Source organism: Bradyrhizobium sp. CSA207, assembly GCF_029051685.1.
Classification (GTDB): Bacteria; Pseudomonadota; Alphaproteobacteria; order Rhizobiales; family Xanthobacteraceae; genus Bradyrhizobium.
On record NZ_JAACFT010000026.1, the window covers coordinates 1 to 113,035 of the forward strand.

105 protein-coding genes, 1 tRNA gene and 1 pseudogene are annotated in these 113,035 nt (G+C 64.6%); 53 read left to right on the forward strand and 54 right to left on the reverse strand.

Translation table 11 applies throughout. The features are described from left to right. Positions 1–236, reverse strand: a pseudogene (locus GWG65_RS26895) (hypothetical protein); the annotation flags it as partial. 146 nt (positions 237–382) lie between these two features. Here GWG65_RS26895 and GWG65_RS26900 point away from each other — a divergent pair. After that, positions 383–1,633: an OmpA family protein gene (locus tag GWG65_RS26900; protein WP_342760670.1), complete on the forward strand. Its 1,251-nt coding sequence runs from the start codon at positions 383–385 to the stop codon at positions 1,631–1,633. Positions 1,634–1,790: 157 nt separating this feature from the next. On the opposite strand, the gene argG is transcribed toward GWG65_RS26900, so the two are convergent. From argG to GWG65_RS26930, 6 genes are all read right to left on the reverse strand, one after another. After that, positions 1,791–3,128 (reverse strand): argininosuccinate synthase, encoded by a 1,338-nt coding sequence (gene argG, locus GWG65_RS26905; RefSeq protein WP_275198583.1) that lies wholly within the window; start codon positions 3,126–3,128, stop codon positions 1,791–1,793. 93 nt (positions 3,129–3,221) lie between these two features. Then, positions 3,222–3,998: a phosphatase PAP2 family protein gene (locus tag GWG65_RS26910; protein ID WP_275198584.1), complete on the reverse strand. Its 777-nt coding sequence runs from the start codon at positions 3,996–3,998 to the stop codon at positions 3,222–3,224. A 257-nt stretch (positions 3,999–4,255) separates the two neighbouring features. Then, positions 4,256–4,729, reverse strand: coding sequence for a hypothetical protein (locus tag GWG65_RS26915; RefSeq protein WP_275198585.1), 474 nt, complete (start codon positions 4,727–4,729; stop codon positions 4,256–4,258). A 124-nt stretch (positions 4,730–4,853) separates the two neighbouring features. Continuing rightward, the gene (rlmN, locus tag GWG65_RS26920; RefSeq protein WP_275198586.1) at positions 4,854–6,065 is read right to left on the reverse strand and encodes a 23S rRNA (adenine(2503)-C(2))-methyltransferase RlmN; all 1,212 of its coding nucleotides are present in this window, start codon (positions 6,063–6,065) and stop codon (positions 4,854–4,856) included. 216 nt (positions 6,066–6,281) lie between these two features. Then, on the reverse strand, positions 6,282–6,923 hold the full coding sequence (locus GWG65_RS26925) for an invasion associated locus B family protein (protein ID WP_275198587.1): 642 nt from the start codon (positions 6,921–6,923) through the stop codon (positions 6,282–6,284). 116 nt (positions 6,924–7,039) lie between these two features. Beyond that, the gene (locus GWG65_RS26930; RefSeq protein WP_275198588.1) at positions 7,040–7,879 is read right to left on the reverse strand and encodes an SDR family oxidoreductase; all 840 of its coding nucleotides are present in this window, start codon (positions 7,877–7,879) and stop codon (positions 7,040–7,042) included. Between the two features lie 209 nt (positions 7,880–8,088). Here GWG65_RS26930 and GWG65_RS26935 point away from each other — a divergent pair, with 209 nt between their 5' ends. The 3 genes from GWG65_RS26935 (at position 8,089) to GWG65_RS26945 (ending at position 11,476) form a co-directional block, all read left to right on the forward strand. Continuing rightward, positions 8,089–9,063: an NADPH:quinone oxidoreductase family protein gene (locus GWG65_RS26935; protein WP_275198589.1), complete on the forward strand. Its 975-nt coding sequence runs from the start codon at positions 8,089–8,091 to the stop codon at positions 9,061–9,063. A 388-nt stretch (positions 9,064–9,451) separates the two neighbouring features. Next, positions 9,452–10,291 (forward strand): hypothetical protein, encoded by an 840-nt coding sequence (locus GWG65_RS26940; RefSeq protein WP_275198590.1) that lies wholly within the window; start codon positions 9,452–9,454, stop codon positions 10,289–10,291. Between the two features lie 18 nt (positions 10,292–10,309). Beyond that, complete coding sequence (locus GWG65_RS26945; protein ID WP_275198591.1) at positions 10,310–11,476, forward strand: TAXI family TRAP transporter solute-binding subunit; 1,167 nt, start codon at positions 10,310–10,312, stop codon at positions 11,474–11,476. Positions 11,477–11,527: 51 nt separating this feature from the next. Here the strand turns inward: GWG65_RS26945 and GWG65_RS26950 are convergent, their stop codons facing one another. Then, on the reverse strand, positions 11,528–11,905 hold the full coding sequence (locus GWG65_RS26950; RefSeq protein ID WP_275198592.1) for a YkvA family protein: 378 nt from the start codon (positions 11,903–11,905) through the stop codon (positions 11,528–11,530). 90 nt (positions 11,906–11,995) lie between these two features. Next, complete coding sequence (locus GWG65_RS26955; RefSeq protein WP_275198593.1) at positions 11,996–12,322, reverse strand: 4a-hydroxytetrahydrobiopterin dehydratase; 327 nt, start codon at positions 12,320–12,322, stop codon at positions 11,996–11,998. Between the two features lie 150 nt (positions 12,323–12,472). Here GWG65_RS26955 and GWG65_RS26960 point away from each other — a divergent pair, with 150 nt between their 5' ends. Both GWG65_RS26960 and GWG65_RS26965 read left to right on the forward strand, forming a co-directional pair. Further along, positions 12,473–13,918, forward strand: a complete 1,446-nt coding sequence (locus tag GWG65_RS26960) for a TAXI family TRAP transporter solute-binding subunit (RefSeq protein ID WP_275198594.1) — start codon at positions 12,473–12,475, stop codon at positions 13,916–13,918. A gap of 279 nt (positions 13,919–14,197) precedes the next feature. Further along, positions 14,198–15,739, forward strand: coding sequence for an alkaline phosphatase D family protein (locus GWG65_RS26965; RefSeq protein WP_275198595.1), 1,542 nt, complete (start codon positions 14,198–14,200; stop codon positions 15,737–15,739). 6 nt (positions 15,740–15,745) lie between these two features. Here GWG65_RS26965 and GWG65_RS26970 read toward each other — a convergent pair whose 3' ends face one another. After that, positions 15,746–16,144, reverse strand: coding sequence for a response regulator (locus GWG65_RS26970; protein ID WP_275198596.1), 399 nt, complete (start codon positions 16,142–16,144; stop codon positions 15,746–15,748). 142 nt (positions 16,145–16,286) lie between these two features. Between GWG65_RS26970 and GWG65_RS26975 the strand changes: the two genes are divergently transcribed. Then, on the forward strand, positions 16,287–17,063 hold the full coding sequence (locus GWG65_RS26975; RefSeq protein WP_275198597.1) for a Crp/Fnr family transcriptional regulator: 777 nt from the start codon (positions 16,287–16,289) through the stop codon (positions 17,061–17,063). 312 nt (positions 17,064–17,375) lie between these two features. Then, positions 17,376–19,202 carry a translational GTPase TypA gene (typA, locus tag GWG65_RS26980; RefSeq protein ID WP_275198598.1) on the forward strand — a complete coding sequence of 609 codons (1,827 nt, stop codon included), beginning with the start codon at positions 17,376–17,378 and terminating at the stop codon, positions 19,200–19,202. A gap of 286 nt (positions 19,203–19,488) precedes the next feature. Here the strand turns inward: typA and GWG65_RS26985 are convergent, their stop codons facing one another. The 5 genes from GWG65_RS26985 to ccmA all read right to left on the reverse strand — a co-directional run bounded on the left by GWG65_RS26985 (position 19,489) and on the right by ccmA (position 22,692). Then, positions 19,489–20,073 carry a DsbE family thiol:disulfide interchange protein gene (locus GWG65_RS26985; protein WP_275198599.1) on the reverse strand — a complete coding sequence of 195 codons (585 nt, stop codon included), beginning with the start codon at positions 20,071–20,073 and terminating at the stop codon, positions 19,489–19,491. Next, a complete protein-coding gene (gene ccmD / locus GWG65_RS26990) occupies positions 20,070–20,279 on the reverse strand; it encodes a heme exporter protein CcmD (protein WP_275198600.1) in 210 nt (69 codons plus the stop codon). Before ccmD ends, GWG65_RS26985 begins: the two co-directional genes overlap by 4 nt. After that, a complete protein-coding gene (locus GWG65_RS26995; RefSeq protein WP_275198601.1) occupies positions 20,276–21,067 on the reverse strand; it encodes a heme ABC transporter permease in 792 nt (263 codons plus the stop codon). The genes ccmD and GWG65_RS26995 overlap by 4 nt, the downstream gene beginning before the upstream one ends. A gap of 76 nt (positions 21,068–21,143) precedes the next feature. After that, positions 21,144–21,812 (reverse strand): heme exporter protein CcmB, encoded by a 669-nt coding sequence (gene ccmB / locus GWG65_RS27000; protein WP_275198602.1) that lies wholly within the window; start codon positions 21,810–21,812, stop codon positions 21,144–21,146. Positions 21,813–22,089: 277 nt separating this feature from the next. Next, complete coding sequence (gene ccmA / locus GWG65_RS27005; RefSeq protein ID WP_275198603.1) at positions 22,090–22,692, reverse strand: heme ABC exporter ATP-binding protein CcmA; 603 nt, start codon at positions 22,690–22,692, stop codon at positions 22,090–22,092. A gap of 266 nt (positions 22,693–22,958) precedes the next feature. On the opposite strand from ccmA, the gene acnA reads away from it, so the two are divergent. The 3 genes from acnA (at position 22,959) to GWG65_RS27020 (ending at position 27,685) form a co-directional block, all read left to right on the forward strand. After that, a complete protein-coding gene (gene acnA, locus GWG65_RS27010) occupies positions 22,959–25,679 on the forward strand; it encodes an aconitate hydratase AcnA (RefSeq protein WP_275198604.1) in 2,721 nt (906 codons plus the stop codon). 251 nt (positions 25,680–25,930) lie between these two features. Next, complete coding sequence (locus GWG65_RS27015) at positions 25,931–26,713, forward strand: DUF1223 domain-containing protein (protein ID WP_275198605.1); 783 nt, start codon at positions 25,931–25,933, stop codon at positions 26,711–26,713. A 600-nt stretch (positions 26,714–27,313) separates the two neighbouring features. Continuing rightward, positions 27,314–27,685, forward strand: a complete 372-nt coding sequence (locus GWG65_RS27020) for a DUF2794 domain-containing protein (protein WP_275198606.1) — start codon at positions 27,314–27,316, stop codon at positions 27,683–27,685. A gap of 104 nt (positions 27,686–27,789) precedes the next feature. On the opposite strand, the gene GWG65_RS27025 is transcribed toward GWG65_RS27020, so the two are convergent. The 4 genes from GWG65_RS27025 to GWG65_RS27040 form a co-directional block, all read right to left on the reverse strand. Further along, a complete protein-coding gene (locus tag GWG65_RS27025; RefSeq protein WP_342760671.1) occupies positions 27,790–28,320 on the reverse strand; it encodes an N-acetyltransferase family protein in 531 nt (176 codons plus the stop codon). Between the two features lie 228 nt (positions 28,321–28,548). Further along, on the reverse strand, positions 28,549–29,340 hold the full coding sequence (locus tag GWG65_RS27030) for a Bax inhibitor-1/YccA family protein (RefSeq protein ID WP_275198608.1): 792 nt from the start codon (positions 29,338–29,340) through the stop codon (positions 28,549–28,551). Between the two features lie 269 nt (positions 29,341–29,609). Then, positions 29,610–32,180 carry an FtsX-like permease family protein gene (locus GWG65_RS27035; protein WP_275198609.1) on the reverse strand — a complete coding sequence of 857 codons (2,571 nt, stop codon included), beginning with the start codon at positions 32,178–32,180 and terminating at the stop codon, positions 29,610–29,612. Then, positions 32,177–32,899: an ABC transporter ATP-binding protein gene (locus tag GWG65_RS27040; protein ID WP_275198610.1), complete on the reverse strand. Its 723-nt coding sequence runs from the start codon at positions 32,897–32,899 to the stop codon at positions 32,177–32,179. The genes GWG65_RS27035 and GWG65_RS27040 overlap by 4 nt, the downstream gene beginning before the upstream one ends. A 55-nt stretch (positions 32,900–32,954) precedes the next feature. On the opposite strand from GWG65_RS27040, the gene GWG65_RS27045 reads away from it, so the two are divergent. Together GWG65_RS27045 and thpR are read left to right on the forward strand one after the other, a co-directional pair. Beyond that, positions 32,955–33,599: an arylesterase gene (locus tag GWG65_RS27045; protein ID WP_275198611.1), complete on the forward strand. Its 645-nt coding sequence runs from the start codon at positions 32,955–32,957 to the stop codon at positions 33,597–33,599. Positions 33,600–33,773: 174 nt separating this feature from the next. After that, positions 33,774–34,310: an RNA 2',3'-cyclic phosphodiesterase gene (thpR, locus tag GWG65_RS27050; protein WP_148739239.1), complete on the forward strand. Its 537-nt coding sequence runs from the start codon at positions 33,774–33,776 to the stop codon at positions 34,308–34,310. A gap of 67 nt (positions 34,311–34,377) precedes the next feature. Here the strand turns inward: thpR and GWG65_RS27055 are convergent, their stop codons facing one another. Further along, entirely contained in the window at positions 34,378–34,632 is a 255-nt protein-coding gene (locus GWG65_RS27055; protein ID WP_275198612.1) for a type II toxin-antitoxin system VapB family antitoxin, read from the reverse strand. Between the two features lie 183 nt (positions 34,633–34,815). On the opposite strand from GWG65_RS27055, the gene zapE reads away from it, so the two are divergent. From zapE to GWG65_RS27105, 10 genes are all read left to right on the forward strand, one after another. Then, positions 34,816–36,003 carry a cell division protein ZapE gene (gene zapE / locus GWG65_RS27060; protein ID WP_275198613.1) on the forward strand — a complete coding sequence of 396 codons (1,188 nt, stop codon included), beginning with the start codon at positions 34,816–34,818 and terminating at the stop codon, positions 36,001–36,003. 252 nt (positions 36,004–36,255) lie between these two features. Further along, positions 36,256–37,224, forward strand: a complete 969-nt coding sequence (gene mdh / locus GWG65_RS27065; RefSeq protein ID WP_275198614.1) for a malate dehydrogenase — start codon at positions 36,256–36,258, stop codon at positions 37,222–37,224. 216 nt (positions 37,225–37,440) lie between these two features. Beyond that, complete coding sequence (gene sucC, locus GWG65_RS27070; RefSeq protein ID WP_275198615.1) at positions 37,441–38,637, forward strand: ADP-forming succinate--CoA ligase subunit beta; 1,197 nt, start codon at positions 37,441–37,443, stop codon at positions 38,635–38,637. A 4-nt stretch (positions 38,638–38,641) separates the two neighbouring features. Beyond that, positions 38,642–39,121, forward strand: a complete 480-nt coding sequence (locus GWG65_RS27075; RefSeq protein ID WP_275198616.1) for a DUF1579 family protein — start codon at positions 38,642–38,644, stop codon at positions 39,119–39,121. Between the two features lie 33 nt (positions 39,122–39,154). Next, positions 39,155–40,039 (forward strand): succinate--CoA ligase subunit alpha, encoded by an 885-nt coding sequence (gene sucD, locus GWG65_RS27080; protein ID WP_275198617.1) that lies wholly within the window; start codon positions 39,155–39,157, stop codon positions 40,037–40,039. Between the two features lie 136 nt (positions 40,040–40,175). After that, positions 40,176–43,142, forward strand: coding sequence for a 2-oxoglutarate dehydrogenase E1 component (locus tag GWG65_RS27085; protein WP_275198618.1), 2,967 nt, complete (start codon positions 40,176–40,178; stop codon positions 43,140–43,142). A 177-nt stretch (positions 43,143–43,319) separates the two neighbouring features. Continuing rightward, complete coding sequence (gene odhB / locus GWG65_RS27090; protein ID WP_275198619.1) at positions 43,320–44,561, forward strand: 2-oxoglutarate dehydrogenase complex dihydrolipoyllysine-residue succinyltransferase; 1,242 nt, start codon at positions 43,320–43,322, stop codon at positions 44,559–44,561. A gap of 64 nt (positions 44,562–44,625) precedes the next feature. After that, entirely contained in the window at positions 44,626–45,375 is a 750-nt protein-coding gene (locus GWG65_RS27095) for an SDR family oxidoreductase (protein ID WP_275198620.1), read from the forward strand. Between the two features lie 37 nt (positions 45,376–45,412). Further along, positions 45,413–46,813: a dihydrolipoyl dehydrogenase gene (gene lpdA / locus GWG65_RS27100; RefSeq protein ID WP_275198621.1), complete on the forward strand. Its 1,401-nt coding sequence runs from the start codon at positions 45,413–45,415 to the stop codon at positions 46,811–46,813. A gap of 33 nt (positions 46,814–46,846) precedes the next feature. Then, positions 46,847–47,377, forward strand: coding sequence for a hypothetical protein (locus tag GWG65_RS27105; protein WP_275198622.1), 531 nt, complete (start codon positions 46,847–46,849; stop codon positions 47,375–47,377). A gap of 99 nt (positions 47,378–47,476) precedes the next feature. Here the strand turns inward: GWG65_RS27105 and GWG65_RS27110 are convergent, their stop codons facing one another. Together GWG65_RS27110 and GWG65_RS27115 are read right to left on the reverse strand one after the other, a co-directional pair. After that, entirely contained in the window at positions 47,477–48,067 is a 591-nt protein-coding gene (locus GWG65_RS27110) for a DUF4337 domain-containing protein (protein ID WP_275198623.1), read from the reverse strand. An 83-nt stretch (positions 48,068–48,150) separates the two neighbouring features. Continuing rightward, on the reverse strand, positions 48,151–49,116 hold the full coding sequence (locus tag GWG65_RS27115) for a tyrosine recombinase XerC (RefSeq protein WP_275198624.1): 966 nt from the start codon (positions 49,114–49,116) through the stop codon (positions 48,151–48,153). 123 nt (positions 49,117–49,239) lie between these two features. Between GWG65_RS27115 and GWG65_RS27120 the strand changes: the two genes are divergently transcribed. Continuing rightward, positions 49,240–51,450: a primosomal protein N' gene (locus tag GWG65_RS27120; RefSeq protein ID WP_275198625.1), complete on the forward strand. Its 2,211-nt coding sequence runs from the start codon at positions 49,240–49,242 to the stop codon at positions 51,448–51,450. A 224-nt stretch (positions 51,451–51,674) separates the two neighbouring features. Here the strand turns inward: GWG65_RS27120 and GWG65_RS27125 are convergent, their stop codons facing one another. Then, positions 51,675–52,166: a septal ring lytic transglycosylase RlpA family protein gene (locus tag GWG65_RS27125; protein WP_275198626.1), complete on the reverse strand. Its 492-nt coding sequence runs from the start codon at positions 52,164–52,166 to the stop codon at positions 51,675–51,677. A gap of 654 nt (positions 52,167–52,820) precedes the next feature. On the opposite strand from GWG65_RS27125, the gene GWG65_RS27130 reads away from it, so the two are divergent. From GWG65_RS27130 to GWG65_RS27155, 6 genes are all read left to right on the forward strand, one after another. Beyond that, a complete protein-coding gene (locus GWG65_RS27130; protein ID WP_148739254.1) occupies positions 52,821–53,381 on the forward strand; it encodes a F0F1 ATP synthase subunit delta in 561 nt (186 codons plus the stop codon). Then, positions 53,381–54,910, forward strand: coding sequence for a F0F1 ATP synthase subunit alpha (gene atpA, locus GWG65_RS27135; protein WP_275198627.1), 1,530 nt, complete (start codon positions 53,381–53,383; stop codon positions 54,908–54,910). The genes GWG65_RS27130 and atpA overlap by 1 nt, the downstream gene beginning before the upstream one ends. A 121-nt stretch (positions 54,911–55,031) precedes the next feature. Further along, complete coding sequence (locus GWG65_RS27140) at positions 55,032–55,907, forward strand: F0F1 ATP synthase subunit gamma (protein ID WP_275198628.1); 876 nt, start codon at positions 55,032–55,034, stop codon at positions 55,905–55,907. 54 nt (positions 55,908–55,961) lie between these two features. Further along, complete coding sequence (gene atpD, locus GWG65_RS27145) at positions 55,962–57,404, forward strand: F0F1 ATP synthase subunit beta (protein ID WP_275198629.1); 1,443 nt, start codon at positions 55,962–55,964, stop codon at positions 57,402–57,404. Positions 57,405–57,544: 140 nt separating this feature from the next. Then, complete coding sequence (locus GWG65_RS27150) at positions 57,545–57,952, forward strand: F0F1 ATP synthase subunit epsilon (RefSeq protein ID WP_275198630.1); 408 nt, start codon at positions 57,545–57,547, stop codon at positions 57,950–57,952. A gap of 150 nt (positions 57,953–58,102) precedes the next feature. Then, positions 58,103–59,728, forward strand: a complete 1,626-nt coding sequence (locus tag GWG65_RS27155) for an adenylate/guanylate cyclase domain-containing protein (protein WP_275198631.1) — start codon at positions 58,103–58,105, stop codon at positions 59,726–59,728. Positions 59,729–59,883: 155 nt separating this feature from the next. Here GWG65_RS27155 and GWG65_RS27160 read toward each other — a convergent pair whose 3' ends face one another. From GWG65_RS27160 to proB, 10 genes are all read right to left on the reverse strand, one after another. Next, a complete protein-coding gene (locus tag GWG65_RS27160) occupies positions 59,884–60,384 on the reverse strand; it encodes an RNA pyrophosphohydrolase (protein ID WP_275198632.1) in 501 nt (166 codons plus the stop codon). 80 nt (positions 60,385–60,464) lie between these two features. After that, entirely contained in the window at positions 60,465–60,968 is a 504-nt protein-coding gene (locus GWG65_RS27165) for an RNA pyrophosphohydrolase (protein WP_275198633.1), read from the reverse strand. A 73-nt stretch (positions 60,969–61,041) separates the two neighbouring features. Further along, positions 61,042–62,262, reverse strand: coding sequence for a divergent polysaccharide deacetylase family protein (locus tag GWG65_RS27170; protein WP_275198634.1), 1,221 nt, complete (start codon positions 62,260–62,262; stop codon positions 61,042–61,044). A gap of 155 nt (positions 62,263–62,417) precedes the next feature. Then, positions 62,418–63,776, reverse strand: a complete 1,359-nt coding sequence (locus GWG65_RS27175; protein ID WP_275198635.1) for a S41 family peptidase — start codon at positions 63,774–63,776, stop codon at positions 62,418–62,420. Then, positions 63,773–65,095, reverse strand: a complete 1,323-nt coding sequence (locus tag GWG65_RS27180) for a peptidoglycan DD-metalloendopeptidase family protein (protein ID WP_275198636.1) — start codon at positions 65,093–65,095, stop codon at positions 63,773–63,775. Before GWG65_RS27180 ends, GWG65_RS27175 begins: the two co-directional genes overlap by 4 nt. Before the next feature lie 31 nt (positions 65,096–65,126). Beyond that, positions 65,127–65,609: a 23S rRNA (pseudouridine(1915)-N(3))-methyltransferase RlmH gene (gene rlmH / locus GWG65_RS27185; protein ID WP_275198637.1), complete on the reverse strand. Its 483-nt coding sequence runs from the start codon at positions 65,607–65,609 to the stop codon at positions 65,127–65,129. A 123-nt stretch (positions 65,610–65,732) separates the two neighbouring features. After that, a complete protein-coding gene (gene rsfS, locus GWG65_RS27190) occupies positions 65,733–66,089 on the reverse strand; it encodes a ribosome silencing factor (RefSeq protein WP_275198638.1) in 357 nt (118 codons plus the stop codon). 197 nt (positions 66,090–66,286) lie between these two features. Then, positions 66,287–66,931 (reverse strand): nicotinate-nucleotide adenylyltransferase, encoded by a 645-nt coding sequence (locus GWG65_RS27195; RefSeq protein WP_275198639.1) that lies wholly within the window; start codon positions 66,929–66,931, stop codon positions 66,287–66,289. 19 nt (positions 66,932–66,950) lie between these two features. Further along, positions 66,951–68,246 (reverse strand): glutamate-5-semialdehyde dehydrogenase, encoded by a 1,296-nt coding sequence (locus GWG65_RS27200; RefSeq protein ID WP_275198640.1) that lies wholly within the window; start codon positions 68,244–68,246, stop codon positions 66,951–66,953. A 146-nt stretch (positions 68,247–68,392) separates the two neighbouring features. Next, the gene (proB, locus tag GWG65_RS27205) at positions 68,393–69,514 is read right to left on the reverse strand and encodes a glutamate 5-kinase (protein WP_275198641.1); all 1,122 of its coding nucleotides are present in this window, start codon (positions 69,512–69,514) and stop codon (positions 68,393–68,395) included. Between the two features lie 192 nt (positions 69,515–69,706). Here proB and GWG65_RS27210 point away from each other — a divergent pair, with 192 nt between their 5' ends. Continuing rightward, the gene (locus GWG65_RS27210) at positions 69,707–70,672 is read left to right on the forward strand and encodes a Bug family tripartite tricarboxylate transporter substrate binding protein (protein WP_275198642.1); all 966 of its coding nucleotides are present in this window, start codon (positions 69,707–69,709) and stop codon (positions 70,670–70,672) included. A gap of 135 nt (positions 70,673–70,807) precedes the next feature. Here GWG65_RS27210 and GWG65_RS27215 read toward each other — a convergent pair whose 3' ends face one another. The 3 genes from GWG65_RS27215 to GWG65_RS27225 form a co-directional block, all read right to left on the reverse strand. After that, positions 70,808–72,442: an alkaline phosphatase family protein gene (locus GWG65_RS27215; RefSeq protein ID WP_275198643.1), complete on the reverse strand. Its 1,635-nt coding sequence runs from the start codon at positions 72,440–72,442 to the stop codon at positions 70,808–70,810. Positions 72,443–72,662: 220 nt separating this feature from the next. After that, a complete protein-coding gene (gene obgE / locus GWG65_RS27220; RefSeq protein WP_275198644.1) occupies positions 72,663–73,703 on the reverse strand; it encodes a GTPase ObgE in 1,041 nt (346 codons plus the stop codon). 101 nt (positions 73,704–73,804) lie between these two features. Further along, positions 73,805–74,284: a MaoC family dehydratase gene (locus GWG65_RS27225; protein WP_275198645.1), complete on the reverse strand. Its 480-nt coding sequence runs from the start codon at positions 74,282–74,284 to the stop codon at positions 73,805–73,807. Between the two features lie 262 nt (positions 74,285–74,546). On the opposite strand from GWG65_RS27225, the gene GWG65_RS27230 reads away from it, so the two are divergent. Then, positions 74,547–75,461, forward strand: coding sequence for a DMT family transporter (locus GWG65_RS27230; RefSeq protein WP_275198646.1), 915 nt, complete (start codon positions 74,547–74,549; stop codon positions 75,459–75,461). Positions 75,462–75,466: 5 nt separating this feature from the next. On the opposite strand, the gene GWG65_RS27235 is transcribed toward GWG65_RS27230, so the two are convergent. The 3 genes from GWG65_RS27235 to rplU form a co-directional block, all read right to left on the reverse strand. Next, entirely contained in the window at positions 75,467–76,060 is a 594-nt protein-coding gene (locus tag GWG65_RS27235) for a GNAT family N-acetyltransferase (RefSeq protein WP_275198647.1), read from the reverse strand. Positions 76,061–76,211: 151 nt separating this feature from the next. Continuing rightward, positions 76,212–76,481, reverse strand: a complete 270-nt coding sequence (gene rpmA, locus GWG65_RS27240; protein WP_008137923.1) for a 50S ribosomal protein L27 — start codon at positions 76,479–76,481, stop codon at positions 76,212–76,214. 96 nt (positions 76,482–76,577) lie between these two features. Then, on the reverse strand, positions 76,578–76,967 hold the full coding sequence (gene rplU / locus GWG65_RS27245; protein WP_275198648.1) for a 50S ribosomal protein L21: 390 nt from the start codon (positions 76,965–76,967) through the stop codon (positions 76,578–76,580). A gap of 335 nt (positions 76,968–77,302) precedes the next feature. Here rplU and GWG65_RS27250 point away from each other — a divergent pair, with 335 nt between their 5' ends. Continuing rightward, on the forward strand, positions 77,303–78,445 hold the full coding sequence (locus GWG65_RS27250; protein ID WP_275198649.1) for an ROK family protein: 1,143 nt from the start codon (positions 77,303–77,305) through the stop codon (positions 78,443–78,445). A gap of 406 nt (positions 78,446–78,851) precedes the next feature. Here the strand turns inward: GWG65_RS27250 and GWG65_RS27255 are convergent, their stop codons facing one another. Continuing rightward, a complete protein-coding gene (locus GWG65_RS27255) occupies positions 78,852–79,715 on the reverse strand; it encodes an alpha/beta hydrolase (RefSeq protein WP_275198650.1) in 864 nt (287 codons plus the stop codon). 128 nt (positions 79,716–79,843) lie between these two features. On the opposite strand from GWG65_RS27255, the gene GWG65_RS27260 reads away from it, so the two are divergent. Next, a tRNA-Ser gene (locus GWG65_RS27260) sits at positions 79,844–79,933 on the forward strand. Here the strand turns inward: GWG65_RS27260 and GWG65_RS27265 are convergent. Further along, positions 79,901–81,148 (reverse strand): MFS transporter, encoded by a 1,248-nt coding sequence (locus GWG65_RS27265; RefSeq protein WP_275198651.1) that lies wholly within the window; start codon positions 81,146–81,148, stop codon positions 79,901–79,903. The genes GWG65_RS27260 and GWG65_RS27265 overlap by 33 nt on opposite strands. A 485-nt stretch (positions 81,149–81,633) precedes the next feature. Between GWG65_RS27265 and GWG65_RS27270 the strand changes: the two genes are divergently transcribed. From GWG65_RS27270 to GWG65_RS27280, 3 genes are all read left to right on the forward strand, one after another. Then, a complete protein-coding gene (locus GWG65_RS27270; protein ID WP_275198652.1) occupies positions 81,634–82,749 on the forward strand; it encodes an alpha/beta hydrolase in 1,116 nt (371 codons plus the stop codon). A 92-nt stretch (positions 82,750–82,841) separates the two neighbouring features. After that, positions 82,842–83,252: a cyclophilin-like fold protein gene (locus GWG65_RS27275; RefSeq protein ID WP_275198653.1), complete on the forward strand. Its 411-nt coding sequence runs from the start codon at positions 82,842–82,844 to the stop codon at positions 83,250–83,252. 85 nt (positions 83,253–83,337) lie between these two features. After that, complete coding sequence (locus GWG65_RS27280) at positions 83,338–84,231, forward strand: LysR family transcriptional regulator (protein WP_275198654.1); 894 nt, start codon at positions 83,338–83,340, stop codon at positions 84,229–84,231. A gap of 64 nt (positions 84,232–84,295) precedes the next feature. Here GWG65_RS27280 and GWG65_RS27285 read toward each other — a convergent pair whose 3' ends face one another. After that, positions 84,296–85,195: a LysR family transcriptional regulator gene (locus GWG65_RS27285; RefSeq protein WP_275198655.1), complete on the reverse strand. Its 900-nt coding sequence runs from the start codon at positions 85,193–85,195 to the stop codon at positions 84,296–84,298. 111 nt (positions 85,196–85,306) lie between these two features. Between GWG65_RS27285 and GWG65_RS27290 the strand changes: the two genes are divergently transcribed. Beyond that, positions 85,307–86,947, forward strand: a complete 1,641-nt coding sequence (locus GWG65_RS27290) for an FAD-dependent oxidoreductase (protein ID WP_275198656.1) — start codon at positions 85,307–85,309, stop codon at positions 86,945–86,947. A 55-nt stretch (positions 86,948–87,002) separates the two neighbouring features. Beyond that, positions 87,003–87,983, forward strand: a complete 981-nt coding sequence (locus GWG65_RS27295) for a tripartite tricarboxylate transporter substrate binding protein (protein WP_275198657.1) — start codon at positions 87,003–87,005, stop codon at positions 87,981–87,983. Positions 87,984–87,998: 15 nt separating this feature from the next. On the opposite strand, the gene GWG65_RS27300 is transcribed toward GWG65_RS27295, so the two are convergent. From GWG65_RS27300 to GWG65_RS27325, 6 genes are read right to left on the reverse strand one after another with little or no spacing between them, the layout of a single operon-like run. After that, positions 87,999–88,817, reverse strand: a complete 819-nt coding sequence (locus tag GWG65_RS27300; RefSeq protein ID WP_275198658.1) for an ABC transporter ATP-binding protein — start codon at positions 88,815–88,817, stop codon at positions 87,999–88,001. Continuing rightward, positions 88,814–89,605 (reverse strand): pyrimidine utilization protein D, encoded by a 792-nt coding sequence (rutD, locus tag GWG65_RS27305; RefSeq protein ID WP_275198659.1) that lies wholly within the window; start codon positions 89,603–89,605, stop codon positions 88,814–88,816. Before rutD ends, GWG65_RS27300 begins: the two co-directional genes overlap by 4 nt. Positions 89,606–89,639: 34 nt before the next feature. Beyond that, a complete protein-coding gene (locus GWG65_RS27310) occupies positions 89,640–90,437 on the reverse strand; it encodes an ABC transporter permease (protein ID WP_275198660.1) in 798 nt (265 codons plus the stop codon). A gap of 1 nt (position 90,438) precedes the next feature. Continuing rightward, complete coding sequence (rutC, locus tag GWG65_RS27315) at positions 90,439–90,825, reverse strand: pyrimidine utilization protein C (RefSeq protein ID WP_275198661.1); 387 nt, start codon at positions 90,823–90,825, stop codon at positions 90,439–90,441. Next, positions 90,822–91,556 (reverse strand): pyrimidine utilization protein B, encoded by a 735-nt coding sequence (gene rutB / locus GWG65_RS27320; RefSeq protein WP_275198662.1) that lies wholly within the window; start codon positions 91,554–91,556, stop codon positions 90,822–90,824. The genes rutC and rutB overlap by 4 nt, the downstream gene beginning before the upstream one ends. Before the next feature lie 5 nt (positions 91,557–91,561). Further along, on the reverse strand, positions 91,562–92,575 hold the full coding sequence (locus GWG65_RS27325) for an ABC transporter substrate-binding protein (protein ID WP_275198663.1): 1,014 nt from the start codon (positions 92,573–92,575) through the stop codon (positions 91,562–91,564). A gap of 139 nt (positions 92,576–92,714) precedes the next feature. Here GWG65_RS27325 and GWG65_RS27330 point away from each other — a divergent pair, with 139 nt between their 5' ends. Further along, positions 92,715–93,635: a LysR family transcriptional regulator gene (locus GWG65_RS27330; protein ID WP_275198664.1), complete on the forward strand. Its 921-nt coding sequence runs from the start codon at positions 92,715–92,717 to the stop codon at positions 93,633–93,635. A 172-nt stretch (positions 93,636–93,807) separates the two neighbouring features. Here GWG65_RS27330 and GWG65_RS27335 read toward each other — a convergent pair whose 3' ends face one another. Then, entirely contained in the window at positions 93,808–94,062 is a 255-nt protein-coding gene (locus GWG65_RS27335; RefSeq protein WP_275198665.1) for a hypothetical protein, read from the reverse strand. Positions 94,063–94,241: 179 nt separating this feature from the next. Beyond that, positions 94,242–94,649 (reverse strand): hypothetical protein, encoded by a 408-nt coding sequence (locus GWG65_RS27340; protein ID WP_275198666.1) that lies wholly within the window; start codon positions 94,647–94,649, stop codon positions 94,242–94,244. 62 nt (positions 94,650–94,711) lie between these two features. Here GWG65_RS27340 and GWG65_RS27345 point away from each other — a divergent pair, with 62 nt between their 5' ends. The 10 genes from GWG65_RS27345 (at position 94,712) to GWG65_RS27390 (ending at position 104,563) form a co-directional block, all read left to right on the forward strand. Next, positions 94,712–95,917 (forward strand): OpgC domain-containing protein, encoded by a 1,206-nt coding sequence (locus GWG65_RS27345; RefSeq protein ID WP_275198667.1) that lies wholly within the window; start codon positions 94,712–94,714, stop codon positions 95,915–95,917. A gap of 75 nt (positions 95,918–95,992) precedes the next feature. Then, a complete protein-coding gene (locus tag GWG65_RS27350) occupies positions 95,993–96,403 on the forward strand; it encodes a DUF1622 domain-containing protein (protein WP_275198668.1) in 411 nt (136 codons plus the stop codon). A 235-nt stretch (positions 96,404–96,638) separates the two neighbouring features. Further along, complete coding sequence (locus tag GWG65_RS27355) at positions 96,639–97,343, forward strand: Spy/CpxP family protein refolding chaperone (protein WP_275198669.1); 705 nt, start codon at positions 96,639–96,641, stop codon at positions 97,341–97,343. A gap of 220 nt (positions 97,344–97,563) precedes the next feature. Next, positions 97,564–99,393: a 2Fe-2S iron-sulfur cluster-binding protein gene (locus tag GWG65_RS27360; RefSeq protein WP_275198670.1), complete on the forward strand. Its 1,830-nt coding sequence runs from the start codon at positions 97,564–97,566 to the stop codon at positions 99,391–99,393. A gap of 1 nt (position 99,394) precedes the next feature. Then, positions 99,395–100,099: an iron reductase gene (locus GWG65_RS27365; protein ID WP_275198671.1), complete on the forward strand. Its 705-nt coding sequence runs from the start codon at positions 99,395–99,397 to the stop codon at positions 100,097–100,099. After that, a complete protein-coding gene (locus GWG65_RS27370) occupies positions 100,096–100,872 on the forward strand; it encodes a cytochrome c3 family protein (RefSeq protein WP_275198672.1) in 777 nt (258 codons plus the stop codon). The genes GWG65_RS27365 and GWG65_RS27370 overlap by 4 nt, the downstream gene beginning before the upstream one ends. 226 nt (positions 100,873–101,098) lie before the next feature. After that, complete coding sequence (locus GWG65_RS27375; RefSeq protein WP_275198673.1) at positions 101,099–101,473, forward strand: hypothetical protein; 375 nt, start codon at positions 101,099–101,101, stop codon at positions 101,471–101,473. A gap of 331 nt (positions 101,474–101,804) precedes the next feature. Further along, on the forward strand, positions 101,805–102,440 hold the full coding sequence (locus GWG65_RS27380) for a sigma-70 family RNA polymerase sigma factor (protein ID WP_275198674.1): 636 nt from the start codon (positions 101,805–101,807) through the stop codon (positions 102,438–102,440). Between the two features lie 243 nt (positions 102,441–102,683). Then, a complete protein-coding gene (locus GWG65_RS27385) occupies positions 102,684–103,955 on the forward strand; it encodes a DUF2157 domain-containing protein (RefSeq protein WP_275198675.1) in 1,272 nt (423 codons plus the stop codon). Continuing rightward, on the forward strand, positions 103,952–104,563 hold the full coding sequence (locus GWG65_RS27390) for a GDYXXLXY domain-containing protein (RefSeq protein ID WP_275198676.1): 612 nt from the start codon (positions 103,952–103,954) through the stop codon (positions 104,561–104,563). Before GWG65_RS27385 ends, GWG65_RS27390 begins: the two co-directional genes overlap by 4 nt. 7 nt (positions 104,564–104,570) lie before the next feature. Here the strand turns inward: GWG65_RS27390 and GWG65_RS27395 are convergent, their stop codons facing one another. Then, positions 104,571–105,989 carry a PLP-dependent aminotransferase family protein gene (locus GWG65_RS27395; RefSeq protein ID WP_275198677.1) on the reverse strand — a complete coding sequence of 473 codons (1,419 nt, stop codon included), beginning with the start codon at positions 105,987–105,989 and terminating at the stop codon, positions 104,571–104,573. 108 nt (positions 105,990–106,097) lie between these two features. Between GWG65_RS27395 and GWG65_RS27400 the strand changes: the two genes are divergently transcribed. Then, on the forward strand, positions 106,098–106,970 hold the full coding sequence (locus GWG65_RS27400; protein WP_275198678.1) for a DMT family transporter: 873 nt from the start codon (positions 106,098–106,100) through the stop codon (positions 106,968–106,970). Positions 106,971–106,987: 17 nt separating this feature from the next. On the opposite strand, the gene GWG65_RS27405 is transcribed toward GWG65_RS27400, so the two are convergent. Next, entirely contained in the window at positions 106,988–107,923 is a 936-nt protein-coding gene (locus GWG65_RS27405; RefSeq protein ID WP_275198679.1) for a LysR family transcriptional regulator, read from the reverse strand. A 94-nt stretch (positions 107,924–108,017) separates the two neighbouring features. Between GWG65_RS27405 and GWG65_RS27410 the strand changes: the two genes are divergently transcribed. Continuing rightward, a complete protein-coding gene (locus tag GWG65_RS27410) occupies positions 108,018–108,872 on the forward strand; it encodes an NAD(P)H-dependent oxidoreductase (RefSeq protein ID WP_275198680.1) in 855 nt (284 codons plus the stop codon). A 20-nt stretch (positions 108,873–108,892) separates the two neighbouring features. On the opposite strand, the gene GWG65_RS27415 is transcribed toward GWG65_RS27410, so the two are convergent. After that, complete coding sequence (locus tag GWG65_RS27415; protein ID WP_275198681.1) at positions 108,893–110,101, reverse strand: EAL domain-containing response regulator; 1,209 nt, start codon at positions 110,099–110,101, stop codon at positions 108,893–108,895. A gap of 741 nt (positions 110,102–110,842) precedes the next feature. Next, positions 110,843–112,006 carry a hypothetical protein gene (locus GWG65_RS27420; protein WP_275198682.1) on the reverse strand — a complete coding sequence of 388 codons (1,164 nt, stop codon included), beginning with the start codon at positions 112,004–112,006 and terminating at the stop codon, positions 110,843–110,845. Between the two features lie 341 nt (positions 112,007–112,347). On the opposite strand from GWG65_RS27420, the gene GWG65_RS27425 reads away from it, so the two are divergent. Continuing rightward, positions 112,348–112,968, forward strand: a complete 621-nt coding sequence (locus GWG65_RS27425; protein ID WP_275198683.1) for a helix-turn-helix transcriptional regulator — start codon at positions 112,348–112,350, stop codon at positions 112,966–112,968. Positions 112,969–113,035 lie beyond the last annotated feature (67 nt).

A 113,035-nucleotide genomic window follows, 5' to 3' on the forward strand; every position in this document is an offset into this window, starting at 1 on the left:
GGCCCGAAATGATCGCCGACCCAGCCGCCGATCACCTGAAACAACAAATAGGGATAGGCGAATGCTGAGAAAACGAGGCCGAGCTGGGTGTTCGAGAGACCAAGCTCCTTCTGGATTTCGCTCGCCGACCGCGACGCCGACTCCGGGCAGCACGCCTGGCGCACCGCCAGCTGGACGTCCCGGCGCACCGCCGCCCGGCGGACGTCCCGGCACGCCTCCGGCTGCAGGATCACCATCACCGGCTCCTGGTGCCACACCCGCACCAGCGACCACGCCGACGCCAGGCGCCGGCAGCCCGACCCCGCCGTCGGGACGCCCGGGTCCGGCACCGACGCCAGCTCCCGGCGCAACTCCGGCCCCAACGCCGACTCCAGGGGGCGCCGTGACGCCGGCGCCCGGACGTCAGGGTGGAACGCCTCCGGCTGGCGCGCCAGCTGCCGGAACTCCGGCTGCGCCGCCCCAAGCCGGCGGCCTCCCGCCCCGGCCCGCAGCTCCCGCCGGCGCCGCGGCGCCGACGGTCGTCCCCGGCACGCCGGCCGCAGCTCCACCGCCGAACAGGGCGCAATACGCTCCGCCGACGGTTGCGCCGGCCTTCCGGGCCGCGCCCACGACCACCACGCCCCTGCCGCCTCCGCCGCGCCCGCCGCAGCGTGACCTGACGCCGCTCGCAATCGGTGCAGGCGTGGTGGCCGGCGCCGTGATCGGTGCCACCATCGCAGACCTCCATAACCAGCGGCGCGAGGTCGTCGAAGGCGGCCGCACCGTCTACACCGAGCCGGACCGCATCATCATCCGCGATCCGGGCGGCCAAGCATACGTCCGCGGCAACGATCTCTATCGCTTCCGCTATGGCGCCCGCGACATCCGCACCGACACTGTCGGCAGCGAAACCCGGACCGTCGTGATGCGTCCCGATGGCAGCCAGGTGATCACCGTGGTCGGCGCGGACGGTTCGTTGCTGCGGCGAATCCGCAGGGACCCGAGCGGGCGCGAGCTCATCATCATCGACAACAGCTACCGCGATCCGCGGTCGGTCGGCGGCTTCTATGTCGACGTGCCGCCGCCAGTGGTCAACATTCCCTACGATCGCTACATCGTCGATGCGCAGGAGGCATCGCCGGACGTGATCTATGAGACCATGGAGGCACCGCCGGTGCAGCGAATCGATCGGCGTTACTCGCTCGACGAGATCCGCTACAGCCCCAATGTTCGCATGCAGATGCCGAGCATCGACGTCAACACGATCAACTTCGAAACGGGATCGTGGACCATCCCGCCGGACCAGGCGGCCCGTTTGCAAGGGATCGCCGACGGCCTCAACCGTGCGATCCAGCGCAACCCGCGCGCCGTGTTCCTGATCGAGGGCCACACCGACGCGGTCGGCAACGAGGTCGACAATCTGTCATTGTCGGACCGCCGTGCGCAGTCCGCGGCCGAATTGCTGACGCAGCAGTTCGGCGTGCCGGCGGAGAACCTGACGTCGCAGGGCTACGGCGAGCAGTACCTGAAGGAGCAGACGCAAGGGCCGAGCGTGATCAACCGGCGCGTCACCGTCCGCAACATCACGCCGCTGCTCAACGGTGGCCAGGCCTCGCTGCCGCCGCCGCCGCCCGGCACCGCGCCGCCGCGCTGAGCCGACACCCACAAACGCAAAATGGCCGGGAGCGATCCCGGCCATTCGTCATTGCGAGGAGCGAAGCGGCGAAGCAATCCAGACTATTGCCGTGGAAAGATTCTGGATTGCTTCGCTTCGCTCGCAATGACGAACGAAATCGCAATCCCAGTCCTGGCTAACCCTTGTCGCTCTCCAGCCGGAAAATCTGCGAGCCTTCGCTGCCCGAGAGCAAACCTGTGTCCGTGTAGAGCTTCAGCTTCGTCCGCGTGTCGGCGATGTCGAGGTTGCGCATGGTGAGCTGGCCGATGCGGTCGGCCGGCGTGAACGCTGCGTCCTCGACCTTCTCCATGCTGAGCCGCTCCGGCGCATAGGTCAGGTTGGGACTCTCGGTGTTGAGGATCGAGTAGTCGTTGCCGCGACGCAGCTCGAGCGTGACCTCGCCGGTGACGGCGCGCGCGACCCAACGCTGTGCGGTCTCGCGCAGCATCAAGGCTTGCGAATCGAACCAGCGGCCCTGGTAGAGCAGGCGGCCGAGACGCATGCCGCTGATGCGGTACTGCTCGATCGTGTCCTCGTTGTGGATGCCGGTGACGAGCCGCTCATAGGCGATGTGCAGCAGCGCCATGCCGGGCGCCTCGTAGATGCCGCGGCTCTTGGCTTCGATGATACGGTTCTCGATCTGGTCGCTCATGCCGAGGCCGTGGCGGCCGCCGATGACATTGGCTTCGAGCAACAGCGCGACGGGGTCGCTAAAGGTCTGGCCGTTCAGCGCCGTAGGCTGGCCTTCCTCGAATCGCACCACGACCTTCTCGGCCTTGACGTTGCAGTCGTCGCGCCAGAACGGCACGCCCATGATCGGGTTGACGATCTTGATGCCGCTGTCGAGGCTTTCCAAATCCTTTGCCTCGTGGGTGGCGCCGAGCAGATTGCTGTCGGTCGAGTACGCCTTCTCGGCGCTCATCTTGTAGGCAAAACCCTGGGCGGTCATGAATGCCGACATCTCGGCGCGGCCGCCGAGCTCGTCGATGAACTGCTGGTCGAGCCAAGGCTTGTAGATGCGCAGGCCCGGATTGGTCAAAAGGCCGTAGCGATAGAAGCGCTCGATGTCGTTGCCCTTGAAGGTCGAGCCGTCGCCCCAGATGTTGACGCCGTCCTCCTTCATAGCCGCGACCAGCATCGTGCCGGTGACCGCGCGCCCGAGTGGCGTGGTGTTGAAATAGGTGATGCCGCCGGTCGAGATGTGGAAGGCGCCGGACTGGATCGCGGCGATGCCTTCGTGGACCAGTTGCGTGCGGCAATCGACCAGCAGCGCCTTCTCCGCGCCGAACTCCATCGCCTTGCGCGGGATCTCGTTGTAGTCGGCCTCGTCGGGCTGGCCGAGATTGGCGGTATAGGCGTAGCAGCGCGCGCCCTTCTGCTTCATCCAGAGCAGCGCCGCGCTGGTGTCGAGACCGCCGGAAAAAGCGATGCCGACTTTCTCACCCTTGGGCAGGCTTTTCAGGATCGTGGTCATGGGGCTTCCAATCGGGTCTTGAAGGGCTGACGTCGTTTGCGGGTTGACCGCGCGAATATCAAATTTCGCACGCCTCGGCACGCATTTAATGGCTCAAATCGACGGCGCCGGGCCGGTCTTACCGCCGAACAGGCGTTGGCGGAGGCGGTAGCCCGGCCAGGCCAGCCGGGTCAGCGCGGCGTCCACCGCTTCGTCCGAAAACCGTGTCCGCGGCCAGCGGTAAATCAGCGCAAACGCGTGCCAGATCACGACGAAGGTCACGAGGCCGGCGATCGACACGTCGGTGAAGAAGTGTCCGCCGAAGGCCATGCGCAGGCCGCTGGTCACCGCGCCGAACACCACGGCTCCGGCATAGGCGAGCGGCCGCCAGGCCGGCGGGGCGAGGGCGGCCGGCGCCAGTGTCCAGAACGCCGTCGCGCCTTCGCCGGAGAAGAACGAGCAGTTGCGCCCGCAGCCGCCGCGCGGATCCCACCACGGCACGAACTGCTGGTCGCCGGCAAACTGCGTCACCACCACGGGACGCGGCCGGCCCCAATAGCTCTTGAAGGTGAGATTGGTGAGAATGCCGGCCGACATGATGATCGTGACCAGAAGGAAGACAATCGCGCGCCCGGACACCATCAGCGGCCGGTCGGGCCGGAACATCTTGACCACAACGGCGATCAAGGGAGGCAGCACGAACGCCCAGGCGACCCACATCGCAGCGTCACGTGCGAAGCCAGCCCAGCCGTTCAGCTTGAGCGGAAACGTCTTCGTCTGGGGGTCGAAGAACAGCGCAGCGAGCTTGAGATCGAGTTCGGGATAGAGGCCGAAAACGACGCCGATCACGAGCCACAGCGCCAGGGCAATGAAAAGTCCAGTCCGGTTCATGGCGCGCGGTTTAGCGGAGTGGGGAGGGGATGAAAACCCCGGGCCGCGTCCCCATCCTCCCCTGGAGGGGGAGGATCGGTTCGCATGCAGCGAAGCGAAATGCGAACCGAGGTGGGGTGAAGCCAAGCAAACGGTACATCCATCAACGTGCTGCGCGTAGGTCCACAAAAATGGGACACCACCATCCGGGATAGTCTGTCACCCCACCCCGCTCGCGCTACGCGCGATCGACCCTCCCCCTCCAGGGGAGGGTAAAATCATCGCGCATCCGGCCGGGACTGCGACGGCAGCGGCGGCGGATTGCGCCAGGCGCCGGCATTGCGGCCGGCGATCAGCCAGTAGACGACGCCGGCGACGATACCAGCGCCGGTCATGATCTCGAGGTGACGCCGCACGATGCCCTCGAACTGCAGCGTGTCGGAATGAAAGGGAACGAGGCCGAGATAGCAGGCAAGCCCCACGAGGCCGCCGCCGACGGCATAAACCAGCGCGCTGCGGATGTAGAGCGCCTCGGTGATCGCGGCGATCACCATCGCCGGCACCAGCGCAAAGCCGGACACGAAGATGAAGCCGAATCCGAGCAGGATGTCGACCACGCCCTCATCGACCGGACCGGCGCCGAGATCGGAGAATTCCGGAAACAGTAGCGCGCCGACGACAATCATGCCGCCGACGAAACAGGCTGCGAGAAAGCCGATGAAGATGACGACGAGGCGGCCAATCAGTGCCATGACGGGAGAGCCAACGTTGTCATTGCGAGCGAAGCGAAGCAATCCAGCGTCTTTCAACGGAGACAATCTGGATTGCTTCGCTTCGCTCGCAATGACGAGGATGCGATAGCGCAGGCATGATCCATCAATCCGTCATCGCCATGGCGCGCAGCGTCTGGCGTTCGCGGGCCGAGAGTTTTTCGGTTTCCGACTTGAGCTGGCCGCAGGCGGCGAGGATGTCGCGGCCGCGCGGGGTGCGCACCGGCGAGGAATAGCCGGCGTTGAAGATGTATTCGGAGAATTTTTCGATCTGGTCCCAGTCCGAACATTCATAGGCGGTGCCGGGCCAGGGATTGAACGGGATCAGGTTGATCTTGGCGTGGATGCCTTTGAGGAGCTTCACCAGCAGCTTGGCATCGTCGAGCGAATCGTTGACGCCCTTGAGCATCACATATTCGAAGGTGATGCGGCGCGCGTTCGATGCGCCGGGATAGTCACGGCAGGCCTGCAACAGTTCCTTGATCGGATATTTGCGGTTGAGCGGCACGAGCTCGTTGCGCAGTTCGTCGCGCACCGCATGCAGCGAGATCGCGAGCATCACGCCGATCTCGTCGCCGGCGCGGACGATGTTCGGCACGACTCCGGAAGTCGACAGCGTGATGCGGCGGCGGGAGATGCCGATGCCTTCATTGTCGCCGACGATGAGAAGCGCATCGCGCACGGCGTCGAAATTGTACAGCGGTTCGCCCATGCCCATCATCACGATGTTGGTGACGCGGCGCGTGCCATCCTCGCGATCGGCCCAGTCATTGAGGCGATCGCGCGCCACCATCACCTGGCCGACGATCTCGCCGGCGGTGAGGTTGCGCACCAGGCGTTGGGTGCCGGTGTGGCAGAAGGAGCAGTTCAGGGTGCAGCCGACCTGCGAGGAGACGCACAGCGTGCCGCGATCGTTTTCGGGAATGTAGACGCACTCGACTTCATGCGCCTTCTGGACATTGTCGCCGCTCGGCAGCCGCAGCAGCCATTTGCGGGTGCCATCGTTGGAGATCTGCTCGGCCACGACCTCGGGCCGGTCGACGGTGAAATGCTGCGCGAGATCGGCGCGGATACCCTTCGAGATCGAGCTCATCTCCTCGAAATTGCGGGCGCCGCGGAAGTAGATCCAGTGCCACAATTGCTGCACGCGCATCTTGCGCTGTGCCGACGCGACGCCGATCTCGCCGAGGCGATCGGCAAGCTCGGTGCGCGACAGGCCAATCAGCGACGGTTTTGCCGGCGGCACATAGGTTTCGAGCGGGACCTTTTCCAAAGGGAACCCGGCAGCGGAAACGGTCTCGGTCGATTCAGCGGTCATCGTCGTTCTGTTTGGAGAAACTCTCACCCCTCATCCTGAGGAGCGCGCACTGCGCGCGTCTCGAAGGACGAAGGCCCGGATCAGGCAGCTCGGCCTCGTGGTTCGAGACGGCGCTTACGCGCCTCCTCACCATGAGGGGAAGCAGCCTTCAGATAGGCGTTCTACAGCCGCCAAACAACGCCGAATTGGACCTAACCGGCCTTATGGCTTGCAGCCTTAACGCTTGCAGTCCTGCGAGATCCGGTCCAGCGCCTGGGCGAGGCCCTTCAGCGAGAAGGTGTCGGTCGTCTCGGTCCCCTTGGCCGAGACGCCCTTGACCACGAGATCGGCGGATTTGCGCATGGCCTCGACCATCCGCTCCTCCTCGGCCGCGTTCTTGATCCAGAGGCCGTCGCCCTGTGTGTACATCGCGTAGGCGGCACCGCCGACCTCCGCCGTCGATTCCGCGCCCGGCTTCAGCGCGTAGCCGATCATCACCGAGACCTCGTTATTCACCTTCTCGGATGGCCGGGTCGAGACGAAGGCGTAGGCGGGGTCACGCGGCCGATTCGGCGGGTTGGTCTTCGACGACGACGGCTTTGCCAGCGCGAAGCAGACTTTCTTGCCATTGGGGGTCGCCGCATAGGCGCCCCAGGTCCCGAACTGGCCGATCAGCGTCGGCTCCGCTCCGCCCACAACCGCCGCGGGAGGAGCCGCAGGCTTGCTCTCGGGCTTTGCAGCCGTCTTTGCTGCCGGCGCCGGAGCCGGCGACTTCGGTGCGGCCTTCGGCGCCGGTTGCGCCGTCTGCGCCCGCGCAAGATCGGCGATCCCGCACGTCATCGTGCCGATCATCAAAACTAAAGATAGCACCCGCCACATGCTGGAGTGGTTCCCTCAATATTGTGACTGGAAGATGGCCCGGCCGCGCTTTGTCCCCGGGTCAGGGATAGCCGGGAAAGTCCAATTTGGGAAGGCAGTTAGCGGGTCGGCGGCAGCTAGCCTCGGGATCGCGCGGCGCGCTGCCCGGCCCATTGCGCCTCGGTCCACTGCAGCAGGTCCTCGGCGCCGGAACTGCGCAAATGCGCGCCGCCATCGATCACCACCATCTCGCCGTTGATGTAGCCGGCGCGGTCCGAGATCAGGAAGCTGGCCAGATCGGCAAGCTCGCCGTGCTCGCCGGTGCGGCCAAGCGGATTGCTCGCCGTCCAGCCTTCGTCGCGGCCCTCGGGGCGGAGTTGCCCGGAGGCGCCGGCGGTCGGGAACGGGCCCGGCGCGATCGCGACGGTGCGGATGCCCTTCGGGCCCCACTCGACTGCGAGACTTTTGGTCATCGCCAGCACAGCCGACTTCGCCATCGCCGAGGGCACGGTGAAGGCGCGGCCGGTGATGGTCGAGGTCGAGAGGATCGAAAGCACGACGCCGCTGTGCGTGCCCTCGATCCAGCGCCTGCCGGCCGCCAGCGTGCAATACATCGCGCCATGCAGCGTCGGCGCGAGGATCGCGTCCGCGGCGCGGAACGACAGATGCTCGCTCTGCGCGATGAAGGTGGCGGCGGCGTTGTTGACGAGGATGTCGAGTGGCGCCTCGCGCCAGATAGCGTCCATCATGCTCTCGACGGCGGCGCCGTCGCGGATGTCGCATGCAATCGTCGTGACCTTGCCGTCGGTCTGCGCACCCATCTCGGTCGCGGTTGCCTCGAGCCGGTCGAGCTTGCGGCCGCAGATCACGAGCTCGGCGCCGAGGCCGAGAAAGCGGCACCCCATCGCGGCGCCGAGACCGGAGCCGCCGCCGGTGACGAGGATGCGTTTGTTCCTCAGCAGACCTGTTTCAAACATCGTTTGAATCCTCTTTTTGCTCCGTCATTGCGAGCGCAGCGAAGCAATCCAGAGTCCGTGCTGCGGAAATAGTCTGGCTTGCTTCGCTGCGCTCACAATGACGAGGATAGGCCCATGGTCTCTGACAAAGAATCCGGATTGTCGGGTGGCACTAAATCCGGCAAAACCGCCCCAATCATAATTCCACTCGAAACGCGTAAGGTGCCGCCATGAAAGCCATCCTCTGCTCGCAATATTGCCAGCCCGATGATCTCGTCCTCACTGAGGTGCCGGATCCGGTGGCGGGGCCCGGCGAAGCCGTGATCGCGATCAAGGCGGCGGCGCTGAACTTCTTCGACATCCTGATGATTCAGGGCAAATACCAGGTCAAGCCGCCGTTCCCGTTCTCGCCGGCCGCGGAAGTCGCGGGCGTGATCGAGAGCATCGGCGCCGGCGTCACTGATCTGAAGGTCGGCGATCGCGTGGTGGCGTCCTGCGGCCATAACGGAGCGCGCGAAAAGATCGCGCTGCCGGCGGCATCGATCGTGAAGATTCCGGATAATCTCGATTACGATCGTGCTGCGGGCATCATCATCATCTACGGCACCGCGCTGCATGCGCTGGAAGATCGCGCCAGCCCCAAGCCGGGCGAAACGCTTGCGGTGCTCGGCGCGGCCGGCGGCACTGGCCTCGCGGCTTGCGAGCTTGGCAAGCTGATGGGCCTGAAGGTGATCGCCTGCGCCTCGTCGGATGAGAAGCTTGAATTCGCCAAGGCGCATGGCGCCGAGCTCACGCTGAACTACGGCAAGGAAGATCTCAAGGAAGGACTGCGCAGGCTCACCGACGGCAAGGGTGTCAATATCATCTTCGATCCGGTCGGTGGTGCTTACGCCGAGCAGGCGTTGCGCTCGATCGCCTGGGAAGGCCGTTTCCTCGTGATCGGCTTTGCCGCCGGCGATATTCCCAAAATGCCGCTGAACCTCGCGCTGTTGAAGGGCTGTGACATCCGCGGCGTGTTCTGGGGCGCCTGGACGCGACTCAACCCGGCGAAGAATCGCGCCAATCTCGAGAAGCTGGTGAAGTGGACCGCGGAAGGAAAAATCTCATCGCACGTTGATCGCACCTTCCCCTTGGCGCAGACCGCGGATGCGCTGAAGGTGCTCGCGGGGCGTCAGGCGATGGGCAAGGTGATTTTGCATCCGTGAGGTGGGTGGCAGCGTTACGACGCTGCGCGCCACACGTGCAACTGTCGTCGTCCGGCTTGACCGGGCGACCCAGTATTCCAGAGACGACAGTAACTTGACCGATGGGCCGCGGCGTACTGGATGCCCGCCTTCGCGGGCATGACAGGCGGAGTGCGCGCCCAGCACGCATGGTAAACCCTCCATCAACCATTGCCGCCAAAATTGCGGTGCATTCCTCGCGTCGCCCCAATCAAACCTCAATATCTCCCGATTCGCACAAATCGCGGTCGCCTTTTGGGCTGATTCAAACTGCGATTTACCGGCTCCAGTTTGCGGGGAACTTCTGGACAACAACAAAAAGACTGAAGCCGAATGCCCCTGCGTTGCGTGAGGTATGGGGAGCATCACCATGGAGACGACGGCGTACCGCCAGTCCAGGGAATCGAGGGCGTTCGATTCCGATCAAGCTGCATCACATTCGCACGTTGCGTCCTATGTCCGTGCGCGCGCCGCACGGGTCGATCTGTCACCGGACGATCCAATTCCACTATTCCTGTCCGATCCGCTCGGTGCGCCGGACCCACGCGAATATACCCCGCTGGGGTCGCGTCCCCGAGCCAGACTTGTCCGGCGCGTTGTCGCGGCCGTTCTCGCGGCATCCACTCTGGTAATTCTGGCCGCGCTCTTTCAGTCCGACCTTCGCAGCATCTTCGCCGATGCCGGTGGCTCGGCGGGCGTCGCGCTGGACCAGGCGATGGCGTCGGCTAACGCGCCGGCCGTACCGCAGACCCCGCGCGAGGATCCAGCGCGCGCGACCGACACAAAGCTGGCGAGCGCTGACGCGCAGGATCTCCCTGCACCGTCAACGCCGAGCCGCGAAGCGATCGCGACCGCCTATCAGACCGCGCTGCAAGCCCAGGCGCCCGCGCCGGTGGCGACACCGCCTGCGCCCCCTCCGCCCGCCAGAACGCTCGATGCCGACACGCTGGCCGGGCTGATGGCGCGTGCGAAGAGCCTGTTGGCGGTTGGCGATATCGTTGCGGCGCGCCTGCTGCTCGAACGCGCGGCCGATGCACAGGATGCGACGGCCGCGCTTCTGCTGGCGCAGACTTACGACCCGGCCGTCCTGGGCACCAGCGACGCGCGGCGCATCTCCGCTGACGCGACCGCCGCGCGCGACTGGTACCAAAAGGCCGCGACACTCGGATCGGCGGAGGCGCGGCAGCGCCTTGCCCAGCTTCAGAACTAGAACTCTTTAGGGGACATCATGCGTAACGCTTTGGGAATGGCGCTTGCCGCCATCATGACCATCTGTGCCTTCGCGGCACGCGCCGAGCAGGCCGAATACGATCCAGCCAAAGTCTCGGACAGCCTGAAAGCCATCTTCCAGTTCGGCTCGACTTCGACCAAGCAGGCGCTGAACGCCAACACTGTCACGGTCATCACCGGCACGATCGGCGGCACCTATGTGCAATTCGGCGCCGACCTCGCCTCCGTGCTCGACGACGGCAACAAAATTCGTGTGCTGCCGGTTGTCGGCCGGGGCTCGGTGCAGAGCGTCGCCGACATCCTGTTCCTGCAAGGCGTCGATCTTGGCGTCGTGCGCGCCGACACGCTCGACTATCTCGAACGCAAAGGCTTCGCCAAGGACATCAAGCGGCAGTTCACTTATGTGTCCAAGCTCTACAACGAAGAGATGCAGGTGATCGCGCCGAAAGCGGTCGCGACCCTGAAGGATCTCGAAGGCAAGACGGTAAGCGTCGACCTGCCGAACGGGGGCACGTTCGTCACCGCGCTCACTGTGTTCGAGCGGCTCGGGATCAAGGCGAAATTCGTCTATGTCGAGCAGCGCATCGCGATGGAGAAACTGAAGGCCGGCGAGATCGACGCCGTCATCGTGGTCGGCGGCAAACCGTACAAGTCTGTGTCGACCTTCGGCAATGACGGTCGCTTCCACCTCGCGCGCGTGGATTATGCAAAGCCGCTGCAGAGCGACTATCTGCCGGCGACGCTGACCGCCAAAGACTATCCGAACCTGATCAAGGACGGCGAGAGCGTGGATACCATCGCTGTGCCGGCGGTGCTCGCGGCCTACAATTGGGCGCCCAACACCGAGCGCTATCGCAAGCTTGCGCTGTTCGTGGATGCGTTCTTCACGAAATTCCCGACGCTGCAGAACCCGCCTTTCCATCCCAAGTGGAAGGAAGTCTCGCTCGCGGCACCCCTGACGGGCTGGAATAGATTGCCTGTGGCGCAACAATGGCTCGACCGGCACGGCGTCGAGCCGGTGACGCAGCAGCGCTTCGAGGCGTTCCTGAAGCAGAGCCCAACGGCCGCAAAGGTGTCCGACGCGGACAAGGAAACGCTGTTCAAGCAATTCCAGGCGTGGGACGCGGAGAAGGCGCGGGCGCAGGCGGCTCCGGAACGGAAGTAGCGGGGAGTTGCGCCATGCGAGGGCTTCCTCTGCAGCCGTCGTGGCGGAGCACTACGCCTCCGCCTCATCCACCCCACGCTTCAGCGCGGCGCGGGCGGCCTCGCGGTGTTCGGTCGTGATGTGGCTGGCGACCATGCGAACGGCAGTGGCGAGCACGGCGGCGTCGTCGGTGAAGCCGAGGATCGGCATCACGTCGGGGACGAAGTCGAACGGCAGGATGAAATAGGCGATCGCGCCGAGCAATGATGCCTGGACATGGCGCGGCGTCGCTTTGTCGAAAGCGCAGTAGTAGGCCGCGACCAGATCTTCGGCGAACGGTAGATGCGCGGCGACGCGCTTCAGCTTGCGCCAGAAGCGGCGGCGCACGCTCTCCCGGTCTTCCGCAAGCCGATCGGTCGGCTCGAAGCCGACGCTGTGTTCGGCGGCCATGCTTCAAAACTCCCCGTTCAGCCAGAGGCGGCAGATCGTCCCATCCGGTGCTGATCACAACATGGGGATGCGGCCGATCGCTGCAAGACGTCAGCCTGGTGTCAGCTTGGCGATGGCGTTCATCGCCTTGGCGAGCTCGATGTCGAGCCCCGTCACGCCGCCAGCGTCATGGGTGGAAAGCACCACCTCGACGGTCTTGTAGACGTTGCGCCATTCGGGGTGGTGATCGAGCTTCTCGGCGACCAGCGCCGCGCGGGTCATGAAACCGAAAGCCTCGTTGAAATCCTTGAAGACAAAGGTCTTCCCGATGGCTTCGCGGCCTTGAAGCCCGCCTTGAAGCCCGCCTTGGACCTCGGTCCAGCCGGCTATGCCGCCCAGTGCCTGCTTGCGCGCCTCCGCCGTCAGCCGCTCTGCCATGATCGCCTCCGTCGTTCAGGGAACTTTACCTTAACACCGCTCTGGCGGTCCGGTTCATACGGCATTTCGTCCATCCGCTAACCATGACGGAGATGTAACCCCGCGGCACAAGAAATTTGCTACACTTGCCGGCGTAAATCGCTGGCCAAGATGAAACTGAGCCTCAAGCGCCTGTTTGGGAGATCGATGACCGGGGGATTGGACCTGGCCGAAACGCCCTCTCCGCCTTCGCCGCGATCCGCGGCGCGGAGGACGGCACTCGTGACTCTCGCGCTCGTGCTTGCGATCGTCGGCGCGCTCGTCGGTGGCTATTATTTCGCGATGCGGCCGGTGATACTCAAGGTCGCGGTCGGGCCCGCCAACAGCGATGACGTCAAGGTCGTGCAGGCGCTGACCCAGGCCTTCGCGCAGAACAAGAGCTATGTGCGGCTGCGTCCGATCCAGACCGACGGCGCCACCGCGAGCGCCGCATTGCTGGCGGAGGGCAAGGCCGATCTCGCCATCGTCCGCGGCGATCTCGACGTGCCGAAGAACGCGCAGGCCGTTGCGACCCTGCGTAAGAACGTCGTGGTGCTGTGGTCGGTGTCCGGCAAGGGCAGGAAGAAGGGCGCCAAGATCACCAAGATCGCGCAGCTCGCCGGCCATCGCGTCGGCGTGGTCGGCCGCACCCAGGCCAATGTCAACCTGCTCAAGGTGGTCCTCCAGCAATACGGTGTCGATCCCGCCAAGGTCGAGATCGTGCAATTCCCGGCCAACGAAGCCGCCGAGGCGATCCGCACCCAGAAGGTCGACGCCTATCTCGCCGCAGGTCCGGTCAACAGCAAGATCACGGCGGAAGCAATTGCGGCCTCCACAAAGGATGTCGGCACGCCGACCTTTCTCGCAATCGATTCCGCCGATGCGATTGCTCAGAACCATCCGGTCTATGAAGCGGCCGAAATTCCCGCCGGCACCTATGGCGGCTCGCCCGATCGCCCCGACGACGAGGTCAAGACCATCAGCTTCTCGCATCACATTGTGGCGCGCAAAGCCTTGTCGGAGACCACTGTCGCGGCGTTCACGCGTCAGCTTTTCGCGGTGCGCCAGCAGCTGGTGACGGAGTTCCCGCTCGCCGCCAAGATCGAAACACCCGACACCGACAAGGATGCGGTGATCCCCGTTCATCCCGGTGCCGCTGCCTTCGTCGACGGCGAGGAAAAGACCTTCCTGGACAAGTACAGCGATTACATCTGGTGGAGCCTGATGGCGCTCTCGGCCATGGGCTCGCTCGGCGCATGGTTCGCCGGCTACCTGAAAAAGGATGAGCGCAATACCAACAGCCATCTGCGCGAACGGCTTTTCGACATGATCGCCGTGGCGCGGAAGAGCGAAACGACCGAAGAGCTGGATCAGATGCAGACGGAGGCCGACGAGATCCTGCGCGATACGCTGCACTGCTTCGATCACGGCGCAATCGAGGAAAGCGCGCTGACCGCCTTCAACATCGTGCTCGAACAGTTCCACGCCGCGGTCGCCGATCGCAAGGCGGTGCTGTTCAGCCTGCCGCAGAACCTGCAACGCGCCGGCGCGCAATTCCGGGCCGCCGGCAACGCGTAATGTAGCTGCGATAGAGGACCCTCATGGTGAGGAGCGCGGAACGCGCGTCTCCGGACGATGCTTGCATCGCCGGGCGAACCATGCAGGCCCGTCTCTCGCCCGGGGCCATCCTTCGAGACGCCCGCTTGCCGCGGGCTCCTCAGGATGAGGATCAGGGGACGCAATCGAACGATCGCTTGCGCGTTATTGCTGCGTCACATTGTCTCGATATAGCGTCTGGCTTCATCGTGAAGGCTTGCGCCTCGCCAGCCGTCCAACGCGATATCGGGGCCATCTCCCATGAAGCTCAAATTCTCCCGCCGCCGTTTCCTCGCCACCAGCGCCGGTGCGCTCGGTGCGATCGCGATGCCTCGACTGTCGCGCGCGGCCGACCGGCCGCTGGTGACCCATGGCGTGCAGTCCGGCGACGTCACTGTCGATGGCGGCGTGGTCTGGGCGCGTGCCGACCGTCCCTCGCAGATGCTGGTCGAGGTGGCGACGACGGAGTCGTTCAAGGACGCCCATGCGCTGCCGCCGGTCGCAGCAATGCCCGAGAGCGACTTCACGGCGAAGATGCTGATCGAGAATCTTCCCAGCGGACAGGACATCTTCTACCGCGTCCGCTTCCGCGATCTCTCGCATACCGCAATCGAGGGCGAGCCGGTGGTTGGCCGCTTCCGCACCGCGCCGGGCGATCGCCGCGACGTCAGCTTCGTCTGGGGCGGCGATGTCGCCGGCCAGGGCTGGGGCATCAATCCGGATGACGGCGGCATGTTCACCTTCTCCGCGATGCGCAAGCACCGTCCGGATTTCTTCCTGCATTCCGGCGACACGATCTATGCCGACGGCCCGATCGCATCCGAGGTGAAGCTCGCCGACGGCAAGATCTGGAAGAACGTCACGATCCCCGAGAAGGCCAAGGTCGCCGAGACGCTGGACGAGTACCGTGCCGCGCACAAATACAATCTCACCGACGACAATGTCCGTGCCTTCAATGCCGAGGTGCCGATCTTCGTGCAGTGGGACGATCACGAGGTGACCAATAACTGGTCGCTGTCGAAGGAGCTGCCGGCGACCTACAAGGAGCGTGACATCATGCTGCTCGCGGCCCGCGCAGGCCGCGCCTTCCACGAGATGTATCCGATGCGCGAGAGCATCAATGAGCCGGGCCGGGTCTATCGGCAGATTTCGTACGGCCCGCATCTCGACGTGTTCGTGCTCGACGAACGCAGCTATCGCGGCCCGAACGGCGCCAATCTCGACACCGCTTACGGTCCCGCCAGCTACTTCCTCGGCCCCGACCAGATCGCCTGGCTCAAGCGCGGCCTGCTCAACTCGCGCGCCACCTGGAAGGTGATCGCCTCCGACATGCCGCTCAGCCTGATCGTATCCGACACGCCGAAAGGCGGTTCGGAGGCCTTTGCGCAAGGCGACGGTCCGGTACGCGGCCGCGAATTCGAGATCGCCGACATCCTGCGCTTCATCAAGATGGCGCCGATCAGCAACACGGTGTGGCTGACCGCGGACGTGCATTACGCCGCTGCGCATTATTACGATCCGAACAAGGCGCAATTCCAGGATTTCGAGCCGTTCTGGGAATTCGTCTCGGGCCCGCTGCACGCGGGCACTTTCGGTCCGAATGCGCTCGACAACACTTTTGGACCGGAGGTGCGCTTCATCAAGGCGCCGGGGAAGGACAGCCAGAACCTGCCGCCATCCGCCGGCATGCAGTTCTTCGGTCACGTCAAGATCGACGGCGCCTCCGGCCAGATGACGGTGACCTTGCGCGACCGTGCCGATGTTGCGCTGTGGTCGACCACGCTGGATCCCAAGCTCGCTTGACCGGCTTCAGGCGCCGCGCGACCGTAGCGCGGCCTCGAGCGCCTCACTCGAGCATGGCTTTTGCAAGCGCGGCCGGTTGACGAAATCGGACGCGATCCGTGTCTCGGCGCCGTAGCCGGTGACGAAGATGAAGGGAATTTTCAGCGCCGCCAGCCGCTCGGCGATCGCAAAGCTGTTCTCGCGGTTCAGTTCGACGTCGAGCAGGGCGAAATCAGGGGGCCGCGCCGCGATCGCCGCCAGCGCCTGCGCCACCGAGCCCACCGTGCGCACGCTCTTCACGCCAAATCCGTGCAGGCGATCCTCGAAGTCGATCGCGATGATCGGATCGTCCTCGACGATCAGGACATCGGCAGGACCATCGGAGCCGTCGGGTAAAGCGGGAGCCATGATCGCATCTTGGAGCATGAGGTTTCTCGGATCAGGACCCAGCGCAGCGGAGGGTTCCTGGAACGAAACCCATCACAACACAGTTCTTCCGTCTGTCCACTCGTGCACACAGGATCTGGACGGAACTCGCTAATGTGGAGGGGCGGATGAGGAGTTCACGATGGACGCGCGTACCAGCAAGGCAATCGAGGTCAGCAGCCGGCCGACCAACAATCTGCTGCGGCGCCTGAGTCAGGCAGACTACGCGCTGCTTGCACCGCATATCAGTGTCGAAAACACCGCGGCGAACGAACTGCTCTACAATCCCGGCGACGACGTCCAGGTCGTCCATTTTCCCTGCGGACCGGCGCTTGCCACCTTCCTCGTTCCCAATGAGGACGGCCGCGACGTCGAGACCATTCTGGTCGGCCGCGAAGGCGCGGTGGGTGGCATCGTCAGCGAGGGATATCTGCCGGCTTATACCCGCATCTGCGTGAAATTCGGCGGGCCGTTTGCGCGCATTCACGTCGGCAAGCTGGAAGCGGCAAAGCAGCGTTCGGTCTCGTTGCGGAACATCTTCGCCCGCTACGCCGACTGCATGCTGGCGCAGATCTTCCAGTCGACCGCCTGCAATGCCACCCATTCGATCGAGCGGCGCACGGCCAAATGGATCCTGGCGGCGATGGAGCGGACCGGTGACGAGAGCAGCGTGCCGCTGACGCATGAGCAGCTTGCGACATTGCTCGGCGTCGGCCGCAGCTATGCGAGCCGCGTGCTGCAATCATTCAAGGCGGAAGGCATCCTCGAAACGCGGCGCGGCTCGATCCTGGTCCGTAACCGCGACGGCCTGCGGCTGCGCGCCTGCCTGTGCAACGACGCCGTGAAGATGCATTTCGAGGAGGTGCTGCGCGGGGTCTATCCGACCAAGGAGGCGGACGTCGGCTCGGCGCAGGGCTGATCTGGCAAGGCCTGATCCGCCCCAACTTTGCGATTGGACCGGCGGCGCAGCCCCGTATTGAGCCTGAATCGGCCCTAAGCCCCGGGAATTCCCGGACAAAATTCAGTCAACCAACCGCGAAAGAACGCATTGTTTTTTGGCGTTTCTTGCATATATTGCGCCGCAACGCGGGGTGCCCGGTCGAGATAGCCGGGCTTCCTCTTAGGGCGGAAAGCGCCCGTTTTCCTGTTTCCAGCGTTGTCCGAGAAGAGGTCCCGGTCCGACCGGCGAGATCGCGCTTAACCCATTGTTCGACCGCAAAGAAGCTCACTCATGAACCTCCGCAACGTTGCTATCATCGCCCACGTCGACCACGGCAAAACTACGCTCGTCGACCGCCTGCTCCAGCAATCCGGGACCTATCGCGAGAACCAGAAGGTCACCGAGCGCGCCATGGACTCCAACGACCTGGAGCGCGAGCGCGGCATCACCATTCTGGCCAAGGCAGCCTCGGTGCAGTGGAAGGATACCCGCATCAACATCGTCGACACCCCCGGCCACGCCGATTTCGGCGGCGAGGTCGAGCGCATCCTCAACATGGTGGATGGCGCGCTGGTGCTGGTGGACGCTGCGGAAGGCCCGCTGCCGCAGACCAAGTTCGTGGTCTCCAAGGCGCTCAAGGTCGGTCTGAAGCCGATCGTCGTCATCAACAAGGTCGACCGCCCCGACGCGCGCCCGACTGAAGTCATCAACGAGGTGTTCGACCTTTTCGCCGCGCTCGACGCCAGCGAGGAACAGCTCGACTTCCCGATCCTGTATGGATCGGCCAAGCAGGGCTGGATGGCTGAGAGCCCCGACGGCTCCCACGATGCCGGTATGCAGCCGCTGTTCGACCTGATCGTGCGCCATGTCGCGCCGCCGACCGTCGAGGAAGGCCCGTTCCGCATGATCGGCACCATCCTCGAAGCGAACCCCTATCTCGGCCGCATCATTACCGGCCGCATCACTTCGGGCTCGATCAAGCCGAACCAGGCCGTGAAGGTCCTGGGCGCCGACGGCAAGACCATCGAGCAGGGCCGCATCACCAAGATCCTGGCGTTCCGCGGCATCGAGCGTACGCCGCTCGATGAAGCCGATGCCGGCGACATCGTTGCGATTGCGGGCCTCACCAAGGGGACCGTCGCCGACACCTTCTGCGATCCCTCCGTCGAGGTGCCGCTGCCGGCACAGCCGATCGATCCGCCGACCGTGTCGATGTCGTTCATCGTCAACAACTCGCCGCTCGCCGGCACCGAAGGCGACAAGGTGACCTCGCGCATGATCCGCGACCGCCTGCTGCGCGAGGCCGAAGGCAATGTCGCGCTGCGCGTCGTCGAAGCCTCCGACAAGGATTCCATGGAGGTGTCGGGCCGCGGCGAATTGCAGCTCGCGATCCTGATCGAAACCATGCGCCGCGAGGGCTTCGAGCTCTCGGTGTCGCGTCCGCGCGTCGTGCTGCAGAAGGACGAGGCCACCGGTGCGTGGCAGGAGCCGATCGAAGAGGTCGTGATCGACGTCGACGAGGAGCATTCCGGCGTCGTCGTGCAGAAGATGAGCGAGCGCAAGGCCGAGATGATCGAGATGCGCCCCTCCGGCGGCAACCGCCTGCGCCTGGTGTTCTACGCGCCGACCCGCGGCCTGATCGGCTATCAGGGTGAACTTTTGACCGACACCCGCGGCACCGCGATCATGAACCGCATCTTCCACGGCTATGCCGCCTACAAGGGCGAGATCCAGGGCCGCCGCAACGGCGTCTTGATCTCCAACGACCAGGGCGACGCGGTGGCCTACGCCATGTTCAAGCTGGAAGACCGCGGCCCGATGATGATCGAGCCGGGCTGGAAGGTCTACAAGGGCATGATCGTCGGCGAGCACACCCGCGACAACGATCTCGAGATCAACGTGCTCAAGGGCAAGCAGCTCACCAACATCCGCACCACGTCGAAGGACGAAGCGGTGCGCTTGACGCCGCCGATCCGGATGACGCTGGAAAAGGCGCTCGCCTATATCGAGGACGACGAGCTCGTCGAGGTCACGCCGAAGTCGATCCGCCTGCGCAAGAAGCATCTCGACCCGAACGAGCGCAAGCGCGCGGAGAAGGCCAAGGAAGCTGTAGCGTAAGCGGTGGCGTAAGCCGAGCTGTCCATCAAGAGTGTCATGCCCCGCCTTCGCGGGGTAGGGCTATCGCATGTGAGGGCGGGAGGCTGTGAGACGAGCTCGGCCCGCATGGTTCGAGACGCCCGCTCTGGCGGGCTCCTCACCATGAGGGTTGGATATCCCGCCGAAAAATGCGACCTCATCCTGAGGGCCCGCCGCAGGCGGGCGTCTCGAAGGATGGGCCGCAGGCGAGCTTCCAGCCACGTCTTTGTTCAATCGCCCTGCCTTCGCGGGGCATGACGATACTTTCCTATTTCAACGCCTTGTCCAGCTGCGGCAGCAGGACGGTCCGCAAATTGTCCGGCGTGATCGGTCCGACCAGCTTGTAGACAATGGTGCCTTCGCGTCCGACGACGAAGGTCTCGGGCACGCCGTACACTCCCCATTCGATCGAGGCGCGGCCATTGGCGTCAGTGCCGACGCGGCCGAACGGATTGCCGTAGCGGCCGAGGAAGCGCCGCGCGTTGTCCGGTGCATCCTTGTAGTTGATGCCGATGAGTTGGAAGCGCTTGTCTTTTGCCAGCTCGGTCAAAAGCGGCGCCTCGTCATGACACGGCACGCACCAGGACGCCCAGACGTTGACCAGGCTCACCTTGCCCATGAACGCGGCCGGGTCGAGCCCCGGCACCTGCGCGCCGTTGTCCTGCAACCCATCGAGCGGCGGCAACATGGTCTGCGGCGCCGGCCGCCCGATCAGCGCGGAGGGGATGCGCGAGGGATCGCCGTTGCCGAGCCGCAACCAGAACAGCAGCGCCAGGACGAGGAAGGCGATCAGCGGCAGCACCATCAGGAAGGTGCGTCGCTGCGGCGTCGCGGAAGTCGATTGATCGCTCATGTGATCGTTCTTGTGATCGCTTTTGGCGTATCCGTCGCGCTGCGGCCCGAGCGACGGGTGATGCCGCTGCGATCGAGCTCGCGCAGGCGCCGGGTCTGGCTGCGATGGTCGAGGACGACCCAGCCGATCAGGATCGCCACCACGACAGCCGCGGCGGCATAGGATGTCACGATGAACGACGCGTAGGGGCCTAGCGACATCATCATGCGGCCCCAGCTTCTTTCGACGCGTTTCCTTCGCGCGACCCGGCGCCCATTTCGCTCGAGAACGCTATACGGCTCGCCTGGATCATCTGCAGCGAGCGGACACGGCGGCGCAGGATCTCGTTGCGCATCGCCGCCAGGTGCAGCGTGACGAACAGCAGCGTGAACGCGATCGCCATCACCAGCAGCGGAATCAGGAACGATCTGTCGAGCGCCGAGCCGCCCATGCGCATCACCGAGGCCGGCTGGTGCAGCGTGTTCCACCAGTCGACCGAGAACTTGATGATGGGCAGGTTGATCGCGCCGACCAGGGTCAGCACTGCCGCGGCGCGCGCCGCGCGCGAGGGATCGTCGACCGCGCGCCACAACGCCATCAACCCGAGATACATCAGGAACAGGATCAGCACCGAGGTCAGCCGCGCGTCCCATTCCCAATAGGTGCCCCACATCGGCCGGCCCCACAGCGATCCCGTGAGCAGCGCGAGGAAGGTGAAGGCGGCGCCGATCGGAGCTGCCGATTTGGCGGCGACGTCGGCGAGCGGATGGCGCCACACCAGCGTGCCGAGCGAGGCGATGCTCATCACGCCCCAGACGAACATCGACAGCCAGGCGTTGGGGACGTGGATGAACATGATCTTCACCGTCGCGCCCTGCTGGTAATCGTCGGGCGCAACAGCGGACTGATAGAGGCCGATCGCGAGCAGGGCGATGGTCGCGGCCGCAAGCCACGGCAACACCCGCGCTGTCAGCGCGAGGAACCGTGTCGGATTGGCAAGGTCGATCAGCGTCATGGTATTCTGATAATCGCCGGTGGCCGCTCAGGCAATCAGCACGAAAGTCCGTAGCGAAAATTGATCGGGGTCAAGGTCAGTCGAGCCCATGCTTCAGGCTCGCCGCCGCGGCGAAGGGGCCGACCACGAGGCTGACCAGCGACAGCGCGCAGAGGATCGAGAACGGCGCGCCGAACGACATCGGCCCGACGATTGCGGCCTGCGAGGCGGCAACCCCGAAGATCAGCACGGGGATCGACAGCGGCAGCACCAGAACCGCCATCAGCAGCCCGCCGCGATGCAGCGTCACCGCCAGCGCGGCGCCGATCATGCCGGTAAAAGTCAGGGCCGGGGTGCCGGCCAGCAGTGTCAGCGCCACCGCGCCCGTTGCGACCATGTCGAGATTGAGCAGCAGGCCGAGCACCGGGGTTGCGATGATCAGCGGCAGGCCGGCGGCGAGCCAATGCGCCAGCGCCTTGGCGGCGCAGGCTAGTTCCAGCGGTGTCCGGCTCATCGTGATCAGGTCGAGCGAGCCGTCCTCATGGTCGGCCATGAATAGCCGGTCGAGGGTCAGGAGGCTGGCCAGCAGCGCCCCTAGCCAGAGAATGGCCGGCCCGAGCCGGGACAACAGCGCCAGGTCCGGCCCAACAGCGAACGGCATCAGCACCACCACGGTCAGGAAGAACAGCACGCCAATCAGCGCCCCGCCCCCGACTCGGAGCGCGATCCGGATGTCCCTGCGAATGAGGGCGGCGAGGGCGGTCATGGGGTGCCCTCCTGCGAGGAGTACCCGCAAGTGGCCGCCGCGCGCCGCGCGCACGCTGCGCTCCCTCCCCCCTTGGGGGGGAGGATTGCGGAGGGGGGTAGCCCCGGGAGAGTTGCTTTTGGAAGGCTGGCGGCCAGCAACGGAGCGCCTGCTTCCTGTGCTCTTGGACCGAGAAAGCGCGCCGTGTGGCACCCCCCTCCCTGACTCTCCCCCACAACGGGGGAGGGAACGAAGAAGGCGTGGCCTAGCCACTTGGAAAACTGAGGGTCGATCAGAATCATACCATGCCCCCGATCCGCAGCTCGCGCGATTCGATGCCGAGCGGCGCGTGGGTGGCGGCGATGATCAGGCCGCCTCGGGCGAGATGGTCGCGCATCAGGCCGCCGAACATGTCCTGACCGGCGACGTCAAGCGCCGTGGTCGGCTCGTCCAGCAGCCAGACCGGACGGCGGACCGCGCGCAGGCGGGCCAGCGAGAGCCGGCGGCGCTGTCCGGCCGACAGGAACGCGGCTGGCAGATCGCTGGCGTGGTCGAGGCCGACGGCGGCGAGGCTCTCGGCCGCGTCAAAACGCCCTCCGCCCAGGAAATCAGCCCAGAACGACAAGTTCTCCGCTACGCTCAGCGCCGGCTTCAGGGCATCGCGATGGCCGAGATAGTGACACTGCTCGGGCAGCGTCAGCTCGGCATCGCCCCCCTCCAGTGCGATCGTGCCGCCGGCCGGAATGAGCAGGCCCGCGATCAGCCGCAGCAGCGATGTCTTGCCCGATCCGTTGCGGCCGACGACGGCGATTGCTTCCCCGGCCGCGGCGTCGAAATCGAGCCCGGTAAACACCTCGCGGCCGCCCCGCACGCATGTGAGCCCGCTGCCGCAAAGCCGCATTTCTCCGCCTGCTGAAGCTCTCAAGAGAGCCCCCAGGGAAACCCTAAGTAAAACCCTAAGTAAATCTTGGGGTAGCGCATCAGAATTTTTGGCTCGCGAATTGCTGCGGTACGATTGTGGCTGTGGCGGCGCGGTTAGAAAGCTTCTATAAGCCCGGAACTACTTGATGCAGCAACTCAACCTGCCCCTGCAAGCGACCCAGCCGGACTCGCTGACGGTGTTAAAATACCCCTTGCCGGGTATAACTAACAATTGGGATTTCCTTCATGACCTCGCTCGACAGCTTCAAATGCAAAAAGACCCTCAAGGTCGGCGCCAAGACCTATGTCTATTACAGCCTGCCCACGGCCGAGAAGAATGGTTTGAAGGGAATTTCCAAGCTTCCCTATTCGATGAAGGTCCTGCTCGAGAATCTCTTGCGCAATGAGGACGGTCGCTCGGTCAAGAAGGCGGACATCGTCGCCGTGTCGAAGTGGCTGCGCAAGAAGTCGCTGGAGCATGAGATCGCGTTCCGCCCCGCCCGCGTGCTGATGCAGGATTTTACCGGCGTGCCGGCGGTGGTCGATCTCGCCGCGATGCGCAACGCGATGCAGAAGCTCGGCGGCGAGCCTGAGAAGATCAATCCGCTGGTGCCGGTCGATCTCGTCATCGACCACTCCGTGATCGTGAACTTTTTCGGTGACAACAAGGCCTTCGGCAAGAACGTCACCGAGGAATACAAGCAGAACCAGGAGCGCTACGAGTTCCTGAAGTGGGGCCAGAAGGCGTTCTCGAACTTCTCGGTGGTGCCGCCCGGCACAGGCATCTGCCACCAGGTCAATCTCGAATATCTCTCCCAGACGGTGTGGACCAGGAAGGAGAAGATGACGGTCGGCAAGAAGACCGGCACCTTCGAGGTCGCCTATCCCGACTCGCTCGTCGGCACCGACTCCCACACCACGATGGTCAACGGTCTCGCCGTGCTAGGCTGGGGCGTGGGCGGCATCGAAGCGGAGGCCTGCATGCTCGGCCAGCCGCTGTCGATGCTGCTGCCCAACGTCGTCGGCTTCAAGCTGAAGGGCGCGATGAAGGAAGGCGTCACCGCGACCGACCTCGTGCTCACCGTGACGCAGATGCTGCGCAAGCTCGGCGTCGTCGGCAAGTTTGTCGAGTTCTTCGGCCCCGGCCTCGACCACCTCTCCGTCGCCGACAAGGCGACCATCGCCAACATGGCGCCTGAATACGGCGCGACCTGCGGCTTCTTCCCGGTCGACGCTGCCGCGATCGATTATCTCAAAACCTCCGGCCGCGCGTCGGCGCGCGTCGCGCTGGTGCAGGCCTATGCCAAGGCGCAGGGCCTGTTCCGCACTGCCAAGTCGGCGGACCCGGTGTTCACGGAGACCCTCACGCTCGACCTCGGCGACGTCGTGCCCTCGATGGCCGGCCCGAAGCGCCCCGAAGGGCGCATCGCGCTGCCCGCGGTGGCCGAAGGCTTCTCGCTCGCGCTCGCCAATGAGTACAAGAAGGCCGAGGAGCCGGCGAAGCGCTTTGCCGTCGACGGCAAGAATTTCGACATCGGCCATGGCGACGTCGTGATCGCCGCCATCACCTCCTGTACCAACACTTCGAATCCGAGCGTGCTGATCGGTGCCGGGCTGCTGGCGCGTAACGCGGCGGCCAAGGGCCTCAAGGCAAAGCCGTGGGTGAAGACCTCGCTTGCCCCGGGTAGCCAGGTGGTCGCGGCCTATCTCGCCGATTCCGGTCTGCAGAGCGATCTCGACAAGGTCGGCTTCAATCTGGTCGGCTTCGGATGCACCACCTGCATCGGCAATTCCGGTCCGCTGCCCGAGGAGATCTCGAAGGCGATCAACGACAACGGCATCGTCGCGGCGGCCGTGCTCTCCGGTAACCGCAATTTCGAAGGCCGGGTCTCGCCGGACGTGCAGGCGAACTATCTGGCCTCGCCGCCGCTCGTCGTCGCTCACGCGCTCGCGGGCAGCGTGACCAAGAACCTCGCCGTCGAACCGCTCGGCGAGGGCAAGGACGGTAAGCCGGTGTACCTCAAGGACATCTGGCCGACGACCAAGGAGATCAACGCCTTCATGAAGAAGTTCGTGACCGCGTCGATCTTCAAGAAGAAGTATGCCGACGTGTTCAAGGGCGACACCAACTGGCGCAAGATCAAGACGGTCGAGAGCGAGACCTATCGCTGGAACATGAGCTCGACTTATGTGCAGAACCCGCCCTATTTCGACGGCATGAAGAAGGAGCCGGAGCCGGTCACCGATATCGTCGAGGCGCGCATCCTCGCGATGTTCGGCGACAAGATCACCACCGACCACATCTCGCCCGCCGGTTCGATCAAGCTCACCTCGCCCGCGGGCAAGTATCTCAGCGAGCACCAGGTGCGCCCTGCCGACTTCAACCAGTACGGCACGCGGCGCGGCAACCATGAAGTGATGATGCGCGGCACCTTCGCCAATATCCGCATCAAGAACTTCATGCTCAAGGGCGCCGACGGCAACATTCCCGAAGGCGGTCTCACCAAGCATTGGCCCGATGGCGAGCAGATGTCGATCTACGACGCCGCGATGAAGTATCAGCAGGAGAGCGTGCCGCTGGTGGTGTTCGCCGGCGCCGAATACGGCAACGGCTCCTCGCGCGACTGGGCGGCGAAGGGCACCCGCCTGCTCGGCGTCCGCGCCGTGATCTGCCAGAGCTTCGAGCGCATTCATCGCTCCAACCTGGTCGGAATGGGCGTGCTGCCGCTGACTTTCGAGGAGGGTACCTCCTGGTCGTCGCTCGGTCTGAAGGGCGACGAGAAGGTCACGCTGCGCGGCCTCGTCGGCGATTTGAAGCCGCGTCAGAAGCTGACCGCGGAAATCGTCTCCGGCGACGGTTCGCTGCGGCGCGTTTCGCTGCTTTGCCGCATCGATACGCTGGACGAGCTCGACTACTACCGCAACGGCGGTATCCTGCACTATGTGCTGCGCAAACTCGCGGCGTGAGCGCGGATTTGTGATCAGTGGCTCACTGCGAAGTGAGTAGAAGGTTAAACGAAGGCGGCCTATCACAAGGCCGCCTTCGCGCGTTTGCGGCAGCTTCGGACGGGCCTGCCTGGCGAAATACCTCGCTTGGGGTGGTCGCTTGGACGTTTGAATGTGCCGCGTCCGTAAGACTACGGTGACCATCCGGCGGTAAGATTTCCCTTCTCACGAGCAATTTCCCTTCTCACGAGCAATGGTGTGCGGCGTACGACATGACAGCAATGACGGCTTCCCATCTGGTTTCACGTTGGTCCGGTGCCCTCTGGTCGGGAGCACTTGGTATCTGTGCGATCGTCGCCGTCATCCGTCCCGCCGAGGCTGACCCTCGCGCCGTGGTCGAGCTCTTCACCTCGCAGGGCTGCTCGTCCTGCCCCCCTGCCGACAAGATCATCGGCGACCTCTCCAGCGATCCTTCGATCATCGCGCTGAGCATGCCGATCGATTATTGGGACTATCTCGGCTGGAAGGACACGCTGGCGGATTCGCGCTTCTCGGCACGCCAGCGCGCCTATTCGCGCATGCGCGGAGACCGTGAGGTCTATACGCCGCAGGTCGTGGTCAACGGCTCCGCGCACGTGATCGGCAGCGACCGTGCCGGCATCGAAAGCGCGATCGGCAAGACCGACAAGGGCCCCGGCGTGATGAGCGTGCCGGTGTCGATGTCGCTCTCGGGCAAGCAGATCAGCGTCTCGGTGGCCGCGAGCAAGGAGCCTGTGGTCTCGCACGGCGAGGTCTGGATCTGCTCGGTCGCCAGGTCGGTGCCGATCACAATCACCCGCGGCGAAAATCGCGGGCAGCAGGTCACCTATCACAACGTCGTGCGCAATCTGCTCAAGGTCGGTGACTGGAACGGGCAGTCGGAAAGCTGGACGGTGCCGATCGAGAACCTCACGCGCGATGGCGTCGACGGTGCGGTTGTCTATGTCCAGGACGGCAGCCGCGAGAAGCCGGGACCCATGCTGGGCGCGGCGTATACGTCGCTGGCGCTGCACTGAAGCAAGCAGCTTAACTCTTCATCTTCGTTACAGGATGCTCGCTTTAGCTCCTCATGGTGAGGAGCGCGCTCTTGCGCGCGTCTCGAACCATGCAGGCCGGTGCTGTGCCGCTCGGCCTCGATCCTTCGAGACGCCGCACGAAGGGCGCGGCTCCTCAGGATGAGGGGAGAGAGTGTGCGCAGTGCTGGAGAGAAATTGGTCGAGGCAGAAAACATCCCGACACAAACAAAAAAGGACCAACTTGCGTTGGCCCTCCTTGTCGCGCGTACAGACCCGATCCTGACGACCCCGGGGGGCTGGGGGCTGAGGAATCCGGAACCGAAAGGACCGGGTCAACGCACACCTACCTTTTCGCAATGCAGGGCGGCAGTCGCTAGGCGGAAAAGCGGCGATACTATGATTCCTGCTAACGATCCCGTGACGGTTTGCCGCTGGGAAGTTCCACCGTTGCGTGTGCGTTGATTCGCCCCCGATTTGCCGGGTTCGAGCGGGAGCCTCTTGCAGAGCCGAACGGTTGGCGCAATCATGCAACCGTCATGATCCGCGGTTCCGGGGACGGTCTTCGCGGACGCGGTCATGCCGTGCGACAGGAGGCGCTCCATGAGTCTGACGTCGGAGGATGCCGATCCGAGCGAGCAGCGCGCGGTGGCACGCCCCGCCTCTGCGAACGCCCAGCCTGGCCGGGTGACGTTCAATCGCCTCGAACTGCACCGCATCCTCAATCTCTACGGCCGCATGGTCGCCGACGGTGAGTGGCGCGACTACGCCATCGACTTCCTCAAGGACCGCGCCGTGTTCTCGGTCTTTCGCCGCGCTTCCGAGGTGCCGATCTATCGCATCGAGAAAGACCCAAGGCTCGCGCGCAAGCAGGGCATGTACAGCGTGGTCTCTGCGACCGGCCTGATCCTGCGCCGCGGCCACGAGCTGGAGCGCGTGCTGCTGGTGATCGACCGCAAGCTGGCGGTGGTGTGACCGGAATCCCGTAGCCCGAATGGAGCGCAGCGCAACCCGGGGCCGCTGCGGCCGCGGATAAACTGTCCCGGATTGCGCTTCGCTCCATCCGGGCTACGAAAGCCCTACATCCCCGGCACCGTGCTTGCGCCTTCGCCAAGGTCGCGCTGCATCATCACCGTATCGAGCCAGCGGCCGAATTTCAGCCCGACGCTGGGATGCGTGCCGATCATCTTGAAGCCGCCCTTGGTATGCACACCGATGGAGCCGGCATTGGCGGAATCGCCGATGACCGCGATCATCTGGCGGAACCCGCGCGCCTCGCACTCGATGATCAGCCGCTCCAGCAACAACAGCCCGATGCCGCGGCGGTGGAAGGACGGATCGAGATAGATCGAGTTCTCGACCGTGAAACGATAGGCCGGCCGCGGCCGGTAGGCGCCGGCATAGGCATAGCCGGCGACGCGCCCGTCCAGCATGGCGACGAAATAGGGATAGCCGCCGTCGATCAGCGCGCGATAGCGGCGCGTCATCTCGGTGAGGTCGGGCGGCTCCAGCTCGAACGTCGCGGTGCCGTGGCGGACCGCATGCTCGTAGATAGCGGTGATGGCGGGAAGGTCGGCCTCGGTCGTGGGCCTGATCTCAGGTGCGGACATGGGAGCGAGATTAGAGCGTTCCCGCTGTCGCTGGAAGGGGCAACGGCGCTTCCACACACTCCGTCATTGCGAGGAGCCCTTGCGACGAAGCAATCCAGAAATGCATCCGCGGAGGGCGTCTGGATTGCTTCGCTTTGCTCGCAATGACGGTGCTTGTGGGTGGAGCATGCCCCAACAAAAACCCCGGCCTTGGGGCCGGGGTTCGTGTCCGTTCGCTCGGCTGATCGCTTAGTCGCGCTGGCCGAGGAGCTGCAACAGCAGCGTGAACAGGTTGATGAAGTTCAGGTACAGCGACAGCGCGCCGGTGATGGCCGCACGCTCTGCGATATCACCGCCGGCCGAAGCGTAGCCGTAGATGTAGTCGTTCTTCAGCCGCTGGGTGTCCCAGGCGGTGAGGCCCGCGAACACCAGCACGCCGACCACTGACACGATGAATTGCAGCACTGAGCTGGCCAGGAACAGGTTCACCAGGCTCGCGATGATGATGCCGATCAGGCCCATGAACAGGAACGAGCCCATCCCGCTCATGTCACGCTTGGTGGTGTAGCCATAGAGGCTGAGCGCACCGAACGTGGCTGCGGTGATGAAGAACACCCGCACGATGGAGGTGTGCGTGAACACCAGGAAGATCGACGACAGCGAGATGCCCATGAGCGCCGAGAACACCCAGAACAGGATCTGGGCGGTCGAGGGGGCGAGACGGTTGATACCCGCCGAGATCACGAACACCATGGCGAGCGGTGCCAGCATGAACAGCCATTTCAGCGGGCTGACGAACATCGCGTAGCCGAACGGCGTCAGGAACAGCTTGCCGACGCGAACGGCTTCCGCCGTCGGAACGTCGGTCACGGCGGCCATGTAGACGCCGAGCGCGGCAAGGCCGGTGATGGCGAGGCCGATGCTCATGTAATTGTAGATGCGCAGCATGTAGGCGCGCAGGCCGGCATCGACCGTCGCGGCGTCAACACGCCCGGCGGCCCTGCCGAAAGGAGAAGCGTAGTTACGGTCTAGGTCCGACATGGTCGAATTCCCGTTGGTTGGCCGGTCCGGCATGAGGGTCGCCATGCCGCCGGTTCGTCAAACTCTATCTCGGATACCGATGCCTGCCGACTAAATTTTGGCTCACAATCGGGACTCCGAACCCATTCGATATGTGGGAAACTAACACATTCGCTGCAACCGTCCACGCGCGGCTGAATGTCGCCCTCAGCCACAATCCTGATGAGCGGACGTGGTTAATCGCAGGAATCGTGCGATTTCGCTCCCGCGCGGCCAGCCGCTACATTTTGTCACAAATTCCGCAACACCGTGGCGGGCTTTTTGTTCAACGCCAGCAGCGTACCGGCGAGTCCGAGCCCGACGGTGACGATCAGGGCGGCCGCGACCACGCCGGCCGCGCTTCCGGCCTGCCAGACGAAAGTGAGCGTCATCACCCGCGTCACGATGGTCCAGGCTGCGATGCTGCCGGCGATCACGCCGAACACCGCGGTGGCCAGCCCAATCAGGAGGTATTCGAGGGCGTAGGCGCCGAGCAGCCGCAGCCGGGTCGCCCCCAGCGTCTTCAGGATCACAGCATCATAGACCCGGTGGCGGTGGCCGGCGGCAAGCGCCCCGCCCAGCACCAGGATCGCCGAGATCAGGGTGACGGCGCTGGCGCCGCGGATCGCCAGCGCGAGATTGGTCACGACCGAGCCGACCGTCTCCATCACCTCGCGCACGCGCACGCTCGTGACCATCGGATAAGTGTCGGCGACCTGCTTGATGATCTTGCCGTCGCCGGCAGCGTCGCCGCCGGCTTGCGTCAGCGTCGCGATGTGGGTGTGCGGCGCGCCCTTGAAGGCGTTGGGCGAGAACACCAGGACGAAATTGATGCCGAGCCCCTGCCAGTCGATATTGCGCAAATTGCTGATCTTCGCCGGGATGTCGCGGCCGAGCACGTTGACCACGACCTCGTCGCCAATCGTGAGGCCGAGCCCGTCGGCAATTTTCTTCTCCATCGAAACCAGCGGCGGGCCGGCATAGTCGGCGCCCCACCACTCGCCCTCGATGACCTTGGAGCCTTTCGGCAACTCGCCGGTATAGGTCAGGCCGCGGTCGCTTTGCAGCACCCATTCGGAATCGGTCGAAGGCTTCAAGTCTTCGGCACGGACGCCGCGCGCGGCGACGATGCGCCCGCGCAGCATCGGCACGTCCTCGACCTTCGCGTCCGGCACGATACCGCGCAGATAGAGGTCGAACCGGGCGGCCTGAGTGCTTGGAATGTCGATGAAGTAGAAGGACGGGGCGTGATCCGGGAGTGCCGCCAGAAACTGCCGGCGCAGATTACCGTCGATCTGGGTGATGGTGACGAGCACCGCGAGCCCGAGACCCAGCGACAACACCACCGACGGCGTCAGCGCGCCCGGCCGGTGGATGTTGGCGATCGCGAGGCGCAGCATCGGCAGCCGCGTGCGCGGCAGCCGGCGGGCGATCGTCATCAGCAGGGCGGCGACGCCCCGGAGCAGCGCGAAAACGACGATGGAAGAGACCACGAACACCGCGGCGATGCGTTTGTCGAACGACAGCCCGATCACGACGGTGACGAGCAGGGCGACGACGACGCCCATGAAGGCGAGATAGCGCCAGCGCGGCCGGTGCCATTCGTTGCTGATGGTGTCGCGAAACAAGGCCGCGACCGGCACGTCATGCACCCGCCCGAGCGGCCACAGGCCGAAGGCAAGCGCAGTCAGCAGGCCATAGACGAAGGACAGTGCCAGTTCGTCGGCATGCACCGCCGGCACCACCGGCAACGGCAGCAGCTTTCCGAACAGGCCGACGATGGCGAAGGGCATCGCGGCACCCAGGGCCAGCCCGATCACCGAACCGATCGCGGCCAGCAGCAGAACCTGTGCGAGGTAGATGCCGAACACGTCGCGCCCCGTGGCGCCGACGGCTTTCAAGGCCGCGATCACCTCAAGCTTGCGGTCGATGTGGCTCTTCACGGCATTGGCGACGCCGACGCCGCCGACCAGCAGCGCGGCAAGGCCGACCAGCGTCAGGAACTGCGTGAATCGGCTGATATTGCGTTCGAGCTGCGGCGAGGCGTTGGAGCGGCTGCGGACCTCCCAGCCAGCCTGCGGCGCGGCGTTGCGCGCATCGGCGATGAAGGCATCGGTGGCGCGGTCGCTGTTGGCCGCCTCCGGCAGCTTCACCCGGTAGACCCAGCGCACCAGGCTACCGGGCTGGATCAGCCCGGTGGCGCGCAGGCCGGCCTCGTTGATCAGGAAGCGCGGGCCGAAGCCGATGCCGCCGGCGAGCTTGTCCGGCTCGGCTTCGACGGTGCTGCGGATCTGGAAGGTCGCGGATCCGATGGTGACACGGTCGCCGGTCTTCAGCGAGAGCCGCGCCAGCAGCGTCGGATCGGCGGCGGCGCCGAATGCGCCGTTGCGCTCCGCGAGCAGGTCGGACAGCGGCATCTGCGGCGCCAGCGTCAACTGTCCCAACATCGGATAGCTGCCGTCGACCGCCTTCATCTCGACCAGCGCTAGTTTGCCTTCGGCGGAGCGCGCCATGCCGCGAAGGGTCGCGGCGACGGATACGGTGCCGCGCGAACGCAGGAAGGCGACTTCTTCCGGCTTCGCCTCGCGCTGGAACAGGACGAACGACACGTCGCCGCCGAGCAGCGTGCGGCCCTCGCGCGCGAGACCGTCGCTGAGACTGGCCGACACCGAGCCGACGCCGGCGATTGCCAGCACGCCGAGCGCGATGCACGCGATGAAAACGTAGAAGCCGCGCAAGCCTCCGCGCAATTCGCGCAATGCGTAGCGTAGCGACAGCGCAGCGCCGTTGGGGCGCGCAAACGGTTCGGCTGCGGCGCTCATGCGGACGTAGACTGCGTATCGATGCGACCCGAGCGCAGCCGGACCACGCGATCGCAGCGATGCGCGAGCGAGGCATCATGCGTGACCAGCACCAGGGTCATGCCGCGCTCGGCATGCTTGCCGAACAAGAGATCGACGATCTGCTTGCCGGTCGTCTCGTCGAGATTGCCGGTCGGCTCGTCGGCGACGAGGATGGCGGGATCGGGCGCCAGCGCGCGGGCCAGCGCAACGCGCTGCTGCTCGCCGCCGGAAAGCTGCGTCGGATAATGATGCAGGCGGTCGCCCAGCCCGACCGATTGCAGCTCCTGCGCCGCGCGCTTGGCGGCATCGGGATTGCCGGCGAGCTCGAGCGGCACGGCGACATTCTCCAGCGCCGTCATGGTCGGTATCAGGTGGAAGGATTGGAAGACGATGCCGACCTGGCGGCCGCGGAAGCGGGCGAGCGCATCCTCATCGAGGGCATTGAAAGGCGTGCCATTGACCACCACCTCTCCGCTATCAGGACGCTCCAGCCCCGCCATCACCATCAGCAGCGTGGATTTGCCCGAGCCTGACGGGCCGATCAGGCCGATCGTCTCGCTCCGGCCGACCCGCAGGCTGATATCCTTGAGGATGTGAACGCGTGCCGCCCCCGTACCCAATGAGAGATTGACGTTGGAGATGGCGATGGTGTCCGGCGCAGTGCCGGCGAGCGAAGAGGATTCGATGCGACTGTCCATGGTCCGGTCATATGGCAACTCCGCTGGCGCGGTCGAGAGGCGTTACGGATTGTTCATGCACATAGCCGTGTTGATGTTCGCTTTGATGACGGCCGCGAATGCGGCCTCGGCCCAGACGCAAGCTGCGGCGAAACCGATCAAGCTGGTGGTCCTCGGCGATTCCTTGAGCGCCGGTCTCGGCCTTGCCGGCCAGGAGGCGTTCCCCGCAAAGCTTAAAAAAGCCTTGCAGGACAAAAACATAGCAGTTGATATGATCAATGCCGGGGTGTCGGGCGACACCACCTCCGGCGGCCGCGACCGGCTCGACTGGTCGGTGCCGGAGGGAACTGAGGGCGTGATCGTCGAACTCGGCGCCAACGACGCGCTGCGCGGCATCGATCCCGACCTGACGCGCGCCGCGCTGACCGACATCGTCACGCGGCTGCAGGCGCGCAAGGTCGCGGTGATGCTCTGCGGCATGCTGGCGCCGCCGAACTACGGCGCCGATTATGCCGCGCGCTTCAATTCGATTTATCCGGATCTGGCGAAAAAATTCGATGTGCCGCTGTACCCGTTCTTCCTCGACGGAGTCGCAGCCGACGCCAAGCTCAACCAGGCCGACGGCATTCATCCAACCTCGGCCGGCGTCGACATCATCGTTGGCAACATCATGCCCACGGTGGAGGCATTCTTGCGCAACATAAGCGAGCAACGGCGTTGAAAAGCAGGCAGCGCTAACCCTAATACCCAGGGTTTTACCGGGGTAGCTCGCGCGATGCTTCGCAGAGTCACACAACTGCGATAGGAATCAGGCTACCGGTGATTCGTCGCCGGCTCTAAAATTTGGATATGATCCTTCCCAAGGTTCATGCCCAAGCATCGGGAGTGCGAAACGATGCCGCGTTTGTTCACTGGTCTGGAAATTCCGGCCGAGATCGGCCAGACGCTTTCCAATTTGCGGGGCGGCCTTCCCGGCGCCCGCTGGATCGATCCCGAAAATTATCACGTCACCCTGCGCTTCATCGGCGATATCGACGGCATCTCCGCCAACGAGATCGCCTCGATGCTGTTTCGCGTCAACCGCAAGCCGTTCGAGGTGAAGGTGCAGGGCCTGACGAGCTTCGGCGGACGCAAGCCGCGTGCGGTGGTCGCGACGATCGCGCCGAGCAAGCCGCTGATCGAATTGCAGGCCGAGCTCGAACGCATGATGCAGCGAATCGGCCTCGATCCCGAGGGCCGCAAATTCATCCCGCATGTCACGCTGGCCCGGCTGCACGACGCCTCTGACCAGGACGTTGCCGACTATCTGTCGCTGCGCGGCTACTTCCCGAGCAAGGCGTTTCTGGCCGAACGCTTCGTGCTGTTCTCGTCGCGCGCCTCGACCGGCGGCGGGCCGTACGTGGTCGAGGATGCCTACGAGCTGTGTGCTTGATACAAAGCTAGGAAGGAGATGGGGCGCGCCCGCGCGTTTGGTGCACAGCGCGTAGCGTTGCTTGCGATCAGAGCGGCAATCCGTGTTCGTCGTATCCCACAGTTTCGTCTGGCGTTCGGTCCGCGACCACGGGCAGCTCGCTCCAGCGTCGACGGATTGCGGCCATGTCGTCCAAGAGAGCGGCTCTGCGGTGCTGAATGCCAATCCGGCCGAGCCGCTCCTCGATGGCTCGTTTCGTCGCAATCGCAACGGTCTCACCGGTGAGGTGCGCAAGGCGCCGCGCCAGACGCTCGATCTCGAAATCATCGATGATAAGAGCCATGTCAGGTTCCTTATCGCGCATTTACTACCTCCACAGGGGGCAAGGCAGAACCCCGACGGGCAGTTAACCCTCTGATATCGCGATCGTACGCCCGCATCTCATGATGTCGGCAAGATCGAGCGCATACGCCCATTGCACCAATATACCGTTGCAATTTGCCGCCGTCTCTGGCGGTAAAGGGCGATGCTCTCGACCCCCAGTTCCTCATTCCGCGGGGCCTATCAGGCCCAGATCGCGTCCGGCGCGATCGAGCCCGACGCTGCGCAGGCCGAAGTCGCCGAAGCTTATGCGGCGCTCGACCAGCGGCTTGCGAATTACAATCCGCAGCGCAAGCAGGGCCTGCTCAGCCGCTTGTTCAACGGCGGCGACAAGGACGAGGCGCCGCGCGGGCTCTACGTCCATGGCGAAGTCGGCCGCGGCAAGACCATGCTGATGGATCTGTTCTTCCAGCACTCTTCCGTCGAACACAAGCGGCGCGCGCATTTCCACGAGTTCATGGCCGAGGTGCATGAGCGCATCTATGGCTATCGCCAGAACATCGCGCGCGGCGAGATCGCCGATGGCGACGTCATCGCGCTGACCGCGAATGCGATCTTCGAGGAGAGCTGGCTGCTCTGCTTCGACGAATTCCACGTCACCGACATCGCGGATGCGATGATCCTGGGGCGTCTGTTCGCCAAATTGTTCGAGCTCGGCACGGTCGTGGTCGCGACCTCCAACGTTGCGCCCGACGATCTCTACAAGGGTGGATTGAACCGTTCGCTGTTCCTGCCCTTCATCAGGCAGATCACCGACCACATGGACGTGCTGCGGCTCGACGCGCGCACAGACTTCCGGCTCGAAAAGCTCCAGGGCGTGCCGATGTGGCTGACGCCGGCGGATGCCGACGCGGACACGGCGCTCGACCGCGCCTGGTCGAGGATGACCGGCAGCGCCAAATGCAGGTCGCGCGATATTTCGATCAAGGGCCGCATCCTGCACGTGCCATGCGCGGCCCATGGCGTGGCGCGGTTCAGTTTCGCCGATCTCTGCGAGAGGCCGCTCGGGGCATCCGACTACCTCAGGCTCGCGCACGACTATCACACCATCCTGGTCGACCATATTCCAGTGATGGATTTGTCTCAGCGTAACGCTGCCAAGCGCTTCATCACGCTGATCGATACGCTCTATGACAATGCCGTGAAGCTGATGGCCTCGGCCGATGCCAACCCGATATCGCTGTATCTCGCCAACGAGGGCAACGAGGCCAACGAGTTCAAGCGGACCTCGTCGCGCCTGATCGAGATGAGCTCGGAATCCTATCTGGCGCTGGCTCACGGCCGCAAGGATTCCACCGCCAGCGGCTCCACCAAGGGGCTGGTGGAGACTTAAGTCCTATTTGGCCGCGCCGTCATTCCGGGGCGCGCGAAGCGCGAGCCCGGAATCCATCGCGGCAGCAACTCTGCCGCACGATGGATTCCGGGCCTGCGCCTGTCGGCGCATCCCGGAATGACGGACCGGGTGTGTTGGCTGGTATCTCGGCAAGCCCGACAATTGGGCATCCGGCGACTTGAACGGCGGAGGCGAAAGGGATAACCACCCTGTCAGTTTTCCCCTCCTTACGTGTCTAAAGGACAGGTTCACATGGCGCGCGACAAGATTGCTTTGATTGGCTCCGGTCAGATCGGCGGAACGCTGGCTCATCTCATCGGCCTGAAAGAACTGGGCGACGTCGTGATGTTCGACATCGCCGAGGGCGTGCCGCAGGGCAAGGCGCTCGACATCGCGCAGTCCTCGCCGGTCGACGGTTTTGACGCGCACTACACCGGCGCCAGTTCCTACGAGGCGCTCGATAACGCCAAGGTTTGCATCGTCACCGCCGGCGTGCCGCGCAAGCCCGGCATGAGCCGCGATGACCTCCTCTCCATCAACCTCAAGGTCATGGAGCAGGTCGGCGCCGGCATCAAGAAATACGCCCCCGACGCCTTCGTCATCTGCATCACCAATCCGCTCGACGCCATGGTCTGGGCGCTGCAGAAGGCCTCGGGCTTGCCGCACAAGAAGGTCGTCGGCATGGCCGGCGTGCTGGATTCGTCGCGCTTCCGCTATTTCCTGGCCGACGAGTTCAACGTCTCGGTGGAAGACGTCACCGCCTTCGTGCTCGGCGGCCATGGCGACACCATGGTGCCGCTGGTGAAGTACTCCACGGTTGCCGGCATCCCGCTGCCCGACCTCGTCAAGATGGGCTGGACCTCGCAGGCGCGGCTCGACGAGATCGTCGACCGCACCCGCAACGGCGGCGCCGAGATCGTCAATTTGCTCAAGACCGGCTCGGCCTTTTATGCGCCGGCGGCCTCCGCGATCGCGATGGCCGAGAGCTATCTGCGTGACAAGAAGCGCGTGCTGGCCAGCGCCGCCTACCTCAACGGCGAATACGGCGTGAAGGACATGTATGTCGGCGTGCCCGTCGTGATCGGCTCCAAGGGTGTCGAGCGCGTCGTCGAGATCGAGCTTGCCGGCAAGGACCGTGAAGCCTTCGACAAGTCGGTCGGCGCAGTGCAGGGTCTCGTCGACGCCTGCAAGAAGATCGCGCCCGACCTGCTCGGCCGCTAAGCCCGAGCAATTCCCGCCGAAGATCGAAACCCGGTCTTCGGCGGTTTCATTTCCGGAGCCCGGCTGCACCATTTGTTGAAGGCTGGCGGGTTCCGGGTACGTCCAGAGATCGATGTCAAAGAATCCGGGTTGCAGTTCCTGTGGTATATGGTATGCCAGCCACAAGACTGAGGTGGGCCTACGAGGTCACCGCCCGCGGGTTCAGGGAGCGACTATATGAATATCCATGAATATCAGGCCAAAGCGCTGCTGAACGAGTTCGGCGTGCCGATCTCCAAGGGCGTTCCGGTCCTGAAGGCGGCTGACGCCGAGGGTGCGGCCAAGGCATTGCCCGGTCCGGTCTGGGTGGTGAAGAGCCAGATCCATGCCGGCGGCCGCGGCAAGGGCAAGTTCAAGGAAGCCTCGGCCGGCGACAAGGGCGGCGTCCGCATCGCCAAGTCGGCCGCTGAGGTCACCGAATTCGCCAAGCAGATGCTCGGTGCCACGCTGGTGACGATCCAGACCGGCCCGGCCGGCAAGCAGGTCAACCGCCTCTACATCGAGGACGGCTCCGACATCGACAAGGAATTCTATCTCTCGATCCTGGTCGACCGCGAGACCTCGCGTGTCTCCTTCGTGGTGTCGACCGAAGGCGGCGTCAACATCGAGGACGTCGCGCACAACAGCCCTGATAAGATCGTCACCTTCTCGATCGATCCCGCCACCGGCATCATGGGCCATCACGGCCGCACCGTTGCCAACGCGCTGAAATTGTCCGGCGATCTCGCCAAGCAGGCCGAAAAGCTCACCGCGCAGCTCTACGCCGCCTTCGTCGCCAAGGACATGTCGATGCTGGAGATCAACCCGCTGGTCGTGACCAAGCAGGGCCAGCTCCGCGTGCTCGACGCCAAGGTGTCGTTCGATGACAACGCGCTGTTCCGTCATCCCGAAGTGCTCGCGCTGCGCGACGAGACCGAAGAGGACGCCAAGGAAATCGAGGCGTCGAAACACGACCTCAACTACGTCACCCTCGACGGCAACATCGGCTGCATGGTCAACGGCGCCGGTCTCGCCATGGCGACGATGGACATCATCAAGCTTTACGGCATGGCGCCGGCCAACTTCCTCGACGTCGGCGGCAGCGCCAGCAAGGAGAAGGTCGCCGCCGCCTTCAAGATCATCACCGCCGATCCCAACGTGAAGGGCATCCTGGTCAACATCTTCGGTGGTATCATGAAGTGCGACGTGATCGCCGAGGGCGTCACGGCCGCCGTGCGCGAAGTGGGCCTCAGCGTGCCGCTGGTGGTCCGTCTCGAAGGCACCAATGTCGAACTGGGCAAGAAGATCATCCGCGAATCCGGCCTGAACGTGGTGCCGGCGGACAATCTCGACGACGCCGCGCAGAAGATCGTGAAGGCCGTCAAGGGAGGCTAAGGCCATGACCCAAGACCATCTCGCCGCATCATCCCCGCTTCCGGAGCACGCACGCCTTGCCGCGTTCGCCGGCGAATGGAATGGCGAAGAGGTGGTCTTCCCGTCGCGCTGGACCGCCGGCGGGCCGGCGACCTCGCACACCGTGGCGCGGATGGATCTCAACGGCTTCTATTTGATCCAGGACAGTGTCCAGATGCGCGACGGCAAGCAGATCTTCGCCACCCACGGCCTCTTCACCTTCGACCGCGAGGACCGGACCTACAAATTGTTCTGGTACGACTCGCTCGGCTACACGCCGCCCTCGCCCGCCTCCGGCGGCTGGGTCGGCAAGACCCTGACGCTGGTGCGCGGCTCGCTGCGCGGCAATGCGCGCCACGTCTACGAGATCATCGACGATGATTCCTATTCGTTGAAGATCCAGTTCTCGCCGGACGCGGAAGGCTGGGCCGACGTGCTCACCGGCGTCTACCGCCGCATCCACTGACCTCTCACTGTTAGTTTCGCGAAAGCAGACCTCATGTCCATCCTGATCGACAAGAACACCAAGGTCATCTGCCAGGGCTTTACCGGCAAGAACGGCACCTTCCATTCGGAGGCTGCGCTTGCCTACGGCACCAAGATGGTCGGCGGCACCTCGCCGGGCAAAGGCGGCTCGACGCATCTGGGATTGCCGGTGTTCGACACCGTGCGCGAGGCGCGTGAGAAGACCGGCGCTGATGCATCGGTGATCTACGTGCCGCCGCCGGGCGCGGCGGACGCGATCTGCGAAGCCATCGACGCCGAGACCCCGCTGATCGTCTGCATCACGGAAGGCATCCCGGTCATCGACATGGTGCGGGTGAAGCGGTCGCTGGCCGGCTCCAAGTCGCGCCTGATCGGTCCGAATTGCCCGGGCGTCATGACCGCCGGCGAATGCAAGATCGGCATCATGCCGGCCAACATCTTCAAGACCGGCAGCGTCGGCATCGTCTCGCGCTCGGGAACGCTGACCTATGAAGCCGTGTTCCAGACCTCCCAGGAGGGCCTCGGCCAGACCACCGCAGTCGGTATCGGCGGCGACCCGGTCAAGGGAACCGAGTTCATCGACGTGCTGGAAATGCTGCTGGCCGACCCCAAGACCGAGTCGATCATCATGATCGGCGAGATCGGCGGTTCCGCCGAGGAGGACGCCGCTCAGTTCCTCAAGGACGAGGCCAAGCGGGGCCGCAAGAAGCCGATGGTTGGCTTCATCGCCGGCGTCACCGCACCTCCCGGCCGCCGCATGGGCCATGCCGGCGCGATCATCTCAGGCGGCAAGGGCGACGCCGGCTCCAAGACCGACGCGATGAAATCGGCCGGAATTACAGTCTCGCCGTCTCCCGCCCGCCTCGGACATACGCTTGCCGAAAAGTTGAAAGGCTAATTCACTTCTTCGTACTTTTCCGGGCGAAGTTTCGCAGCAAATAGAGTAAATGGTGCCAATCGCGCCGAGCCTCTGCCGGGAGCTCGGCGCCAGCGCCGTTTGTTATGCGCGAACCGAAATCGCCAGGAACTCAAGTATGTCTCGCCAAGACGCGAACGCAGCCTTTGCCCTCTCCTCCTTTTTGCAGGGCACCAACGCCACCTACATCGACGAAATCTACGCCCGCTACGAGAAGGACCCGTCCTCGGTCGACGCCGAGTGGCAGGAGTTCTTCAAGAGCCTGAAGGACCAGCCGGACGATGTCCGCCGCAACGCCCAGGGCCCGTCCTGGGGGCGCGCCAACTGGCCGCTGACGCCGCAGGACGACCTGACCTCAGCCCTCGACGGCAATTGGGCGGAAGTCGAGAAGGCGGTCGGCAGCAAGATCGCCGCCAAGGCGCAGGCCAAAGCGGGCGACAAGGGCGGCATTTCGTCCGCCGAAGTACTCCAGGCCACGCGCGACTCGGTCCGCGCGCTGATGCTGATCCGCTCCTACCGCATGCGCGGCCACTTCCATGCCAAGCTCGATCCGCTCGGTATCGAAGCCCAGCGCAATCGCGAAGAGCTCGATCCGCGCACCTACGGCTTCAGCGAAGCCGATTTCGACCGCAAGATCTTCCTCGATCACGTGCTCGGCCTCGAATATGCGACGCTGCGCGAGATCACCGCGATCTGCGAGCGCACCTATTGCCAGACGCTCGGTGTCGAGTTCATGCACATCTCCAACGCTGCGCAGAAGGCCTGGATCCAGGAGCGCATCGAAGGGCCGGACAAGGAGATCTCGTTCACCCGCGAAGGCCGGCGCGCGATCCTGATGAAGCTGGTCGAGGCCGAGGGCTTCGAGAAATTCTGCGACACAAAGTTCACCGGCACCAAGCGCTTCGGCCTGGACGGCGGCGAGTCGCTGATCCCGGCGCTGGAGCAGATCATCAAGCGCGGCGGCAATCTCGGCGTGAAGGAAGTCGTGGTCGGCATGCCGCATCGCGGCCGCCTCAACGTGCTGACCCAGGTGATGGGTAAGGCGCATCGCGCGCTGTTCCATGAATTCAAGGGTGGCTCGGCCAACCCTGATGCGGTCGAAGGCTCGGGCGACGTCAAGTATCACCTCGGCGCCTCCTCGGACCGCGAGTTCGACGGCAACCGCATCCATCTGTCGCTGACCGCCAACCCCTCGCATCTGGAGATCGTCGATCCCGTGGTGCTCGGCAAGGTCCGCGCCAAGCAGGACCAGCACGGCGATCCGCCCGACATGCGCATCTCGGTGATGCCGCTCCTCATGCATGGCGACGCGGCGTTCGCCGGCCAGGGCGTGGTCGCGGAATGCTTCGGCCTGTCGGACCTGAAGGGCTATCGCACCGGCGGCTCCGTGCACTTCATCGTCAACAACCAGATCGGCTTCACCACCTATCCGCGCTACTCGCGTTCGTCGCCTTATCCGTCCGACGTGGCGAAGATGATCGACGCGCCGATCTTCCACGTCAACGGCGACGATCCGGAAGCCGTGGTGTTCGCGGCCAAGGTCGCGACCGAGTTCCGGCAGAAATTCCACAAGCCCGTCGTCATCGACATGTGGTGCTATCGCCGCTACGGCCACAATGAGGGCGACGAGCCGGCCTTCACCCAGCCGGTGATGTACAAGCGGATCGCGGCCCATCCGTCGACACTCACGCTCTACTCCAAGCGCCTGATCGCCGAAGGCGTGGTCACCGAGGGTGAGGTCGACAAGCTGAAGGCCGACTGGCGCGCGCGGCTCGATGCCGAGTTCGAGGCAGGCACCAGTTACAAGCCGAACAAGGCCGACTGGCTTGACGGCAAGTGGGCGGGCTTCAAGATCGCCGACCAGGAAGAGGATGCGCGGCGCGGCGTCACCGGCGTCGACACTGCTGCTCTGAAGGAAATCGGCCGCAAGATCACCAAGGTGCCGGACGGTTTCCGCGTCCATCGCACCATCCAGCGTTTCCTCGACAACCGCGCCAAGGCGATCGACACCGGCGTCGGCATCGACTGGGCGACTGGCGAGGCGCTGGCGTTCTGCACGCTGCTCAACGAGAACCACCATGTTCGCCTGTCGGGCCAGGATTCCGAGCGCGGCACGTTCTCGCAGCGTCATTCGGTCCTGATCGACCAGGAAGACGAGAGCCGCTACACGCCGTTCAACCATCTCGGCCACGAGCAGGGCCATTACGAAGTCATCAACTCGCTGCTGTCGGAAGAGGCGGTGCTCGGCTTCGAGTACGGCTATTCGCTCGCGGAGCCGAACACGCTGACGCTTTGGGAAGCCCAGTTCGGCGACTTCGCCAACGGCGCCCAGGTCGTGTTCGACCAGTTCATCTCCTCGGGTGAGCGCAAATGGCTGCGCATGTCCGGCCTCGTCTGCCTCCTGCCGCACGGCTATGAGGGGCAGGGACCGGAACACTCCTCGGCGCGTCTCGAGCGTTACTTGCAGATGTGCGCCGAAGACAACATGCAGGTGGTCTACCCGACCACGCCGGCGAATTACTTCCACGCGCTGCGGCGCCAGCTCCATCGCGAGATCCGCAAGCCGCTGATCGTGATGACGCCGAAATCGCTGCTGCGTCACAAGCGCGCGGTTTCGCGGCTGGAGGAGCTCGCCAAGGGCACCACGTTCCACCGCATCCTCTATGATGATGCCCAGATGCAGCCGAGCGAGGCGACCAAGCTCGTTCCGGACGAGAAGATCCGCCGCATCGTGCTCTGCTCCGGCAAGGTCTATTACGACCTCTACGAGGAGCGCGAGAAGCGCGGCATCGACGACATCTACCTGATGCGCGTCGAGCAGCTCTACCCGGTGCCGCTGAAGGCGCTGGTCGCCGAGCTGTCGCGCTTCAAGAAGGCGGAAGTGGTCTGGTGCCAGGAAGAGCCGCGCAACATGGGTGCGTGGCACTTCATCGAGCCCTATCTGGAATGGGTGCTGAACCAGGTCAGCGGCGCGAGCCGGCGTCCGCGCTATGTCGGCCGCGCCGCTTCCGCCGCGACCGCCACTGGTCTGATGTCCAAGCATCAGGCGCAGCTGAAGGCGTTCCTGGACGAAGCATTGAGCTAGCCAATTTCGAACTGAGTCATGCCCCGCGAATGCGGGGCATCCAGTACTCCGCGGCGTTCGTTCTGAACACGAAGGTCACCGCGTACTGGATAGCCCGCCCCCGTGCGCAAGCGCGCACAAGGCGGGCGATGACATGTGAAATTTACGACCGCACAGCGATCCCTTAAGGAAAAGACCATGACTGAAATTCGTGTGCCGACGCTCGGCGAATCCGTCACCGAGGCCACCATCGGCCGCTGGTTCAAGAAGGCCGGCGATCCCGTCGCCGTCGACGAGCCCTTGGTGGAGCTCGAGACCGACAAGGTCACCATCGAAGTCCCGGCGCCGTCCGCCGGCACGCTGAGCGAGATCGTCGCCGCCGATGGCGCGACCGTTGCGGTCGGCGCGCTGCTCGGCCAGATCACCGAAGGGGCCGGCGCCGCCAAGCCGGCCGCCGCGCCCGCCAAGCCCGCCGCTGCCGCTGCGCCCGTCGCCGCTGCTGCCGCGCTAGCTCCGGCCGCGAAGGCCCCGCCGGCCGATGCGCCGCTCGCGCCTTCCGTGCGAAAACTCTCCGCCGAGACCGGCATCGACGCCTCGACCGTTCCCGGCTCCGGCAAGGACGGCCGTGTCACCAAGGGCGACATGCTTGCCGCGATCGAGCGTGCGGCTTCCGCGCCGACCCCGATCAACCAGCCCGCCGCCGCCGTTCAGGTGCGCGCGCCGTCGCCGGCCGATGACGCTGCCCGCGAAGAGCGCGTCAAGATGACCCGGCTGCGCCAGACCATCGCGCGCCGCCTCAAGGACGTGCAGAACACCGCGGCGATGCTGACGACCTTCAACGAGGTCGATATGACCAACGTCATGGCGCTGCGCGCACACTACAAGGACGCATTCGAGAAGAAGCACGGCTCCAAGCTCGGCTTCATGGGCTTCTTCACCAAGGCCGTCGTGCAGGCCCTGAAGGACATCCCGGCCGTCAATGCCGAGATCGACGGCACCGACCTGATCTACAAGGATTACTACCACATCGGCGTCGCGGTCGGCACCGACAAGGGCCTCGTCGTGCCGGTCGTGCGCGACTGCGACCACAAGTCGATCGCCGACATCGAGAAGGGCATCGCTGATTTCGGCCGCCGCGCCCGCGACGGTCAGCTCAAGATCGACGAGATGCAGGGCGGCACCTTCACCATCACCAATGGCGGCATCTACGGCTCGCTGATGTCGACGCCGATCCTGAATGCGCCGCAGTCCGGCATCCTGGGCATGCACAAGATCCAGGAGCGGCCGATGGTTGTGGGCGGCAAGATCGAGGTGCGCCCGATGATGTACCTGGCGCTGTCCTACGATCACCGCGTGATCGACGGCAAGGAAGCCGTCACCTTCCTGGTCCGCGTCAAGGAGAGCCTGGAAGATCCCGCCCGGCTGGTGCTGGACCTCTGATCCCCGATGCCTGGCGAGCGCCGTCGCATGACGCGACGGCGCGTGCTGAACCATGGAGGCGAGCGTGACGGGTAAGGTTGCGATCATCACCGGCGGCAGCCGCGGCATCGGCCGCGCGACTGCGATCGCTGCGGCCGCGCGCGGCTTCCGCGTCGTCGTCGGCTACGTCAGCAACAAGGCGGCCGCCGACGATGTGGTCAGCCAGATCGAGGCCAGCAACGGCAAGGCCATCGCGGTGAAGTGCGATGTCGCCGAGGAAGGCGATATCCTCGCGCTGTTCGAGGCCGCCGATCAGTTCGGCACGTTAGGTGCGCTCGTCAATAATGGCGGCATCGTCGGGACCAGCGGCGTACGTGTCGACGAGATGTCGGCCGAGCGCATCCAGCGTGTGATGGCGGTCAACGTCACCGGCTCCATCCTGTGCGCCCGCGAAGCCGTGAAGCGGATGTCGACCAAGCACGGCGGCCAGGGCGGCGTCATCGTCAATCTGTCGTCGGTCGCTGCCAGGTTAGGTGCGCCCAACACCTATGTCGATTACGCGGCGTCCAAGGGCGCGATCGATTCCTTCACCGTCGGCCTCGGCCATGAGGTCGCGGGCGAGGGCATTCGCGTCGCGGGCATCCGCCCCGGCCTGATCGACACCGAAATCCATGCCGCCGGCGGCGAGCCCGACCGCGCCCATCGTCTGGCCCATTTGGTGCCGATGAAGCGCGTCGGCACCGCCGAGGAAATAGCCAACGCCATCGTCTGGCTGATGTCGGACGATGCCTCCTACGTCACCTCAGCCATTCTCGATGTGTCCGGCGGACGCTGACACATCCCTTCACGCTAAACTTACGGGACTTTCTCTCATGGCTACCTACGATCTCGTCGTCATCGGCACCGGACCGGGCGGTTATGTCTGCGCGGTGCGCGCCGCGCAGCTCGGCATGAAAGTGGCCGTGGTGGAAAAGAACGCCACGCTCGGCGGCACCTGCCTCAATGTCGGCTGCATGCCGTCGAAGGCGCTGCTGCACGCGTCCGAAATGTTCGAGGAAGCCGCGCATTCCTTTGCCAAGATGGGCGTGTCCGTCTCGGCGCCGAAGCTCGAGCTGCCGGCGATGATGAACTTCAAGCAGCAGGGCATCGACGGCAACGTCAAGGGCGTCGAGTTCCTGATGAAGAAGAACAAGATCGACGTGCTCAAGGGCACCGGCAAGATCCTCGGCACCGGCAAGGTGGAAGTGTCCGCCGACAGCAAGTCGCAACTGGTCGAGACCAAGAACATCGTCATCGCCACCGGCTCGGACATCGCGCGGCTGAAGGGCATCGAGATCGACGAAAAGCGCATCGTGTCCTCGACCGGCGCGCTGTCGCTGGACAAGGTGCCTGGAAAACTCCTGATCGTCGGCGCCGGCGTGATCGGCCTCGAGCTCGGCTCGGTCTGGCAACGCCTCGGCGCCGAAGTCATCGTCGTCGAATTCCTCGACCGCATCCTGCCCGGCATGGACGGCGAGATCGCTAAGCAATTCCAGCGCATCCTGGAAAAACAGGGCTTTGCCTTCAAGCTGGGCTCGAAGCTCACGGGTGTCGAAGCGAACAGCAAGGCATTGCTCGCCAAGATCGAGCCGGCCGCAGGCGGCGCGGCGGAGACGCTCGAAGCGGACGTCATTCTCGTCTGCATCGGCCGCGTGCCCTACACCGATGGCCTCGGCCTGAAGGAGGCCGGCGTTGCGCTCGACAATCGCGGGCGCGTCCAGATCGATCCGCATTTCGCCACCAGCCTCAAGGACGTCTATGCCATCGGCGACGTCGTCGCGGGCCCGATGCTCGCGCACAAGGCCGAGGATGAAGGCGTTGCGGTTGCGGAGATCATCGCAGGGCAAGCCGGCCATGTGAATTACGACGTTATCCCAGGCGTCGTGTATACCACGCCGGAGGTGTCCTGCGTCGGCAAGACCGAGGAGGAGCTGAAGCAGGCGGGCACCGCCTATACCGTCGGGAAGTTTCCCTTTACCGCCAACGGCCGTTCCAAGGTCAACCAGACCACTGACGGCTTCGTGAAGATTCTCGCAGATGCGAAGACCGATCGCGTGCTCGGCGTCCACATTATCGGCCGCGAAGCCGGCGAAATGATCCACGAAGCGGCCGTTCTCATGGAGTTTGGCGGCAGTGCGGAGGATCTCGCCCGCACCTGCCACGCGCATCCGACCCGCTCCGAGGCCATCAAGGAGGCCGCGCTTGCGGTGGGCAAGCGGGCCATCCATATGTAGGCGACGCCAGAGCCGAATCGGGCGGGACAACACATGCTGCGCCGCCTTCTTCAACCGGTCTGGGTTCTGCTTGCGATCATCTTCCTGATCGAAGCCTGGCTGTGGGACCATCTCGAGCCGATCGTCGCGCGGGTCGTCGCAGCGATCCCGCTTGCGCGGTTCAAGCAGTGGCTGACGGAGCGCGTCGATACGCTATCGCCGGCCATGACGCTGATCGTGTTCGCCGTTCCCATTATTCCGCTGTTTCCGCTCAAGCTGGTCGGCCTGTGGCTGCTCACGCATGAATACTGGACCAGCGCGATCTTCACGATCGTGTTCGCGAAGATGCTCGGCGTCGGCGTCACCGCGTTCGTCTTCGACGTGACGCGCGACAAGCTGATGGAGATGGCCTGGTTCGAGCGGCTCTATGTCCTGGTGCTGAAGCTGCGCGCCAGGGCGACCGAGCTCGTCGATCCCGTCAAGCAGCGCATCAGGGAGCTGATCGCCGGCAACGGCGAAGGCTGGTCCTCGCGCACGCTCCGCCTGATCCAGCGCTTCCGCAAGAGCGTGCACGAAGCGCGCTGAGCGCGGCGACGATGGGGCTCACGTAGCCCGGATGGAGCGCAGCGCAATCCGGGGAGAGCCGTCCCCGCATTCCACTTCTCTCCATGCGGGCTACAAGTGTCAATGCAAATGCAGCAGATGCGGCCACCACAGGCCGAGCGCGGTCATGACGATGCCGGCCAGCGTCAGGAGGCCGCTGACATAGGCCAGCGCGAGCATGCCGGTGATGATGGTGGCCGATGCCAGCACGATGCCGATCTGGAAGGCGGCCGACGCAAGCTCGAAGTGATGATACTTCGCGGTGGCCTCGTCGCGATCATGCTCGGCGTGCTTGGCCTTCTCGGCGAGTTGCTCGGTGCCTTCGCCGGTCTCCGGCTCGGAGCGGTAGCGTGCCGCGGTCTTCTGCCAGTCCTCGATCTGCTTCTGCGCCGCCGCCTTGATGGCGTCGTCGGTCGCCGAGCCCAGCGTCAACTTGCCCTGGTCCGCCGCGGTCTGCACCACGGTGCGGCGGATGCTCTTGGCCTGGAAGAAGGCCCAGAGGTTGGACGCCTCGACGTTCTTGCTGATCGATTCGGTCTGCGCGCCCTTGCCGAGCGTCTCGGAGATCGCCAGGAACAGCGCCAGCACGGCGATCAGAAGGGCGATGTTCTTGTTCGAGCCGGACGCGTGCTCGGCGTGTTCGGCGTGCTCCATGCTTTCATGTGCGCTCATGATGTCCCTCCTGCCTCGGTTCCCCACGATTGACCGAACCGCGGGCGACGCGCAAGAGGCAAGCAAGTTATGACGTCAGTGTGTCACCGCCGCGGATGCGCGCTGGCATAGACTTCCAGCAGCCGCTCGGAATCGATGCCGGTATAGATCTGCGTGGTCGAGAGCGAGGAATGGCCGAGCAATTCCTGGATCGCGCGCAGATCGCCGCCGCGCGACAACAGGTGCGTGGCGAAGGAATGCCGCAGCGCGTGCGGGGTGGCGCTGTCGGGCAGGCCGAGCGCGCCGCGAAGCCGCTCCATCGCGAGCTGGATGATGCGCGGGCTGAGCGGACCGCCGCGCGCGCCGAGGAAAATCGGGCCCTCGGGAGGCAGCGGATGCGGGCACATCGCGGCATACTCTTGAACGAGCGCGAGCACGTTTCGCAGCACCGGCACCATGCGGGTCTTGTTGCCCTTGCCGGTGACCACGAGCACGTCGCCTTCGCCCGGCCGCGGCACTTCGCGGCGCTTCAGTCCCAGCGCTTCGGAGATGCGCAGGCCCGAGCCGTACAGCAGCGCCATCACCGCGGCGTCGCGGGCGAGAATCCAGCTCTCGCGCTCTTCGCCGGCGCGCTCGTCGGCGTCCGCAAGGCGTTTTGCCGACGCCATCGGCAGCGGCTTCGGCAGGCTTTTTGCGACTTTCGGCGCGCGGATCGCCGACAGCGCGCCGACCTTGCCGTTGCCTTCGCGCTCGAGGAAGCGGCCGAACGAGCGCAGGCCGGCGAGTGCGCGCATCAGCGAGCGGCCGGCAATATCGTCGGCGCGGCGCATCGCCATGAAGGCGCGGATGTCGGTGGCCTCAAGCGCGGCAAACCGCTTAAGCGTCACGCGCTCGCCCCAATGGGTACAGAGGAAATCGAGGCATTGCCGCAAGTCGCGGGCATAGGCCTCCAGCGTCTTCGGCGACAGCCGCCGCTCAGTGCCGAGATGCGACAGCCAGCGCGCCATCTCCTGCGCGATGTCAGGATCGGCGCTGGCGAGCTCGATTTGTGGGGCGGCCGCTTTGCTCATGCGCTCTGGACGTAGTGATTCCACTCAGTATATCGCATCACACTCGTTTACTGTTCGCTAAGGCGGCCTCGCGGCGCTAGCCTTGAAGGCCCCCGGTTCCGATTCTTCGTCCAAAGACCATTCATGGATCAATCACCGCGCAGCAGCACCGCCTCCGCCAATGCGACCCGCATGGTCGACGTGCTGGTGCCGGTTGCGCTCGACCATGCCTATTCTTACCGCGTGCCGCGCGGCATGGAGCTCAAGGCAGGCGATCTCGTCAGTGTGCCGCTCGGCCCGCGCGAGGTGCTCGCCGTGGTCTGGGCGGACAATACCAATCCCGATCCGCGCCTGCACAATCGCCTGAAGGACGTCAGCGAGAAGCTCGATCTTCCACCCCTGAAGGGCGAGCTGCGCTCGGTGGTCGACTGGGTCGCCAATTACACGCTGAGCCCGCGCGGCATGGTGCTGCGCATGTGCCTGCGAATGGGCGACAGCCTCGGCCCCGAGAGGGTGCGCGCCGGCGTGCGCCTGGTCGGCGACCCGCCGCGGCGGCTGACACCGGCGCGGCAGCGCGTGATGGAGGCGTTGTCGGACCGGCTGCTGCACGGCAAGTCGGAGGTGGCGAAAGAGGCCGGCGTTTCGGCCGGCGTGATCGACGGCCTGGTCGACGAAGGCACGCTCGCGGTCGAGCCGCTGCCGCCGCCTCCACCGCCGCCGGCGCCCGATCCCGGCTTTGGCCGGCCGGATTTCACGCCACTCCAGCTTTCTGCGGTCGACACCATGCGTGCGCTCGCGGCCAACGGCACCTTTCACGTTGCCCTGCTCGACGGCGTCACCGGCTCGGGCAAGACCGAGGTCTATTTCGAGGCCATCGCCGAGGCCATCCGCCGCGGCAAGCAATCGCTCATCCTGATGCCGGAGATCGCGCTCACCGGCCAGTTCCTCGACCGCTTCGCACAGCGCTTCGGCGTGCGGCCGCTGGAGTGGCATTCGGAGCTGACCCCGCGCACCCGCGCACGCAACTGGGCTGCGATCTGCGACGGCAGCGCGCCGGTCGTGGTCGGTGCGCGCTCGGCGCTGTTTTTGCCCTACGCCAATCTGGGGCTCATCGTGGTCGATGAAGAGCACGACCAGGCCTACAAGCAGGACGACGGCGTGCATTATCACGCCCGCGACATGGCGGTGGTGCGGGCGCATATCGCAAAGATTCCGATCGTGCTGGCGTCCGCGACGCCGTCGGTCGAGTCCGAGGTCAACGCCCGCAAGAACCGCTATCAGCGCATCGCGCTGCCCTCGCGCTTCGGCGGCCAGCACATGCCGCATATCGAGGCGATCGACCTGCGCCGCGAGCCGCCTGCGCGCGGCCGCTTCATCTCGCCGCGCCTGGCGTCCGAGATCAGGACCGCGATCGAGCGGCGCGAGCAGGCGCTATTGTTCCTCAATCGCCGCGGCTATGCGCCGCTGACGCTGTGCCGCGCCTGCGGCCATCGCTTCGCCTGCACCATCTGCGACGCCTGGCTGGTCGATCATCGCTTCCGCCAGCGGCTGGTCTGTCATCATTGCGGGTTCTCGATGCCGCGCCCGCAGGCCTGCCCGCATTGCGCGGCGGAGGAATCGCTGGTCGCGGTCGGGCCCGGTGTCGAGCGCTTGCAGGAGGAGGCGGCCGCGCTGTTTCCGGAGGCGCGCACCATGGTGCTGTCGAGCGATCTCATCACCTCGATCGAGGCGATGCGCTCCGAGCTGAACGACATTGCCGAAGGCCGCGTCGACATCATCATCGGCACGCAGCTCGTTGCCAAGGGTCACAATTTCCCGCGGCTCAATCTGGTCGGCGTGGTCGATGCGGATCTGGGCCTCTCCAACGGCGATCCGCGTGCGGCGGAGCGCACCTGGCAATTGCTCAACCAGGTGATCGGCCGCGCCGGGCGCGAGCAGGGCCGCGGCGTCGGCTATCTCCAGACCCATCAGCCGGATCATCCCGTGATGAAGGCGCTGATCGCCTGCGACCGCGAGGCGTTCTACGACAGCGAGATCGATTTGCGCGAGCGCACGCTCTATCCGCCGTTCGGTCGGCTTGCGAGCCTGATCATCTCCGCAGGCGACCGCCCGAGCGCGGAAGGCTTTGGCCGCCGGCTGGTTGCGCTGGCGCCGCGCGACGAGCGCGTGCAGGTGCTGGGGCCCGCGGAAGCGCCGCTCGCGGTGATCAAGGGCCGTTACCGCTTCCGCATCCTGGTGAAATCGGCGCGCGGCTTCGACCTGTCAGATTATTTGCGCAACTGGCTCGCCGCCAGCCCGAAGCCGAAGGGCAACCAGAAGCTCGAGGTCGACGTCGATCCGCAGAGCTTTTTGTAGGCGCCGCTGTCACGACGAGCCTGTAGCCCGGATGGAGCGAAGCGCAATCCGGGACAAGTCGATCCACATACGAAGACTCCCGGATTTCGCTGCGCTCCATCCGGGCTACGCGTCGCCCCGGAATGACGGCGCGCAACAAAAAGCCCGCCGTCCCCCAAGACGGCGGGTTTGTTTCACGCGCGCGGCAAGCTGCTCATGCTGTGCTGCGCGGCGCGTTGAGGGTCTTAAGAGACGACCTCTGCGGTGACGCGGCCGACGCCGGCGCCGGTGAGGCCGATGGCGCGGGCAGCGCCCGTAGAGAGGTCGAGGACGCGGCCGCGAATGAACGGACCCCGGTCGTTGATGGTGACGACGACGCTCGAGCCGCCATGGGTAACGCGCAGCTTGGTGCCGAACGGCAGCGAACGGTGCGCCGCGGTCATGGCGTTCTGGTTGAAGCGCTGGCCCGAGGCGGTCTTGCTGCCGGATTCGTTGCCGTAGAAGGAGGCCATGCCGGAGAAGCTGCGCCCCGTGCCGGTCGACGGTGTCATTGCCGCATTGGCGTTGCGCCAATCCGAATTGGTCTCGGCCTGGGCGTGGTGGCGGTGATGGTGCCGGTGGTGTCTCGACTTGGCTGAAGCCTCGGTGGCAGTTCCACCGATGAGAAGAGTTGCGGCGACGAAAGCGAGCGCCGTACGAGGCCGGGTTACATACCCCAGCATCTTAAATGACAGCATCTAGTGGTCCCTACGCTAGTATTGCCACATATGTGGCTAATGGAGCCCCGATCACTTTGTGAGCGAGATGGCGTTTCGTTTCGCAATGCGGCATGAATTGGGCAGTAGTTCCAGTATGTGTGCGGCTGAAACATCTTGTTACTCGGGCCGGTATTCGAGGGATGTTCTGTAATATTTTGCTTTAACGATCTTTTAACTTACTCAATACTTACGAATACTGCAGTTTGCAGTCATCACTTTGGAAATTTAGAATTGGGTAAGTATTCGCCGGGTGAAACCAGCGGCGCGGAGTTCACGCCTCAGCGAGCCGTGTTCATGGCCGCTATGCGCTGAGAGCAGGAACAAATCGGCGAGGAGGCGCACCAGCCGCCGGTGTCAATTCCATGGCATGCGCAGATCGGCATGGCAGATCGCCGCCGAGCGATCGCGCCGTGCGACGAACTGGCGACAGAACCGCAGAGCCTTTAAACTTGGCGTCATGTTGCACGTGCGCGCCTGCTATGTTAGCAAAGCCGCGATTTTAACGAGCCCGGCACTCCCCTGTGCCGGTCGGAAATCGAAGTCCCGCTTGAATTCCAAGGGCTTGGATCGCTAGGCGCCGCTTCGTGGCGACGGTTTTTCCCTTGCGAATTTGACAGCTAAAAGAGCACGTCTGTGGCTGCAGAAGATACGTCCGTTTCCGGTGTGTCGGGCCGTTATGCAACGGCCTTGTTTGAATTGGCCCGCGACCAGAAAGTGGTCGACGAGGTCAAGGCCGATCTCGAGCGGTTCGAGGGGCTGCTGAACGAAAGCGCCGATCTGAAGCGCCTCGTCCGCAGCCCCGTGTTCGCGGCCGAGGCCCAGTCCAGGGCGCTCAGCGCAGTGCTGGACAAGGCCGGGATCGCCGGCATTTCCGCCAATTTCCTCAAAGTCCTGACCGCCAACCGCCGGCTGTTCGCGGTGGCCGACGTCATCCGCGCCTACCGCGCCCTGGTCGCCAAGTTCAAGGGCGAGGCGACTGCGGACGTCACCGTGGCGGAGGCGCTCTCTGACAAGAATCTCGACGCTCTCAAGGTTGCCCTGAAATCGGTGACCGGCAAGGACGTCGCGCTGAACGTGAAAGTCGATCCCTCCATCATCGGTGGCCTCGTGGTCAAGCTTGGCAGCCGCATGATCGATAGTTCGCTTCGCACCAAACTCAATTCGATCAAGCACGCGATGAAAGAGGCAGGCTGATGGACATCCGCGCCGCGGAAATTTCCGCGATCCTCAAGGACCAGATCAAGAATTTCGGCCAGGAAGCTGAAGTCTCCGAGGTCGGACAGGTGCTGTCCGTCGGCGACGGTATCGCTCGCGTTTACGGTCTGGACAACGTCCAGGCCGGCGAAATGGTCGAGTTCGAGAACGGCACCCGCGGCATGGCGCTGAACCTCGAAACCGACAATGTCGGTATCGTTATTTTCGGCGCCGATCGTGAGATCAAGGAAGGCCAGACCGTCAAGCGCACCCGCGCCATCGTGGACGCGCCGGTCGGCAAGGGCCTGCTCGGCCGCGTCGTCGACGCGCTCGGTAACCCGATCGACGGCAAGGGTCCGATCCAGGCCGACAAGCGCATGCGCGTCGACGTCAAGGCGCCCGGCATCATTCCGCGCAAGTCGGTGAGCGAGCCGATGGCGACCGGCCTCAAGGCGATCGACGCCCTGATTCCGATCGGCCGCGGCCAGCGCGAACTCATCATCGGCGACCGCCAGACCGGCAAGACCGCGATCGCGCTCGACACCATCCTCAACCAGAAGCCGCTCAACGCGCAGCCGGACGAGAACATCAAGCTGTATTGCGTCTATGTCGCGATCGGCCAGAAGCGTTCGACTGTCGCCCAGTTCGTCAAGGTGCTGGAAGAGCAGGGCGCGCTGGAATATTCGATCATCGTCGCTGCGACCGCGTCCGATCCAGCGCCGATGCAGTACATCGCGCCGTTCACCGGCTGCACCATGGGCGAGTACTTCCGCGACAACGGTATGCACGCCGTCATCATCTATGACGATCTGTCCAAGCAGGCCGTCGCCTACCGCCAGATGTCGCTGCTGCTACGCCGCCCGCCGGGCCGCGAAGCCTATCCGGGCGACGTGTTCTATCTGCACTCCCGCCTGCTCGAGCGCGCGGCGAAGCTCAACAAGGATCAGGGCTCCGGCTCGCTGACGGCGCTGCCGGTCATCGAAACCCAGGCCAACGACGTGTCGGCCTACATTCCGACCAACGTCATCTCGATCACCGACGGCCAGATCTTCCTGGAAACTGACCTGTTCTTCCAGGGCATTCGTCCCGCGGTGAACGTAGGTCTGTCGGTGTCGCGCGTCGGCTCTTCGGCGCAGACCAAGGCCACCAAGAAGGTCGCCGGCAAGATCAAGGGCGAGCTGGCGCAATACCGCGAAATGGCGGCGTTCGCGCAGTTCGGCTCCGACCTCGACGCCTCGACCCAGCGCCTGCTCAACCGCGGCTCGCGCCTGACCGAGCTCCTGAAGCAGCCGCAGTTCGCGCCGCTGAAGATGGAAGAGCAGGTCTGCGTGATCTGGGCCGGCACCAACGGCTATCTCGATCCGCTCCCGGTCAACAAGGTGAGCGCGTTCGAAGACGGTCTGTTGTCGCTGCTGCGCGGCAAGAACGCCGAGATCCTCAACGCGATCCGCGACAGCCGCGATCTGTCCGACGACACCGCCGCCAAGCTGAAGTCGGTGGTCGAAGGCTACGCCAAGGGCTTTGCTTAAGGCCGTCCCCGCCTGGACTGCGTGGGAGACGAAGACGTGGATGCCCGGGACAAGCCCGGGCATGACGACAGAAATAGGCTAGCGGCTTGACCGCAAGGGATCGAGCCGTCGGGGACGAAGAATGGCGTCACTTAAAGACATGCGGGTCCGCATCGCCTCCACCAAGGCGACGCAGAAGATCACCAAGGCCATGCAGATGGTCGCAGCGTCCAGATTGCGCCGCGCCCAGCAAGCGGCCGAGGCGGCGCGGCCCTATGCCGACAAGATGAGCGCAGTGATCTCCAATATCGCCGGCGCCGCTGCGGGCTCGCCCGGTGCGCCGGCGCTGCTCGCCGGCACCGGCAAGGACCAGGTTCACCTGCTGCTCGTCTGCACTGGCGAGCGCGGCCTGTCCGGCGCCTTCAACTCCTCGATCGTGCGCCTGGCGCGCGAGCGCGCGCAGACGCTGATTGCGCAGGGCAAGGAAGTGAAATTCTTCTGCGTCGGCCGCAAGGGCTATGAGCAGCTCCGCCGCCTGTACGACAAGCAGATCGTCGAGCATCTCGACCTGCGCGGCGTTCGCCAGCTCGGCTTCGTCAACGCCGAGGACATTGCCAAGAAGCTGCTGGCCCGTTTCGACGCCGGCGAGTTCGACGTTTGCACGCTGTTCTATGCGCAGTTCAAGTCGGTGATTGCGCAAATCCCGACCGCGCAGCAGATCATTCCGCTGATCGTGGAAGGAAAGGCGGCGAACGCACCGTCGACCTCCTACGAATATGAGCCGGAGGAGGACGAACTCCTGTCCGGCCTGTTGCCGCGCAATATCGCGGTGCAGATCTTCCGCGCGCTGCTGGAGAACAACGCCTCGTTCTACGGCGCGCAGATGAGCTCGATGGACAACGCCACCCGCAACGCGGGGGAGATGATTCGCAAGCAAACCCAGATCTACAACCGAACCCGTCAGGCCCAGATCACCAAGGAGCTGATCGAGATCATCTCCGGCGCCGAGGCGATCTGACGCACGAACCAAACGACGGTCGTTCAAGTACAGAATTCCGAAGGAGAGCAATTCATGGCCACAGCAGCTAACCAGGTCGGTCGCGTCACCCAGGTCATGGGCGCAGTCGTCGACGTGCAGTTCGAGGGCCACCTGCCGGCCATTCTCAATTCGTTGGAAACCAAGAACGGCAACATCCGCCTGGTGCTGGAAGTCGCCCAGCATCTCGGCGAATCCACCGTGCGCACGATCGCGATGGACGTGACCGAAGGTCTGGTGCGCGGCCAGGAAGTGACCGACACCGGCCAGCCGATCGCGGTTCCGGTGGGCGCGGGCACGCTCGGCCGCATCATGAACGTGATCGGCGAGCCGATCGACGAAGCCGGCCCGATCCAGTCCGAAGGCAAGCGCGCCATCCACCAGGAAGCGCCGACCTACACCGACCAGTCGACCGAAGCTGAAATTCTCGTCACCGGCATCAAGGTCGTCGATCTTCTTGCTCCTTACGCGAAGGGCGGCAAGATCGGCCTGTTCGGCGGCGCCGGCGTCGGCAAGACCGTGCTGATCCAGGAGCTGATCAACAACGTCGCCAAGGCGCACGGCGGTTACTCCGTGTTCGCCGGCGTCGGCGAGCGTACCCGCGAGGGCAATGACCTCTATCACGAGTTCATCGAATCCAAGGTCAACGCCGATCCGAAGAATCCCGATCCGAGCGTCAAATCGAAGTGCGCGCTGGTGTTCGGCCAGATGAACGAGCCCCCGGGCGCCCGCGCCCGCGTCGGCCTCACCGGCCTGACCGTCGCCGAGCATTTCCGCGATCAGGGCCAGGACGTGCTGTTCTTCGTCGATAACATCTTCCGCTTCACGCAAGCCGGTTCGGAAGTGTCGGCGCTGCTCGGTCGTATTCCGAGCGCCGTGGGTTATCAGCCGACGCTTGCCACCGACATGGGTGCGCTGCAGGAGCGCATCACCACCACCCACAAGGGCTCGATCACCTCGGTGCAGGCCATTTATGTGCCCGCCGACGACTTGACCGACCCGGCGCCCGCCACCTCGTTCGCCCACTTGGACGCCACCACGGTGTTGAACCGCGCGATCTCCGAAAAGGGCATCTACCCGGCAGTGGACCCGCTCGACTCGACCTCGCGCATGCTCTCGCCGCTCGTCGTCGGTCAGGAGCACTACGACACCGCGCGTCAGGTCCAGCAGGTGCTGCAGCGCTACAAGTCGCTGCAGGACATCATCGCCATTCTCGGCATGGACGAACTTTCGGAAGAGGACAAGCTGACGGTGGCCCGCGCCCGCAAGATCGAGCGCTTCCTGTCGCAGCCGTTCCACGTCGCCGAGGTGTTCACCGGCTCGCCCGGCAAGTTCGTCGACCTCGCGGACACCATCAAGGGCTTCCGCGGCCTCTGCGAAGGCAAGTATGATCACCTGCCGGAAGCCGCCTTCTACATGGTCGGCACCATCGAAGAGGCAGTCGAGAAGGGCAAGAAGCTGGCCGCTGAAGCGGCTTAATTCTGGGTGTCATTGCCGGGCTAAACGCGCGAAGTGCGTCTTCGAGCCAAGTCCCGGCAATCCATCAAGAGAGAACTCTCGTTGAGTGATGGACCCGCGGGTCAGGCCCGCGGGTGACAAGCCAAGCAAGCGGAAACACCATGGCCACCTTCCACTTCGATCTCGTCTCTCCGGAAAAGCTCGCATTCTCGGGTGAGGTCGACCAGGTCGACGTCCCCGGCGTCGAGGGTGACTTCGGCGTGCTGGCGGGACATGCGCCGGTCGTGGCTGCGATCCGGCCGGGCATCCTCACCGTCACCACCGGCGGCAAGCACGAGAAGATCATCGTGCTCGGCGGCCTTGCCGAAATCTCCGAGAAGGGCCTCACCGTGCTCGCCGACGTCGCGACGTCGCTGGTCGAGCTCGATCGGGCGCGGTTCGCCGAGACCATCGCGGAGATGGAAGAGAACCTCAAGGAGCACGAAGGCGGCGAACTCGATCGCGCCATCGAACGGCTCGACCACTTCAAGAGCATCCAGCAGCAGCTCAACTCCACGGCTATGCACTAAGCCCCGGGGCACCGCTCCGGGGCTCGAACACAAGATTTCTGGCTACATTCAGCGCTCGTCACGGCCGTGGCGGGCGCTGAAACTTTGTTGCGCCGCGCCGCCGATAACGGCATTCTGATCCGCGGAAATTTGTTCCGGGGCCGGTAGCAGATGAAACGCAAGATTGCGGCGATCTTCGCAGCCGATATTGCCGGGTATTCGAGACTTGTCGCGGAAGACGAGGAGGAGACGCTCCGACGTCTGGCCTCCTACCGCGAGGTCGTCGACGACTTCATTGCGAAAGCGGGCGGACGAATCTTCAATACCGCCGGCGATGCCGTGCTTGCGGAATTTCCCAGCGCAGTTGATGCGGTGCGCTGTGCGATCGACATCCAGGAGTCGCTGCGGACCCGCAACATGGCCTATCCGCCGAGCCGGCAGATGTCGTTTCGTATCGGCATCACCATCGGTGACGTGGTCGAGCGCGACGGCGATCTGCTGGGCGATGGCGTCAACATCGCGGCGCGGCTGGAAGGTCTCGCCGAGGTCGGCGGCATCTGCGTCTCCCGTGCCGTGCACGAGCAGGTCGCCAACAAGCTGTCGGTGCAGTTCGCCGATATCGGCGCGCAAGAGGTCAAGAATATCCCGACGCCCGTGCATGCCTATATGGTGGCGATGCGGCGCGAGGACGGCAGCTACAACACGCCGCAGGTGAAGAAGGTCGCGGGCAAGGCCGCGCCCGCGCCGAACTGGATGTGGCCGCTGGTCGTCGGCGTCGTCTCCATCGTCGCCATTGGCGTTGGCGGCTTCCTCTATTTCACCAAGCTCGAAACCGCCAAGGCACCGGCAAGCGCCGCAGCAGCGCCCGCTGCGGCGTCAAGCCCGGCCGCGAGTGCGGCGGCAGCACCCGGCCCGACGTCAACCATGGCCGCGGCGAACACGGCACCGGTCCCTTCGCCGCCCGCGGCCTCAGGCGGCAAATTCCCGGCCGATATGGTGCCGTTCATCGGAGAGCGCGTGCGCGCCTATCTTTCCAATGAGTATTCCGCCGCCGCCGATTACAAGGCTTTTGCCCTGAACATCGCCGGCTTCACCGGCTCCGCGCTCAATCAGCCCAACGAGGATGCCGCGCGCAATGCCGCGGTCGACCAGTGCCAGAAGCGCGCCGACGCCTCGCAATCGCCGCGGCGCTGCGAGCTCTATGCGCTCGGCAACGCCGTGGTCTACGTCCACGGCAAGCCGCCGATGCCGCCGCAGCCCTGGGTCCGGCATGACACCGTGACCGAGCGTCCCTTCGCCTCGAAGGACTTTCCGATGGTGCGCGATCCCGCCAAGCTTCGCCTCGAGAACATGTATGCTCCGGCTGCGAAATCGCGCTCGGTCGCGCTCGGCCCGGGCGGACAATATTTCATGGTGATGGGCGCACCGTCCGCCGACGACTCGACGCGGCGCTCGCTCGAATCCTGCGGGGCGATTGCCGGCGTCGCCTGCCTGATCGTGGCGGTCGATGATAATTTCGTCGTGCCGATCCCGACCTTGCTCAAGATCACCGGCTTCTTTCATGCAGCGAGCAACGCCTCGATCGCGGCGGATGCGCGCGACGAGGTCGTGCGCAATCTCGCCGACGCCACCGGCTGGAATGCGGTCGCGGTCGGCACCGCAGGCCGCCCCGGTCTCGGCCTGAGGGCCGCCGACGAGCAGACCGCCGTCAATTCGGCGCTGGCCGATTGCGCCAAACGCGACAGCGATTGCCATGTCATCGCGATCGGCCCGTTCACGGTGGGCCCGGTCAATTAGAGCGGAAGAGGGCTCTGCAAGTGCGCTATCGACCGGCCTTGCGGCGATTGCGCCGTGCCGCCGCTTTGTTCTCGACCTATCAGTGCCTTCGCAGCGACCACAGGGCAACGCGCCGGCGGTGGCCGGCTACTGTGCATGGGGTTGTTTTCGCTGTTTTAGTTTGCGAACGCCGTAAACTGCTCCGCCACAGCCCGATAAACCTCGCGGCGGAACGGCACGACGAGATCGACGACCCGATCGAGTTTCTCCCAGCGCCACGCATCGAATTCCGCGGGCTGGCCGTTGCGCGGCGTCAGCGGATCGATCTCGCCGTCCTGGCCGGTGAAGCGCAGCGCGAACCATTTTTGGCGCTGGCCGCGAAACTTCGCCAGCCGGTGTGACTGCGGTCCGTCGTAAGGCGGGAATTCGTAAGTCAGCCAGTCGGTCTCGCCGAGATAGCTTGCGCTCCTGACGCTGGTCTCCTCCCAGAGCTCGCGCAGCGCCGCATCGCGCAGATCCTCGCCTTCGTCGACGCCGCCTTGCGGCATCTGCCAATCGAGGCCCGGCAGGATGATCTCAGGTCCATCGCCCTTGAAGCGGTGCCCGACCAACACGCGGCCATCGGCGTTGAACAGCGCGATCCCGACATTGGGACGGTAGGGCTTTTGATCGGTCACGGACTTCCTTCTTCGTCATTCCCAGGGGCGCAATTGCGCACCATAGGTCCTGCTTCGCATGCCCCGGATTGACGATGCAATCACTGCTCCGCGAGCGCGGCAAATTCCTTCACCACGCGCTCATAGACCGGGCGCTTGAAGGGGATGATCAGGCCGGTCAGGTTCTTCATCGGCTCCCAGCGCCAGCTCACGAACTCGGCCTTGTGGCCGCCGCCCGGCTTCTCGACATTGATCTCGCTGTCCTTGCCGGTGAAGCGCACCGCGAACCACTTCTGGCGCTGGCCGCGGTAGCGGCCCTTCCAGGTGCGGCCGGCGACCGTGCGGGGAATATCGTAAGTGAGCCAGTCCGGAACTTCGCCGAGCCGCTCGACCGAGCGCACACTGGTTTCCTCGTAGAGCTCGCGCTTGGCGGCTTCCCACGTATCCTCGCCGGGGTCGACGCCGCCCTGCGGCATCTGCCAGACATGGGCATCGTCAACATGCTCGATGCCGCCGGCGCGGCGGCCGATGAACACCAGTCCGTCCTCGTTGAGCAACATCACGCCGACGCAGGTTCGGTAGGGCAGATCCTCGTAACGCGCCATTCCGCCGAACCTTTCGCATGCTGACCGCAGACACGTCGGCCCCGCAGGACCCGTACCATACCAATCCGTTGATTTAGCTGGATTTTGATTTCAGCATCGCGGTTGTCAATGGCACCAACAGGATGCCCCGGTCGCTCAATGTCTTGGTCCAGGTGCCGATCCGCTCGATCGAGACCGGCAGGGCGGAGGCGGTTCCGATCGCCGCGCCGCGCTCGCGAGCCGCTGCTTCGAGCTTGTTCAGGGCGCGGTCGATCTCGGCCGAGGTCGGCACGACGTCGATCGCGATGTCGCCCTTGCCGAACGGCATCGCCTGGCTCGCCGCGGCCTGAGGCGCGATGCTGCGGGGCGACGAGCCGTCGTCGAAGAAGCCGAGCCCGCGCTTGGCCGCCTCGCGGATGATCGGCTGCATCGCCGCATCGGTCGCCACGAAGCGGGCGCCCATGAAATTGGTGATGCCGGCATAGCCCTGCATCCGGCTCAGATGCCAGTACAGGCGGTCCATGTTCTGGTCGGCGCTCAGCGACGTCAGCAGCGTTTGCGGCCCCGGATCGTTGTCCGGGAAGTCGTAGGGCTCCATCGGGATCTGGAGGAAGATCTCGTGGCGCTGGGCGCGGGCCCGCTCGGCGAGCTTGCCGGGATCGGAGCCGTAGGGCGTGAAGGCCAGCGTCACCGCAGGCGGCAGCTTCATGATTGCGTCGGTGGTCTTGGCGGCGCCGACGCCGAGGCCGCCGATCACGATCGCGACCACCGGCATCTTGGCGGCCTTGGCGCGGTCGGCCTCAGCGGCATAGACGTTGAACGGCTTCAGCCCGTCGACGACCACGGGAATCATGCCGTAGCGCGATTTCTCGAGCAGCTTCTGATCGACCCCGGCCATGACGGGCGGCGCCGCAGAGGCCACCTCGCCCTTGTCGGCGGCGTCGCCGCCGATCACCACGTCGTGGCGCGCACCGCTGGAGCCGTCGATGATGGTGACGGTCTTGTGCTCGCCGGAGGCGGCCGGCTTCGGCGTCTCCTTGGTCTCCTGCTTGCTTTCCTGGCCATGGTCGGCAGCGGCCGGCCTCTCCCCCGTGGCCTTGTCCGTGGTTTTGGGCTCGCCGATCGCCAGCCGGGTCATCGGCTCGCCGCCGAGCGGATCCTTGTTGAAGATGGCGAAGCCGGCAAAGGTGGCCAGGAACAGGCCGAGCAAGACAGCCAGCAACTGCATGGCCGTGAACGGCAGCCGCAGCCGGCGTTTCCGGCGCGGCTTGTCCTGTCCGAGCGGGGCGCTCAGATCATCGGCCGTTTCAGTCATGCGCGATCCCGAATCACTCGGACCGACGATACCACGCCGAGGTCAAGAGGCGGCAGGCCGGGATAGGCCGGGGGCGGCAGGAGTTGGCAGGAGTTGCAAGCAAAAAGGGCGGCTCCAGGAGCCGCCCTTTTCGAGAGATCGCGCGATGCGACGACTTAGTTTGCCGCTTTGGGCTTGTCGGTCGTGCCCTTGTTGTCGCTGCCCGGCGTCGGCGCCGCGGAGGCGCTGTTCTTGATGCCGTGAAGCAGGTCGTCGGCCAGCTTGAGGGCCTTGTCGTCCTTGGCATCCGGCGGGATGTAGGACTGCGAGCCGGTTTTCTCGTCGCCGTCGTTCTTGAGATGGCCGCGCAGTGACGCCTCGCCCTTGGTGTCGGTGCGCGACTTCAGCTCGTCCGGCACGTCCTGGAGCACTTCGATGTCGGGCACGATGCCCTTGGCCTGGATCGACTTGCCCGACGGCGTGTAGTAGCGCGCCGTGGTCAGCCGCAGCGCGCCGTTGCCCGAGCCGAGCGGGATGATGGTCTGCACCGAGCCCTTGCCGAACGAACGCGTGCCGACGATGGTCGCGCGCTTGTGGTCCTGGAGCGCGCCCGCGACGATTTCCGACGCCGAGGCCGAGCCGCCGTTGACCAGCACGATCACCGGCTTGCCCTTGGTGAGGTCGCCCGCATGGGCGGTGCGGCGCTGGGTCTCCTCGGCATTGCGGCCGCGGGTCGACACGATCTCGCCCTTTTCCAGGAAGGAGTCGGAGACGGTGACCGCTTCCTCGAGCAGGCCGCCCGGATTGTTGCGCAGGTCGATGATGTAGCCCTTGAGCTTGTCGCCGATCTGGTTCGACAGGCTGGCGACCTCACGCTTCAGGCCTTCGGTGGTCTGCTCGTTGAAGGTGGTGATGCGGATATAGCCGATGTCGTCGGCTTCGATGCGCGCGCGCACCGAGCGGACGCGGATGTTGTCGCGCACCAGCGTGACGTCGATCGGATTGTCCTGGCCCTTGCGGATGATCTTGAGCTTGATCTTGGTGTTGACCGGACCGCGCATCTTCTCGACCGCCTGGTTCAGGGTCAGGCCCTGCACGGCTTCTTCGTCGAGATTGGTGATGATGTCGTTGGCCATGATGCCGGCGCGCGAGGCCGGCGTGTCGTCGATCGGCGACACCACTTTGATCAGGCCGTCTTCCATTGTGACTTCGATGCCGAGGCCGCCGAACTCGCCGCGAGTCTGCACCTGCATGTCACGGAAGCTCTTGGCGTCCATGTAGCTCGAATGCGGGTCGAGACCGGTGAGCATGCCGCTGATGGCGGATTCGATCAGCTTGGTGTCATCGGGCTTCTCGACATAATCGGAGCGCACGCGCTCGAACACGTCGCCGAACAGATTGAGCTGGCGATAGGTGTCCGCGGTGGCGGCCCGTGCGCTCGAGCCCATGAACACCGCGCGCGGCTGGGTCACGAACAGCGTCAGCGCCGCACCGGTGGCCGCGCTGAGCAGAATAACTGAAGTCTTGCGCATCATCCGCGAACCTTCTCGCCTTCATTTGCGGCCCACCATGGGCCTGGATCGATTGGAGTGCCGTCTTTGCGGAACTCGACATAGAGCACAGGTTGACTCGCGTTCGTGGCGAGAATGGAGGCGACTTGTGAAATCGACCCCATGGTCGCGACCGGCTCCCCCGTGAGCACAAACTGACCGATGTTTACCGAAATGCGCTCCATCCCGGCGATCAGGACATGATACCCGCCCCCGGCATTGAGGATCAAGAGTTGTCCATAGCTGCGGAATGGGCCGGCATAGACCACCCAGCCATCACACGGCGTCGTGACCTGGGCGCCGGGCCGGCTTGCCAGGGAAATGCCCTTTTGGACCCCGCCGACCCCATCGGAACCGCCGAAATCCCTGATCTTGTTACCGTTAACCGGGAGCGGCAGGAGGCCCTTGGCCGAAGCGAAGGCGATTGCCGGTGTGGTCCGGGAGCGGTCCTTGAAAGCGCCCGGGCCGGGCTTGGCGCTGGCGTTGGCTGCCGCCTTTGCCTCGGCCTGCTTGGCGGCCTCGGCCGCCTTCTCAGCAGCCTTGGCGGCGCTTTGCAGATCCTGCTCCATCTTGGCGATCAACCCCTGGAGATCGCCGACCTGCCGGGATAGCGCAATCGCGCGCGAATTCTCGGCGTCGAGGTCCTTTTCGCGCGACGCCTGCTGGCGCTGCCGCTCGTCGACGAGGGCGGTGAGCCGGGTCTGGTCATTGCGGACCTTGTCGCGATTGGCGGCGAGCTGATCGCGCTCGGTGGCGATGCTCTTGCGCAAGGCCACGAGCTCACCGAGCTCGCCTGCGATCTTCTCGGCGCGGGTGCGCAATTCCGGCACCACGGCGCCAAGCAACATGGCGGTGCGCAGCGATTGCAGCGCATCTTCCGGCCGCACCAGCAGTGCAGGCGGCGTGCGCCGGCCGGCGCGCTGCAGGGCCGCCAGCACCTCGACGATATCGGCGCGGCGCGAATCGAGCGAAGTGCGCATGGCCTGCTCGCGGCCGTTCAGCGTGCGCAGCCGCGCCTCGGCTTCGTCGATCTTGGTCTCGACGGCGCGCACATTCGCGGCGGTATCGATCAACTGCTGATTAAGCTGAGTGCGGTCCTGACCGAGCGAGGTGATCTCGGCCTTGAGCTTGGCCTGGGCTTCCTCCGCGCTCTTTTGCCTTGCGCGCGCGGCTTCCAGCTCCTGCTCGCGCTGCTTGATCGCGTCGGGCGAGATCGCTGCGGTCTGCGGTGCCGTCTGAGCTTGCGCGAGGCTTGCGCCGGCGAGCATTGCGATCAGCAACAGGTTGAGAATCGGCGCGCGCATCGTTTCGGCAAAGGTGCTCGTGTGGCGCGCATCACGCGCGATGATAGGGATGGCCGGCCAGGATGGTTGCGGCCCGATAAAGCTGTTCCAGAAGCATGACGCGGACCATTTGATGCGGCCAGGTCGCAGAGCCGAACGCGATCGCGAGCTTGGCCTTACGGCGCAATTCGGGCGAAAGTCCGTCCGCCCCTCCGATCACGAAGATAGTATGTCCGGCGCCCTCGTCGCGCCAGCGGCCGAGATTCCGTGCGAATACGGTGGAATCCAGACTTTGTCCGCGCTCGTCCAGCGCCACCAGGACCGACTTGTCGGGAACATGCGCGCCGATCGCCGCGGCTTCCTCGGCCATCCGCGTCGCAGCGTCGCGCGCCCGGCTCTCGGGAATTTCATGGACAGTGAGCTCGCGGAATCCGAGCTTGCGGCCGAGTTCGTCGAACCGCTCGAAATAGCGGTCGGCGAGCTCCCGCTCGGGGCCCTGCTTCAGCCGGCCCACCGCAATGACGGCAACACGCATGACGTCTTTAGGACCACGTCTTCAGGGCCGCGTCTTCAGGGCCGCGTTTTCCAGACCGCGCGCATCATGCGCGCGCACGACGCTAGCATGCGCGCCAGCCGATTCGAAATCGGCTCTCTAAGTCTAGATCGCCTTCGCCGCCCCTGGGCCCTGCGTATACAATCTCTCAAGATTGTAGAACTCACGGACCTCGGGTCTGAACACGTGCACGATCACATCGCCGGAATCGATCAGCACCCAGTCGCAATTGGGCAAGCCCTCGACATGGATGATCTTGATGCCGGTTTCCTTGAGGCTCTTCGTGACGTTCTCCGCGATCGCGCCAACGTGCCGGTTGGCCCGGCCCGTGGTGACGATCATGTAGTCGGAATACGCCGATTTGCCGCGAAGGTCGATGGTGACCGTCTCTTCCGCCTTCATATCGTCGAGGCGGGAGAGGATCAGGTTCAGCGTCTTGTCGGCGTCGGGTTGCGCCTTCAAGGCCGCAGCTTTGGTCGATGTTTTACGCGCCGGTTTAGCTACCTTGGGTAAAACAGACTTGGACAATACAGACGTGGTCAGGGACCATTCCTTTCACTGTATCGCGAGGGCCGAATCCGGCGCTCACTGGTTACACTACATCATGTGGGGTTAAGGGTTTCAATATGCCAGAGAGCCCCAGCCCGCATAAGTCCGTCTCACTTCGTACCTTTCCAGCTCCCGTCCGGGTTCCGCAGGCCGGTCGACGACAGGTTCAGCTTCAATCCCGTCAGGAAGACCCAGGCCGGCGCTGGCCGGTCCGCAAGCAGCGCCGCCTCCCTCTCGGGCAGGCGATAGCGCGCAAGCGCCTGGGCGGCGGGCGAGGCAAGGGCGCGAAAACTCTGTGGCGGGCGATCGATGATTGCAATCGGCACCTGGCCGGCGATCCGGCGCCAGTCCTGCCAACGGTGGAATTGAGCGAGATTGTCGGCGCCCATGATCCAGACAAAGCGCAGGCCGGGGAGGCGGCGGCGCAAGGTGTTGATCGTGTCGATAGTGTAGCGCGTACGGATGACGGATTCGAGACAGCTCACCTCGATCCTGGGATCGTTGGCGACGTCGCGCGCCGCCTGCATGCGCGCGCCGAGCTCATGCAGCGAGCCGTTTTCCTTGAGCGGATTGCCCGGCGTCACCAGCCACCACACGCGGTCGAGCTGAAGGCGCTTCAGCGCGAACTGGCTGATGGCGCGATGAGCCTGATGTGGCGGATTGAACGAGCCGCCGAGCAAGCCGATGCGCATGCCCTGGGTGTAGGGCGGTATGGCCTGCGCCACGAAGCGCGGCGCGACGAAATCGTTGCTCAATGCCCCGCGCCTTGCGACGTTACGGCCGCGTCTGCCCTGTGCCGTGGACGCGATATTTGAAGCTAGTCAACTGCTCGGCCCCGACCGGGCCGCGAGCGTGGAATCTGCCGGTGGCAATGCCGATCTCGGCGCCGAAACCGAACTCACCGCCATCGGCGAACTGCGTCGAGGCGTTGTGCAGCACGATAGCGGAATCGACCTCGCTGAGGAACTTCTTCGCGGCCGCCTCATCCTGGCTCACGATGGCATCGGTGTGGTGCGAGCCGTGGTTCTGGATGTGCGCGATCGCGCCGTCGACGCCGTCGACCACCTTTGCCGCGATGATCGCATCGAGATATTCGGTGTCCCAATCGTCCTCGCTCGCGGGTTTTACGCGCGCATCCGTTCCTTGCACCGTTTCGTCGCCGCGCACTTCGCAGCCTGCTTCGATCAGCGTCTCGATCAGCGGTTTCAAGCTCTTTGCGGCGCCGGCGCGATCGACCAGCAGCGTCTCGGCCGCGCCGCAGACGCCGGTGCGGCGCATCTTGGCGTTGAGCACGATCGACTTCGCCATGGCAAGGTCGGCGCTGCCGTCGATATAGACGTGGTTGACGCCTTCAAGATGCGCGAACACAGGCACGCGCGCTTCAGCCTCGACCCGCGCGACGAGGCTTTTTCCCCCGCGCGGCACGATCACGTCGATGGCGCCGTTCAATCCGGACAGCATCATGCCGACCGCTGCGCGGTCGCGCGTCGGCACCAGCGTGATTGCAGCTTCCGGCAGCCCCGCTTCGCGCAGACCCTGCACCAGGCATTGATGGATCGCGCGGCAGGAGCGGAAGCTGTCGGAGCCGCCGCGCAGGATCACAGCATTGCCCGCTTTCAGGCACAGCACGCCGGCATCGGCCGCTACGTTGGGCCGGCTCTCGAAGATCACGCCAACGACGCCGAGCGGCACACGCACGCGCTCGATGGTCATGCCGTTCGGCCGCTGCCAGCTCTCCGTGACGATTCCGATCGGATCGGCAATGTCGTGGACGATGCCGATGCCTTCGGCCATCGCCTCGACGCGCGCGGGCGTCAGCGCCAGGCGGTCGATGAAGGAGGAGGTGGCGCTGCCGGATGCGCGCGCCTCAGTGACGTCCTCGGCATTGGCGGCGAGAATGGTAGATGCATTGTTGCGGATCGCCCGCTCCATGGCCTCGAGCGCCCGGTTCTTCTGCTCCGGCGGCGCCAGCGCCAGGACGCGCGCCGCAGCGCGGGCACGAGCGGCGAGATCGGTCATCAGCGCCTGAAGATCGGCGGTGCCGTCGAGGGCTTTGAGGGGGGCGGCCATAGCGGTTCGAACCTTCTGCTAAGGGCGTGTCCTAGCACGGAAATCCCGCTTTTGCGAAGGGTCGGGAGGGTATGGCTGGTCTCCCCGGCTGCGTGCCGGCTGGGTCATTGACCTAGCGGTCCCTTGAAAAACGGCCCGGCTCGGCCCTACCCGCCCACCACCAGGTCGTCGCGGTGGATCATCTCGGCGCGGCCGCTGATGCCGAGGATCGCCATCACGTCCGGGGAGGAGCGGCCCTTGATCCGTTCGGCATCCTCGGCGTCGTAGGCGATCAGGCCGCGGCCGATCTCGCTGGTGTCGGGGCCGCGCATGATCACGGCATCGCCGCGGGCGAACTGGCCCTCGACCTTGATGACGCCGGCCGGCAGCAGGCTGGCACCCGCGCGCAGCGCCGCGACCGCGCCGGCATCGATCGTCAGCGTGCCCTTCGGCTCCAGCGATCCCGCGATCCAGCGCTTTCGCGAGGTGATGGGGTTCGCGGGCGTCAGGAACCAGGTGCAGCGGCCGCCATCGGCGATCGCCTGCAGGGGATGCTCGATCTTGCCGGACGCAATCAGCATATGCGTGCCGCCGGTGGTGGCGATCTTGGCGGCCTCGACCTTGGTGCGCATGCCGCCGCGCGAGAGTTCGGATTCGGCATCGCCCGCCACAGCCTCGATCTCCGAGGAGATGCTGTCGACCACGGGTATGAGCTTGGCGTCCGGATTGTTCTTCGGCGGGGCGTCGTAGAGCCCATCGATGTCGGACAGCAGCACCAAGAGGTCGGCGCTCGCCATGGTGGCGACGCGCGCGGCGAGGCGGTCGTTGTCGCCGTAGCGGATCTCGTTGGTGGCGACCGTGTCGTTCTCGTTGATCACGGGGATTGCGCGCCATTCCAGCAGCTTGCCGATGGTCGAGCGGGCGTTGAGATAGCGGCGGCGCTCCTCGGTATCCTGGAGCGTCACCAGGATCTGGCCGGCGCCGATGCCGTGCGCCCCGAGCACTTCAGACCAGATCCGCGCCAGCGCGATCTGACCGACGGCGGCGGCGGCCTGGCTCTCCTCAAGCTTCAGCGGGCCGCGCGGCAGCTTGAGCCGGCTGCGGCCGAGCGCGATCGAGCCCGAGGAGACGACGAGGACGTCGCGGCCCTCGCGGTGCAACTTGGCCATATCGTCGGCGAGCGCGGCCAGCCAGGATGCGCGCACCTCGCCCCTGTCGGAATCGACCAGCAGCGCGGAGCCGACCTTGACGACGATGCGGCGGAATTGACTGAGTTCGGGGCTGGCCATGGCGCGTGCGGCGAATGCTCTGCATTGGGAAACGGCGAAGCGACAGGCGGCGCCGGTGAGGCCTGCTTTTGCAGCACGACGATGGCCGGCGCAAGGCGGCCGGCATGGTAAACGGTGCTACCGCCGGCCTTGTCTTGGACGTGGGCCGGGTTCTAATGCCGGCAACCAACAATGGGCCAAAAGAGGAAACGTATGGATCGTCGTGCATTCATGGCCGGATGTCTGGGGCTGCCGCTGCTCGCGCAAGCGGACCACGCGGAAGCCCAGGCCGGGCTCACCAAAATCATCTTCCCGTTCGCGGCGGGCGCGGGCGGCGACACGCTGTGCCGTCTGATCGCGCAGGACATGGCGCCGGTGCTGCAACGGACCATCGTGGTCGAGAACCGCACCGGCGCCGATGGCCTGATCGGCATCAAGGCGGTAAAGGGCGCCAGCCCCGACGGCGGCATGGTGCTGGTGACGACGGGACCCACCATGTATCTGCTGCCAATGGTGGAGACCACGCCGAGCTTCGACACGGCGAAGGATTTCGTGCCGGTGTCGCTGCTGGCACGTTTCGAGTTCGCGCTCGTGATCAATCCGGCGCTCGATGTCACGGATTTCAAGTCATTCGTGGCCTGGCTGAAGGCGCATCCGGACAAGACGTCATTCGGCGTGCCCAGCAACGGCACCATTCCGCATTTCATGGGCTCGAAGCTGGAGAAGGACCTCGGCATTCCTTTGAACCGCGTGCCCTATCGCGGCAGTACGCCCATTCTCAACGATCTCATCGGCGGCCATCTCTCGTTCGGAATCACGACGCTGGCCGATGCTCTCCCGCAGCATCGCGCCAAGGGCGTGAGGATCATCGCGGTCGCGAGCGCAGAGCGTTCGCCCTTCGCGCCGGAGGTGCCGACGCTGAAGGAGAACGGCATCGACCTCGTCGCGGATGCCTGGTACGGCATGTGGCTTCCCGCCGGCAGCCCGCCGGAATTTGCAAGCAAGCTCGGCGCGGCGGCCCGTGCTGCACTCGCCAAGCCCGAGGTGAAGGAGAAGCTGACAGCGATCGGCATGATCCCGGTCGGCAGCACGGCGGAGGGACTTACCCAGGAGCTTGCCGCGAACACCGCCCTCTGGCAGCCGATCGTCAAGGCGACGGGATACAAAATCGAGAATTGAGGCCTCGCACTCCAGTCTATCCCCTCATCCTGAGGAGCTTGCGAAGCAAGCGTCTCGAAGGATGCCGGCCGAGGTGCGAGAGCCGGGCCTGCATGGTTCGAGACGGCGCTTGCGCGCCTCCTCACCATGAGGGTCTCACATCTTCGCGCGCTGCTCTATTCCGTCCCTGATCGACGCAAGCTCAGCCTCGTCCCAGACGCCGATCAAAATCCCGCCCTTCACTTGGAGCTGGTTATCGGCATAGTTCGCGATCTTCTCGCGAGGCGTGGTGATATGGTCGTTTGGATGCAGCGCCCAGTCGAACAGCTCGGCCTGCAACCGCGCGATGATGCCAGCGCAATCAGGATCGTCGCCGCGATCCAAAAACTCTTCCGGATCGGTCTCGAGATCATACAGCATCGGACGGAAGCCCGAGGCGTGGATGTATTTCCAACGGCCGTCGAACACCATGAACAGGCGGCAGCGCTCGATCGGCTGGTTCAGCTTCAGCCGCACGTCCTGCATGGCGTAGTCGTATTCGGAGAATGCGACCTTGCGCCAATCTGGTGGCGTCGGGCCGCGCAGCAGCGGCAGCAGCGAGCGTCCTTCGAGGACGTGAGCCGGCACCTTGCCGCCGAAATAATCGACGAAGGTCGGCGCGAGGTCGATGGCTTCCACCAGCGCATCGCATCGCGTGCCGCGCGCCGCATCCGCGTCCGTCGATGGATCGATGACGATCAGCGGGATCTTCGCCGACTGTTCGTGGAACAGGTCCTTCTCGCCCATCCAGTGATCGCCGAGATAATCGCCATGATCGGAGGTGAACACGATCATGGTGGTTTCCAGGAGGTCGTGCTCCCTTAGAAACTTCATCAGCACGCCCATCTGGTCGTCGATCTGGGTGATCAGGCCCATATAGGTCGGGATCACTTTCTCCCGGGCATCGTCGCGCGCCATGTTGCGGGAGTAGCGCATGTCCATATAGGCGCCGAACACCGGATGCGGGTTCTGCCGCTCGCGCTCCGAGCGGATCACCGGCAGCATGTCTGATATCGAATACATACTGGCATAGGGTTCGGGGGCGATATAGGGCCAGTGCGGCTTGATGTAGGACAGATGCAGGCACCACGGCTTGCCGTCGGTCTCGGCCTCGGTGATGAAGTCCATCGCCCGGTGCGTCATGTAGGGCGTCTCGGAGTGTTCTTCCGGCACGCGCGCGGCCTTGTCGGCATGCGTCAGCAACCAGCCGTTCTGCAAGCTGCCGTCGTCAGCGGCGCCGGAATTGGCCCAGTGCTCCCACGGGTTCGTCGCCTCGAAACCCTGCTGGCGCAGATAGTCGTCGTATTTCGGGCGCGGCCGTCCGGTCGGATGCAGGCCATCGTCGCGCTCATAGGGCTCGAAGCCGCATTCGGCGACGTGCACGCCGATGATGGATTCCGGCGGGATGCCGAGCCGCTTCATGCCTTCGAGATCGGGCGCCATGTGGGTCTTGCCGACCAGCACGTTGCGCACGCCGATTGCCTTGAGGTGATCGCCCAGCGTCGGCTCGCCGACGCGCAAGGGCCAGCCGTTCCAGTGCGAGCCGTGCGAGCGCATGTAGCGGCCGGTGTAGAACGACATCCGCGACGGGCCGCAGATCGGCGACTGCACATAAGCCTTGGTGAACAGCACGCCGCGCTTCGCCATGGCGTCGATGTTCGGCGTCTTCAGCGAGGGATGGCCGGTGCAGCCGAGATAGTCGTAGCGAAGCTGGTCGCACATGATCCAGAGAACGTTCTTCGCGCGTGCCATGCATCATCCCTGCCGTTTCTTGATCTTTTGATGCTGCGCTATCAGAGCTGCGATGACAAGCCAGCGTTCAATTCGACTGCGTCACAAGCACCGAACCTCATCCTGAGGAGCCTGCGATAGCGGGCGTCTCGAAGGATGGCCGCGGGCGAGAACCGGGGCCTTCATGGTTCGAGACGCGCGTTCCGCGCTCCTCACCATGAGGGTCTCTAAGCGGGATCGATCAAGCCGACCAGGGCTCCGCTTCAGCCGCGCTCTTCGCCTTGGCGGAGACGGGGTTTTCGCCGATCACCTCGACGAGCGCCCGCAGCGCTTCCTTGACGCCCTGGCCGGTGGCGCCGGCAAGCAGCAGCGGCGTCTTCTTGGCGGCGCGCTTCAGCCGGTCCTTCTGCTTCTTCAACTCATCCGGCTCGACCGCGTCGATCTTGTTCAGGGCCACGATCTCGATCTTGTCGGTGAGCAGGCCGCCATAGGCATCGAGCTCCGTTCGTACCGTCTTGTAGGCCTTGCCGGCATGTTCGCAGGTCGCATCGACGAGATGCAGCAGCACGCGGCAGCGCTCGACATGGCCGAGAAAGCGATCGCCAAGGCCCGCGCCTTCATGCGCGCCCTCGATCAGACCGGGAATGTCGGCGAGCACGAATTCGCGGCCGTCGGAGTTCACGACGCCGAGCTGCGGATGCAGCGTGGTGAAGGGATAGTCGGCGATCTTCGGCTTTGCCGCGCTGACCTTGGCGAGGAAGGTCGACTTGCCGGCATTGGGCAGGCCGACCAGGCCGGCGTCGGCGATCAGCTTCAGCCGCAGCCAGATCCAGCGCTCCTCGCCCACCTGGCCAGGATTGGCGTTGCGCGGCGCGCGGTTGGTCGACGTCTTGAAATGCGCATTGCCGAAGCCGCCATTGCCGCCCTCGGCGAGCACGAACTTCTCGCCGACATTGGTGAAGTCGTGGATCAGCGTCTCGCGGTCTTCGTCGAAGATCTGCGTGCCGACAGGGACCTTCAGCACGATCGCCTTGCCGTTGGCGCCGTGGCGGTCCGAGCCGCTGCCGTTTTCGCCCTTCTGGGCCTTGAAGTGCTGCTGGTAGCGGTAGTCGATCAGCGTGTTCAGCCCGTCGGCGACCTCGATCACGACATTGCCGCCGCGGCCGCCATTGCCGCCGGAAGGACCGCCGAATTCGATGAATTTTTCGCGGCGGAACGCCACGCAGCCGTTTCCGCCGTCACCGGAGCGGATATAGACCTTTGCTTCGTCAAGGAATTTCATGGGCCATAGGTAGGCCAGCCGGTCCCGCGCGGCAACCCGGACTTGTCCGCGAACCGGCCGAATTTCGGCTATTTTTGCCCGTGCCTAACCCCCGGACGACGTCAGAGTGGCCGACGGCGGATCAGGAATTTCTGTAGTCCCTCCACCACCAGCTCCTTGCGCTGGTTGAAGACGGTGCTCGTCAGCGTCACGACGCCGGTCGAGCGTCCCGGCATCAGCTCGGTGACCTCGAGCGCTGGATAGATCGTATCGTCGGCGAACACGGGCTTGAGGAACCGGCTCGACTGCTCGAGAAAGCCGATCAGGGATTCCTCGACCATGAAGGGAAACAGGCCCGCGCCGGGTGCGGTGTGGATCAGCGTCTGAAAGCCGTGCGCGAGCAGATGCGGCATGCCGCGGGCGCGGCAATATTCGACGTCGTAGTGCACCGGGTGGGTGTCGCCGCTCGCGGTCTGGAACGCGGCGAACACCGCCGAGGTCTGGGTCCTGCTCGGCAGCACGAAGCGCTCGCCGACGACGAAATCCTCAAACCAGCGTTGCGTGGCGATCATGCGATGCTGGGTCGGATCGAACTCGGTCATGTCGGTGCTCTCTGATCGGTGCGGCATCCTATCGCTACCCCGACGCGATGAGTGCGACAATCCGTTCAATTCGGTGCAAGCGGGCTTGTCCAGCGCGCCCACGTCATTAAAACGACCGCAAGCGACGCTACTCGCCGATTCCTGATGCTCTCTCCCCCGTCATTGCGAGCGTAGCGAAGCAATCCAGACTGTCGCCGCGGAAAGAATCTGGATTGCTTCGCTGCGCTCGCAATGACGAGCTCTCAGATCCAGACTCGTTTCAATGCCTCTGTTCAAAAATCTCTCCGCCTATGACGAGCGCTCGGCGCGACTGGCCGGCATTGCGCTGATGGTGCTGTCGATCTTCATGTTCTCGTTCGGCGACGCCATGGGCAAGTTCCTGGTCGGGACTTATTCGGTGGGGCAGCTCCTGTTTCTGCGCGCCTGCGCGGCGCTGCTGCTGCTGTCGCCGATGATCTGGCGGCAGCGTCATGATTTCCTGCGCCTGGAGCGGCCGTGGCTGCAGCTGTTTCGCGTCACGCTGTCGACGTTGGAAGTGGCTGCGTTCTTCCTTGCGACCGTCTATCTGCCGCTCGCCGACGTCATCACCTATTATCTCGCGGGCCCCATTTTCGTCACCGCGATGTCGGCGATCTTTCTGGGCGAGCGTGTCGGCTGGCGGCGCTGGACCGCGATCGTGATCGGCTTTTGCGGCGTGCTGATCGCGCTGCGGCCGTCGGCGCAGACGGTCAGCCTGCCGGCGCTGATTGCGCTCGGCGGCAGCTTGTCGTTTGCAACGCTGATGCTGATCACGCGCAGCCTGCGCAAGACGCCCGACATCGTGATGGCGTCCTCGCAATTCGTCGGCACGTTCCTGCTCGGCGCCGTGCTGTCGGCGTTCCACTGGGTGCCGCCGAGCCCCGGCAGCCTCGTGATCTTCGCGCTGGCGGGATGCGTCTCGGTGACGGCGCTGTTCTGCGTCAACCGCTCGCTCAAGCTCGCGCCGGCGAGCGTGGTGGTGCCGTATCAGTATTCAATGATCGTCTGGGCCGTGATCTTCGGCTTCGTCGTGTTCGGCGATGTGCCGCAGGCCGCCACCATCGTCGGCGCCGCCATCATCATCGGCGCAGGCTTCTACATCTATCTGCGCGAGCGCGATCTCGGGCGTGCCGGCGGAGAGGTGAATCCGCCGGCGTAGAGTGCCTACCTCACCCTTCTTGCACTGCTCCAGCTCTTCAGCGACGCCCACACTCCGCGCGAGAGGCGGAAGCAGTCGACGGGCGTGGAGGAGCCCAGCGCCAGGAAACGGTGCAGCTGAACGCCGCTCCACTGGAAGCCGCACTTTTCCAGCACGTTGCGCGAGGCCGGGTTGGTGACGCGCGCACCCGCGTAGAGATGATCGTCGTCGAACTCCTCGAAGAAGAAGTCGATCGCGCCGCGCGCAGCTTCGGTGGCAAAGCCACGGCCCCAGTGCTCGACGCCGAGCCAGTAGCCGAGCTCGGCGTTGTCCGGCGTCGAGCAGTCGATCCCGACCATGCCGACCGGCCCGCTGTCGTGCTCGATCAGGAACACGGTCTCGCTGCCAATCGCCGCGGTGGCGCGGATGAATGCGACGGCATCGTCTTGCGAATAGGGATGCGGCAGGCGGCGGGTGTTTTCCGCGATGCGGCGGTCATTGGCGAGCTTGGCGATGGTCCTGACGTCGGCGAGCGTCGGCCGCCGCAAGGTCAGCCGCTCGGTGGCGACGACGCTCGGTCTCGCCTCCCGCAAGGTCACGCTCGAAAAATCCTGCAACATGTCCGGCTCCGTCGAAGTCACTAAGTGAAAAGTGAGCACGTCAAACGAAAGGGGAGGCCGGTTTCCCGCCTCCCCTGGAGCCTTCGATCATTTTGATCTCTAGGACTCCGCCGGTTTGGTAGGACCGGCGGACTCCAAATTGATCCACCGTCTATTCAGCCGCCTCTGCGAGCGGGAGCACCGATACGAAGGTGCGGCCGTTGGCTTTGGCCTGGAACGTAACGCGACCCTCGATCTTGGCGAACAAAGTGTGGTCCGTGCCCATGCCGACATTAAGGCCGGGATGCCAGGTGGTGCCGCGCTGACGCGCAATGATGTTGCCGGGAATGACAACTTCCCCGCCGAACGCCTTGATGCCAAGGCGCTTGCCCTTTGAATCGCGACCGTTGCGCGATGAACCGCCTGCTTTTTTGTGAGCCATGGCTCGTCTCCAAATCCTGCGTAGTTCTAGATCAATTCCTTGACGGAATCATTTCACATTTTCTCACGCATCAATTCGTGAATTGGCGTGATCAATTTATGCGGCTTCTTCTTCCTTTGCCGTTTCCTTGGCGACCTTTTCGCGCTTCGGGCGCGGTCCGATCGAAGGCTTGGCGTCGTTGGTCAGGATCTCGGTGATGCGCAGCACCGTGATCTCGTCGCGGTAGCCGCGCTTGCGGCGCGAGTTCTTGCGGCGGCGCTTCTTGAACGCGATGACCTTCGGCCCGCGCTTGTGGTCGAGCACCTCGGCCGCAACGGACGCGCCTGCCACCGTCGGCAGACCCAGCACCGGCGTGTCGCCGCCGACCACCAGGACTTCATTCAGCTGCACGATCGTGCCGACTTCGCCGGCGATCTTGCCTACTTCCAGGACATCATCCGGAACGACGCGGTACTGCCGGCCGCCGGTTTTGATGACTGCGAACATCGTTTTCTTCCTTCGTGTTCAATCCCGGCCTCGCGACAGGATGTCCGGGCCGGCTTTTTTGTCAGTCGCTATGGGTTTTGCGAGTTTTGCGCGGGCGGGAGTTATCCCTTTGAAAACCTGCGAAAAAACAAGCGGCGCGAGAAACGCCCCGCGCCGGTTGTGGGACTTATAGCCGCTCACCCCCGAGAGTCAAGGAAAACCGCCGGAAAAGGCCCGGATTTGAAGGATTTGGGCCGCTTCCCCGTCCGGAAATCGATTCTCGAACCGGTCTGCAACCAAACGGGTTCCCCCGCCGTTGATCACGGAATTCCGCGCGCGGGCAAGGGCTTCTTTCCATGGCAACAGACGAACTGGTCAAGACCACGGGCATCGCCACCCACGGCGCGGCGCGGCTGCCGTCGGTGGACATCGAGAGCTTCAACATTGAGATGAAGGACGACGACGGCTTTCTCGGCGACCGCGCCAGCAAGGGCGCGTTCCGCGACATTCTCGAGCGCTGGCGCAAGCCGCTGCGCAAGACCGGCGAAGACCCGTTCGGCAAGGAGCCGTCGGAGGAGATCAGCAAGAAGACGCTGGACGCCATCCTGGTCGGCGACGACACCGAGGCCTGGGCCGTGGTGCACAGCGCGATCGAGGATTTCGCCCAGGAGCTGGCTTATGTCACGCGGCGCTTCCTCAAGTCCAAGGCCTGGGCCAAGACCGAGCGCATCGTGGTCGGGGGCGGTTTTCGCGATTCCAGGCTCGGCGAGCTCGCGATCGCGCGCACCGAGATCATCCTGAAGTCCGAGGACTTCAAGGTCGATTTGCAGCCGATCCGTCACCATCCGGACGAGGCCGGCCTGCTCGGCGCGCTGCATCTGGCGCCATCCTGGATCTTCGAGGCCCATGACAGCATCCTCGCCGTCGATATCGGCGGCACCAACATCCGCTGTGGCGTGGTGGAAAGCGGCTGGAAGAAGGCCAGCGACCTGTCGAAGGCTTCGGTCTGGAAATCCGAGCTGTGGCGTCATACCGACGACGAGCCGACCCGCGAGGGCGCGGTGAAACGGCTCACGAAAATGCTGAAGGGACTGATTACCGAGGCCGAGGAGGAGGGCTTCAAGCTGGCGCCGTTCATCGGCATCGCCTGTCCCGGCGTGATCAACGGGGACGGCTCGATCGAGAAGGGCGCGCAAAACCTGCCGGGCAATTGGGAGAGCAGCAAGTTCAACCTACCGGCGAGCCTGATCGAGGGCATCCCGCAGATCGGCGAGCACGATACTGCGATCGTGATGCACAATGACGGCGTGGTGCAGGGTCTTTCCGAAATCCCGTTCATGCAGGACGTCGAGCGCTGGGGCGTGCTGACCATCGGCACCGGGCTCGGCAACGCGCGCTTCACTAACCGCCGCAAGGACGGCGGCAACGGCAAAGACCGGGACTCTACGGAGAACGGCAAGAAGAAGGGCAAGGAAAACAGCAAGAACGGCAAGGAGTAACCTTGACTGGTTAGGTTAAGGGGCGGATTGCGTTGCGGGATGGCAGACGCACGCTAGGGTCGAATTGTCGCCTCACCTGGCCGGCGAAGCCGCCCTTCCCAGCCAGAATTGCAATGAGCGGCACGGGACCGCCAGTGTTTACCGCGTCTGGCGGTCCCACCCCTTTTGGATTCCCCGCCAGGGTGATCGCATATGGGCTGATCTTGTTGTGGCCGATCCTTCGAGACGCCCGCCTTGGGGCGGGCCCTCAGGATGAGGATGGAGTCCGCGGTAGCCGTTTCAACGAGCGCCGATGCCATTTGGCCTCACCCTGAGGAGACCGCGGAGCGGTCGTCTCGAAGGACGAGGCGCGCGCTCAGCCCACCCAAAGGCCATATGCGATAGCCCTTTGGATTCCCCGGGGGCTTCAGCTCCAGCCAATTCGCCCGAAGAACGCAGCGATTTCCGTTGCCGCGCGATCCGGATCCTCGCGATGCGGGAAGTGGCCAACGCCGGGAAACATCGCAAGATCGAGTTCGCCAAAGGTCTCGCCCAGCCGGTCGGTCCAGGCATAGGGAAACAGCGGGTCGTGCTCGGCCCAGCGCACGCAGGTCGGAATTGCGATCGGCGGCAACGCCGGCGCTTCGCCTTTTATCATCGCGACACGCCCGGCATGCGCGGCGCGATAATACGCAAAGCCGCCGGCAAGGTTGCCGTCCTTGAGGAAATTGTCGGTGAAATCGTCGAGGACGTCGTCAAAGGCGTTCTTGCGATGCGCCCAGCCCTTGAGGAAGTGACCGATATAAAGCCGGCAGCTTTCGCGGCTCGCGCCGACGAGCCGCTCGGCCATCTCCATCTGGTGGAAGGACTGGTACCAGATGTGGTTGAGCCGGTCGGGCGCCGCCATCCGCGGCCCGATGCCGGGATAGACGAAATCGAACAGGAACAGCCCGGCCAGCCGCTCCGGCGCCCGCCTCGCCAAAGACTGCATCACGGCGCCGCCGACATCATGGCCGACGACGCCGAATCGGCTGATGCCGAGCCCCTGCATCAGCGCCAGCATGTCGGCCGCGTGACCGTCCGATCCGTAAGGCCCGTCCGGCTTGTCGCTGTCGCCAAAGCCGCGCAGATCGGGTGCGATCAGCATGTACCGGTCCGCCAGCCGCGACATCACCGGCTCCCAGGTCAGCCAGAATTCCGGCCAACCATGCAGCAAAAGCAGCGGTTTGCCCCGCCCGTGGCGGGCGAGGTGGAAGCTGGCGCCATTGGCCTTGATGGTCAGATGCTCCATGGCAGTTCCTTCCGGGTGAAGGGCAGGGGTGGAGGCGGATTTTCGCCTTTCGCGCCTTGTCTCACTCGCCGTCCTCGCCTATTACACGCCCCGACCACAGGGGTTCCTGCCCCTCATCGGCACTTCAAGGAGAGGTGGCAGAGTGGTTGAATGCACCGCACTCGAAATGCGGCATAGGTGCAAGCCTATCGGGGGTTCGAATCCCTCCCTCTCCGCCATAAACAGACTGCCCCATAGGCTGACGGAACCCTGGCCCTCCGCGATGTTAGAAACGCCAAGATTGCGGCGATCAGCAGCAGGACGGCGCTGGCCGCGAACGTCGTCTGGTAGCCCCCGAGATCGAACAGCGCGCCGCCGATGACCGCCCCCATGGTGATCGCGAGCTGGATGACCGCCACCATGAGACCGCCGCCAGCTTCGGCGTCCTGCGGCAGGGACCACGCCAGCCAAGTCCACCAGCCGACCGGCGCCGCCGTGCCGATCAGCCCCCAGATGCCTAATACCGTCACGGCGACGGAGAGATGTTCGCCGAAGCCGATGAGAATCGCGGCGATCGAGGCCATCGACACAGGAATGACGATCAGCGTCCGGTAGAGCCCCTCTTTCAGGAAACCTCCGATGAGGCTCGTGCCGACGAATCCCGCGACGCCGATCATGAGGAGAACCAGCGACAGGATCGAGGCATCGACACGCGTCACGGTCTCGAGGAAGGGCCGTACATAGGTGAAGAGCGCGAACTGTCCCATGAAGAAGAGCCCGGCCGACGCGAGCCCCAAGGCAATCAGCGGCCGGTTCAGCATCCTGAACAGGTTTCCCGACCCCGGCACATGATCCGCTTTCATTGAGGGCAAGCTGACCATTTGCCAGCAAAAGACGATCACAGCGACTGGCACGAGGCAGAAGAAGGCGCCGTGCCAGCCGATGATCGAACCCAGGAAGCTTCCGAGCGGGGCGGCAATCACGGTTGCAAGCGCGTTGCCGCCGTTGAAGATCGCGAGCGCCCTCGGAACGTCATGCTCCGGCACGAGCTGCATCGCAGTCGCGGCCGACATCGACCAGAATCCGCCGATGACGACCCCGATCAGCGCCCGCCCGATCATGAAGACCAGAAAATTCGGGGCAAGCGCCACGATCGTCCCCGAGACCGCCATCACGCCCGTCAGCGAAAGCAGCAGGACCTTACGGTCGAGCCGACCGGCCAGCGTGGAAATGAAGAGGCTCGTCATGACGGCGAACGCACCGGACACGGCGATCGCCTGTCCTGCCTGTCCCTCGCTCACCTGGAGATCGGACGCGATCGGGGTGAGCAGGCTGACGGGCATGAACTCCGAAGCGATGAGCGCGAAGACACAGAGCGCCATCGCGAAAACCCCGCTCCAGTGGGTGGTGCGTTCCTCGACGTCGCGCGTCGCGGACGAAAGCCGAGCTGACATCTTGTTCTACTCCCGAAGCTACATGGGCACAGGATGCAGCCACCCGCCGAGCGGTCGTGCAGGGCGCTAGTGGAGTTTCCCGGATTGTGATGGATTGCCGCTGTGTCCGGCTGAACCTGGATGTCGTCGGCACGATGCTGGGCGAAACAGTTCGCCGATCAGACGCCGGGCCGATCCGTTGCGAGGTAGATAGCGACAGTCTCATCGCCGAGTAGCGCTTCCGAATTGCACGTAGCCATGAGCCGGATTCATCAATCCAGGAATCATCCAAGAATCATCCAAGAATCACTCCAAGAGCCGGTGCGAAACGGTGCAGCAAGTTCTTCCGGGTGATCGGCGATTGATGAATCTGATTCATGGCTACATGCGGATTTTGCGAGCTAATCGCATTGCGCCGTCCCAACTATTCTCGTCTCAAACGATCGCAGCGCTGCCGAGCGGCCAAGCGGGGTTGCTTGCCCCAGGCGATCCAAGGAGACAGAACAATGAACCAGCAGATTGGAATTGAAAACGCGGTGGAGCCTGGATCCAGCGTGGACTTCGGCCGGCGCGACGTCCTGAAACTGACTGGCGCTGGCGTCACCGCGCTCGGCGCGGCCTTGCTCTTCAACATCCCCTTCGCAAAGGCTCAAGACATGTCCAACGGTGCGAACAACTTCTATACCAGCGATCGGGTGACGCTCGAGAAGGTCGCCTTCAAGAATCAGTACCGGATGAACGTCGCCGGCAATCTCTTCATCCCGACGGATCTCGACCGGGCTGCGCGGCATCCCGCGCTCGTGGTCGGCCACCCGATGGGCGCCGTGAAGGAGCAGAGCGCCAACCTCTATGCGACCAAAATGGCCGAACAGGGCTTCGTCGCTATGTCCATCGATCTGCCCTTCTGGGGTGAAAGCGAAGGCGAGCCGCGCAATTTGGTGTCGCCGGAGGCGTATGCCGAAGCTTTCAGCGCCGCGGTCGACTTCCTGGGCACCCGGCCGTTCGTTGATCGGGAACGGATCGGCGGCATCGGTATCTGCGGCAGCGGCAGCTTCATCATCAGCGCGGCCAAGATCGATCCGCGCTTGAAGGCGATCGCAACGGTCAGCATGTACGACATGGGCGCCGTCAACCGGGATGCGCTCAACAAGTCGCTGTCAGTCGAGCAGCGTAAGGCCATCATCGCCGCAGGTGCCGAGAAACGATATGCCGAGTTCGAGGGTGGCTCGATCGAGGTTGCAGGCGGCACGGATCTCGTGCTGACCGCCGATACCCATCCGATCCAGCGCGAGTTCTTCGATTTCTATCGCACGCCCCGCGGCGAGTTCACGCCGCCCGGTGCATCCGCCCAAAGGACGACGAAGCCGACGGTCACCAGCAACGTCAAATTCATGAACTTCTATCCGTTCAGTGACATCGATACGATCTCTCCGCGTCCGATGCTGTTCATCAGCGGGGATCAGGCCCATTCCAAGGAGTTCAGCGAAGACGCCTACAGGCGCGCGGCCGAGCCGAAGGAGCTTGTCTGGGTTCGCGGCGCCGGCCACGTCGATCTCTACGACCAAGTGGACCTCATTCCGTTCGATAAGCTGACCAGCTTCTTCAGTCGGCGCCTCGCGTAAGCGGGGTCGCTCGGGCATCCGACCAAGAGGCTCGCATGCCCTCCCTTGTCCGGTGACCGATAAGGCCGCTGCCAAACGAAGGCACGACGTCGATGCTGAAACCCCTGCTGACCGCTTCGGTCATCACACTCGGAATGGCTGGACCTGCCATGGCGCAAGAACGCATTCGTATCTCGTCCGAATGGGGCGAGGTTACTGCCGTCCTCGTCGACAACGACGCGACCCAATCGCTGATCCGGATGCTGCCGGTCACGATCGAGATGCGCGACCATCTCCGCCAGGAGAAGACCGGAAACCTGCCGTCGCCCTTGCCTGAAACACGGCGGCAGCAGGAGTTTTCCGTCGGCACGCTTGGCCTGTGGAGCCGCGACCACTTCGTCATTTACTATCGCGCCGGACGCGTCCCCAACCCCGGCATCATCATTCTCGGCCAGGTGACGGGCGACGTTTCGATCTTCGACCGGCCCGGGTCGGTCTCGGTCCGGGTCGAACGCGGCAACTGATTCCTCCGGCGAATGACCAACCACCGCTGTGTCGGCGCTTGGTTCTGCGCTATAATGCCGCCTCGATTATGAGAGGGATTCATGAGTGTCGCGACAGAACGTCAATGGCCTGCTCGCGTTCCTTGCCGTCGCGCGGGAGCGCAGCTTTACCCGCGCCGCGGCGAGGTTCGGTGTCTCACAATCGGCGCTGAGCCATACGATCCGCCAGCTCGAGGCCCGGCTTGGCGTGCGCCTGCTCACCCGCACCACGCGCGCCGTCGTCCCGACGGAAGCGGGAGAGAGGCTTCTGGAGCGGATCGGTCCCCACTTCGACCAGATCGAGATCGAGATCGATGCTCTGAACGAGCTGCGGGAGAAGCCGGCCGGGACCATCCGGATCGTCGCGCCTGACTATGCCATCAGCAGCATCCTGTGGCCCAAGCTGAAGCGCTTTCTCCCGAAATACCCCGAGATCAAGGTCGAGCTCCTGCTCGACAACGGACTTACCGATATCGTGACCGAGCGCTTTGACGCCGGCGTGCGCATGGGCGAGCAGCTCGCGAAGGACATGATCTCCGCCCGCATCGGTCCTGATTTTCGCTTCGCCGTCGTCGGCGCCAAATCCTACCTTGCCGGGCGTTCGAAGCCGGAGAAGCCCCAGGATCTCATGCAGCACGACTGCATCAACTATCGCTTCCCGACGTCCGGCGCGCTCTATGTCTGGGAGTTCGAGGAGGCCGGCCGCGAGATCAAGATTCGCGTGGACGGACAGCTCGTCTTCAACAACATCTTTCATGTGCTGGATGGAGCGCTCGCCGGCCGTGGCCTCGCCTACGTGCCGGAGGAAATTGCGCTTCCATACATCGCGAAAGGGCAGCTCCAGCGCGTGCTCGAAGGTTGGTCGCCGTACTGGGATGGCTACCATCTCTATTACCCGAGCCGTCGGCAGTCTTCGCCTGCCTTCGTTGCCCTGGTCGAGGCGTTGCGTCATCGTGAGTGAATTTGCCATGAAATTTGCCATGACGAGCGCACTTTCGCCGAATGCTTGTTCCCAGTCCGTCATCTCAAGAAGCCCGCTCCGCCAGCACCGTCCGCGCCGTCGCCACGAACGCCTGCGCCGCCGGCGACAGCGTTCGGCCCTGACGCTGCAGCAGCGATACCGGGCGGGTGATGGCCGGGCGCACGAGCGGTTTTGCGATCAGCGTTGGAAACTGATCGGCCGGGAGCATCGTCGCGGGAAGGATGGCAAGGCCGAGGCCCTGCGCCGTCATGGCGAGCGCGGTGTTGATCAGCGTCACCTGATAGGTCGGGGCGAGGTGCTTGCCCTGCGCGCCGAGGGCCTGATCGATCTGCATGCGGATTCGTGTCTCGCGCCGCATCGCGATCGTCGGCAGCTGCGCCAGTTCGTCCCATGTCAGCGCGCGCCGCGCGGCGAAGTCTGCGGTGCGCCGACCGATCGCGCTCAGCCGCCCGCGGGTCAGCGTCTCGATCGTCATCTCCGCGATCTCTCCTTCCACGCTGCCGATCGCGAACTCCGCATCGGTTGCGATCAGGCGCGGAACGAGATCGTCGGCGGCGACGTCCTGCATGTCGATTTCGATGTCAGGATAGGTCGCGCCGAATTTTGCGAGCACCGCAGGCAGCAGCGCCGATGCGGCGCCGGCCGAGGCGACGAACGCGACGCGTCCGGCGCGCGCCTGCGCGAGATCACGCATGCGCCGTGACAGACCCCGTGCGTCGCCCAGCATGCGTTCGGCGGCATGAAACGCCTCGTCGGCGGCCAGCGTCGGCTGCACCGAGCGCGTGGAGCGGTCGAACAGCTTTACGCCGAGCTGGACTTCGAGCTGCTGGATCAACAGGCTCGCCGCCGATTGCGTGATGCCAAGCTCGCGCGCGGCCCGCGTGATGCTGTGCGTGCGATACACGCCGGTGAAGGCCAGCAATTGCCGCAGGGTAGTATTCATAGGCAAATCTCATGAATTGATGAGTTCTTTCCGGCTTATCTTATAAGCGGCCCTGCAATAAAATGCATGCTGGGTCCACGGCGATGACCGCGGCCATGCAGGGATGGGAAAATGAGGACACAGGTGCTGGTCGTAGGCGCTGGACCCGTGGGGCTGACCGCGGCAATGGATCTGGCCTCGCGCGGGATCGACGTCGTCGTCGCGGAGGTCCGCCACGCCGGCGATCCGCCCAGCGTCAAATGCAATCACGTCTCGGCACGCTCGATGGAAATCTTCCGCCGGCTCGGCGTGGCCGCAAAGCTGCGCGACGCAGGCCTGCCTGCGGACTTCCCCAATGATTGCTCCTATCGGACCACGGCGACCGGCATCGAGCTTTGTCGCATCGACATCCCCTCCCGCGCGCGTCGCTACAGCGCAACCGGCGGCCCCGATACCTGGTGGCCGACGCCTGAGCCGCCGCACCGGATCAACCAAGTCTATCTTGAACCGATCCTGTTCGGCCATGCCGCCGCCCAGCCGCACATCACCATTCTGGCGCGCACGGAAATCACCGAACTCGAACAGGCCGACGATGAAGTGGTCGCACTGGCCCGAGACCTCGACAGCGGAAGCTCGCTGCGCATCGAAGCCAGCTTTGTGATCGGGTGCGACGGCAGCCGTTCCCTTGTCCGCAAATCAATCGGTGCGAGCCTGTCCGGGACGCCGGTGATCCAGCGCGTGCAATCGACCTTTATCGAAGCCCCGCAACTCAAGCAGCTGATGGGAGCGCACAGGCCTGCCTGGATGGTGCTCTCGCTCAACCCGCGACGTTCGGGCACCACGGTTGCGATCGACGGTCACAATCGTTGGCTGATCCACAATCATCTCAAGCCCGACGAGCCCGAGTTCGATTCGGTCGATCGGGACTGGGCCATCCGCGCCATTCTCGGTGTCGACGAGCGCTTTGAATACCGGGTTCTCAGCAAGGAGGACTGGGTCGGGCGCCGGCTGGTGGCCGATCGTTTTCGCGACCGCAGGGTCTTCATCTGCGGCGACGCCGCGCATCTGTGGATGCCCTATGCGGGCTACGGCATGAACGCGGGCATCGCCGATGCCGTCGATCTCTGCTGGCAGTTGGCGGCGCATCTGAACGGATGGGCGCCCGCTGCGATCCTCGACGCTTACGAGGCCGAGCGTCAGCCCATCACCGAACAGGTCTCGCGTTTTGCCATGGATCACGCGATGGCCATGATGGCGCAGCGCGGCGGCGTATCGGCCGAGATCGAGGACGATACGCCGCGCGGTCACGCCGCACGCGCAGCGCTGGCAAAGGCGGCCTACGATCTCAACGTGCAGCAATATTGCTGCGCCGGACTGAATTTTGGCTACTACTACGATGCTTCGCCGATCATCGCCTATGATGGCGCGACGCCGCCGGCCTACACGATGGGAAGCTTCACGCCCTCCACCGTGCCTGGCGCACGCGCACCGCATTTTTTCCTGCGCGACGGACGGTCACTCTACGACGCATTTGGACCGGGCTACACACTGTTGCGGTTCGATCCAACGATCGACATGGTGCGACTGCTATCCGTTGCGAAGGAGCGCGGCATTCCGCTCGCGCTGATCGACATCGCGCCGGACGAGGCGAATGGCGCGTATGCCGAGAAGCTCGTCCTGGTACGACCCGACCAGCACATCGCCTGGTGCGGGCAGGTCGCGCCCGAAAATCCTGGAGCCTTGTTGGCGCGGATCACCGGCGCGGTGATGTGACGACGCGGCCGACCGGGCGTCGGCCACAAACGAAAAACGCACTGAGGAGGAGAACGTGTTTCACGTTGCAAGGCGCCGCATTCTGGCCGTGCTGACGGCCGCGATTTTCGCCGTGCTGCCGCTAAAGGCCATTGAAGCGGCCTATCCGGAGCAATTGATCAAAATCATCGTGACCTTCCCGCCCGGCGGCAGCGCCGACACCGTTATCCGTGCGCTCGAGCCGTTGGTCACCGCCGAGCTCAAGCAGAGCCTGGTGATCGAGAACCGCGCCGGGGCGGGAGGCAACATCGGCATGGCCGCGGTCGCACAGGCAAGGCCCGACGGCTACACGCTCGGTGTCGCACCGGCCGGAGCGTTGACAGTGAACCCGCACCTCAATTCGTCGATGCCATTCGATCCCAAGGATCTCGCGCCCATCACCCTGCTTGCGGAAATTCCCTTTGTGCTCGTCGCGTCCGCGGACATGCCTGCGCACACCACCGCCGAAATGATCGCGCTCGCCAAGTCCAAGCCCGGCGCCCTGTCGATCGGACATGGCGGCAATTCGACGGCGATGCATCTGACGGCAGCGCTGTTCACGCAGAAGACCGGCATCACCATGGAGCTGGTTCCGTATCGCGGGACAGCGCCGGCGACGGTCGACGTCCTCGCGGGACACGTCCCCTTCGCGGTGCTGGATATCCCCGCATCAAGGCAGTTGATCCTCGAGGGCAAGCTCAACGCGATCGGCGTCTCGTCGGCGGCACGGCTTGCGTCATTGCCCGACGTGCCGACTCTCGCCGAGAGCGGGATCGCTGGCTTCGAATCGGTAGGCTGGTTCGGGCTGGTTGCGCCGGCCGGTACGCCTGCGGGCATCGTCGGCCGGTTGAACGAAGCCTTTGTGAAAGCCCTGAAAGACCCGTCGGTGGTCGAGAAGATCCGGACCCTCGGCGCAGAGCCCGCGCCGACGTCGCCGGAGCAGTTCGGCCGCTTCATTCAGAGCGAAAGCACCAAATGGCGCAAACTCATCAGCGAGGCCGGCATCAAAGGCAATTAGATTCGGCATCTGGGATCAAGCCACCCCAACCGGCTTCTCCAGATCCGCCCAGATCTTCGCAAAGTACTCCTGGAACGCTGCATCGGTCCGCAGCGCGGCCGGGTCGCGGCCGGCCCGGGGCAGGTTGATGATATGCAGTGCGCGCACCGTCGCGGGCCGCGCGCTCAGCACCAGCACGCGATCGGCCATGGCGATGGCCTCGCCGATGTCGTGGGTGACGAGAATGGCGCTCTTGCCGCGCTCGGCGATGATGCGGGAGACGTCGGCCTGCATCAGCAAACGGGTCTGGAAATCGAGCGCCGAAAACGGCTCGTCGAGCAGGATCACTTCGGGATCGAACGCGAGCGTGCGCATGATGGCGACGCGCTGGCGCATGCCGCCGGACAGCGCCGCCGGCTTGGCGTGCTCGAAGCCGGCGAGGCCATAGGTCTTGATCAGCTCCAGCGCGATCTCGCGCGCACGAGCCTTGGGCGTCTTCCGGACTTCGAGGCCGAGCATGACGTTGTCGAGCACGCTGCGCCAGGGCAGCAGCAGATCCTTTTGCAGCATGTAGCCGACATGGCCGGCGGCATCGCCGACGCGGCGGCCAGCGACCTCGACATGGCCGCGGGTCGGCCGCAACAGGCCCGCGATCGCGTTGAACAGCGTGGACTTGCCGCAGCCCGACGGGCCGACGATCGCAAGCGTCTCGCCGCGGTAGAGCTCGAAATCCACTTTGCGGATCGCCTCGACCGGGCGGCCGCCGCCCTCGAAGGTGACGCCGACATTCTCGGCCCGCAGCACGACCGGCGCGGCGTCCGCGGGGCGGGTGATGTCCTGCGCGAGCGCGTTCATTGGTCCACCTCGTTGCAGAATTCGAGCAGGGCTTCGTTGAAGACGCCGGGCGTGACCACCGTGAAGGCATGCGCGCCCCAATCGACCTCATGCACCCGTGCACGCGGAATGGCGGCGGCAAGCTCGCGCGTCAGATAGGCCGGCACCAGCGCGTCGTCCCTTGCGGAAGACAGCAACGTCGGCACGTTGATCTCGGCGAGGCGCTTGCCGCCGTCGAACGCCAGAAACATGTCGATGCGCTGGTTCATCGTCGCGACGGAGGGAAAATGCCTCAGCATGCGTTCCTCCTCGGCATCGAGATGCGCGATGTTCTCGGAGATCCATTGCGGCGGATACAGGAACAGCGGCTGCGCGCGCAGATAGGCCTGCGGTCCGGACTGGTTGAGTAGCTGCTTGCGGATCTCGAAGCAGCGCCGCAGGAACGGATCGGCGCGGCCCCAGCCGTTGACGACGACGAGGCTGCGCAGCCGTTTTGGATGGCGCAACGCAAGCTCGATGCCGACGATGCCGCCGATGGCGTGGCCGACCACATGCGCCGCATCGACGCCGGCATGGTCGAGCACAGAGGCGACGTCGTTGGCCATGCCGGCGATGCTACGCCAGCCAGCCGCGCTGCGGCCGGTGCCGACATGGTCGTAGAGGATGACCTGGTGGCGCCTTGCCAGCGCCTCGAGCTGCGGCGTCCAGAACGAGCCGCTGCCGCCCATGCCGGCCGACAGCACGACCGGCGTGCCGCGCCCGTGAACTTCGTAATAGATCTCGGCATCGTCGCCGCGTGCAAAAGCCATGACTGCCCGGATATTGGAGTGATGTGGTTTCGGATCAGGAGAGCAGGCGCCGTTCGATCAGGTCGATCGCGCCGTACATCAGCAGCGCGACCGCCATCAGGGCAGCGATGCCGACCCAGACCGCGTTGAGATCGTAGAGCACGCCGGCGTAGTAGATCATGTAGCCGAGGCCCTCCTTGGAGGCGATGTACTCGCCGACGACGGCGCCGATCAGGGCGAAGCCGACATTGAGCCGGAAGGCCGCGACGATCCACGGCATCGCGCCGGGGATGATGACGCTGCGCCAGGTCTTCAGCCGGCTGGCGCCAAGCGAGCGCAACAGCTTGACCAGATCGGCGTCGACCTCTTTGGCGCCTTGCAGCGCGGTGATGACCGCGACGATGAAGGTGATGATCGCCGCGATCGCGATCTTCGAGGAGATGCCGATGCCGAACCAGACGATGATCAGCGGCGCCAGCGCGATCTTCGGCAGGCCGTTGAGCGCGATCAGATAGGGCCGCAGCACCGCCGCACCGGTCGGGACCAGCCACAGCGCGAGCCCGGCTGCGCTGCCGAGCACCGTTCCGATCAGGAAGCCCGCGATCGCCTCCCAGGCCGTCAGCGCGGCGTCGCGGAGCAGCTCGCCGCTGCCGATCAGCTTGCCCGCCTTGGCAATGATGCCGCTCGGCTGGCCGTAGAGATAGACGGCGATCAGCCCGAAGCGGATCGCCAGCTCCCACGCGGCGAGCAGCGCAGCCAGCAGCGCGATCTGAAGCAGCGCGATCCGCAATGCGGACGGCAGCTTGAACCGCGCGCCCGTTACCGCAGTCTGGCCAGCGTCGAGCACCGCCACCTCACGGCCTCTTGTGCGCGATCGAGGCGATCTCGACCAGGCAGGCCGGCTTCACCAGCCCGCACTGGATGCAGTAGCGCGCCGGCTTCTCGCCGGGAAAATACTCGGCATAGACCTTGTTGACCGCGGCATAGTTGGCCCAGTCGGTCAGGAAGATCGAATTGAAGGTGACGTCGGCAAGGCTCGATCCTGCCGTCTCCAGCACGCGCTTGATGGTCTCGAGAATGTGCCGGGTCTGGCCCGCGGCGTCGCCCTCGTGGACGACGTCGTTGTTCGTGTCGAACGCCAGCGTGCCCGACACGTAGATAACGTTGTCGGCCATCATCCCCGGCGAGAACGGGGCGATGGGCGCGTGGGTGCCCGGTGGAATGATGGCGCGATCGGTCATGGCGTCTTCTCATGTGCTGGAACGGCTTCGGTCTGGGCAAAGGCGCGGCGGAAGTCGCTCGTCGACGAGACCCAGCCGAAGAAGGTCTCGATGTTGAAGACGGAGGCCTTCTGGAGATAATCGGGGCCGGCCTGATGGGTCGCGTCCTCCAGCATCACGCCGAAATATTCGAGGTGAAAGCCGTCGCGTAGCGTCGACTCCACGCAGACATTGGTGGCGATGCCGCAGAACACGAGGTTGCGGATGCCGCGGGCGCGCAGGATGCTGTCGAACTGGCTGTTGAAGAAGCCGCTGTAGCGCGTCTTCGGCACCACGATGTCGCCGGGCTTCGGCTGCAACTCGTCGACCAGCGCATAGTCCCAGCCGCCCTTGGCAAGCAGCTTGCCTCGCAGCTCGGGCCGCTTGCGCATCGTCTTCAGCGCGTTCGACTTGTGCCAGTTCGGCGAGCCCGGGCCGCCGGCCTCGACATAATCGGGATCCCAGCCGTTCTGGAAGAAGATCACCGGGACGCCCGCGCCGCGCGCGACACCGAGCACGTCCTGGATCGCCGTGATCGCGGCTTTGGCGCCGGCGATATCGAATCCGGCGAGGTCAAGATAGCCGTTCGGCGAAGCATAGGCATTCTGCATGTCGACCACGACCACGGCGGTCTGGTCGACCGCAAGCCGAAGCGGCTCGGGCCGCGCCGGCAGGGTGACGTAGCGCGGCTCGCGCACAGGAGAGGTATTCACCGTCATCACACCAGACCAAACTGCTTGGTCGCCTGCTCGGCAAAACGGTTGTCGACCATCTGGGCATAGGGAAGCACGCTCTGCACCGCGCCGCCGCCCTGCTCGAGCAGCATCGCGCGGTCCCATTCGTCCGCGGAGATGGTCGGATTGCGCGGGATCGCGGTCCTGGAGCCGAAGAAGTTTTTCGTGGCGCCGGCGACGACGGATGGTGCGACCTTCGGGAAGTATTTTTCCGCGACCTCTGTGAAGACGGAATTGTTCTCGTGCATCAGTTTCTGCGCTTCCGCGATCGCGTTGCAGAAGCCCTGCACGGCCGCTGGATTGCTCGCGATCGTCTCTTCCGTTGCCATGGCTGTGGTGAAGCAGAGCGAGCCGAGCATGTCGGCGAACGACAGCACGGGGGCGAGGCCGAACTGCTCGGCGGCGATGCTGACATCCCATTCGAAGGCCGTGGCGATGTCGGCGCGGCCGTCCTTCACCGCGGCGGCCTGCGCGCCGGGCGGAAGCTCGAGGAAGGTGACGCCGGCCTCCTTCGGGTCGAACTTGCCGAGGGTCTTGATCGCGTAGGTCGGCACCTGAATTGTCGAGGACGGAAATTTCAAGGTGGCGATGGTCTTGCCGCGCAGATCGTCGATGCTCCTGATCTTGCTGTCGGGGCGGGCGATGCCCCACATCGATACGCCGCCGACGATCTTTGCGATGTTCTTGATCTTGCCGCCTTCGCGCACCGCGTTGACCGACATGCCCGGGCTGGTCACGCCGATCTGGCTGCGGCCCGAGAGCAGGATCGGCACCGGCAGCGCAATGCCGCCGGCGGTGGAGAGGTCGGCGTCCACGCTGTGCTTGGCGAACAGCCCTTTGTCCGCCGCCACGTAAAGAGAGTTGTACATGCCGAGCCGGAGCGCCTCGGCGATCGCCACCTTGCTGCCAACAGCGAAAGCCGGGGTGTTGAGGCCGGCCAGCGGCGCGGTCGCCGCCCCGAGCAACGAATACTTCATGAGGTCGCGTCTGTTGATCACGTCCCTGTCCTTTGACTTGCCAGAACAACAGGTTACGCGCTGCTCTGCCTAATTGATGATCATTCCCGGTCTTCGCCCAAAATCCTTGCATTTGAGATTTTCATTAACAATCCAGAATAGAGAGATATATTTATAAGCTATGCTGATAGATCAACTCGACCTGAAACAACTCCGCGCCTTCGTCCGTGTCGTCGAGACCGGCAGCTTTAGTGCCGCGGCGCGCGCGCTCGGGATGTCGCAATCCGCCGTGAGCCAGGCGGTGCGCCAGCTCGAGGACGGATTGCGGGTGCGGTTGCTCGACCGGACCACGCGAAAACTTCAGCTCAGCAAGGTCGGCGCGGATTTCATGCCGGGCATCCAGCGCCTGCTCGCCGATCTCGACCGCCAGCTCCAGGATCTGCGCGACCTGCGCGAGCACCGCCGCGGTCACGTCACCGTCGCCTGCGTACCGTCAGTGGCGCTGCGGCTGATGCCGCGCGTGCTCGCGGCGTTTCAGCGCGAGCACCCGATGGTCGCGGTGACGTTGAAGGAGATTTCACGGCACCAGATCTTTGCCGTGCTGCGTAGCGGCGATGCCGATCTCGGCATCGCCAACGTCCCTGGCGACGATCCCGAGCTCGACGCCACGCGCCTGCTCGTCGACAATTTTGCGCTGGTGATGCGCCGCGATCATCCGCTCAGCGAGCGCGAGGCCGTGAGCTGGGCGGAAGCGTCGAAAGCAGGCCTCGTGGTGATGGCAAGCGGCACCGGCATCCGGCTCGAAATCGAACGCAGTGTTGCCGAGCTCGGTCAGGGCACGCCGATCCACGAGGCGGAGCATCCGGCGACGCTGCTGGCGCTGGTCGAAGCCGGCGTTGGCGTGGCGCCATTGCCGAGTCTCGCCTGGCCCGAGGCCAGCCATCCCGTGCTGACCTGGCGCAAGCTGGTCGATCCCGTGATCGAGCGCGAGCTCTATCTGATCTGGCGCATCGGCCGCGACCTGTCACCCGCGGCGCGCGCGCTGCAGCGCGGCATTCTGGCGGGCGCGCAAGCGATCCGCGAGCGAAGCCTGGCCGGTTGATCGCGGTCTCGAACTGCGATCGATTGCGCTTCGGGGCTCGCTTCGCCCCCGGTCACTTGTCGGGGCCGCCTTCAACGCTCCGCGCCCCAGAGCCGCGGCTCGATCGAACGCGTCACGTCGGAGCGCGCAGCGATCCTGCAATTCCCGGAATTGCAGGATCGACGGGCGATGATCACTGGTCCTTCTTTGGCCCCATGTGATGCGGGACTTCGGTCTTCGGTCCGCCGCTGTAGTGGTGGCTGCCGCCCGATCCGTTCTTGGCCTCCATGCTCTCCTTTTTCCCCATATGATGAGGGACTTCGGTCTTCGGTCCGCCGGAATAGTGATGGCCGTTCTTCTCTTCGTTTGAGGAGCTCGTCTGCGCCATGGCCGGGAGCGCTACGAAGGACATAGCAGCAGCGGCGATGATCAGCTTGTAGGAACGCATTTTGTTTCTCCTGTCGACCTTGCTGGTCTCTAGCAATCAAACCAGGTGTTTGACCGAGCACAACCAAACCGGAAGGCAGGCCGCGCAGGTTGAGACAGATCAAGCGACCTCTCGCGGCATCGTTCCCGCAGATGCGCAAATCGTCGAGTTGAAGCGGTCGACGGCGACGACCGATATTCTTACAGAAAAAAATTCATTTCATATTGCAGAATTGCGGGCTCGATCTCGCATGTGGATTCTCCAGGCGTTCCGGCGAGTCTCGGCGTGAATATCGCCACGCTGGCGGAATTTCGAGCCCGCGACGACTCAATCATTAGATCATCGCGATCGCCGTCACCGTGGCTGCGCCGAAGTTTGTCGCGGCGGCGAAGGTTGATTTTCATTACAGGTCCCAAGTGCCGCAGCTTGCGGTGAGGCGTGTCGCACGGCAGGCGCTTCTGCGGTCTGGCGTTGAGCTGGACGTGGTCGTGATGACGACGATCGCGTCGATTCATTACGCGGCCAGACGAAAAATAGATTCGGCTGGCGCTGCTCTCTCGTTTGATGTCTGTCAAACGCGCGCCGGTGGAGTGACCTAGCGTCGCCATGCTCGTTCGCCAGCGAATCCACGAGCGACTTCCGCGCCATCGAAGAATTGGAGACCGCGACATTGACGGACGAGAGCATTGACCGCGCGCCCGGTTGGACCTTGCAGGTTGCGGTTCTCGTGCGCCGCCGCGTCTGGGAAGCCATTACCGTCCGATCCGCGCTGCCGAGGTCCGAACGCGACGTGCGCCTCGATCTGTTTCGCGGCCTGGCGAACTGGCTGATCTTTCTCGGACACATTCCGGATACGCTGCTCGCCTGGTTTACAACGCGCAATTACGGCTTCAGCGACGGAGCTGATCTGTTCGTGCTGATCTCCGGCTACACCGCGACCTTCGTGTTCGGCAGGATCATGTCGGAGCGCGGCTTCGTCATCGGTGCGACAAGGCTGCTGCGACGGGTGTGGCAGCTCTATGTCGCTCATCTGCTCCTGTTCTTCCTGTATCTCACGGCCGTGCACTACCTTGCGCACAGGTTCGACGACCTGCACCTGATGGATCAGTTCAACGTCGCGCCGCTGATGAACTTTCCGGTCGAGACGCTCTCGCAGGGCCTGGTGCTGAACTTCAAGCCGCTCAATCTCGACGTCCTGCCACTCTACATTGTGTTGATGGCGACATTTCCCGTTGTGCTCTGGTTCATGCTGCGCTGGCGCAACGCCGTGATGATCGTCTCGGTCGGCTTCTATCTGGCCGCCCGCCATTACGGCTGGCACTTCGCGTCCTATCCGGCGGGGGTCTGGTATTTCAATCCGTTCACTTGGCATCTGCTGTTCGTGTTCGGCGCCTGGCTCGCGCTGGGGGGAGCGACAGCCAGCCGGGACCTGCTGCACTCTCGTATTCTCCGTGTCTTTTGCGTCGGCTTTCTCCTGTTCGCGCTCGTGGTGACGCTCGCCGAGCGTATCCCCGAATTGCGCGAGCTTATTCCCGACGGCGTGGCCGGGATCTTCATTCCAAACGACAAGACCAACCTTGCTCCGTATCGTGTGATCCATCTGGCAAGCCTTGTGTTCATCGTCGTCTGGCTCATTCCGATCGATTGGCCCGGCCTGAAATGGCCGATCTTCAAGCCGCTGATCAGATGCGGTCAGCAGTCGCTGCCTGTCTTCTGCGTGGGCCTGTTCCTGTCGTTCATCGCGCATTTCCTGCTTGAGCTCGGATCAGAGGGAGTCCTGGCCCAGCTCATGGTCGGTGCCGCCGGACTCTGGATCATGACGATCGTCGCCGAATACCGAACCTGGTCGAAGCGGGTCGACAAGGATCTTCCTTGAGGCGGAAGACCGAAAGGGCAGAGCGATGAGGGATGAAATCGGCTTCGCGTCTTGGGAGCATGCGGGGAGTTGCGGATGATAACTTCCGAACTGATATTTACCGAGCAGACGCAGGGCGCCATCCTGCATGGCGTTCACTGGATTGCGTCGGTGATCGAACTGCTTGGCGTGGTCGTGATCGTGTGCGGCGTCGCTGGCGCGACGGTGTGGTCGTTTGGCGAAATGCGGCGTGGACGGTTCACCGATGCGCTCCGCTCGTATCGCGCTAGTCTCGGCCGCGGCATCCTGCTCGGCCTGGAGTTTCTGATTGCGGCCGACATCATCGGGATGGTCGCGATCGTGCCGTCATTCGGACGGCTTGGCATATTGGCGCTGATCATCGTGATTCGTACGTTCTTGAGCTTCTCGCTCCAGATCGAGATCGAGGGTCGTTGGCCTTGGCAACGGCGCGCAGTGGCCGACGATGCGGATCGGGTCGGCCTATGAGTTCTCAACTGCCGATGGTTTGTTTGTCCCGATGGACGATCCGTGGACCGCGGCGGCCTGCAATCGTGAGTTGGCCTGTGTGGAGGCGGCATGCGGCTCAACACTCACAGCCATCGCTCACGCACGTAATGTTTGAGGCGATCGCGCGTCTATATGGTCTGCGCCTCGACATGCGCACCGTCCGCCGAGCCCATCGGGCGGCGACAATCAGCATCAAAAACCTGGAGACGTAACTATGACTCACCTGAACAAGATCTTTCTTGGCTCGGCCGCACTTGTCGTCGTGGCACTCGCTCCCATCGGGGCGCCGGCGGCGAGCGCCGCCGCTGCCGATCGCTTGCAGATTGCGATGATGGACGACGACAAGATGCCGATGAAGCCCAACCAGTCCAATTCCCCGAACATGAACATGGGCCCATCCGGCGGCCAGCCGCAGAACATGGGCGCAGGCCCCATGAACGACGACAAGATGAAGACGCCGGGTCAGACGCAGGATTGCCAGGGCACCGGCTGCCAGCAGAACTCCGGTATGATGCAGATGATGCAAATGATGGAGAAGATGATGCGTGGCCATATGAGTTCATCTTCCGGCGCCGGTGCCGCGAGCGGGCCGACGGATGTCACGGAGCGGCTCGAGGGACGGATCGCATTCCTCAAGGCCGAGTTGCAGATCACCGACAAGCAGCTTGCCAGTTGGAGCAGTCTGGCGGATGCGTTGCGTTCCAGCCGCGAGCATCTCCTGGAAGCACGCAAGCTGCTGGCGACGGATGACAAGATGGCCGGCACCGAACGGCTCGAGCACTATGAGCGGCATCTGTCCGAGCGCCTGGAGGCCATCAAGTCGGCTCGCTCCGCGTTCAACCAGCTTTATGCGTCGTTGAGCGAGAGCCAGAGGCAGACGGCGGACGCGATCCTGCTGCCTCTGATTGCTACGTTCTGATGATCCCGTCGCGGGGCAGAAGCCATGTCGGGATCGCTTCTCGAATGTCGGCGCGGCCTTAATGCGCTTGCTGTTCTGGCAAGCTGCCTTGCAGTGAGCGCGGTCTTTGCTGGCGACTTCGGATCGGGCGGCGTTCCCGACCGCAGGCCGCTGGCCGAGCAGGCCAGCCGAAGCTGGAAGTCGGCCCAGGCGGAGGACGGCCACGCGGCGCACCATCCGGATGCATCCGGTTCGGGCGGGCGAGGGGGCGTTGCACCCCAATGGTCCGGCGAATCCGGGCAGTGGTCGCTCGTCGGATGCTTCGGGTGATGCCGGCGCCGGCATGATGGGCGAGATGATGGGGCGCCCGCGCAAGGAGCTCTATCCGTCATTGATGGAGATGCCGGTGCTCTCCCCGGAGCAGCGGCGCAATCTCGAGTCCCAGGCGCGTGGGCGGATCAACGGCGAGATCGACGGTATCGCTGCGGCCGAAATGGATCTGCGCCATGCGATCGCCGCAGGCGATGTGGTTGCGGCCGATCGGGCGTCGGGGCGGATTCGCTATGCTCTCGATGGGGTTCAGAGCGGCGTGACCGTGCTGCGGTCGCTCATTGAAGGGATGTCGCCGCCGCACATCGCGCAAAACTGGTTCAAGGCGCAGATGAACCTCCGTCCTCAGCTAGCGCTCGTCGATACGGACGGGATGCTGGGAGTCTCCTGGTTTCACGTTGCGACGATGGCGCTGCTTGCAATCTTCTCCGCGGGGATGCTCGCGGTCTATGTCGCGCGAATGCGGCGGGCCAACGCGCTGGTCGATAGGCTGATGCGTGTCCCGGCGCCGACGTCGTCGCCCGCGTCCTCCCCATCGGACGGTGCAAGCAGCGTAACGTCGGCAACGAGCCGATCCGGCGCGGGTGGAGGTGGATTGCCGACCCTGGACAAGGTCGGCTCTGCACCGGACCTCCACCGCGGCCCGGCGAGACCTGGCGAGTTCTGGAAGGGGAAGCTCAGGATCGCCGCCATCTACCCGGAAACGCCAGGCGTAAAGACGTTTCGCCTCCAGGCGGCGGACGGCGGCTGCATCCCCTTCTCGTTTCTGCCTGGCCAATTTCTGACCTATGCCGCGGAGATCGACGGCAAGACGGTCAGGCGCTCCTATACGATCGCCTCGTCCGCCGCCCGGACCGCCTATGTCGAAACCACCATCAAGCGCGAAGATGGCGGGCTGTTTTCCGACTACATGCACGACAAGGTCAGGGAAGGCGATCTGCTCGACGTCATGGGGCCCTCCGGTGCCTTCACCTTCACCGGCGCGGAGGCCGAGAGCGTGGTGCTGATCGGCGGCGGCGTCGGCATCACGCCCCTGATGGCGGCGATCCGCTATCTCTCGGATATCGCGTGGCCGGGCCAGATCGATCTGGTCTACGGCGCGCAGACGACCGAGCAATTCATCTTTCGCGATGAGCTGGAATATCTGCAGCGAAGAATGACCAATCTGCGCGTCGCTGCCACCATGGTGCGCGCGGCGGGCACGTCGTGGATGGGGAGCGAAGGCCAGATCACGGCCGACTTCCTGCGCAGAGCCGTTCCCGATCTGGCAAAGCGCCGCGTTCACCTGTGCGGTCCGCCGGGAATGATGGAAGCGGTCAGGAAGACGCTGGGCGAGCTCGGCGTGCCGCCCGCGCAGATCAAGACCGAGGCCTTTGGGCCTGCCCGCGGCGCCGTTCCTCCTCCGGGAAAGGCCGTCGTCGAGATGCCGACGCCCAATGGCGACGGCGGTCGTGAAGTCGCAGCGGCGATCGGCCCGGCGACGGCATCCATCCGCTTTGCCAGGTCCGGCAAGGTCGCGCCATTGCCCCCGGACAGGAGCGTTCTCGAGGTGGCCGAGAACGTTGGTGTACCGATCGACTATTCCTGCCGCGCGGGCGTCTGCGGCATCTGCAAGACCCATCTGCTCGAAGGACATGTCACGATGGAGATTCAGGATGCACTGACGGAGGACGACAAGAGCAAGGGCATCATCCTGGCGTGCCAGGCAAAGTCGGTCGGAAATCTGGTCGTCGAGGCCTGATATGGGCGAACGCGAGCGCCTGATCGTCGATGTCGTCCTGGCGGGCCTGTTGTTTCTGGTCCCCGCCTTCCTGTTTCACAGTGATGACCGATTTGCGGGAAGCCTGGCAGGATTTGCCCTCGGCGCATGCGCCGCAGCCTTGATGATTCTCCTTCTGATCTATCCGCTTGCGAAGTACAGCGAGGCCCTGAAGGGGCTCGTGACCCGCGTGATGTCGATGCGGATCCTCTTGAGCTTTCACGTCTACGCGGGCATCGTCGCAGCCTTCGTGGCCCTGCTGCACACCGGCCACAAGTTTCACAGTTCGCTCGGCATCGCGCTGATCGCCAGCATGCTGACCGTGGTGGTTACCGGATTCGTCGGGCGCTACTACCTGCCGCGGACCGCCGCCGAGATTCGCACGCAGCAGTCCCGTCTTGCGACGCTGAGGACTGCTTACGATCGAACGGCGCTGATACTGTCCTCGCTCGATACGGCAGCCTCCGATGGCGCTGCCGTGAGCGCCGCGGCCCTGCAGGACGTGCCGCTGCTGCAGCTCGTCGACGGCATTTCCGATCTTGAATACGCCATCGAATCTCATGAATCGGTCAAGCGCGTCTTCATGCAGTGGATCGGCCTTCACGTGGTTGCGGCCATCGCGATGTATGCGCTGCTGGCGCTCCATGTTGCCGCTGAGATCTATTACGGGCTGCGGTGGCTGGCGTGAGCGCGCGGAACATCCTCTATGCGGTGGTCGCGACGTTGGCCGTTGCCGGCGTGGCGGCCGTATCCATCGGTCTGTATCGCGGCGGTTCTCTGGCGGTCTCGGGCTGGACCGAAATCGTCGCTCCAGGCCGCCTTTCCGAACGGCACGCGTTTCTATCCGACAGATGCGAGAGCTGTCACACGCCAACCAAGGGCGTCGAAGCTACCGCCTGCATCACTTGTCACACGACCGCCGCCAAGGAACTGGGCCGGCAATCGACAGCTTTCCACGCCACCAGCCGGGAATGCCGCGGTTGCCACCTTGAACACCGGGGCGGTGTCCGTCCAACCGCAATGGACCACACTTCTCTTCTGCGGACAGGGGCGTTTTGGCAAGGCTCGGACACGTCCACCCAGGCCATCGCCCATCAAATGGCAGACGATCTCAGACGGTTTCTCAGCTTGCCCAAGCCTGACGAACGGGAAAGAGCGGCTCTCGACTGCGCCAATTGTCACAGCAATCGGGAGCCGCATCGTGGACTGTTCGGGCGGGAATGTGCGGGCTGTCACGGGCTCGAGTCCTGGCAGATCGCAGGGTTCCTGCATCCGTCGCCGACGTCGAAGGAGTGCGCCCAGTGCCATCAGGCGCCACCGAGCCACTACATGGGGCATTTCATCATGATGGACCGGATGATCACCGGCCAGGAGCATGCCACGGTGACTCAATGCTTCCTGTGCCACAGGACAGACTCGTTCAACGACATCAAGGATGTCGGCTGGTTTAAGCATCACTGACGGGCATGCGACGGTAACGGCTGCCGTTTATTACAGTCGAGGAGAGTAGATTTTATCTAGAAGCTCTTGCTCCCGGCTCTGGCGCTGTGAAGTTACCCTGCGCAAGCCATCACGGCGGATCGCGCATCGTTTTTGGTTGGCGGCCCGTGCAACCACGACTATATGTTCCAGGCTTGGAGCGACTGGCAGCGAGATGAATGGCCTGAGAGTGTCAAGGCGCAGATGGTTGGGGTGGCTTGTCGCCGCCGCCTATCTGCTCGCGTCGATGACACCATCACTCGCGATCGCCGTTCCGGTCGATCTGTCGATGCACTGTGCGGATGAACTCGTGGCCGGACATGAGCACGAGCATGCGCATGGCGCATTGGCGCCGCATTCGCATGATGCCGCAATGGCTGCGGATTGTGACGACGATCAGGACAAACCTGGCGGGCGGCATGCCAGTTGCTGCGGCTCTGTGCTGTGCTTCAGCGCAGTTTCTCCTCAAGCTCCCTCGTTCGTGCAGTTCGCTGCACCACGATCGCTCTGCGCGTCCGTGCCCGACCTGATGGGCGATGACGGTACCTGCAGCCGGCATTATCGGCCCCCCATCGTCGCCTGAGATAGCACCCGGATATTGGGCCGCCGCGCTCCGCTCAGGGGCGTAGCTCCTCGTATTTCACAGCTTCTCAGGGAACCAATATGCCTATGCATAGGGTGGCGGCGCGCGCCGCCGCATCGACTCTGCGCGCAAGCGATGCACACATGAGCGTCAGGCCCGAACTCGCCATCACATGGCGCGCCGCCCAGCATCGCTTCAGGGAGCTATCGCGCGCCCGGCTCTGTCACGACCGACCCGTTCGCAGGCGGGGCGATCACGATGGTGTTCCGCATCTCGGCCCGGCCATGACGACGCGTCGGTGTGGCCTCGCGGCCGATGTCGGGAAGCTGGCATGCAAGGACAGCTCGCCATGACATCCCAAAGCGAAAAGCCACCGGGGCCGTCCGCGACCGTCGCCCTGGAGTCGGACCATATGGTTCGGGCCGCCCTGGTGGGGAGCTACGATCGTCTCCGGAACTACCTGCAGAGGCGTTTCGGCACGCAGGCGGAAGCCGAGGAAGTGTTGCAAGCGTTTGTCCTGCGCGCGCTCGAGCGCGCCACCGATATTCGCGACGCGGACTCGGTCCGCGGCTGGCTAAGCCGGGTGCTGGCAACCACGATAGCTGATTTTCACCGCCAGACGTCGAAGAGCAAATCGAGGGAAGCGCCGTTTCCAAGCGAACTGAATGATCGCCTCGCCGCCGATCAGGGCACCGAGGGGGACTCCATCGTCTGCGAATGCCTTTACGCGCATCTCTCGCTATTGAAGACGGAGCATGCCGAAGTCATCAGAAGGGTAGACCTTGCGGGCGAATCGAGGGAGGCGGTCGCCGCGGATATTGGGGTGACCGTCAACAACCTCACCGTTCGTCTTCATCGCGCCCGTCAGGCGTTGAAGGAGCGCCTCGAACAGACCTGCGTTGTTTGTCTCGAGGAAAGCTTCTGGGAGTGTCGATGCGCTGATAGCCGGGGCGGAGGTCCGTTTTAGACCGAAGCAAATTCACCTTCCCGTCGATCCCATGCGAAGCGGCCCACTGTCGTGCTGCGGAGCAACCGACAGCTTGGTTCCCCTACAACCTGAGCGGTGATAGGCTTCATCGCGCTGGCCGGGCATCGTCTGCGCGACAGCGCAGGTCATCGCGATGTCGACGGTACCGTCTCCCGGACGGCAGCAGCGCGGTCGGACCTGGCAAAATGCCGCCGGCGGGCGGGGAGCCGGTGATCCACGACGATGTTCGACAAAACCTACAGGCAGCACCTCGAAGCTGATCTTGCGCAATGGGAAGCCGATGGCGTGATCGCGCCGACGGCCGCAGCCGGTATCCGCAATGCGCTGCCGCCGCTCTCGCCCGGCATCAACATCGCGGTGGTCGTCGCCATCGTTGGCGGCCTCTTGATCGCGGCCGCATTCCTCGCTTTCGTCGCTGCGCACTGGACTGAGATCGCGCGGCTGTTGCGGTTCTCCATGCTGATTGCCGGCATGGTCGTCGCCGGCGGTCTCGGAGCCTGGTTCGCCGCGACGGGCCGCACCGTTCTTGCCGATCTCTGCGCCAGCATCGGTGCGATCATATTCGGCGCGGGCATCGCTTTGGTCGGCCAGATGTACCATCTCGGCGAGGACTTTGCCGGCGGCATGCTGCTGTGGTCGATCGGCGCGTTTGCTACAGCGCTGCTGACCGGGTCGCGCGGCGCCCTTGCCGTTGCACTCGTGGCCGCCGGCATCTGGACCTGCATGCGGAGCTATGACGCGCCGGGTGCCCTACATCTTCCGTTCGTAATGGTCTGGCTGATCGCCGCCGGTCTCGCGTTTGCGTGGAATTCCCGCGTCGCAGCCCATCTCGTCGCGATTGCCGTGCTTCCGTGGTGGATCGCGACGGCGCTTCGCTTCGAATTCGATGGCGCCCAGCCGTCATTCGTGCTGGCGAACGGTGCGGCCCTGCTGTTCGGTGCCGGGCTCGCGATCGGCGCCGCGCCGTCGCCGAGGGCGCTGCGGCTCGGGACCGTTCTGTCGATTTACGGAGCATTTTCGCTGGCCGTTGTGGCCGGGCTGGAGGTGACAACGGTCGACGACATCATCCGGATTCGGGATGGCTCTGCTCCAACCCAGCCGCTTTGGGCGATCCTGTGCGGGGTTATGGGTGTGATCCTCGCGTTTGTGTCTGCCAAGATCACCAGCCGGATCGGTGAAGCCGTTGCAGGATGTGCGATCGGGCTCGTCCTGGTTGCGGCGCCGATCTGGCCGGCGTCTCAGGCGGGTGATCCCTGGCTCGCTTATGCGGCCCTGCTTTGCGCGATGCTGTGCCTTGCCGTCTCCGGCATGCTTGACGAGGTGCGTCCGCGAGTCGTCGCCGGCTGGCTCGGGATCGCCGGCGTCATCGCCGGCATCACCTGGGCGGTGAAGGGCTCGCTGCTGCGCCGCTCGGCCTTCCTTGCCGCGGCCGGTGTCGTCACCGTTGCGGTTGCGACGGCGCTCAATCGCGCGCTGCCGAGAACCGACAAATGATCAAGCCCGCCGCGCCCCTCATCGCACTCTGGCAGCGCATTCCGAAAGCCGTGCTGTTCGGTGTCGCCATCCTGGTTCAATGTGCGCTGCTGATCCTGATGGTCGCCGATCGCATGCAGATCCTGCGCGGCGGCACCGAGGTGACCTTGCAGACGCAGCCCGTCGATCCCCGCGATCTCCTGCGCGGCGACTATGTCGTGCTCCGCTACGACATCTCGCAACTGCCGGCAGGCGCGCTCGCCGGCCAACCGGCCGCCGAACGCAATCCCGTCATGTTCGTCAAGCTCGCGCCCAATGCCAGCGGTCTCTACGAGGCGGTCTCGGTGCACGCCGAGCCCGTGCCGGTGACGGCTCCCGAGGTGCTGATCCGCGGCCGCCTCGCCTATGGCGCGTCCTGTGGCTCGCCCCGACGCGCCTTCTGCGACAAGCTGACGATCCACTACGGCCTGGAAAGCTATTTCGTGCCCGAAGGCGAAGGCAGGAAGCTCGAGCAGGCCCGCAACCAGCAAAAGCTGCGGGTGGTCGCTTCCGTGCTGCCGTCAGGGCGCGCCGCCATCAAGCGGCTGCTGCTCGACGGCCAGCCGGTCTATGACGAGCCCTGGTATTAGCGGCGGGTCATCCGGCCCGCGCCCTCAACGCCCGCCGCATCACGTCCCACATCCGCGGATCGTTCGATTGGGCCACGTTGAAGCGCAGGAAGCTCGTTGCCGTCTCCGATACGCTGAACACGTTGCCCGGCGCGAGCACGACATCCTCTTCGAGCGCCGCGCGCGCAACCTGCGTGGCATCCCGTTCGCCGGGCAGACGACACCAGAGGAAGAACCCGCCGCGCGGCATCAGCCAGGGCTCGAGTCCCAACCCCTGAAGCTTGCGCGCGACCTCGCGCCGCGCCCGCGTGAGCCTTTGCCTGAGCTCGTCCATGTGCTTGCGGTAGCTGCCGCCGGCCAGAACGCCCGCGATGATTGCGGTCGCGACCGGGCTGGGGCCGCCAAAACTGGTTGCGACCTGGAGGTCGACGAGGTGCTCAATCCAATCGGCGCGCGCGGCGATATAGCCGCAGCGCACCGACGCCGACAGCGTTTTGGAGAAGCTGCCGATGCGGATCACGCGGGCTAGCCCGTCGAGCGCGGCAAGGCGCGGCGAGCGCTCCGGCTCGAAATCGCCAAAGATATCGTCCTCGATGATGGTCAAGTCGTGCGCCGCGGCCGCGGTGAGCAGCCGGTGCGCGGTCGGAAGCGACAGCGTCGCGCCGGTCGGATTGTGCAGCGCTGAATTGGTGATGTAGAGCCTGGGACGTTCGCTGGCGAGGATCGCTTCGAAGCGCGCGACGTCCGGGCCTGACGGCGTGTAGGGCACGCCGAGGATTTTCACCTGATGCGCGCGAAGCAGCGCGCGAAAATTGAAATAGCAGGGATCATCGACCAATACCGTATCGCCGGGACGGAGCAGGAAACGGCAAACGAGATCGGTGGCCTGCGTGCCCGAGCCCGTCAGCACGAGCTGGTCGATCGACGCCTCGATCGCGTCTTCAGTGAGGCGCGCGAGCAGCAGCCGGCGCAGCGCCGGCGCACCGCGAGTGCTGCCATAGTCGGTTAGCAGGCTCGCATCGGCACGCGCGAGCGCGCGCACGGCACGGCGCAACGCTGCCTCCGGCATCCAGGCCGGCGGCAGCCAGCCGCAGCCGGGCTTTGGCACCGCGGCGTCGGCATCAAGCGACTGCCGCGACACCCAGAACGGATCGACGGCCCGGTCCCGGCGCGGCTCGACCTCCGCAAGCGCCAGCGGCGGCATGACCGTCGGCGACACATAGAAGCCCGCGCCGCGACGGGCGCGGATCAGGCCTTCGGCGGCGAGGCGGTCATAGGCTTCCACCACGGTGGAGGGCGAGACGCTCATGCTCGCAGCAAGGCTGCGGATCGACGGCAGGCGGTCGCCGGAACCGAGTGCGCGGCCCGCGATCTTGGCGCGGATCGCGCTGATCACGTCGACGGTCCGCGTTCCGCTCCGCCCCTTCGTTCGCGCCTCGCCGTCCAAGCTGTATTGCCTTCCGTACCAATACAATTTTGCTAGATTGTACTGGATTGTCGCTGGTTTCGCCACCGGTTCGGGGCGAGGATCGCCGCCCGAAAATAGCGAGGCGACATGCAATCCGCGGGCGGTGGTTGGGGTAACGGGCTCCCGAATGGTCTTTTGGGCGTCATCATCTTCAGCGCTTCGCTGCCGGCAACGCGTGTGGCGGTCGGCGGCTTCTCCGCGCTATTCCTGACCTCGGCCCGCGCCGTCATCGCCGCGCTGCTGGGGGCAGCTGTGCTCGGCCTGCTCCGTCAGGCGCGGCCCGAGCGCAACGATCTTGCGTCGCTTGCCATCGTCTCGCTCGGGGTCGTCATCGGCTTTCCCCTGCTGACGGCGCTCGCGCTCCAGCACATCACCTCTGCGCATTCGATCGTCTTCATCGGCCTGCTGCCGCTGTCGACCGCGGTGTTCGGGGTGTTGCGTGGGGGCGAGCGGCCGCAGCCGCTGTTCTGGCTGTTCGCGGTTCTCGGCAGCGCCACGGTGGCCGGTTTCGCGCTGACCAATGACGGCACCGCGTCGGTCACCGGTGACCTGCTGATGGTGGCCGCGATCGTGCTGTGCGGACTCGGCTATGCCGAAGGCGCCGCGCTGTCGCGTCGCCTCGGCGGCTGGCAGGTGATCTCCTGGGCGCTGTTGCTGGCACTGCCATTGATGGTGCCGGTCGCGGTTTGGACCTGGCCCTCGACATGGGCCGGCGTCAGCGTCCCTGCCTGGATCGGGCTCGCCTACGTCTCGATCTTCAGCATGTTCGTCGGCTTCATCTTCTGGTATCGCGGGCTCGCGACCGGCGGCATCGCGCGCGTAGGTCAGTTGCAACAGCTGCAGCCGTTCTTCGGTCTGGCGCTTGCCGGCTTGCTTCTGCACGAGCCGGTTGCATGGAGCATGATTGCTGCGACCGCGCTTGTGGTGGTCTGCGTCGTCGTCGCGCGGCGGTTTGCGTGATGCAAATTCACGGGGCCTTACTTCTTGCCCGGCTGCGGCTTTTCAATGCCCGGCAGCCGCGCGATCTCCTTGGCGAGAAAATCGACCAGCAGCCGCACCCGCGCGATGCCGGACCGATCCGGTACAATCAGCATGTTGAGCGGAACGGAAGGCGGCGCGTAGTCCGGAAGCACGAGCTCGAGTCTGCCGGCGGCAACAAGGTCCCCGACGAGCCAAAGATGGGCGGGCGCAATACCGCGACCGGCCGCGAGCGCCTCTCGTGCGGCAAGCCCATGATCCACGCGCAATCGTCCGGCGAACGGGACCACATGGCGGCCGCCGCGGCGTCCGTGCAGCACGAGCACGTCGCTGCCGGCGATGTTGGACATCCTGACTCCCTCGTGGTTGGCGAGGTCCTGCGGGCGCGTGGGCCTGCCGCGCGTGGCCAGATAGTCCGGGGCGGCCACGAGCACCCGCCCTGACTGACCAAGCCGCTTGAGCTTCATCGAACTGTCGGTAAGCGGCCCCAGACGCAGGGCAACATCGACACCTTCCCGCACAAGATCGATCCGCTCGTCCGTCAGGCTGAGATCCACCGCCACGTCCGGATAACGGTCCTGGAAGGCGAAAATGAAACGGCTGACGTGGAGCACGCCAAAGGCCGCGGTGCAGGAGACGCGTACAGTTCCGGCGGGCCCGCCGCGCGTGCTGCGCGCCTCGTCGCCCGCCTGCTCGACCAGGCGCAGGATCTGCACGCAGTCGGCGTAGTAGCGGCGCCCCTCCTCCGTCATTCTCACACTGCGCGTGGTCCGCGTGAGCAGCGGCACGCCGACGGCTTGCTCCAGCTCCCGAATGTGCCGCGTCACTGTCGATTGGCCGTGACCAAGCTCGCGTGCGACCGCGGACAGGCTTCCCCGCTCGGCGACCCGCACGAAGCTGCGCATGCGCTCGAGCGTCACGTCCGATCTATCCATTTTCCGGCACAATCCTATCCATTGTCTACATCTACCGAATTGCGATCGGGCGCGCTACCTGGTCCGGGGAAATCATCAAACCCGTGGTGCTGATATGAAAGTCTTGATCGTCCTCGCTCATCCCGAACCGCGCTCCCTCAACGGCTCGCTCCGCGATATTGCCGTCAGAGAGCTCGAGGCCAAGGGCCACGAGGTGCGGGTGTCAGACCTTTACGCGCAGGGTTGGAAATCGGACGTCGACCGCGCCGACTTCCCGTCGCTGCCGACGGAGGCGCGGCTGGCGCCCGCCGCAGCCTCCAAGCAGGCGTTCGAGTCCGACACGCTCACCGCCGACGTCAAGGCTGAGATCAAGAAGCTGCTGTGGGCGGACGTCCTGATCCTGCAATTCCCGTTGTGGTGGTTCAGCATGCCGGCGATCCTCAAGGGCTGGGTCGACCGCGTGTTCGCCTACGGTTTCGGGTATGGTGTCGGCGAGCACAGCGACAAGCGGTGGGGCGACCGTTACGGCGAGGGCACGCTAGCCGGCAAACGCGCGATGCTGATCGTGACGGCCGGCGGCTGGCAGGAGCATTATTCGGCCCGCGGAGTCAACGGGCCGATCGACGACCTGCTGTTCCCGATCAATCACGGCATTCTCTATTATCCGGGGTATGACGTCCTTCCGCCGTTCGTAGCCTATAAGGCCGACAAACTCGACGAAGCCGGTTTCCAGGCGATTGCCGAACCTTTGCGCGAGAGGATGAGGACGCTTGCGACGACCCCGCCCATTCCTTATCGATGCCAAAATGGCGGCGATTACCTGATTCCGAGCATGCAGCTCCGCACGGGGCTCGAGGATTCCGGCGCGAACGGTTTCGCGCTTCACGTCGAGCAGGCCGAGGCACGCAGCCCGGGTGGTGAGGCGAGCTCCATGCGGTCGACGACGGATGTGCGCGCGGTAACAGCGTAATTTCCGGCCCGCGAACGACATCACTCGATCACCGTCCGCGTCAGCGTGCTCCTCGCAAATTTCTTCAGCGGCATCGGCTTGCCGAACAGAAAGCCCTGCACGAGGTCGAAGCCGAGCTCGTTCGCCGACACGAGGTCGGCGCGGCTCTCGACGCCCTCGGCAATGGTGCGCACGCCGTAGCCCTGCGCGAGCTCGACGATGTGGCGGCACACCGTTCGCTTCAGGCGGTCATCGCCGCAGCCGGTGACGAAGTGCCGGTCAGCCTTCAGCTTCATAAAGGGAATTTTGTCCAGACCCATCAGCTCCGGCCAGTTGGCGCCGAGATTGTCGATCGACAGGCCGATATTGTGGAAGCGCATCTCGCGGGCGGCCTCGGTGAGAAATTCGAGATCGCGGATCGCCTCCTCGCTGGCGATCTCGATCGTCAGTCCGCCGAAGGCCGGATGCGTCGGCACGCGGCGGCAGAGATCGCGCACGGCCTGCGGCTCCTTCAGGTAAGGCGCGGGAAGGTTGATCGAGAGATCGACCGGGCTCTGCCGCTCCAGCAGGTAGTGCCAGTCCTGCACGGCCCGCTCGATCACGAACTCCGACAGGTCGCGGAAGTGCGGGTCGTGCGGCTCGGGGATGAAATAGGCGGGCGGCACCACGCCCCAGGTCGGATGCCGCATCCGCACCAGCGCCTCCGCGCCGCAGCGGACCAGCGTGCGCGCATCGATCTTGGACTGATACCAGAGCTCGAGCCAGCCCGCATGCAGGGCCTCGCCGACATGCACGGCCGGGCTCGGCGCCGGCTCCTCCGGCAGCAGCATCGTGACGCGCTCGCGCAGTGTCTCGGCTGCGAAGGGCGTGGTGAGCGGCGGCAGCATCGCAAGCCCATATTCCTCGCCGACCTGCTGCACAGCCTTGACGATGATCGACTCGCGGGCGCCGACCGCCAGAACCTTGCCGTCGAATGCTTCGCGCACCAGCGTCTCCAGAAACCTTCCCGGCTCGATGCCGTCGGGGGCGATGCCGAGCAGGATCAGGTCCGGCAGTTCGTTTGTCAGCACCGCCTGCAGCTCGTCCGCACTGCTGCATTCGGTGGTGACGAAGCCGAGATCCTCGAGCACCTCGGCGAGAAACGCGCGCAGATGGCGCTTGCCGTCGGCGACGCAGGCGCGCGGCGTCACCTTTCGCCGTCCGAAGGTGACGGTCCTTCGTGCAGCGAGTTCAACAATCCCATCGTCCATCGTAAGCCACTCCCGTTCCGTGACGGTGTGTTAGCGATGGGGGTAGCTTCAAATATGGAGACTTCCGCGCAATTGTTGAATTGTCCGGGTAACGTTAAAGCCCGCATCACGTCTAAAATTGTCTGGATCCTGTTGAAGAACTTTTCACGCCTGTCCTCGCGTTGCGCGCGGCGGTGCGACAATCTCACGAGATTTCCTCAAGACGTGGCGCGTGCAGGCGCCACAGCTGGTGTCCTGCAATCGGACGAAGCGATCCGTGCTTCGCCCAATTGAATAACGGCGGTATTCGATTATTGGCGACCCTGTGATCATAAGCCGGAGAGAACTCGTCGCGAGCCACTTCGATCGCTCGATGCGATGCTGCGGAGGGTAGAAGCGACACGCTTGGCCGGGCCGAACTCGCTCTCGCGCGATGCGCGCATATTACGGCTACGCCAGTGACAGTTACGCGACGGCTCGTCCGAACGCGGCGGGCTCAGTGTGAAGCAGCTCACACGCGCGTTGCTGCACTTGCGCTAATGGTCACCGCGGCCGGGAGCGGGCTGTCGAAGGATCGCAGCAATGACGACGCGGCGAAAGATATATTGGTGGTTCAGGTTCGTGCTGTCAGGACGATTTCTCGATCGTTTCCTCAGCCTGCCGCGCGAGCCGCGCTAACGCGCCGTATTGTTTGCGCATGATCCTGCCGGAAAGCCACTGCGCACTTTGCGCTAACACGGCCCTTCGGGTCCGGGTCGTGCTCTAGCTTTGTCCGAGCAGCTTTCGAAACACCGCCGCGCCGTCCTGCACCGCGTCGCGGCCCTTCCAGGCCAGATAGCTGAGCTTGCCGCCGAGCGTGTCGTGACTGCGCAGACGGCGCGAGCCGAGAATGTGGCCGACATTGGAGGGGAAGCGGCTGACTTCGGCGGACACCAGCGCCGCGATCGCGTCCATCAAGTGCTGGAGCCGGATGCCCCATTCGGACTGGTCGAGGCCGTCGATGCGGACCTTGAGTGCATATTCGGTATCGTAGATCTCGGCGAGCAGGTCGCGCGCAACGAGCACCCGGTTGTTGCGGAGGGCGACGCGAAGCGCGAGGCGCTTGTCGTCGAGCCGGTCCAGCACCATCGGGACGACGCAAGCATAGGGCGTGGCGGCGACGTCGGCGGCGCTCTTGCTGGCGGCTGACTTGGTGGCGAGGCGCACCAACTGCCAGGATGTCTTCAGGCGCCTCGCCAGCAGCGCCAGCGCAAAGGGTAGCGTGTGCGGGTGGGATTTCTTGAAAGCGTCGAGCTGTGCGGTGATCTGCGCGACCTGGCCATCGTCGAATTTCGCGATCTTCTCGGGCAGCTTGTCGTCGAACTTCCGCAGCGCATCGCCGGCGCGCAGCACGTGCAGTATCTTCGCCACGTCGTCGAACGCGGTGCGCGACGCCGTGTATTGTGCGAGCTTGCTTCGCGCCTGCTCGGCGCCGTCGGGCGAGGCCAGGATGTTTTCGAGAACCTTCACCACCTTGGTCTGGAAGGTCGATGCGACCTTCAGCACTTCCTTGGGATTGTTGGCCGCGACCTGATCATTGATCGCTTTGATGTAGTCGCGCGCCATGGTCGGCAGCAGGTCGCGGCAGATCCACTCCCAGATCGGGGTCAGCGTGTTGCGCGAAATCCGTCCCGCATTGGCGTGCTCGGGTGCGCCGTCGATCAGCAGCAGTTCGATCGGCGCAAAGAAATAGCGCGAGGGACTGGTGGCGCGCGCCTGGCTCGACCCGTCCTTCCGAAACTCGGCTCTCAATTTGGCCTGGACCTCGGACGAGCCCGGCATGTCGACGCCGCACAGCTCGAGCCGCTCGAGTTCGCTGAGCAGACAACTGCGCGATAGCGGCGTCAGTCTCTGCAAGAATTCCGATAGTTGGTCGACCTCATTCATGGCACGCAATCTTCCGCAGCGATTCCCGCAGGCCTGCCGGTCCAATGCGAGGAGGCATTTGCGCGCTCTCAATTGCGACATAGAGAAGCAAGTCGCCGTTAATTTATCCGTAAAATCCGGGGGCGGCGGACATCCGGCATTGCCGCGATCGTTAAGACGATCTTCGCTTGTCTTCCGGCGATGCGGGCGGATTTATCAACCCTTGCGTAGTGCGGCGGGATTTTGTGCAAGCATAAATTGTGCCGATGCCGGCATTTTGGCATAAAACTGACAAAATCACCGTAGTCTTACGGAGCAAAAAGTTAACCACAGATGACCCCGGGTTCCGATAAACGAGTGACATGGAGTCACAGAATGATACGGCCGCTGATTCGCTGCCGTCGGATTGGTACGAAAGCAGCGCTTCTCCTCCTGAAGAGCTCGACTTCGTCCGGCTCAATGCTGCCCGCGCCAAGGCGGCCGACGAGATGGCCGCCGCCATCGCCCGCGAGCTCAACGGTCCCCTGACTGCGCTCCTGCTCTACATGGGCGAGATCAAGCATCACAGCGAACAGCTCGCCCCGGTCTCTGGCGACCGCGCCTATTTGCAGCGGGTGGTGGAGAATGCGCTGGCGCAAACCGAGCGCGTTTGTGGCCTGGTCAAGCAGCTTGCCGGCTCTCACAAGGGGGACTTCTCCCAGTCGTCCTTGACGGGGAGTGCGGAATCGAAGGCCGGCCGCTTGCCGCAGCCGGCGCACATCAAGGGCCCCGAAGTCTCGAACTCGGGCCAGAAGCGGCTGACCAAGCGCGAGCGCGAGGTGCTCGGGCTGATCAGCGAGGGTTATTCGAACAAGCAGGGTGCGCTGCGGATGCAGATCAGCCCGCGCACGTTCGAGAGCCATCGCGCCGAGGCGATGCGCAAGCTCGGCGCGCGCAACACCGCGGACCTTGTCCGCGCGGCGCTGATGCATTCGATCGATTGAGGTCCTTGTCTTGCGCCGCAGGGCGGCAGCACGGCCAAGACTTGCGACAAAACTTGCGACAAGACTT

Excerpts from the sequence above, each read along its gene's own strand:
- GWG65_RS27420 (WP_275198682.1), bottom strand. The coding sequence starts at position 112,006 with ATGAATGAGGTCGACCAACTATCGGAATTCTTGCAGAGACTGACGCCG.
- GWG65_RS27045 (WP_275198611.1), top strand. The coding sequence starts at position 32,955 with ATGCACATAGCCGTGTTGATGTTCGCTTTGATGACGGCCGCGAATGCG.
- GWG65_RS26935 (WP_275198589.1), top strand. The coding sequence starts at position 8,089 with ATGAAAGCCATCCTCTGCTCGCAATATTGCCAGCCCGATGATCTCGTC.
- rplU (WP_275198648.1), bottom strand. The coding sequence starts at position 76,967 with ATGTTCGCAGTCATCAAAACCGGCGGCCGGCAGTACCGCGTCGTTCCG.
- GWG65_RS27235 (WP_275198647.1), bottom strand. The coding sequence starts at position 76,060 with ATGTTGCAGGATTTTTCGAGCGTGACCTTGCGGGAGGCGAGACCGAGC.
- GWG65_RS27300 (WP_275198658.1), bottom strand. The coding sequence starts at position 88,817 with ATGAACGCGCTCGCGCAGGACATCACCCGCCCCGCGGACGCCGCGCCG.
- rutD (WP_275198659.1), bottom strand. The coding sequence starts at position 89,605 with ATGGCTTTTGCACGCGGCGACGATGCCGAGATCTATTACGAAGTTCAC.
- GWG65_RS26925 (WP_275198587.1), bottom strand. The coding sequence starts at position 6,923 with ATGTGGCGGGTGCTATCTTTAGTTTTGATGATCGGCACGATGACGTGC.
- GWG65_RS27085 (WP_275198618.1), top strand. The coding sequence starts at position 40,176 with ATGTCTCGCCAAGACGCGAACGCAGCCTTTGCCCTCTCCTCCTTTTTG.
- GWG65_RS27330 (WP_275198664.1), top strand. The coding sequence starts at position 92,715 with ATGCTGATAGATCAACTCGACCTGAAACAACTCCGCGCCTTCGTCCGT.
- GWG65_RS26985 (WP_275198599.1), bottom strand. The coding sequence starts at position 20,073 with ATGAGCGATCAATCGACTTCCGCGACGCCGCAGCGACGCACCTTCCTG.
- GWG65_RS26930 (WP_275198588.1), bottom strand. The coding sequence starts at position 7,879 with ATGTTTGAAACAGGTCTGCTGAGGAACAAACGCATCCTCGTCACCGGC.
- GWG65_RS27105 (WP_275198622.1), top strand. The coding sequence starts at position 46,847 with ATGCTGCGCCGCCTTCTTCAACCGGTCTGGGTTCTGCTTGCGATCATC.
- GWG65_RS27350 (WP_275198668.1), top strand. The coding sequence starts at position 95,993 with ATGATAACTTCCGAACTGATATTTACCGAGCAGACGCAGGGCGCCATC.
- odhB (WP_275198619.1), top strand. The coding sequence starts at position 43,320 with ATGACTGAAATTCGTGTGCCGACGCTCGGCGAATCCGTCACCGAGGCC.
- GWG65_RS26960 (WP_275198594.1), top strand. The coding sequence starts at position 12,473 with ATGAAACTGAGCCTCAAGCGCCTGTTTGGGAGATCGATGACCGGGGGA.
- GWG65_RS27380 (WP_275198674.1), top strand. The coding sequence starts at position 101,805 with ATGCAAGGACAGCTCGCCATGACATCCCAAAGCGAAAAGCCACCGGGG.
- GWG65_RS27255 (WP_275198650.1), bottom strand. The coding sequence starts at position 79,715 with ATGGAGCATCTGACCATCAAGGCCAATGGCGCCAGCTTCCACCTCGCC.
- rpmA (WP_008137923.1), bottom strand. The coding sequence starts at position 76,481 with ATGGCTCACAAAAAAGCAGGCGGTTCATCGCGCAACGGTCGCGATTCA.
- GWG65_RS27390 (WP_275198676.1), top strand. The coding sequence starts at position 103,952 with ATGATCAAGCCCGCCGCGCCCCTCATCGCACTCTGGCAGCGCATTCCG.
- GWG65_RS27400 (WP_275198678.1), top strand. The coding sequence starts at position 106,098 with ATGCAATCCGCGGGCGGTGGTTGGGGTAACGGGCTCCCGAATGGTCTT.
- GWG65_RS27155 (WP_275198631.1), top strand. The coding sequence starts at position 58,103 with ATGAAACGCAAGATTGCGGCGATCTTCGCAGCCGATATTGCCGGGTAT.
- GWG65_RS27150 (WP_275198630.1), top strand. The coding sequence starts at position 57,545 with ATGGCCACCTTCCACTTCGATCTCGTCTCTCCGGAAAAGCTCGCATTC.
- zapE (WP_275198613.1), top strand. The coding sequence starts at position 34,816 with ATGCTCTCGACCCCCAGTTCCTCATTCCGCGGGGCCTATCAGGCCCAG.
- GWG65_RS27115 (WP_275198624.1), bottom strand. The coding sequence starts at position 49,116 with ATGAGCAAAGCGGCCGCCCCACAAATCGAGCTCGCCAGCGCCGATCCT.
- GWG65_RS27175 (WP_275198635.1), bottom strand. The coding sequence starts at position 63,776 with ATGATGCGCAAGACTTCAGTTATTCTGCTCAGCGCGGCCACCGGTGCG.
- GWG65_RS27290 (WP_275198656.1), top strand. The coding sequence starts at position 85,307 with ATGAGGACACAGGTGCTGGTCGTAGGCGCTGGACCCGTGGGGCTGACC.
- GWG65_RS27225 (WP_275198645.1), bottom strand. The coding sequence starts at position 74,284 with ATGACCGAGTTCGATCCGACCCAGCATCGCATGATCGCCACGCAACGC.
- GWG65_RS27275 (WP_275198653.1), top strand. The coding sequence starts at position 82,842 with ATGCTGAAACCCCTGCTGACCGCTTCGGTCATCACACTCGGAATGGCT.
- GWG65_RS27210 (WP_275198642.1), top strand. The coding sequence starts at position 69,707 with ATGGATCGTCGTGCATTCATGGCCGGATGTCTGGGGCTGCCGCTGCTC.
- GWG65_RS27265 (WP_275198651.1), bottom strand. The coding sequence starts at position 81,148 with ATGTCAGCTCGGCTTTCGTCCGCGACGCGCGACGTCGAGGAACGCACC.
- sucC (WP_275198615.1), top strand. The coding sequence starts at position 37,441 with ATGAATATCCATGAATATCAGGCCAAAGCGCTGCTGAACGAGTTCGGC.
- lpdA (WP_275198621.1), top strand. The coding sequence starts at position 45,413 with ATGGCTACCTACGATCTCGTCGTCATCGGCACCGGACCGGGCGGTTAT.
- acnA (WP_275198604.1), top strand. The coding sequence starts at position 22,959 with ATGACCTCGCTCGACAGCTTCAAATGCAAAAAGACCCTCAAGGTCGGC.
- GWG65_RS27125 (WP_275198626.1), bottom strand. The coding sequence starts at position 52,166 with ATGCTGTCATTTAAGATGCTGGGGTATGTAACCCGGCCTCGTACGGCG.
- GWG65_RS26995 (WP_275198601.1), bottom strand. The coding sequence starts at position 21,067 with ATGACGCTGATCGACCTTGCCAATCCGACACGGTTCCTCGCGCTGACA.
- GWG65_RS26950 (WP_275198592.1), bottom strand. The coding sequence starts at position 11,905 with ATGGCCGCCGAACACAGCGTCGGCTTCGAGCCGACCGATCGGCTTGCG.
- GWG65_RS27335 (WP_275198665.1), bottom strand. The coding sequence starts at position 94,062 with ATGCGTTCCTACAAGCTGATCATCGCCGCTGCTGCTATGTCCTTCGTA.
- GWG65_RS26915 (WP_275198585.1), bottom strand. The coding sequence starts at position 4,729 with ATGGCACTGATTGGCCGCCTCGTCGTCATCTTCATCGGCTTTCTCGCA.
- rlmH (WP_275198637.1), bottom strand. The coding sequence starts at position 65,609 with ATGCGTGTTGCCGTCATTGCGGTGGGCCGGCTGAAGCAGGGCCCCGAG.
- argG (WP_275198583.1), bottom strand. The coding sequence starts at position 3,128 with ATGACCACGATCCTGAAAAGCCTGCCCAAGGGTGAGAAAGTCGGCATC.
- GWG65_RS27025 (WP_342760671.1), bottom strand. The coding sequence starts at position 28,320 with ATGTCCGCACCTGAGATCAGGCCCACGACCGAGGCCGACCTTCCCGCC.
- proB (WP_275198641.1), bottom strand. The coding sequence starts at position 69,514 with ATGGCCAGCCCCGAACTCAGTCAATTCCGCCGCATCGTCGTCAAGGTC.
- GWG65_RS26910 (WP_275198584.1), bottom strand. The coding sequence starts at position 3,998 with ATGAACCGGACTGGACTTTTCATTGCCCTGGCGCTGTGGCTCGTGATC.
- GWG65_RS27215 (WP_275198643.1), bottom strand. The coding sequence starts at position 72,442 with ATGGCACGCGCGAAGAACGTTCTCTGGATCATGTGCGACCAGCTTCGC.
- GWG65_RS26975 (WP_275198597.1), top strand. The coding sequence starts at position 16,287 with ATGGACGCGCGTACCAGCAAGGCAATCGAGGTCAGCAGCCGGCCGACC.
- GWG65_RS27040 (WP_275198610.1), bottom strand. The coding sequence starts at position 32,899 with ATGGACAGTCGCATCGAATCCTCTTCGCTCGCCGGCACTGCGCCGGAC.
- rlmN (WP_275198586.1), bottom strand. The coding sequence starts at position 6,065 with ATGACCGCTGAATCGACCGAGACCGTTTCCGCTGCCGGGTTCCCTTTG.
- GWG65_RS27340 (WP_275198666.1), bottom strand. The coding sequence starts at position 94,649 with ATGGCGACGCTAGGTCACTCCACCGGCGCGCGTTTGACAGACATCAAA.
- GWG65_RS27425 (WP_275198683.1), top strand. The coding sequence starts at position 112,348 with ATGGAGTCACAGAATGATACGGCCGCTGATTCGCTGCCGTCGGATTGG.
- GWG65_RS27410 (WP_275198680.1), top strand. The coding sequence starts at position 108,018 with ATGAAAGTCTTGATCGTCCTCGCTCATCCCGAACCGCGCTCCCTCAAC.
- GWG65_RS26940 (WP_275198590.1), top strand. The coding sequence starts at position 9,452 with ATGGAGACGACGGCGTACCGCCAGTCCAGGGAATCGAGGGCGTTCGAT.
- mdh (WP_275198614.1), top strand. The coding sequence starts at position 36,256 with ATGGCGCGCGACAAGATTGCTTTGATTGGCTCCGGTCAGATCGGCGGA.
- sucD (WP_275198617.1), top strand. The coding sequence starts at position 39,155 with ATGTCCATCCTGATCGACAAGAACACCAAGGTCATCTGCCAGGGCTTT.
- rutC (WP_275198661.1), bottom strand. The coding sequence starts at position 90,825 with ATGACCGATCGCGCCATCATTCCACCGGGCACCCACGCGCCCATCGCC.
- obgE (WP_275198644.1), bottom strand. The coding sequence starts at position 73,703 with ATGAAATTCCTTGACGAAGCAAAGGTCTATATCCGCTCCGGTGACGGC.
- GWG65_RS27285 (WP_275198655.1), bottom strand. The coding sequence starts at position 85,195 with ATGAATACTACCCTGCGGCAATTGCTGGCCTTCACCGGCGTGTATCGC.
- GWG65_RS27165 (WP_275198633.1), bottom strand. The coding sequence starts at position 60,968 with ATGGCGCGTTACGAGGATCTGCCCTACCGAACCTGCGTCGGCGTGATG.
- GWG65_RS27415 (WP_275198681.1), bottom strand. The coding sequence starts at position 110,101 with ATGGACGATGGGATTGTTGAACTCGCTGCACGAAGGACCGTCACCTTC.
- GWG65_RS27120 (WP_275198625.1), top strand. The coding sequence starts at position 49,240 with ATGGATCAATCACCGCGCAGCAGCACCGCCTCCGCCAATGCGACCCGC.
- GWG65_RS26965 (WP_275198595.1), top strand. The coding sequence starts at position 14,198 with ATGAAGCTCAAATTCTCCCGCCGCCGTTTCCTCGCCACCAGCGCCGGT.
- thpR (WP_148739239.1), top strand. The coding sequence starts at position 33,774 with ATGCCGCGTTTGTTCACTGGTCTGGAAATTCCGGCCGAGATCGGCCAG.
- GWG65_RS27170 (WP_275198634.1), bottom strand. The coding sequence starts at position 62,262 with ATGACTGAAACGGCCGATGATCTGAGCGCCCCGCTCGGACAGGACAAG.
- GWG65_RS27055 (WP_275198612.1), bottom strand. The coding sequence starts at position 34,632 with ATGGCTCTTATCATCGATGATTTCGAGATCGAGCGTCTGGCGCGGCGC.
- GWG65_RS26955 (WP_275198593.1), bottom strand. The coding sequence starts at position 12,322 with ATGGCAGAGCGGCTGACGGCGGAGGCGCGCAAGCAGGCACTGGGCGGC.
- ccmB (WP_275198602.1), bottom strand. The coding sequence starts at position 21,812 with ATGACCGCCCTCGCCGCCCTCATTCGCAGGGACATCCGGATCGCGCTC.
- GWG65_RS27180 (WP_275198636.1), bottom strand. The coding sequence starts at position 65,095 with ATGCGCGCGCCGATTCTCAACCTGTTGCTGATCGCAATGCTCGCCGGC.
- GWG65_RS27230 (WP_275198646.1), top strand. The coding sequence starts at position 74,547 with ATGCCTCTGTTCAAAAATCTCTCCGCCTATGACGAGCGCTCGGCGCGA.
- GWG65_RS27250 (WP_275198649.1), top strand. The coding sequence starts at position 77,303 with ATGGCAACAGACGAACTGGTCAAGACCACGGGCATCGCCACCCACGGC.
- GWG65_RS27355 (WP_275198669.1), top strand. The coding sequence starts at position 96,639 with ATGACTCACCTGAACAAGATCTTTCTTGGCTCGGCCGCACTTGTCGTC.
- GWG65_RS27365 (WP_275198671.1), top strand. The coding sequence starts at position 99,395 with ATGGGCGAACGCGAGCGCCTGATCGTCGATGTCGTCCTGGCGGGCCTG.
- GWG65_RS27140 (WP_275198628.1), top strand. The coding sequence starts at position 55,032 with ATGGCGTCACTTAAAGACATGCGGGTCCGCATCGCCTCCACCAAGGCG.
- GWG65_RS27030 (WP_275198608.1), bottom strand. The coding sequence starts at position 29,340 with ATGTCGGACCTAGACCGTAACTACGCTTCTCCTTTCGGCAGGGCCGCC.
- GWG65_RS27075 (WP_275198616.1), top strand. The coding sequence starts at position 38,642 with ATGACCCAAGACCATCTCGCCGCATCATCCCCGCTTCCGGAGCACGCA.
- GWG65_RS27385 (WP_275198675.1), top strand. The coding sequence starts at position 102,684 with ATGTTCGACAAAACCTACAGGCAGCACCTCGAAGCTGATCTTGCGCAA.
- GWG65_RS27200 (WP_275198640.1), bottom strand. The coding sequence starts at position 68,246 with ATGGCCGCCCCCCTCAAAGCCCTCGACGGCACCGCCGATCTTCAGGCG.
- ccmA (WP_275198603.1), bottom strand. The coding sequence starts at position 22,692 with ATGCGGCTTTGCGGCAGCGGGCTCACATGCGTGCGGGGCGGCCGCGAG.
- ccmD (WP_275198600.1), bottom strand. The coding sequence starts at position 20,279 with ATGATGATGTCGCTAGGCCCCTACGCGTCGTTCATCGTGACATCCTAT.
- typA (WP_275198598.1), top strand. The coding sequence starts at position 17,376 with ATGAACCTCCGCAACGTTGCTATCATCGCCCACGTCGACCACGGCAAA.
- atpD (WP_275198629.1), top strand. The coding sequence starts at position 55,962 with ATGGCCACAGCAGCTAACCAGGTCGGTCGCGTCACCCAGGTCATGGGC.
- GWG65_RS27035 (WP_275198609.1), bottom strand. The coding sequence starts at position 32,180 with ATGAGCGCCGCAGCCGAACCGTTTGCGCGCCCCAACGGCGCTGCGCTG.
- atpA (WP_275198627.1), top strand. The coding sequence starts at position 53,381 with ATGGACATCCGCGCCGCGGAAATTTCCGCGATCCTCAAGGACCAGATC.
- GWG65_RS27020 (WP_275198606.1), top strand. The coding sequence starts at position 27,314 with ATGAGTCTGACGTCGGAGGATGCCGATCCGAGCGAGCAGCGCGCGGTG.
- GWG65_RS27270 (WP_275198652.1), top strand. The coding sequence starts at position 81,634 with ATGAACCAGCAGATTGGAATTGAAAACGCGGTGGAGCCTGGATCCAGC.
- GWG65_RS26945 (WP_275198591.1), top strand. The coding sequence starts at position 10,310 with ATGCGTAACGCTTTGGGAATGGCGCTTGCCGCCATCATGACCATCTGT.
- GWG65_RS27110 (WP_275198623.1), bottom strand. The coding sequence starts at position 48,067 with ATGAGCGCACATGAAAGCATGGAGCACGCCGAACACGCCGAGCACGCG.
- GWG65_RS27405 (WP_275198679.1), bottom strand. The coding sequence starts at position 107,923 with ATGGATAGATCGGACGTGACGCTCGAGCGCATGCGCAGCTTCGTGCGG.
- GWG65_RS27015 (WP_275198605.1), top strand. The coding sequence starts at position 25,931 with ATGACAGCAATGACGGCTTCCCATCTGGTTTCACGTTGGTCCGGTGCC.
- GWG65_RS26970 (WP_275198596.1), bottom strand. The coding sequence starts at position 16,144 with ATGCTCCAAGATGCGATCATGGCTCCCGCTTTACCCGACGGCTCCGAT.
- GWG65_RS27360 (WP_275198670.1), top strand. The coding sequence starts at position 97,564 with ATGCATCCGGTTCGGGCGGGCGAGGGGGCGTTGCACCCCAATGGTCCG.